The organism is Streptomyces luteogriseus (assembly GCF_014205055.1).
Lineage (GTDB): Bacteria > Actinomycetota > Actinomycetes > Streptomycetales > Streptomycetaceae > Streptomyces > Streptomyces luteogriseus.
Genome location: NZ_JACHMS010000001.1, coordinates 7,164,156 through 7,278,319, shown reverse-complemented (window position 1 = coordinate 7,278,319; position 114,164 = coordinate 7,164,156). Strand labels below are relative to the sequence as shown.

Annotated in this window: 98 protein-coding genes, 2 pseudogenes and 1 riboswitch (2 of these 101 cut by a window edge); of the genes and pseudogenes, 34 read left to right on the top strand and 66 right to left on the bottom strand. The window is 72.0% G+C overall.

Annotation, left to right across the window (positions count from 1 at the left end; translation table 11 throughout):
• On the top strand, positions 1–526 hold the 3' portion of the coding sequence (gene ptsP / locus BJ965_RS32480; protein ID WP_184913724.1) for a phosphoenolpyruvate--protein phosphotransferase. The gene continues 1,145 nt to the left of window position 1, outside the view; 526 of the gene's 1,671 nt are visible here — the last part of the coding sequence; its start codon lies off the left edge, out of view; the stop codon is at positions 524–526.
• Between the two features lie 69 nt (positions 527–595).
• On the opposite strand, the gene BJ965_RS32475 is transcribed toward ptsP, so the two are convergent.
• Together BJ965_RS32475 and BJ965_RS32470 are read right to left on the bottom strand one after the other, a co-directional pair.
• The gene (locus BJ965_RS32475; protein WP_184913722.1) at positions 596–1,486 is read right to left on the bottom strand and encodes a hypothetical protein; all 891 of its coding nucleotides are present in this window, start codon (positions 1,484–1,486) and stop codon (positions 596–598) included.
• Between the two features lie 175 nt (positions 1,487–1,661).
• Positions 1,662–3,629, bottom strand: a complete 1,968-nt coding sequence (locus BJ965_RS32470; RefSeq protein ID WP_184913720.1) for an acetoacetate--CoA ligase — start codon at positions 3,627–3,629, stop codon at positions 1,662–1,664.
• A 211-nt stretch (positions 3,630–3,840) separates the two neighbouring features.
• On the opposite strand from BJ965_RS32470, the gene BJ965_RS32465 reads away from it, so the two are divergent.
• Positions 3,841–6,201 carry a glycoside hydrolase family 31 protein gene (locus BJ965_RS32465; protein WP_184913718.1) on the top strand — a complete coding sequence of 787 codons (2,361 nt, stop codon included), beginning with the start codon at positions 3,841–3,843 and terminating at the stop codon, positions 6,199–6,201.
• 8 nt (positions 6,202–6,209) lie between these two features.
• Here BJ965_RS32465 and BJ965_RS32460 read toward each other — a convergent pair whose 3' ends face one another.
• Both BJ965_RS32460 and BJ965_RS32455 read right to left on the bottom strand, forming a co-directional pair.
• Positions 6,210–6,746, bottom strand: coding sequence for an NUDIX domain-containing protein (locus tag BJ965_RS32460; protein WP_184913716.1), 537 nt, complete (start codon positions 6,744–6,746; stop codon positions 6,210–6,212).
• Positions 6,747–6,792: 46 nt separating this feature from the next.
• Complete coding sequence (locus BJ965_RS32455) at positions 6,793–7,602, bottom strand: M15 family metallopeptidase (protein ID WP_184913714.1); 810 nt, start codon at positions 7,600–7,602, stop codon at positions 6,793–6,795.
• Positions 7,603–7,778: 176 nt separating this feature from the next.
• Here BJ965_RS32455 and BJ965_RS32450 point away from each other — a divergent pair, with 176 nt between their 5' ends.
• The 5 genes from BJ965_RS32450 to glpK all read left to right on the top strand — a co-directional run bounded on the left by BJ965_RS32450 (position 7,779) and on the right by glpK (position 14,270).
• Positions 7,779–8,231, top strand: a complete 453-nt coding sequence (locus tag BJ965_RS32450; protein ID WP_184917741.1) for a Zn-ribbon domain-containing OB-fold protein — start codon at positions 7,779–7,781, stop codon at positions 8,229–8,231.
• A complete protein-coding gene (locus BJ965_RS32445; RefSeq protein WP_184913712.1) occupies positions 8,228–9,418 on the top strand; it encodes a lipid-transfer protein in 1,191 nt (396 codons plus the stop codon). Before BJ965_RS32450 ends, BJ965_RS32445 begins: the two co-directional genes overlap by 4 nt.
• A gap of 158 nt (positions 9,419–9,576) precedes the next feature.
• The gene (locus tag BJ965_RS32440; protein ID WP_313667380.1) at positions 9,577–11,301 is read left to right on the top strand and encodes a bifunctional diguanylate cyclase/phosphodiesterase; all 1,725 of its coding nucleotides are present in this window, start codon (positions 9,577–9,579) and stop codon (positions 11,299–11,301) included.
• A 637-nt stretch (positions 11,302–11,938) separates the two neighbouring features.
• A complete protein-coding gene (locus tag BJ965_RS32435) occupies positions 11,939–12,733 on the top strand; it encodes an MIP/aquaporin family protein (RefSeq protein ID WP_184913710.1) in 795 nt (264 codons plus the stop codon).
• Between the two features lie 19 nt (positions 12,734–12,752).
• The gene (gene glpK, locus BJ965_RS32430) at positions 12,753–14,270 is read left to right on the top strand and encodes a glycerol kinase GlpK (RefSeq protein ID WP_184913708.1); all 1,518 of its coding nucleotides are present in this window, start codon (positions 12,753–12,755) and stop codon (positions 14,268–14,270) included.
• A gap of 137 nt (positions 14,271–14,407) precedes the next feature.
• Here glpK and BJ965_RS32425 read toward each other — a convergent pair whose 3' ends face one another.
• Genes BJ965_RS32425 through BJ965_RS32405 form a run of 5 tightly spaced genes read right to left on the bottom strand, consistent with a single transcriptional unit; the run spans position 14,408 to position 22,633 of the window.
• Positions 14,408–15,013 carry a GTP-binding protein gene (locus tag BJ965_RS32425; RefSeq protein ID WP_184913705.1) on the bottom strand — a complete coding sequence of 202 codons (606 nt, stop codon included), beginning with the start codon at positions 15,011–15,013 and terminating at the stop codon, positions 14,408–14,410.
• Positions 14,994–18,692 (bottom strand): hydantoinase B/oxoprolinase family protein, encoded by a 3,699-nt coding sequence (locus tag BJ965_RS32420; RefSeq protein WP_184913703.1) that lies wholly within the window; start codon positions 18,690–18,692, stop codon positions 14,994–14,996. The genes BJ965_RS32425 and BJ965_RS32420 overlap by 20 nt, the downstream gene beginning before the upstream one ends.
• Positions 18,693–18,716: 24 nt before the next feature.
• On the bottom strand, positions 18,717–19,112 hold the full coding sequence (locus BJ965_RS32415) for a DUF742 domain-containing protein (protein WP_030843413.1): 396 nt from the start codon (positions 19,110–19,112) through the stop codon (positions 18,717–18,719).
• Positions 19,113–19,121: 9 nt separating this feature from the next.
• The gene (locus BJ965_RS32410) at positions 19,122–19,556 is read right to left on the bottom strand and encodes a roadblock/LC7 domain-containing protein (RefSeq protein ID WP_030843410.1); all 435 of its coding nucleotides are present in this window, start codon (positions 19,554–19,556) and stop codon (positions 19,122–19,124) included.
• Entirely contained in the window at positions 19,553–22,633 is a 3,081-nt protein-coding gene (locus tag BJ965_RS32405) for a sensor histidine kinase (protein ID WP_184913701.1), read from the bottom strand. Before BJ965_RS32405 ends, BJ965_RS32410 begins: the two co-directional genes overlap by 4 nt.
• Before the next feature lie 401 nt (positions 22,634–23,034).
• Here BJ965_RS32405 and BJ965_RS32400 point away from each other — a divergent pair, with 401 nt between their 5' ends.
• On the top strand, positions 23,035–23,613 hold the full coding sequence (locus BJ965_RS32400; protein WP_376777987.1) for a hypothetical protein: 579 nt from the start codon (positions 23,035–23,037) through the stop codon (positions 23,611–23,613).
• 203 nt (positions 23,614–23,816) lie between these two features.
• A pseudogene (locus BJ965_RS32395) lies at positions 23,817–24,143 on the top strand (GMC oxidoreductase); the annotation flags it as partial.
• Here BJ965_RS32395 and BJ965_RS32390 read toward each other — a convergent pair.
• The 4 genes from BJ965_RS32390 to BJ965_RS32375 form a co-directional block, all read right to left on the bottom strand.
• Entirely contained in the window at positions 24,138–28,769 is a 4,632-nt protein-coding gene (locus BJ965_RS32390; protein WP_184913697.1) for a hypothetical protein, read from the bottom strand. The pseudogene BJ965_RS32395 and the gene BJ965_RS32390 overlap by 6 nt on opposite strands.
• Positions 28,770–28,804: 35 nt before the next feature.
• Positions 28,805–29,686 carry a hypothetical protein gene (locus BJ965_RS32385; protein WP_184913695.1) on the bottom strand — a complete coding sequence of 294 codons (882 nt, stop codon included), beginning with the start codon at positions 29,684–29,686 and terminating at the stop codon, positions 28,805–28,807.
• Positions 29,687–29,717: 31 nt separating this feature from the next.
• Positions 29,718–31,244: a hypothetical protein gene (locus BJ965_RS32380; RefSeq protein WP_184913693.1), complete on the bottom strand. Its 1,527-nt coding sequence runs from the start codon at positions 31,242–31,244 to the stop codon at positions 29,718–29,720.
• A 171-nt stretch (positions 31,245–31,415) separates the two neighbouring features.
• Complete coding sequence (locus tag BJ965_RS32375) at positions 31,416–32,111, bottom strand: GntR family transcriptional regulator (protein WP_184913690.1); 696 nt, start codon at positions 32,109–32,111, stop codon at positions 31,416–31,418.
• Positions 32,112–32,309: 198 nt separating this feature from the next.
• Here BJ965_RS32375 and BJ965_RS32370 point away from each other — a divergent pair, with 198 nt between their 5' ends.
• Genes BJ965_RS32370 through BJ965_RS32350 form a run of 5 tightly spaced genes read left to right on the top strand, consistent with a single transcriptional unit; the run spans position 32,310 to position 36,695 of the window.
• A complete protein-coding gene (locus tag BJ965_RS32370) occupies positions 32,310–33,611 on the top strand; it encodes an MFS transporter (RefSeq protein ID WP_184913688.1) in 1,302 nt (433 codons plus the stop codon).
• Complete coding sequence (locus BJ965_RS32365) at positions 33,608–34,441, top strand: putative hydro-lyase (RefSeq protein ID WP_184913686.1); 834 nt, start codon at positions 33,608–33,610, stop codon at positions 34,439–34,441. The genes BJ965_RS32370 and BJ965_RS32365 overlap by 4 nt, the downstream gene beginning before the upstream one ends.
• 15 nt (positions 34,442–34,456) lie before the next feature.
• Positions 34,457–35,215 (top strand): LamB/YcsF family protein, encoded by a 759-nt coding sequence (locus BJ965_RS32360; protein ID WP_184913684.1) that lies wholly within the window; start codon positions 34,457–34,459, stop codon positions 35,213–35,215.
• Entirely contained in the window at positions 35,212–35,829 is a 618-nt protein-coding gene (locus BJ965_RS32355; RefSeq protein WP_184913683.1) for a 5-oxoprolinase subunit B family protein, read from the top strand. The genes BJ965_RS32360 and BJ965_RS32355 overlap by 4 nt, the downstream gene beginning before the upstream one ends.
• On the top strand, positions 35,826–36,695 hold the full coding sequence (locus BJ965_RS32350) for a 5-oxoprolinase subunit C family protein (protein ID WP_184913680.1): 870 nt from the start codon (positions 35,826–35,828) through the stop codon (positions 36,693–36,695). Before BJ965_RS32355 ends, BJ965_RS32350 begins: the two co-directional genes overlap by 4 nt.
• 90 nt (positions 36,696–36,785) lie before the next feature.
• Here BJ965_RS32350 and BJ965_RS32345 read toward each other — a convergent pair.
• The 5 genes and pseudogenes from BJ965_RS32345 to BJ965_RS32325 all read right to left on the bottom strand — a co-directional run.
• Positions 36,786–36,995, bottom strand: a pseudogene (locus BJ965_RS32345) (GDSL-type esterase/lipase family protein); the annotation flags it as partial.
• Between the two features lie 42 nt (positions 36,996–37,037).
• Positions 37,038–38,231, bottom strand: a complete 1,194-nt coding sequence (locus tag BJ965_RS32340) for a glycosyltransferase (RefSeq protein WP_184913678.1) — start codon at positions 38,229–38,231, stop codon at positions 37,038–37,040.
• Entirely contained in the window at positions 38,228–39,355 is a 1,128-nt protein-coding gene (locus tag BJ965_RS32335; RefSeq protein WP_184913676.1) for a glycosyltransferase family 4 protein, read from the bottom strand. The genes BJ965_RS32340 and BJ965_RS32335 overlap by 4 nt, the downstream gene beginning before the upstream one ends.
• 187 nt (positions 39,356–39,542) lie before the next feature.
• On the bottom strand, positions 39,543–40,961 hold the full coding sequence (locus tag BJ965_RS32330; RefSeq protein ID WP_030843339.1) for a hypothetical protein: 1,419 nt from the start codon (positions 40,959–40,961) through the stop codon (positions 39,543–39,545).
• Positions 40,962–41,261: 300 nt separating this feature from the next.
• Entirely contained in the window at positions 41,262–41,654 is a 393-nt protein-coding gene (locus BJ965_RS32325; RefSeq protein WP_062925708.1) for an ankyrin repeat domain-containing protein, read from the bottom strand.
• 296 nt (positions 41,655–41,950) lie between these two features.
• On the opposite strand from BJ965_RS32325, the gene BJ965_RS32320 reads away from it, so the two are divergent.
• Positions 41,951–42,145: a hypothetical protein gene (locus BJ965_RS32320; RefSeq protein WP_030843336.1), complete on the top strand. Its 195-nt coding sequence runs from the start codon at positions 41,951–41,953 to the stop codon at positions 42,143–42,145.
• A gap of 52 nt (positions 42,146–42,197) precedes the next feature.
• Entirely contained in the window at positions 42,198–43,895 is a 1,698-nt protein-coding gene (locus BJ965_RS32315; RefSeq protein WP_313667377.1) for a hypothetical protein, read from the top strand.
• Between the two features lie 63 nt (positions 43,896–43,958).
• Here the strand turns inward: BJ965_RS32315 and BJ965_RS32310 are convergent, their stop codons facing one another.
• Positions 43,959–45,458 (bottom strand): SCO1417 family MocR-like transcription factor, encoded by a 1,500-nt coding sequence (locus BJ965_RS32310; protein WP_184913673.1) that lies wholly within the window; start codon positions 45,456–45,458, stop codon positions 43,959–43,961.
• A 64-nt stretch (positions 45,459–45,522) separates the two neighbouring features.
• Between BJ965_RS32310 and yczE the strand changes: the two genes are divergently transcribed.
• The 4 genes from yczE (at position 45,523) to BJ965_RS32290 (ending at position 49,014) form a co-directional block, all read left to right on the top strand.
• The gene (gene yczE / locus BJ965_RS32305) at positions 45,523–46,212 is read left to right on the top strand and encodes a membrane protein YczE (protein WP_184913671.1); all 690 of its coding nucleotides are present in this window, start codon (positions 45,523–45,525) and stop codon (positions 46,210–46,212) included.
• On the top strand, positions 46,209–46,976 hold the full coding sequence (locus BJ965_RS32300; protein ID WP_184913669.1) for a glycerophosphodiester phosphodiesterase: 768 nt from the start codon (positions 46,209–46,211) through the stop codon (positions 46,974–46,976). The genes yczE and BJ965_RS32300 overlap by 4 nt, the downstream gene beginning before the upstream one ends.
• A gap of 50 nt (positions 46,977–47,026) precedes the next feature.
• Positions 47,027–48,373 carry an MFS transporter gene (locus BJ965_RS32295; protein WP_184913667.1) on the top strand — a complete coding sequence of 449 codons (1,347 nt, stop codon included), beginning with the start codon at positions 47,027–47,029 and terminating at the stop codon, positions 48,371–48,373.
• Between the two features lie 266 nt (positions 48,374–48,639).
• Entirely contained in the window at positions 48,640–49,014 is a 375-nt protein-coding gene (locus tag BJ965_RS32290) for an RNA polymerase-binding protein RbpA (protein WP_030247095.1), read from the top strand.
• A 208-nt stretch (positions 49,015–49,222) separates the two neighbouring features.
• Here the strand turns inward: BJ965_RS32290 and fxsA are convergent, their stop codons facing one another.
• From fxsA to BJ965_RS32270, 4 genes are all read right to left on the bottom strand, one after another.
• On the bottom strand, positions 49,223–49,798 hold the full coding sequence (fxsA, locus tag BJ965_RS32285) for an FxsA family membrane protein (protein ID WP_184913665.1): 576 nt from the start codon (positions 49,796–49,798) through the stop codon (positions 49,223–49,225).
• An 82-nt stretch (positions 49,799–49,880) separates the two neighbouring features.
• Positions 49,881–50,684, bottom strand: coding sequence for a polyprenol monophosphomannose synthase (locus BJ965_RS32280; protein ID WP_184913663.1), 804 nt, complete (start codon positions 50,682–50,684; stop codon positions 49,881–49,883).
• Positions 50,685–51,229: 545 nt separating this feature from the next.
• A complete protein-coding gene (locus BJ965_RS32275; RefSeq protein ID WP_184913661.1) occupies positions 51,230–52,831 on the bottom strand; it encodes an amidohydrolase in 1,602 nt (533 codons plus the stop codon).
• A 96-nt stretch (positions 52,832–52,927) separates the two neighbouring features.
• Positions 52,928–53,368: an Lrp/AsnC family transcriptional regulator gene (locus BJ965_RS32270; RefSeq protein WP_004002750.1), complete on the bottom strand. Its 441-nt coding sequence runs from the start codon at positions 53,366–53,368 to the stop codon at positions 52,928–52,930.
• Between the two features lie 270 nt (positions 53,369–53,638).
• Here BJ965_RS32270 and BJ965_RS32265 point away from each other — a divergent pair, with 270 nt between their 5' ends.
• Entirely contained in the window at positions 53,639–54,073 is a 435-nt protein-coding gene (locus tag BJ965_RS32265; protein WP_184913659.1) for a hypothetical protein, read from the top strand.
• A gap of 166 nt (positions 54,074–54,239) precedes the next feature.
• Complete coding sequence (locus BJ965_RS40525; RefSeq protein WP_078615159.1) at positions 54,240–54,488, top strand: hypothetical protein; 249 nt, start codon at positions 54,240–54,242, stop codon at positions 54,486–54,488.
• Here BJ965_RS40525 and BJ965_RS32260 read toward each other — a convergent pair.
• Positions 54,451–55,623 (bottom strand): acyl-CoA dehydrogenase family protein, encoded by a 1,173-nt coding sequence (locus BJ965_RS32260; protein ID WP_184913657.1) that lies wholly within the window; start codon positions 55,621–55,623, stop codon positions 54,451–54,453. The genes BJ965_RS40525 and BJ965_RS32260 overlap by 38 nt on opposite strands.
• 332 nt (positions 55,624–55,955) lie before the next feature.
• Between BJ965_RS32260 and BJ965_RS32255 the strand changes: the two genes are divergently transcribed.
• Entirely contained in the window at positions 55,956–57,203 is a 1,248-nt protein-coding gene (locus tag BJ965_RS32255; protein WP_184913655.1) for a glycoside hydrolase family 18 protein, read from the top strand.
• Between the two features lie 48 nt (positions 57,204–57,251).
• Here the strand turns inward: BJ965_RS32255 and BJ965_RS32250 are convergent, their stop codons facing one another.
• The 3 genes from BJ965_RS32250 to BJ965_RS32240 form a co-directional block, all read right to left on the bottom strand.
• A complete protein-coding gene (locus tag BJ965_RS32250) occupies positions 57,252–57,908 on the bottom strand; it encodes a TetR/AcrR family transcriptional regulator (protein ID WP_184913654.1) in 657 nt (218 codons plus the stop codon).
• A 75-nt stretch (positions 57,909–57,983) separates the two neighbouring features.
• Complete coding sequence (locus BJ965_RS32245) at positions 57,984–58,124, bottom strand: SCO1431 family membrane protein (protein WP_184913652.1); 141 nt, start codon at positions 58,122–58,124, stop codon at positions 57,984–57,986.
• A gap of 89 nt (positions 58,125–58,213) precedes the next feature.
• Positions 58,214–59,593, bottom strand: coding sequence for a peptidase C39 family protein (locus BJ965_RS32240; protein ID WP_184913650.1), 1,380 nt, complete (start codon positions 59,591–59,593; stop codon positions 58,214–58,216).
• A 194-nt stretch (positions 59,594–59,787) separates the two neighbouring features.
• Between BJ965_RS32240 and BJ965_RS32235 the strand changes: the two genes are divergently transcribed.
• Both BJ965_RS32235 and BJ965_RS32230 read left to right on the top strand, forming a co-directional pair.
• Positions 59,788–60,444: a uridine kinase family protein gene (locus BJ965_RS32235; RefSeq protein ID WP_184913648.1), complete on the top strand. Its 657-nt coding sequence runs from the start codon at positions 59,788–59,790 to the stop codon at positions 60,442–60,444.
• Positions 60,445–60,873: 429 nt separating this feature from the next.
• On the top strand, positions 60,874–62,733 hold the full coding sequence (locus BJ965_RS32230) for an AAA family ATPase (RefSeq protein WP_184913646.1): 1,860 nt from the start codon (positions 60,874–60,876) through the stop codon (positions 62,731–62,733).
• Between the two features lie 32 nt (positions 62,734–62,765).
• On the opposite strand, the gene BJ965_RS32225 is transcribed toward BJ965_RS32230, so the two are convergent.
• The 9 genes from BJ965_RS32225 to BJ965_RS32185 all read right to left on the bottom strand — a co-directional run bounded on the left by BJ965_RS32225 (position 62,766) and on the right by BJ965_RS32185 (position 70,136).
• On the bottom strand, positions 62,766–63,851 hold the full coding sequence (locus tag BJ965_RS32225) for a hemolysin family protein (protein ID WP_184913644.1): 1,086 nt from the start codon (positions 63,849–63,851) through the stop codon (positions 62,766–62,768).
• Complete coding sequence (locus tag BJ965_RS32220) at positions 63,848–65,182, bottom strand: hemolysin family protein (RefSeq protein ID WP_184913642.1); 1,335 nt, start codon at positions 65,180–65,182, stop codon at positions 63,848–63,850. The genes BJ965_RS32225 and BJ965_RS32220 overlap by 4 nt, the downstream gene beginning before the upstream one ends.
• 245 nt (positions 65,183–65,427) lie before the next feature.
• Entirely contained in the window at positions 65,428–65,883 is a 456-nt protein-coding gene (locus BJ965_RS32215; RefSeq protein ID WP_184913640.1) for a PH domain-containing protein, read from the bottom strand.
• A gap of 13 nt (positions 65,884–65,896) precedes the next feature.
• Positions 65,897–66,745: an ATP phosphoribosyltransferase gene (gene hisG, locus BJ965_RS32210; protein ID WP_184913638.1), complete on the bottom strand. Its 849-nt coding sequence runs from the start codon at positions 66,743–66,745 to the stop codon at positions 65,897–65,899.
• A 45-nt stretch (positions 66,746–66,790) separates the two neighbouring features.
• Positions 66,791–67,063: a phosphoribosyl-ATP diphosphatase gene (locus tag BJ965_RS32205; protein WP_019983911.1), complete on the bottom strand. Its 273-nt coding sequence runs from the start codon at positions 67,061–67,063 to the stop codon at positions 66,791–66,793.
• Positions 67,064–67,097: 34 nt separating this feature from the next.
• A complete protein-coding gene (ribH, locus tag BJ965_RS32200) occupies positions 67,098–67,583 on the bottom strand; it encodes a 6,7-dimethyl-8-ribityllumazine synthase (protein WP_184913636.1) in 486 nt (161 codons plus the stop codon).
• Between the two features lie 20 nt (positions 67,584–67,603).
• On the bottom strand, positions 67,604–68,893 hold the full coding sequence (locus BJ965_RS32195) for a bifunctional 3,4-dihydroxy-2-butanone-4-phosphate synthase/GTP cyclohydrolase II (protein ID WP_184913634.1): 1,290 nt from the start codon (positions 68,891–68,893) through the stop codon (positions 67,604–67,606).
• The gene (locus tag BJ965_RS32190) at positions 68,890–69,531 is read right to left on the bottom strand and encodes a nicotinamide mononucleotide transporter family protein (RefSeq protein WP_184913632.1); all 642 of its coding nucleotides are present in this window, start codon (positions 69,529–69,531) and stop codon (positions 68,890–68,892) included. The genes BJ965_RS32195 and BJ965_RS32190 overlap by 4 nt, the downstream gene beginning before the upstream one ends.
• On the bottom strand, positions 69,528–70,136 hold the full coding sequence (locus BJ965_RS32185) for a riboflavin synthase (RefSeq protein ID WP_184913630.1): 609 nt from the start codon (positions 70,134–70,136) through the stop codon (positions 69,528–69,530). The genes BJ965_RS32190 and BJ965_RS32185 overlap by 4 nt, the downstream gene beginning before the upstream one ends.
• A gap of 142 nt (positions 70,137–70,278) precedes the next feature.
• A riboswitch (FMN riboswitch) is annotated at positions 70,279–70,409 on the bottom strand.
• A 331-nt stretch (positions 70,410–70,740) separates the two neighbouring features.
• Between BJ965_RS32185 and BJ965_RS32180 the strand changes: the two genes are divergently transcribed.
• Both BJ965_RS32180 and BJ965_RS32175 read left to right on the top strand, forming a co-directional pair.
• Complete coding sequence (locus BJ965_RS32180; protein ID WP_184913628.1) at positions 70,741–71,628, top strand: RNA polymerase sigma-70 factor; 888 nt, start codon at positions 70,741–70,743, stop codon at positions 71,626–71,628.
• A 102-nt stretch (positions 71,629–71,730) separates the two neighbouring features.
• Entirely contained in the window at positions 71,731–72,507 is a 777-nt protein-coding gene (locus tag BJ965_RS32175) for an SDR family oxidoreductase (RefSeq protein WP_184913626.1), read from the top strand.
• A gap of 39 nt (positions 72,508–72,546) precedes the next feature.
• On the opposite strand, the gene BJ965_RS32170 is transcribed toward BJ965_RS32175, so the two are convergent.
• Positions 72,547–73,905 carry an ROK family transcriptional regulator gene (locus BJ965_RS32170; RefSeq protein WP_184913624.1) on the bottom strand — a complete coding sequence of 453 codons (1,359 nt, stop codon included), beginning with the start codon at positions 73,903–73,905 and terminating at the stop codon, positions 72,547–72,549.
• A 135-nt stretch (positions 73,906–74,040) separates the two neighbouring features.
• On the opposite strand from BJ965_RS32170, the gene BJ965_RS32165 reads away from it, so the two are divergent.
• Positions 74,041–75,246 carry an MFS transporter gene (locus tag BJ965_RS32165; protein ID WP_184913622.1) on the top strand — a complete coding sequence of 402 codons (1,206 nt, stop codon included), beginning with the start codon at positions 74,041–74,043 and terminating at the stop codon, positions 75,244–75,246.
• Positions 75,247–75,332: 86 nt separating this feature from the next.
• A complete protein-coding gene (locus tag BJ965_RS32160) occupies positions 75,333–76,724 on the top strand; it encodes a uracil-xanthine permease family protein (protein WP_184913620.1) in 1,392 nt (463 codons plus the stop codon).
• On the opposite strand, the gene BJ965_RS32155 is transcribed toward BJ965_RS32160, so the two are convergent.
• A complete protein-coding gene (locus BJ965_RS32155; protein WP_184917739.1) occupies positions 76,691–77,827 on the bottom strand; it encodes a glycoside hydrolase family 6 protein in 1,137 nt (378 codons plus the stop codon). The two genes, BJ965_RS32160 and BJ965_RS32155, sit on opposite strands and share 34 nt — an antisense overlap.
• 175 nt (positions 77,828–78,002) lie before the next feature.
• On the opposite strand from BJ965_RS32155, the gene BJ965_RS32150 reads away from it, so the two are divergent.
• A complete protein-coding gene (locus tag BJ965_RS32150; protein ID WP_184913618.1) occupies positions 78,003–78,707 on the top strand; it encodes a DUF5995 family protein in 705 nt (234 codons plus the stop codon).
• On the opposite strand, the gene BJ965_RS32145 is transcribed toward BJ965_RS32150, so the two are convergent.
• The gene (locus BJ965_RS32145) at positions 78,704–80,401 is read right to left on the bottom strand and encodes a flavin monoamine oxidase family protein (protein ID WP_184913616.1); all 1,698 of its coding nucleotides are present in this window, start codon (positions 80,399–80,401) and stop codon (positions 78,704–78,706) included. The two genes, BJ965_RS32150 and BJ965_RS32145, sit on opposite strands and share 4 nt — an antisense overlap.
• Before the next feature lie 51 nt (positions 80,402–80,452).
• Complete coding sequence (locus BJ965_RS32140; RefSeq protein ID WP_184913613.1) at positions 80,453–81,241, bottom strand: carbon-nitrogen hydrolase family protein; 789 nt, start codon at positions 81,239–81,241, stop codon at positions 80,453–80,455.
• Positions 81,242–81,540: 299 nt separating this feature from the next.
• Here BJ965_RS32140 and BJ965_RS32135 point away from each other — a divergent pair, with 299 nt between their 5' ends.
• On the top strand, positions 81,541–82,134 hold the full coding sequence (locus BJ965_RS32135) for a Repetin (RefSeq protein ID WP_184913612.1): 594 nt from the start codon (positions 81,541–81,543) through the stop codon (positions 82,132–82,134).
• Here BJ965_RS32135 and BJ965_RS32130 read toward each other — a convergent pair.
• From BJ965_RS32130 to rpe, 7 genes are all read right to left on the bottom strand, one after another.
• A complete protein-coding gene (locus BJ965_RS32130; protein ID WP_184913610.1) occupies positions 82,103–83,299 on the bottom strand; it encodes an MFS transporter in 1,197 nt (398 codons plus the stop codon). The genes BJ965_RS32135 and BJ965_RS32130 overlap by 32 nt on opposite strands.
• 135 nt (positions 83,300–83,434) lie before the next feature.
• Complete coding sequence (locus BJ965_RS32125) at positions 83,435–83,887, bottom strand: Lrp/AsnC family transcriptional regulator (RefSeq protein ID WP_030843219.1); 453 nt, start codon at positions 83,885–83,887, stop codon at positions 83,435–83,437.
• 10 nt (positions 83,888–83,897) lie between these two features.
• The gene (locus BJ965_RS32120; RefSeq protein ID WP_030843216.1) at positions 83,898–85,367 is read right to left on the bottom strand and encodes an amino acid permease; all 1,470 of its coding nucleotides are present in this window, start codon (positions 85,365–85,367) and stop codon (positions 83,898–83,900) included.
• A gap of 319 nt (positions 85,368–85,686) precedes the next feature.
• Positions 85,687–87,129: a GuaB1 family IMP dehydrogenase-related protein gene (locus tag BJ965_RS32115; RefSeq protein WP_184913608.1), complete on the bottom strand. Its 1,443-nt coding sequence runs from the start codon at positions 87,127–87,129 to the stop codon at positions 85,687–85,689.
• Positions 87,130–87,237: 108 nt separating this feature from the next.
• Complete coding sequence (locus BJ965_RS32110; RefSeq protein ID WP_221513268.1) at positions 87,238–87,612, bottom strand: barstar family protein; 375 nt, start codon at positions 87,610–87,612, stop codon at positions 87,238–87,240.
• Positions 87,613–87,615: 3 nt separating this feature from the next.
• Entirely contained in the window at positions 87,616–88,659 is a 1,044-nt protein-coding gene (locus BJ965_RS32105; protein ID WP_184913606.1) for a sugar-binding transcriptional regulator, read from the bottom strand.
• Between the two features lie 78 nt (positions 88,660–88,737).
• The gene (rpe, locus tag BJ965_RS32100) at positions 88,738–89,424 is read right to left on the bottom strand and encodes a ribulose-phosphate 3-epimerase (RefSeq protein WP_030843203.1); all 687 of its coding nucleotides are present in this window, start codon (positions 89,422–89,424) and stop codon (positions 88,738–88,740) included.
• Positions 89,425–89,555: 131 nt separating this feature from the next.
• Between rpe and BJ965_RS32095 the strand changes: the two genes are divergently transcribed.
• Positions 89,556–91,697 carry an MMPL family transporter gene (locus tag BJ965_RS32095; protein ID WP_184913604.1) on the top strand — a complete coding sequence of 714 codons (2,142 nt, stop codon included), beginning with the start codon at positions 89,556–89,558 and terminating at the stop codon, positions 91,695–91,697.
• Here BJ965_RS32095 and BJ965_RS32090 read toward each other — a convergent pair.
• Positions 91,678–93,096 (bottom strand): RsmB/NOP family class I SAM-dependent RNA methyltransferase, encoded by a 1,419-nt coding sequence (locus tag BJ965_RS32090; RefSeq protein ID WP_184913602.1) that lies wholly within the window; start codon positions 93,094–93,096, stop codon positions 91,678–91,680. The genes BJ965_RS32095 and BJ965_RS32090 overlap by 20 nt on opposite strands.
• A 167-nt stretch (positions 93,097–93,263) precedes the next feature.
• On the bottom strand, positions 93,264–94,196 hold the full coding sequence (gene fmt, locus BJ965_RS32085; protein ID WP_184913600.1) for a methionyl-tRNA formyltransferase: 933 nt from the start codon (positions 94,194–94,196) through the stop codon (positions 93,264–93,266).
• A gap of 326 nt (positions 94,197–94,522) precedes the next feature.
• Between fmt and BJ965_RS32080 the strand changes: the two genes are divergently transcribed.
• Positions 94,523–95,074 (top strand): hypothetical protein, encoded by a 552-nt coding sequence (locus BJ965_RS32080; protein WP_184913598.1) that lies wholly within the window; start codon positions 94,523–94,525, stop codon positions 95,072–95,074.
• Positions 95,075–95,215: 141 nt separating this feature from the next.
• Here the strand turns inward: BJ965_RS32080 and BJ965_RS32075 are convergent, their stop codons facing one another.
• The 14 genes from BJ965_RS32075 to pyrR form a co-directional block, all read right to left on the bottom strand.
• Positions 95,216–97,369, bottom strand: a complete 2,154-nt coding sequence (locus tag BJ965_RS32075) for a primosomal protein N' (RefSeq protein ID WP_184913596.1) — start codon at positions 97,367–97,369, stop codon at positions 95,216–95,218.
• Positions 97,370–97,710: 341 nt separating this feature from the next.
• Positions 97,711–98,919: a methionine adenosyltransferase gene (gene metK / locus BJ965_RS32070; RefSeq protein WP_184913594.1), complete on the bottom strand. Its 1,209-nt coding sequence runs from the start codon at positions 98,917–98,919 to the stop codon at positions 97,711–97,713.
• A gap of 237 nt (positions 98,920–99,156) precedes the next feature.
• Positions 99,157–100,359 (bottom strand): bifunctional phosphopantothenoylcysteine decarboxylase/phosphopantothenate--cysteine ligase CoaBC, encoded by a 1,203-nt coding sequence (gene coaBC / locus BJ965_RS32065; RefSeq protein WP_184913592.1) that lies wholly within the window; start codon positions 100,357–100,359, stop codon positions 99,157–99,159.
• 114 nt (positions 100,360–100,473) lie between these two features.
• Positions 100,474–100,746: a DNA-directed RNA polymerase subunit omega gene (rpoZ, locus tag BJ965_RS32060; protein ID WP_003988945.1), complete on the bottom strand. Its 273-nt coding sequence runs from the start codon at positions 100,744–100,746 to the stop codon at positions 100,474–100,476.
• A 68-nt stretch (positions 100,747–100,814) separates the two neighbouring features.
• Positions 100,815–101,408 (bottom strand): guanylate kinase, encoded by a 594-nt coding sequence (gene gmk / locus BJ965_RS32055; RefSeq protein WP_184913590.1) that lies wholly within the window; start codon positions 101,406–101,408, stop codon positions 100,815–100,817.
• A gap of 58 nt (positions 101,409–101,466) precedes the next feature.
• The gene (locus BJ965_RS32050; protein ID WP_003977346.1) at positions 101,467–101,790 is read right to left on the bottom strand and encodes an integration host factor; all 324 of its coding nucleotides are present in this window, start codon (positions 101,788–101,790) and stop codon (positions 101,467–101,469) included.
• 277 nt (positions 101,791–102,067) lie between these two features.
• On the bottom strand, positions 102,068–102,913 hold the full coding sequence (gene pyrF / locus BJ965_RS32045; protein ID WP_184913588.1) for an orotidine-5'-phosphate decarboxylase: 846 nt from the start codon (positions 102,911–102,913) through the stop codon (positions 102,068–102,070).
• Positions 102,910–104,016, bottom strand: coding sequence for a quinone-dependent dihydroorotate dehydrogenase (locus tag BJ965_RS32040; protein ID WP_184913586.1), 1,107 nt, complete (start codon positions 104,014–104,016; stop codon positions 102,910–102,912). The genes pyrF and BJ965_RS32040 overlap by 4 nt, the downstream gene beginning before the upstream one ends.
• A 70-nt stretch (positions 104,017–104,086) precedes the next feature.
• On the bottom strand, positions 104,087–107,395 hold the full coding sequence (gene carB / locus BJ965_RS32035; RefSeq protein ID WP_184913584.1) for a carbamoyl-phosphate synthase large subunit: 3,309 nt from the start codon (positions 107,393–107,395) through the stop codon (positions 104,087–104,089).
• Positions 107,388–108,530 (bottom strand): glutamine-hydrolyzing carbamoyl-phosphate synthase small subunit, encoded by a 1,143-nt coding sequence (gene carA, locus BJ965_RS32030; protein ID WP_184913576.1) that lies wholly within the window; start codon positions 108,528–108,530, stop codon positions 107,388–107,390. The genes carB and carA overlap by 8 nt, the downstream gene beginning before the upstream one ends.
• A complete protein-coding gene (locus BJ965_RS32025; protein ID WP_184913567.1) occupies positions 108,527–109,096 on the bottom strand; it encodes a PH-like domain-containing protein in 570 nt (189 codons plus the stop codon). Before BJ965_RS32025 ends, carA begins: the two co-directional genes overlap by 4 nt.
• A complete protein-coding gene (locus BJ965_RS32020) occupies positions 109,093–110,379 on the bottom strand; it encodes a dihydroorotase (RefSeq protein ID WP_184913565.1) in 1,287 nt (428 codons plus the stop codon). Before BJ965_RS32020 ends, BJ965_RS32025 begins: the two co-directional genes overlap by 4 nt.
• A gap of 5 nt (positions 110,380–110,384) precedes the next feature.
• On the bottom strand, positions 110,385–111,362 hold the full coding sequence (locus BJ965_RS32015) for an aspartate carbamoyltransferase catalytic subunit (protein WP_184913563.1): 978 nt from the start codon (positions 111,360–111,362) through the stop codon (positions 110,385–110,387).
• 100 nt (positions 111,363–111,462) lie between these two features.
• Complete coding sequence (gene pyrR, locus BJ965_RS32010) at positions 111,463–112,029, bottom strand: bifunctional pyr operon transcriptional regulator/uracil phosphoribosyltransferase PyrR (RefSeq protein WP_184913561.1); 567 nt, start codon at positions 112,027–112,029, stop codon at positions 111,463–111,465.
• A 266-nt stretch (positions 112,030–112,295) separates the two neighbouring features.
• Here pyrR and bldD point away from each other — a divergent pair, with 266 nt between their 5' ends.
• Positions 112,296–112,799 (top strand): transcriptional regulator BldD, encoded by a 504-nt coding sequence (gene bldD / locus BJ965_RS32005; protein WP_018570201.1) that lies wholly within the window; start codon positions 112,296–112,298, stop codon positions 112,797–112,799.
• Positions 112,800–112,973: 174 nt separating this feature from the next.
• On the opposite strand, the gene nusB is transcribed toward bldD, so the two are convergent.
• The 3 genes in view from nusB to BJ965_RS31990 are tightly spaced (at most 53 nt apart) and all read right to left on the bottom strand, a layout consistent with a single transcriptional unit that may run on beyond the window.
• Positions 112,974–113,408, bottom strand: coding sequence for a transcription antitermination factor NusB (nusB, locus tag BJ965_RS32000; protein WP_142165057.1), 435 nt, complete (start codon positions 113,406–113,408; stop codon positions 112,974–112,976).
• Positions 113,409–113,410: 2 nt separating this feature from the next.
• Positions 113,411–113,977, bottom strand: coding sequence for an elongation factor P (gene efp, locus BJ965_RS31995; RefSeq protein ID WP_030843148.1), 567 nt, complete (start codon positions 113,975–113,977; stop codon positions 113,411–113,413).
• 53 nt (positions 113,978–114,030) lie between these two features.
• Positions 114,031–114,164, bottom strand: the 3' end of a protein-coding gene (locus BJ965_RS31990; RefSeq protein WP_184913559.1) for an aminopeptidase P family protein. 982 nt of this gene lie beyond the right edge of the window; 134 of the gene's 1,116 nt are visible here — the last part of the coding sequence; its start codon lies beyond the right edge, outside the window; its stop codon occupies positions 114,031–114,033.

Below are 114,164 nucleotides of genomic sequence, written 5' to 3'. Positions count from 1 at the left end.
GGTCATGGCCCCGATGGTGGCGGACCGTACGGACGCCCGGGCTTTCGCGGACGCCTGCCGTGAGGCTGGCCTGAGGGCGAAGTTCGGTGCGATGGTCGAGATCCCGTCGGCCGCCCTGCGGGCTCGCTCGATCCTGCAGGAGGTCGAGTTCCTGTCGCTGGGCACGAACGACCTCGCTCAGTACACCTTTGCCGCCGACCGTCAGGTGGGGGCGGTCTCCCGTCTGCAGGATCCGTGGCAGCCCGCTCTTCTCGACCTGGTGGAGCTGTCCGCCGAGGCGGCGAAGGCCGAGGGGAAGAGCTGTGGTGTCTGTGGCGAGGCCGCGTCCGACCCGCTGCTCGCGTGTGTGCTGACCGGTCTGGGCGTCACCTCCCTCTCGATGGGTGCCGCGTCGATTCCCTATGTCCGGGCGACGCTGGCGAAGTACACGCTGGCCCAGTGCGAGCGTGCCGCTGCGGCGGCGCGGGCGACGGACAGTGCCGAGGACGCGCGCAGTGCGGCGCAGGCGGTGCTGTCGGGCGAGTAGCTCGGACCTTGCCGTAGGCGGTCTCTCCGGAGGGGCGCTCCACTGAGGTGGGGCGCCCCTCCGGCGTTTTCAGTGCCGGTGGCCGTGGGCGGGTTTGTCATCGCCGAGGTCGGGCGGTGCGCAATAGTCGACGTTGGATTCCGGCGAGATCAGGTCTCCGGATTCGATGTCGGTGCAGTAGGCGTCGAAGACCTCGCCCGCGGTGAGGGGTTCGAGTCCGTATGCGCGCATGCGCCAGCCGTAGACGCGGTCGGGTGTGTTCGGGGCACTCACGCGGATGACGAGCCCTCCGGGGCTTTCGGTGGCCAGGCCGAGGGCCAGGACCGTGGTGAACTCGAGGGCTTCGGTCTCGTCCAGTTCCAGGGCGGCTCCGTCGTCGGCGATGCGGAGGGCGGCGATGAGGGTCTCCGGCGGTCCGGTGACGCTGCAGACGAGGTGGCGGTCGCCGGGCGGCGCCGTGTCGAGGATGCGGACGAGGAGGCCCGCGGCTCGGGTGAAGGCGGCTCGCCCGAGGTCCTCGCCGCAGGAGGTGCAGGCGCCGAGGCGGGCGAGGAGAGCGGTCGCGTACTCCCAGGTGGCCTTCCGGACGGCCTCGTCGACGAGGGCCGGGACGAGGTCGGCCAGCGGCCGGCCGTCGTAGGGAAGGGTCGGGCCCGTTGCCGCGATCTGTGCGGTGAAGCGGGTGCGGCTCGACGGGTTGTCGGGGTCCAGGCCCTTGTGTGTGCAGAACTCGGCGTACTCCTCTGGGTCGAAGAGGGCCACTGTGGTGTGGCTGCCCTGCAGGGCTCGGGTCCTGAGGAGGGACTCCACCTGCTTCAGGTAGGTCTCGTGGTCGGCGAAGGTGAAGGTGCGGTAGCGCCGCATGGCCCGGAAGTCGTGTTCGTCGGTGACCAGGCCGATGGTGCCGGCGATCTCGCGGTGCAGGACGCGTCGCATGGTGCGGTTGTCCGTGTGCGCCATTGTTTCCCCCTGTGCACGGTCGATCAATGCTCACTCACAGTAACTGGGAGCACTGACAATCGGTCCGGGCTTGTGTGAGCGCGCGGGGGATCGAAGATCGAAGGCGCAGGTCACGACAGGTTTCGCTGTGGCCTGCGCCCTGAGCCCTGGTGACGGGGAGTGGTGCGCTGGAGGGTCAGGCGCGCTTGCGGGCCAGGTCCTCGTAGAAGTTCAGCAGGTCGAGGTTGTCGATGGAGCCCGGGTTGACCGCCTTCTCCAGCGGGGTGCCTTGGAGGAGGCGCTTGACGGGAACCTCGATGCGCTTGCCGGTGAGGGTGTGCGGGACGCCGGGTACTTCGATGATCTCGTCGGGGACGTGGCGCGGTGACAGCTGCTCCCGGATCGTCTGCTTGATGCGGTTCAGCAGGGCTTCGTCGAGGACGGCCCCGGGCGCCAGGTGCACGAAGAGGGGCATCCAGTAGCCGCCGTCGGGCTGCTCGATGCCGATGACGAGGGATTCCCTGATCTCGGGGAGCCGCTCGACGGCTTCGTAGATGTCGGCGGATCCCATGCGGACGCCCTGGCGGTTGAGCGTGGAGTCGGAGCGGCCGTGGATGACGACCGATCCGCGGGAGGTGAGGGTGATCCAGTCGCCGTGCCGCCATACACCGGGGTAGGTGTCGAAGTAGCTGTCGTGGTAGCGGCTGCCGTCCGGGTCGTTCCAGAAGTGGATGGGCATCGACGGCATGGGGTTGGTGACGACGAGTTCGCCGACCTCGTCGACGAGCGGGTTGCCGCTGGGGTCCCAGGACTGCAGGTCGGTGCCGAGGCACGGGGCCTGGAGTTCGCCGACGTGGACGGGGAGGGTCGGTACGGCGCCGGCGAAACAGGAGCACACGTCGGTGCCGCCGCTGACGGAGGCGATCCACAGGTTGTCGCGGACCTCGTCGTGGAGCCAGCGGAAACCGTCGGGCGGGAGAGGCGACCCCGTGGTGGCGACGCACTGCACGGAGGACAGGTCGAAGTCGCGGGACGGATGCACGCCGGCCTTGCGGCACGCCATGACATAGGCGGCCGAGGTGCCGTAGAGGGTGGCTTTCGTGCGCTCGGCGATCCGCCACTGGGCACCGGTGTCGGGGTAGCCGGGGCTGCCGTCGTAGAGGACGATCGTGGTGCCCGTGAGCAGGCCGGAGACGAGGAAGTTCCACATCATCCAGCCGGTCGAGGTGTACCAGAAGAAGCGGTCCTCGGGGCCGAGGTCGCAGTGCAGGCCGAGCTGCTTGAGGTGTTCGACCAGGATGCCGCCCTGGGACTGGACGATGGCCTTGGGCAGTCCGGTCGTGCCGGAGGAGTAGAGCACCCACAGAGGGTGGTCGAAGGGCACCTGCTCGAAGACGGGCTCGGTGTCGGCCGAGGTGAGGGCCGACCAGTCCAGGGCGCCCTCGGGTGCCTCGGTGCCGAGGAGCGGGATGTGGATCACGGCGCGCAGGGTGGGCAGTTCGCTGCGCAGTTCGGTGACGACCTCGCGCCGGTCGTGTTCCTTGCCGCCGTAGCGGTAGCCGTCGACCGTGAACAGCACGACGGGTTCGACCTGCTGGAAGCGGTCGAGGACGCTGCGGGCGCCGAAGTCGGGTGCGCAGGACGTCCAGACGGCGCCGACGGCGGCTGTGGCGAGGAGGGCGACCACTGCTTCGGGCACGTTCGGGAGGTAGCCGCTGACACGGTCGCCGGGGCGAACGCCGAGGGAGCGCAGTTCGGCGGCCAGGGAGCCGACCTGGCGGCGCAGCTCGGCCCAGGTGACGGGGCGTGGTTCGTGTGTCTCGTCGACGTGCAGGAGGGCCGGTTCGTCCGCGCGGGTGGAGGCCGCGCGCAGGGCGTGTTCGGCGTAGTTGAGGGTCGCTTCGGGGAACCACTGGGCGCCCGGCATCGAGCGGTCGCCGAGCACGCGCGCGTAGGGGTGCGAGAAGCGGACGTCGAACCATTCCGTGACGGCTCTCCAGAAGGTGTCCAGCTCGTCGACGGACCAGCGCTGCAGCGCCGGGTAGCCGCCGTCGGCGGGGGCGCCGTGGTGTTCGACGGCCCAGGCCTGGAACCTGGTGATCCGTGCGCGGGCGATGCGCTCGGGGTCGGGCTGCCAGAGCGGCTGGAAACTGTCGGTCGACATGGTCGGCTCCCGGACTGTGCGCGTCGTGTGCGTCCTCCGCGCACGGGCTGGGGTGTGCGCGTGAGCGGATGGCACGGACAATGCCATGTGATCGACTTCGGCACCAGGGTGCGCCGCACATAGTCCGTGTCGTGAAGATGTGGTCTCGGCACGGGTGAACGGCAGTTGAACGACACACGTTTGCGGGGCGGTCGGTGGCAGGGTGAGCATCATGAACGGTCGTGACCTGGTGCGTTCGGTGAGAGCGATGGCTTCGTTGGGGGCGGCGCAGGGTGCGCGGACCGTACGAGCAGCGTGGCGCAGGCGCCGGGCCGACGCCACCGGGCTGCCGGCTCGGGGGGCGGAGCGTGCGCGGGTGCCCGGACCCGTGGTGGACGCGGAGCCGGGGCCGGGAGGCGGTGTCATCCGGTTCAGCCGGTCGGAGCTGCGGATTCTGGTCGCCGTGAACGGTGCCGTGTTCTGGGGCTGGGACGGGGCGGAGCCGGAGCCGTCGTATGCGCTGGCCGGCCGTTGTCCGGAGCCGGATCCTCGGGCTGTTCTCGAGCCGGACAAGGACGGCGGCTGGCGTGTGGTGGCCGAGCGGGTGACGGTGGCGGTCTCGCGGTACGGCGCGGTGGAGGTGCGTACGCCGGGTGGTGTGGCCCTGCGGCGTGATCTGCCGCCGCGGTGGTGGGAGCCGGTCGGCGGCGGTCCGGCACGGTGGATGCAACGGTCGGAGGTGGGCGCCGACGCCCGGTTCTTCGGACTCGGGGGGCGCAGCTCGGGTCCTCGGCTGCCGGGCGGGACGTACCGGCTGTGGAACAGCGATCCCGGCCGTGCCTTCGCGCCCGGGGAGGATCCGCTGTACATCACGATGCCCGTGCAGCTGGTGGTGTCCGACGGCGGTACACATCTGGCGTTCCACGACAGCTCGTGGGACGGCACGGTGACGCTGCGGGAGGGCGAGGAGGGCGCGGGGTCCGGGCACGACCGCGCCGCGACGAGCGAGCTGCGGATGCAGGGCGGGCCGTTGCGGTGCTGGGTGATGGTGGGCACCCCCGCGCGCGTGCTGCTCGCCTGGGCCTCGCTCACCGGGGCGCCCGCGCTGCCGCCCGCGTGGGCGCTCGGGCACCATCACGCGCGGTGGGGGTTCGGCAGTGAGCAGGAGGTGCGGCGGATCGTCGCGGGCTACCTGGAGCACGGTCTGCCTCTGGACGCCGTGCACCTGGACATCGACCACCTCGACGCACATCAGGTGTTCACCGTCGACCAGGACCGCTTCCCCAAGCTGCCCGTGCTGGCCGAGGAGCTCCGGAGGGACGGCATCCGGCTGGTGTCGATCGTCGGCCCGGCTGTGAAGGCGCTTCCCGGCAGAGCGGTGTACGACAGCGGTGCGGCCGGGGAGGCGTTCGTGCGGGACGCCTCGGGGAAGGTCGTGGAAGGTGTCGCGTGGCCCGGGGAGGCAGTGTTTCCCGATTTCACGCACGCGCGCGTGCGTGAGTGGTGGGGCGGCCTCTACGAGGAACGGCTCGCGCAGGGATTCTCGGGGTTCTGGCACGACATGAACGAGCCCACGTCGTTCACCGCCTTCGGTGAGTCGACATTGCCGCGCTCGGCCCGTCACTCCCTGGAGGGACGGGGCGGTGACCATCGTGAGGCGCACAACGTGTACGCGCTGTGCATGGCCAGGGCGGGGTTCGAAGGGTTGCGGAAGCTCACGCCCGAGGAGCGGCCGTTTCTGTTCTCCCGCTCCGGGTGGGCCGGTATGCAGCGCTTCGGAGGGACGTGGTCGGGGGACGTGGCCACCGGGTGGCCCGGGCTGCGGGCCTCTCTGGCGCTGGTGATGGGGCTCGGGCTGTGCGGCGTCCCGTATTCGGGCCCGGACGTCGGGGGCTTCGACGGGGATCCGTCCCCCGAGCTGTATCTGCGGTGGTTCCAGCTGGGGGCGTATCTGCCGCTGTTCCGAACGCACGCGGGTCTGCGGGCGGGGCGCAGGGAGCCGTGGGAGTTCGGTGGCGAGGTGCTGGAGCACGCGCGCGTGGCGCTCGTCGAACGCCGTCGGCTGCTGCCGTACTTCATGACGCTGGCGCATCTGGCGCGGCGTACCGGAGCGCCCTATGTGCGGCCGTTGTGGTGGGCGGCGCCGGAGGAGCGGGCGCTGCGCGACTGCGACGACGCGTTCCTGCTGGGTGACAGCCTGCTGGTGGCGCCGGTGCTGGACCCGGGCGCCGACCGGCGTGCCGTCCAGCTCCCGTGGGGGCGCTGGTACGACACCGCGACAGGGCGGGCGTACGAGGGGCCGGGGCAGGTGCTCGTCGAGGCGCCCCTGGCGCGGATCCCGGTGTTCGCACGCGCGGGTGCCGTACTCCCGGTACGTGGGGAGGACGGCGGGCTGGAGCTGGAGGTGTGGGCGCCCGCCCGGGGGCGGACCGGGGGCGGGCTGGTCGTGCCGGACGGGGGCGACGGGTGGGACGAGCCGGAGATCGAGCGCTACACCGCTCGGTGGACGGGCTCCCGGGTGGTCGTCGAGCGGGAGGGCGGGGACGACGGTGGCGCTCCGTCCTACCCGGTGCGCGTCCGCGGGGGCGGGTAGCGCTGAGTTCAGATGTACCGGCCCTCGAACCAGGCCCGCACGGCCAGGGTGTGCAGGGGGAAGGCGAGCTCCTCGGGCCTGCGCAGGAGGTGCCAGCCCTCTGTCTCGTCCGTGGCGGCGGAGGAGGGCAGGCTCTCGGCGGGGCGCTCCGGGAGGAGGCCGAACAGCAGCAGGTGGCCGTCGGGGGAGCTCATCGCGTCGGCGAGCCGTACATCACGGCCGGCCGCGTCGATGCCGGTTTCCTCCCGCAGTTCGCGTATGACGGCCTGCCGCCAGTCCTCCCGGTCGTCGATGTAGCCGCCGGGCAGGGCGATGCCCCCGCGTGCGGGGGCGATGGTTCGGGTGATGGCGACCAGGGCGGTGCCCTTGGTGTCGTACACGGGCTGGAGGGCGACCGCGACCGGGAGAGGGTTGCGGTACGCCACGGACCCGCACACCGGGCAGGTGCGCGGCCAGCCGATGACGCCCTCTCCGTAGGGCGCGCCGCAGCTCGAACAGTGGGAGTTCGGCACGGAGTTGAAAGCGGAGTGCTGAGATTCGGACACGCGCGGACTGTAGCCGATCACGGAGAGGGCGCATCGAGCAGGCTGCTCAGTGAGCGCCGGTGAGGGACTTCCTGGCCACGGGGAAGTCGAAGTAGGTGTCCGGATGGGCCTCGGGCTTGAAGGTGTAGTGCCACCATTCCTCTGCCAGGTTCACGAAGCCGAGGCCTTCCAGGGTGCCTTTGAGCAGCAGTCGGTTGGCGCGCTGGTGGCCCTGGATGCGGGGGTCGAGGGTGTGCGAGAGGGTGTCGAAGCAGTCGAAACCGGTCCCCATGTCGATCGAGTCGTCGGGGAACCGCTCGCCCTGGGGGGCGAAGCAGGGCACCAGGGGTTCTCCGGGATGGTAGGGGCGGGTCGGCTTCGCGGGAAGCCTGACCAGCGTGACGTCCATGGTCGAACCACGGCTGTGGCCGGACTTCGCCGCGATGTAGCCGTCGGCGAACAGCCGGGTCTTGTCGACGTTCGGGTAGAACTCGCCCTTCATCGCCTCGTCGTCGAGGTCCTCGGCCCAGCGGACGAAGTGGTCCACCGCGCGCTGCGGCCGGTAGCAGTCGTACACCTTGAGCGTGTAGCCCTTGCGCAGGAGTTGGCGCTGGGCCTTGTGGAGGGCTTGTGCCGCGGGGCGGGTGAGGATGCAGATCGGCTGCCGGTAGCCGTCGATGCGCTCCCCCACGAAGTTGTGCGGGGTGACGTAGCGCATCTCCTGGATGATGGTCGGATCCACGCTTCTCAGTGCCACGAAGTCCTCGGGCGCTTTCGGGTCGTTGCCGGCCCGGGCGGTCGTGCTGGGTGTGGTCGATGCCAGCAGGGCGGCGAACGTGGTGAGCAGGGCACGCGCCACGGTGGTGAGTCGTGTCATGCCCCTGCGTCTACCAGGTGTGGTGGCGTCGTGGAAGGGGCCGCCTGCGAGGTCGGCGCGTCTGTCCGTCCGTTTCGGGCTCGTGGACTGCCGATCTCCGGCCGGCCGTGACACACTCCTGACGTTCCGTCAGATTCCTTCTGCGGGAGGTTGCTGTGGCGCGTGCACGAACACCTGTGGTGACGGGGTGGTTCGCCGGGGAGGGGGACGATTTCCGGCTGCTCGGCACGCGCTGCTCGGCGTGCGCCTCGGTCTTCTTCCCCCGCGAGGACCATCACTGCCGCAACCCCGCGTGCTTGGGCGGCGAGCTGGTGGAGATCCCCCTGTCGCGGCGTGGTCGCGTCTGGTCCTTCACGGACAGCCGGTATCCACCTCCGTCACCCTACGTGACCGATCCGGAACTTCCGTGGGAGCCGTGCGCGTTCATCGCTGTGGAGCTGGAGGCCGAGCGGATGGTGGTCCTGGGACAGGCGGCTCCCGGGATCACCGTCGCCGACCTGGCGGTGGGCCTGGAGGTGGAGGTCGTACCGGGTGTGCTCCATGAGGACGCGGAGACGACCTGGACGACGTGGCACTGGCGGCCGACGGGGGTGACGGGGGTGACGGGGGTGACGGGGGTGACGGCATGACGAAAGAGGTGGCGGTGCTCGGCGCGGGCATGCACCCGTGGGGCAAGTGGGGACGCAGCTTCGTGGAGTACGGCGTCGCAGCGGCCCGCGAGGCGCTCGCCGATGCCGGGCTGGAGTGGCCGGACATCGGCGCGATCATCGGTGCCGACACAGTGCGGGGCGGTTATCCCGGCTATGTCTCCGGGGCTGCGTTCGCGAAGGCACTGGGCTGGCAGGGGGCCCGGGTCGGCAGCGTGTACGCCGCCTGCGCGTCCGGGGCGCAGGCCATCGACGCCGGGCGGGCCCAGATCCTCGCCGGGCTCGCCGATGTGGTGCTGGTCGTGGGGGCCGATTCCGCGCCCAAGGGATTCTTCCGCCCTGCGGGCGGGGACCGGCCGGACGATCCCGACTGGCTGCGGTTCCGGATCCTCGGGGCGACCAACCCCGTGTACTTCGGGCTGTACGCCCGCAGACGCATGGCGCAGCACGGTGACACGCCGGACGACTTCGCACAGGTGAAGGTGAAGAACTCGGCGATGGGAGCGCTGAACCCCCACGCGCGCTACCGCAGCCGCGTGACCGCCGAGGAGGTCGCCGCTTCCGCCGTCGTCGCCGACCCGCTGCGGCTGCTCGACATCTGTGCGACCTCCGACGGCGGCGCGGCGGTCGTGCTCTCGAGCATGGAGTACGCGCGCCGGCTCGGGCAGGCGGAGCCGGTGCGGATCCGGGCCGTGGCCACGGTGACCCCGCGCTACCCGAACACCGTGCTGGACCTGCCGGACATCGCCACGGATTCCGCGGGGGCGGTGGAGCCGGCCGGCGAGACGTTCCGCAGATCGATCGCCCGGGCGGCCTACGAGGAGGCGGGTGTCGGCCCGGAGGACCTGTCACTGGCCGAGGTCTACGACCTGTCGACCGCCCTCGAGTTGCAGTGGTACGAGGACTTGGGGTTGTGCGGTGAGGGCGAGGGTGTGAAGCTGCTGCGGGACGGGGCGACAGCCCTGGGCGGGCGTATACCGGTGAACGTCAGCGGCGGACTGGCCTCCTTCGGAGAGGCCGTCCCGGCGCAGGCGATAGCCCAGGTGTGCGAGCTGACCCGGCAGTTGAGGTGCGTGGCGGGTGACCGGCAGGTCGTGGGAGCGCGCGTGGGTATCACCGCCAACCAGGGGCTGTTCGGGCACGGGTCGGCGGTGATCGCGGTGCGGTGAACTCTCGGGGGCGTGGACCGGCGCCGCCGGGCGGTGCGATGCCGGTCGTAGCGTCTCATCGAGCTGCGAGGAATACGCTGTGTGATCACGTCGGAATCCTGAGTGAACGTCTCATGAACTGCGCTCAGGTGTGCGCCGGTGGCGTCAATCATGCTCCCGTGCACTCCTGGACGGACACTCTCCGCTTCGCCTTCCAGCCGGTCGTCAATCTGACGACCGGCGCGGTCGCGGGGCTGGAGATACTCGCCCGACCGGAGACCGGCGACGTGCTGGCCGAGGCCCGCCGGGACCCGGAACTCGACGGCCGGCTGGCGGTGTCGGCGATCCGCGCCGCGGTGCGGCGGGAGACCCTGCTTCCCCTGTTCGTCAACGTGTTCGCCGGGACCCTCGCCGACCTCGGAGGGCTCCCTTGCCTGCACGACGCGGTGCGTGAGGCCGGGCGGCTTCCCTGGGAGGTGACGCTGGACCTCTGCCCGCCGTACACGCATGTGCCGCAGCAGGCTCTGCTGGAAGCGGTGGACCTGCTGCGCCGGCAGGGCTTCCGGATCTGCGCGGACGGTGTCGGGGACGGGGATGTGCCTCTGCGACTGCTCTCGGACCTCGCGCCCGGCCTGGTCAAGCTGGACGCGTCACTTCTGACGCGACCGGCGGTGGTGCGGTCGATGCGGACGCTGTGCGACGAGATCGGGGCGCTCCTGGCCGTGGAGGGTGTGGAGACCGAAGTACAGTGCGCGGCAGCCCTGGCGGCCGGGGCACAGCTGGCGCAGGGCGAGCTGTTCGCGCCGCCGGCCCGCCTGCCCGCGGCGGACGTCTACGTCCCGCCCCGCTCCCCCACCGAGGCGGTCGCGCCGAGGTCGGGGCCGTCGGTGCGGGAGTTCGTCCGGCCCGCCGCCCTGCTGCCCGCCACCGCGTCCGCGGGGCAGGTGCGCGCCCTGCTGACCGGGGCACCGGACGTGTCCGGGGTGCTGCTCGTGGACACCGCCGGCGTACCGGTCAGGTCGGTGCACCGCTCCCGCTTCCTGCTGTCGTTGTCGGGGCGCTACGGACACGCCCTGTACGCCGACCGGCCCGCGGCCAAGCTCGGTGATCCGCCGCGGACGGTGGGCGTCGACGCCACGGCCTGGGAGGTGCTGGACGTGGTGGCGGTCGGCGGGCGGGACCGTACCTCGGACGACGTGGCCGTGGTGGACGCGTCTGGGCGGTGCGTGGGGGTCGTACGGCTCGCGGACCTCGTGCGGGCACTGGCCGAGACGCGGGTGGAGGAGGCGGCGGGACTCAATCCGCTGACGCGTCTGCCCGGTTCGGACGCGATCACCGGCGAGGTGGACCGGCGGATCGCGGCCGGTCGGGTGTTCGCGTTGAGCTGGCTGGACGTCGACCACTTCAAGCAGGTCAACGACGCGGCCGGGTTCGCGGCGGGCGACGAGCTGATCCGGGCGGTGGGCCGGGCGCTGCAACGGGCCGCGACGGATGGCGCGCGGGTGGGGCACATCGGTGGGGACGACTTCCTGCTGCTCGCCGATGCGGAGGGTCTCGATCCGCTGGCCGCCTCGGTGCTGGACGCCGTCTGGTCGGCCGGGGGCCGGCCGGTCACACTGTCGCTGGCGACGGTGCTGTGCGCAGCGGGCAGCGTGAGCGACCACCGGCAGGCCGCGGCGTTCCTGGCACCGTTGAAGCAGGCGGCCAAGGCGCTGCGCGGGGCGAGTTGGGTGCTGGGCCGGGCGGGCATGCCGGGCCATGAGATCCGCCGGGGCTCGCCATCGACGCCGGAGCCGGCGCATGCGTCGGCGGCGGCCTCGACGTCAGAGTCGGCATCGGCATCGGTGGGCTGCGGTAGAGCGACCGGGGGCGCAGGGCGTCCGATGCGTGAGGGAGACGGCTGAGCCGGGAGCACCGGACACGTCCAGCTGCGGCTCTGCCGAGGCCGTGCACGGGCTCGGCGGTGACCGGCCGCCAGGCTCCTCCACGGAGGCCAGGGGCCCGCCGAACTCTTGCGGTTGAGAAAGCTCCAGGTCAGGTGGATCCTGGACACTAGCAAGCGAGGAGTCGGGTGCGGCCGGATTTCGCCCCTGACCGAGCCCGGTGGAGGCCGGGCAGCATCAGCCAAGCCTCGCGCGGCGCACCGAAGCCCGCGCGGGTCATAACAGATCTGAACAACGACCCGACCGGGCGCCGTCACGGCCGAGCAACCGGCCCGTCGGTCCGGCGCGAGCCCGGTGGCCGTCCGATGGCCGTCAACCGTTGCGGTCGGCGACCTTGACGCCTTCTGGGTGCCGGTGAACACTTCCGATGTCAGTCGACATCGCCGTACATAGTCGGCGTATTCCGGCACTGCGGCGCGTGGGTGCGCCGACGCCAAGGCCCCTTTCCCCACGGGCGATTCGGCTGCGACGGCACGCTCGTCACGGATGCCGGGCGGGGCGCGCGATCTCCCCGCCCTCGGCTGAAGTAGCCACGGGAAACGCACCCTGCAGGTGAGGACCGGGGCCGATCGTCCCGGTCCAAGGCTGAGGAGCAGCCATGACCAACGGAGACATTTTCTTCGGCGAGATGATCGGCACGGCGATTCTGATCCTTTTCGGTGCCGGCGTGTGTGCCGCCGTCACCCTCAGATTCTCGAAAGCACGGGCCTCCGGGTGGATCGTGATCGCGTTCGGCTGGGGCTTCGCCGTGCTGGCCGGCGCGTACACCGCTGCTCCCCTTTCCGGAGGGGTCATCAACCCGGCCGTCACCTTCGGCCTGGCCGTCGACACCGGCGTGTGGAGCAAGGTCTGGGTCTACTTGCTGGGGCAGATCACCGGCGCCATGATCGGGGCCGTCCTGTGCTACCTCGTGTACTACGCCCAGTTCGCGTCCAACGTGCGGCAGACGGGCACCACGGAGGGCACGGCGGACGAACCGGTTCCGACGCTCGGGATCTTCTCGACCATCCCGGAGATCCGGAACCCGATCGCCAACCTGATGACGGAGATCCTCGCCACCATTGCGCTGGTGTTGCCCATCCTGGCCCTGGTCGGGCAGGACAGGCATGTGGAGGGCATCGGCATCGGACTGGTTCCCGGGGGCGGCGGCATCTACGGATCCGGTATCGCGATCCTGCTGGTGTCTCTGCTGGTCGTCGGCATCGGCCTGTCCCTGGGTGGTCCCACCGGCTATGCGATCAACCCGGCGCGCGACCTCGGTCCGCGCATCATCCACGCCATCCTGCCGATCCCGAACAAGGGCACGTCCGACTGGGGCTACTCGTGGATTCCCGTCGTCGGACCACTGATCGGCGGCCTGCTGGGTGGCGTCATCTACAACGCAGCCTTCTGAACCAGCCGAAGGGGTAGCCATGACGGACAACTCCGCGAAGTACGTAGCAGCCATCGATCAGGGCACCACATCGAGCCGCTGCATCGTCTTCAGCCAGGACGGCGCGATCGTCGCCGTGGACCAGCGCGAGCACCGCCAGATATTCCCGAAACCCGGCTGGGTGGAGCACGACGCCACCGAGATCTGGTCCAAGGTGCAAGCGGTCGTGGCGGGAGCGCTCGCCAAAGCCGGTCTGCGGGCGGACCAGCTGAGCGCGATGGGGATCACCAACCAGCGTGAGACGACCCTGCTGTGGGACCGGGCGACCGGCAAGCCGGTGCACAACGCGATCGTCTGGCAGGACACGCGGACGGCGTCGCTCTGCAACCAGCTGGGCGGCTCGGACGGGCAGGATCGTTTCCGTGAGCAGACGGGTCTGCCGCTGGCCACCTACTTCTCCGGGCCCAAGGCGGCCTGGCTGCTCGACAACGTGCCCGACCTCCGGGCGCGGGCCGAGCGGGGCGAGATCGCCTTCGGCACGATGGACTCCTGGCTGATCTGGAACCTCACGGGCGGGACGGACGGCGGGCAGCATGTCACCGATGTGACCAACGCCGGGCGCACCATGCTGATGAATCTGGAGACCCTTCAGTGGGACTCCTCGATCCTCTCGGCGATGAACGTCCCCGAGGCCATGCTGCCCGAGATCCGGTCCTCCTCCGAGGTGTACGGCACCGCCGTGGGCCAGCTCGCCGGGGTCCCCGTGGCCTCCGCGCTGGGCGACCAGCAGGCCGCTGTGTTCGGTCAGGCCTGCTACGACGTGGGCACCGCGAAGAACACGTACGGCACGGGCAGCTTCCTGCTGCTCAACACCGGCAGCCGTCCGGTGCCGTCGAAGAGCGGTCTGCTGACGACGATGGGATACAAGATCGGCACCGAGGCGCCCGTCTACTGCCTGGAGGGTGCGATCGCCATCACGGGCGCGCTGGTCCAGTGGTTCCGGGACCAGCTCGGCATCATCCGGACGGCCGACGAGATCGAGCCCCTGGCGGCGAGCGTCGAGGACAACGGCGGCGCGTACATCGTGCCCGCGTTCTCGGGTCTGTTCGCGCCGTACTGGCGCTCCGACGCGCGGGGCGTGGTCACGGGCCTCACCCGGTACGTCACCAAGGCGCACCTCGCGCGCGCGGTGCTGGAGGCGACGAGCTGGCAGACGCGCGAGGTCGTCGACGCCATGTACCAGGACTCCGGGGTGCACATCACGACCCTCAAGGTCGACGGCGGCATGACGAAGAACAACCTGCTGATGCAGCACCAGTCGGACGTCCTCGACGTGCCGGTGGTGCGGCCCAAGGTCTCCGAGACGACCTGCCTGGGTGCCGCGTACGCGGCCGGTCTGGCCACCGGTGTGTGGAACGACCTGGACGAGCTCAAGGCACATTGGCAGAAGGACGTCGAGTGGACGCCGAACATGGATGCGTCGGTGCGGGACCGCGAGTACCACAACTGGCGCAAGGCCGTGGAGAAGAGCTTCGGCTGGGAGGAGGACAACGACTGACCACGCGCGCGTGGAGCGTCGCCACGGCACGCGGCCCGTACCCCCGGTCGGCGGGGGTACGGGCCGCGTGCTCGTCGGTCCTCGGTGTCAGCCGGTAACAGCCTCACGGCAGTCGGCCGGTCACAGCCTCACGGCGGTCAGCCGGACACAGCCTCACGGCGGTCGGCCGCGTACGCCATGGCGTGTTGGACGACGCCGATGAGTGCTTCCTTGACCGATTCGCGGTCCCGGGCGTCGCACATCAGGAGCGGCACCCCCTCGTCGAGGTCGAGGGCCTGGCGGACGTCCTCGATCGGGTAACGGGGAGCGCCCTCGAAGCAGTTGACGCCGACGAGGAAGGGGATCGAGCGCCGTTCGAAGTAGTCGACGGCGGCGAAACAGTCCTCCAGACGGCGGGTGTCGGCGAGCACGACGGCACCGAGTGCGCCCTCGGAGAGCTCGTCCCACATGAACCAGAACCGCTCCTGCCCGGGCGTGCCGAAGAGGTACAGCACGAGGTCCTCGCGGAGGGTGATGCGGCCGAAGTCCATGGCCACGGTCGTGGTGTTCTTGCCTTCCACGCCGCTGGTGTCGTCGACCGGGCGCCCGGCCTCGGTGAGCAGCTCCTCGGTGCGCAGCGGCCTGATCTCGCTGACCGCGCCGACGAGCGTGGTCTTGCCCACGCCGAAGCCGCCGGCCACCAGGATCTTGAGCGTGACGGGCTCGACCGGAGGCTTGCCGCGCTCAGAACGCCCGAAGATCATCGATCTCTTCTCCTGCTTGATGGGGGTCGGGCGACGGCGGGCCGTAGCCTCCGCCGCCTGGGGTTTCGATGACGAGTACGTCGCCGGTGACGAGGTCCGCGGAGTCGCTGCCGCCGAGTGCGGTCACCGTGCCGTCCGCGTGCTCCACCCGGTTGGCGCCGAGATCGCCCGGCTCACCGCCCGCCATACCGTAGGGCGGGACCCGGCGGTGCTGGGAGAGGGTGGAGACGGTCATGGGTTCGAGGAAGCGGATGCGGCGTACGGCGCCGTCCCCGCCACGCCATCGGCCGGCGCCGCCGCTGCCGCGTCGGACGGCGAACTCCTCGAGGCGTACGGGCAGTCGCCACTCCAGAACCTCGGGGTCGGTGAGGCGGGAGTTGGTCATGTGGGTCTGGACGACGGGTGCGCCGGGAAAGCCGTCACCCGCGCCGGAGCCCGAGGCAACGGTTTCGTAGTACTGGTGGCGCTCGTTGCCGAAGGTGACGTTGTTCATGGTCCCGGAGCCCTCGGCCTGGACGCCGAGCGCCGCGTAGAGGGCGCCTGTGACGGACTGGGAAGTCTCCACATTGCCGGCGACGACGGCGGCGGGCGGCTCGGGGGCGAGCAGGGAACCGGGCGGGACGATGATGTCCAAGGGGCGCAGACAGCCGTCGTTGAGGGGGATGTCGTCGGCGACGAGGGTGCGGAAGACGTACAGGACGGCCGCGTTGACGACCGAGAAGGGGGCGTTGAAGTTGGTGGGCAGCTGCGCGGACGTACCGGTGAAGTCGATGGTCGCGGACCGGTTCTCGCGGTCCACGCGCACGGCCACCCGGATGACGGCACCCGCGTCGGTCTCGTAGGCGTAGTCGCCGTCCTCGAGAGCGTCGATGACGCGGCGTACCGCCTCTTCGGCGTTGTCCTGGACGTGCCTCATGTAGGCCTGGACGACGTCGAGGCCGTAGTCCCCGATCATGCGGCCGACCTCGTCGACGCCCTTGCGGTTGGCGGCGATCTGGGCGCGCAGGTCGGCGAGGTTGGTCTTCGGGTTGCGGGAGGGGTGGCGCGCCTCGGTGAGGAGGCGGAGGGTCTCGGCCTCGCGGAAGCGGCCGTCCTCGGCGAGCAGCCAGTTGTCGAAGAGGACGCCTTCCTCCTCGATGGTGCGGCTGCCCGCGGGCATGGACCCGGGGGCGATGCCGCCGATCTCGGCGTGGTGGCCGCGTGAGGCGACGTAGAAGAGGATCCGCGGACCACTGTCCGGAGCGCCCCCAGAGCCGCCGCTCGCATCACGCTCCGTGTCGGGCGGTGGTGCGGTGCCGAAGACCGGCGTGATCACGGTGACGTCGGGCAGATGGGTGCCGCCGTGGTACGGGTCGTTGACGGCGTAGGTGTCGCCCGGGCGCATACGGGGGCCGCGCCGGCGGATGACCTCCTTGACGCTCGTGCCCATCGAGCCCAGGTGGACGGGGATGTGCGGGGCGTTGGCCACCAGGTTTCCGTCCGGGTCGAAGAGCGCGCAGGAGAAGTCCAGGCGCTCCTTGATGTTGACGGACTGGGCGGTGGATTCGAGGCGGGCGCCCATCTGCTCGGCGATCGACATGAAGAGGTTGTTGAAGACCTCAAGCAGAACCGGGTCGACTTTCGTGTCGAGATCGGAACTCTGCGTAACCGCGGCGCGTTCCATGACCAGATGCCCGTCGTCGGTCGCCGCGGCCCGCCAGCCGTCGTCGACGACGGTCGTGGAACTGGCTTCGGTGATGATCGCCGGGCCGGTGACGGTGTCGCCGGGGGGAAGGTCCTCGCGGCGGTGGAGGGGCACGTCACGCCAGGCGCCGCCCGTGTGGAGCCGGACGGTCCGGGGCGCTGCGGTGCCGTGGTCGGAGCGGCTCTCGGGGTCGGCCCGCCACGGGGCGAGAGCGGAGAGATCGGGGGGTTCGGTGATGCCGGTGGCTTCGACGGAGAGGGCTTCGACGACGATCGGGCGGTCGAGCGTGAAGGAGTACGTGGCGCGATGACGTTCTTCGAAGGCGTGGCGCATCGTGCCCGGCTCGGTCAGCTCGATGGTGAGGGTGGTGTCCGTGCCGTCGTAGCGGAGTTCCGCGCGGCGGGTGACCTTGATGTGCTCCTCGGGGACGTCCTCGGCGAGGAGTTCGGCGCGGGCCGCCGCTTCCAGGTCCCCGGCGGTCTTGAGGACGCCGGGCATCGAAGCGGCTTCCAGGGGTGCCTCGACGGACTGCTCACGCATGGCCGTGGTGTCGGCGAGGCCGATGCCGAGTGCGGAGAGGACTCCTGCCATGGGCGGTACGAGGACGGTGCGGATGCCGAGGGAGTCGGCGACCTTGCAGGCGTGCTGGCCGCCGGCGCCGCCGAACGTGGTGAGGGCGTACCGGGTGACGTCGTGGCCCTTCTGGACGGAGATCCGCTTCACGGCGGACGCGATGTTGGCGACGGCGATCTGCAGGTAACCCTCGGCGACCTGTTCCGGCGTGCGGTCGTCGCCGGTCCGCTCGCCGATCTCGCGGGCGAGGGCGGTGAAGCGGTCCCGGACGAGCGCCTCGTCGAGGGGCTCGTCGCCCCCCGGTCCGAACACCTTCGGGAAGTGGGCCGGCTGGATCCGGCCGAGCATGACGTTGGCGTCGGTGACGGCGAGCGGCCCGCCGCCCCGGTAACAGGCAGGGCCCGGGTCCGCGCCCGCCGAGTCCGGCCCTACGCGGTAGCGGGAGCCGTCGAAGTGCAGGACGGAACCGCCACCGGCGGCGACGGTGTGGATGTCCAGCATCGGGGCGCGCAGCCGGACGCCGCCGAGCCGGCTGGTGAAGACGCGCTCGTACGCGCCGGCGAAATGGGAGACGTCGGTGGAGGTGCCGCCCATGTCGAAGCCGATCACGCGGTCGAAGCCGGCGAGCTGCGACATCCGGGCCATGCCGACGATGCCGCCGGCCGGCCCGGACAGGATGGCGTCCTTCCCGCGGAACGTCCCGGCCTCGGTGAGGCCGCCGTTGGACTGCATGAACATCAGTCGTACGCCTTCGAGCTCGTCGGCGACGTGCCGGACATAGCGGTGCAGCACGGGCGAGAGGTAGGCGTCGACGACGGCGGTGTCCCCGCGGGGGACGAGCTTCATCAGAGGGCTGGCCTCGCTGGAGAGCGAGATCTGCGGAAAGCCGATGCGGGCGGCGAACTCCCCGACGGCCTGTTCGTGGGCCGGGTGGAGGTGGCTGTGCATGCAGACCACCGCGACCGCGCGGATCCCGTCGTCGTACGCCTCCTGGAGCGGCCCGGCGAGGGCCTCCAGGGCGGGCGCGCGCAGAACCGTGCCGTCGGCGGCGATGCGCTCGTCGACCTCGATGACCCGTTCGTACAGCAGCTCGGGCAGGTCGATGCGGCGGGCGAAGATACCGGGGCGGTTCTGGTAGGCGATGCGCAGGGCGTCGCGGAAGCCGCGGGTGATGAGCAGCAGGGTGCGCTCGCCCTTGCGTTCCAGGAGGGCGTTGGTGGCGACGGTGGTCCCCATGCGCACGCTGTCGACGGGGTCACCGGAGCCGCCCAGCAGGCTGCGGACACCCTCGACCGCGGCGTCGGCGTAGCGTGCGGGGTTGTCCGAGAGCAGCTTGTGCGTGAGCAGCCGGCCGTCCGGGCGCCGGGCGACGACATCGGTGAAGGTGCCGCCGCGGTCCACCCAGAACTGCCAGCCAGTCACGTCAGTACCCCGCTTCCGCGCTGCTCACAGCGCCCGGAGGCCGTTGATCACATCGCGCAGAATACTCTCGTCCGGCAGCTCGGCCGGGGGTACGGGCCGGTTCACATGGACGAATTCCCCGTCCACGAGATCTCCTACGAGGACCCGTACCACTCCGATCGGCAGGTCGAGTTCCGCTGCGAGTTCGGCGACCGACTGCGGGATGTCACGGCACAGTTCGACGATGTCCACGTGCTCCGGGGAGAGCATGTGGTCCGCTTCCGGATCGTCCGCGTGCGGCTCCGCGACCACGACCGCGATCAGGTCCAGGCGGTGCTGGCCCTGGCTGCTGGTGCGGCCGCGGGTCATGGCGTACGGGCGGACGACCGGTCCGGCCTCGTCGTCGAACCAGTGGCTTCTTCCCTGACCGTCAGCGCTCATGTCATCCCACTACCCGCCTGCGGGCAGATCGGTGCGCGGAGCGGCGGCCAGATGCACACCCACCCGCTTCACGAGCAGCGTCATCTCGTAGGCGACCTGGCCGACGTCGGAGTCGGCGTCCGAGAGGACGGCGAGGCAGCTGCCGTCGCCGGCGGCCGTCACGAAGAGGAAGGCGTCGTCGAGCTCGACGACCGTCTGGCGGACGCTGCCGGCCTCGAAGTGGCGCCCCACGCCCTTGGCGAGGCTGTGGAACCCGGAGGCGACGGCGGCCAGGTGCTCGCTGTCCTCCCTGGTCAGGTCCTTGGACACACCCGTCGGCAAACCGTCGCCGGAGAGCACGAGGGCTTTGCGGATGCTCGCGACTCGGTCCACCAGGTCATCGAGGAGCCAGTTCAGCTCCCCCTTGATCGTCGCGGTGTGGCCGGTCGCCTTCGGTGCGGTCATCGACCGTCCCCCTCTGTCGTTCCTTGTGGTGCTGCGCCGCTGGGGGCGGTATCGCCCGCGGCGTTCTCGTCACGGCCGCGCTGCCAGCCCCGCTGGAGCGATGCCATGCGGCTGCGTACTTCCTCGGCGTCGCGTTCGACGGGCTCCGCCCCGTCGTCGGTACGCGGCTCCGAGCTCCGCTTCAGCTGCGGGGCCAGGTTCGCCTGCCGGACGCGCCGGGGCAGCGGCGCCGTGCCGGAGCCGGACTGTGGTGCGGAGCCGGGTCCCCGGGGCGTGGCGGCGGAGCCTGTTGCGTGGCGCGAGGGCCCGCCGGTGGTCTCCGCCGCGGAGCCGCGACGGTGGGCGGGTGCCTCGGGACCGCTCGAGGCGATCTCGGCGCGGCGGGTCCGCCTCGGGAGAACCGAGGGCTCCGACCGGTCGCCTACGCCGCTCCCGGGCGAGGCCGGAGATTCGGTGGGGTCCTCGGCGCGGCCGGCCGCGCCGATGCCGCGGCGGGAGGAGTCCGTCCCGCGACGGCGGGCCGGCAGCGGTGGCGGTCCGTCCGGCAGGGCGTCGCCCCGTTGGCGGGCGGACGGGGGGTTGTCGGTGCGGCGCCGGGCCGGAAGAGCGGACGCGGGTTCGGGCCCCGGGCGGCCGGTGGCCCGGCCGCCTGTGGGCTCCTCGTCCCGGCGGCGTGACGGTAGCCCGGAAGCGGGGCTCGACTCCGTTCGGCCGACGGCCGTGGTGGTCTCCTCGTCCGTCTTCCCCCGCCGGGTGCGCTGCTCGGTGACCGGGCGCCCGTGCGAGCTGACCAGCTTGGGGGTGTGGCGGCGAGGCAGCGGGACCGGAGCACTCAGCTCGTCGTCGGGGCCGGTTCCGTCCCCCGTGCCCCGGGAGTCGGCGGTCTGCCGACGCGGATCGGTGCGGCGGCCCGCGGTCTCGTCCGGGGCGCGGGTGAGGGAGTGGCGGGGGCGGAACAGGCCGCCGTGTTCGCCGTCCTCGTCCTCGATGGCTCCGGGGATGTCTCCGATGGCGTCCAGGTCGGCGGGCGCCTCCAGCTCGACCGGTCCGTCCAGCAGGGAGGCGGGCAGGCCGGGGCGCTGCGCGGACGCCTGGGACAGCGCGGCGCGGCGGCTGCCCTGCGGTTCGCTCTCCGGTGCCAGCTGGGGGCGGTCGAGCCGGAACCCGATGCCGTTGGTGTCCGGGACGTCGTCCGTCAGCAGCGCGTCGGGGATGAAGACCACGGCGGTCGTACCGCCGTACGGGGAGGGCTGCAGGGAGACCCGGACGTTCTGGCGCTGGGCAAGCCGGCTGACCACGAACAGACCGAGCCGGTCGGTGTCGGAGAGCTCGAACTCCGGCGTCTCGGCGAGCCGGAGGTTGGCGTCCAGAAGCGCCTCGGCCGCCATGCCGAGGCCTCGGTCGTGAATCTCCAGGGTGAAGCCGTTGGCGACCCGTTCGCCCAGGACCTGGACGGCGGTGTGCGGCGGCGAGAAGACCGTGGCGTTCTCCAGCAGTTCGGCCACGAGGTGCGTGAGGTCGGCGACGGCCGGGCCGCTGATGGCGAGCCGCGGAAGACGACGGACCTCGATCCGTTCGTAGTCCTCGACCTCGGCGACGGCGGCGCGCACGACGTCCATCAGCTGCACGGGCTTGCGCCACTGCCGGGAGGGCGCGGCGCCGGAGAGGATCACCAGGCCTTCGGCGTGCCGGCGCATGCGGGTGGTCAGGTGGTCGAGGCGGAACAGGTCGGCGAGTTCCTCGGTGTCCTCGGTCCGGCGCTCCATGGCGTCGAGGAGGGTGAGCTGCTTGTGGAGCAGAACCTGGCTGCGGCGTGCGAGGTTGACGAAGACCTCGGAGACGCCGGCGCGCAGTTCGGCCTGCTTGACCGCCGCTTCGACGGCGGCGCGCTGCAGGGTGTTCAGGGCCTGGCCGACCTCGCCCATCTCGTTCTTGTCGTATTCGAGGCGAGGGACCTCGGTCTCGACGTCGACCTGCTCGCCCGCGGAGAGGCGGCGCATGACACTGGGCAGCCGCACTCCGGACGCTTCGTGGGCCTCCAGGCGCAGTTGCCGCAGATCCCGGATGAGGGTGCGGCCGACGCGCACGGACAGGAAGAGGGAGAGCAGGAGCGCGATCAGGCCGAGTGCACCGGCGATGACGGCCTTGGCGATGACACCGACGGCCACGGGGTGGACGCGGTCCTGGTAGCGGTCATTGGCCTGGTCGTTGAGGGTGCCGAGCTCGTCGAGCACGTTGCCGGCGGCGCTGTCCCAGCTCTTGGCGGAGACGCCGCGGGGACTTCCGGCCCCGGAGGAGACGGCGGCTTCCTCGGCCACGCGCAAGGGAGCGGAGGAGGCGTTCTTCCAGAAGGTCTGGTAGCGGTCGCGTTCCGCCACGGGCAGCAGCGGCAGGTTGACGTCGTACATCAGGGTGCGCTGGGCCACGAGGTCGGAGATGTCCCGCTCTTCGGAGTGCGAGATCCTGCCGACGATCAGGGCGGAGCCGAGGAGGGCGTCCTCGCGGGAGAGCAGCTCGCGGGCGCGGGCGAGGTTGACCAGCGCGCGGTACTGCTTGTCCAGTTCGATGTTGTCGACCACGTGCAGGTTGGCGAGGAGGACGTAGCAGGGGTCGACCAGCCGGTTGTAGAGGTCGAGGGCCTGGGCGCGGTTGACGGTGCCGTCCTCGACGCTGCGGCGCAGCGACTCGATGCCGTCGAAGGCGTCCAGGACGGCGGTCAGCCGCTCGTCGGTGTCCGCTCCCATCGCGTCGCGCACGTCGGGATTCCGGGCGTTCTCGCGGATGCTGCCGACGGCCTTGTCGGTGGCGTTCCGGCTGAGCCGGAGGGCGGCGAGGCCGTCGGACGCGCGGGGGTCGGCGAGGTGGACGAGGGTCTGGCGGCGTTCCTGCTGGAGGACGCGGACGGTGTCCTCGATGGGGTAGCCGATCTTCTCCACCACGGACGACACGTTGAAAAGGTCGCCGGCCTCACGTCCCGTGAGCACCGTGGCGAAGGCCCAGATCGCGGTCAGCGACACCAGCGGCACGAGTAGAAGCGCCACGATCTTCCGGCGGATGGACTTCCCGCGAAAGCGCATGGCCTCCCCCAGCTCGGGCCCCCGGCTACCGGGGGTACACATGTGCGTCAACAAACGGCGCGAGCCTACTACCGACCCACAGGGAACTCGAAGACCGGTCCGGAACCTGAAGTTCCGCGCCAGCCACGAGGCATGGCGAGTTGTCCGGCCATTGCGGGAGTTGTCTCCCCGAAACCGGTGGTCGTGACGGGGTCCGATCCCTCAACTGCGCCAGGGCGGTTGGCTGAAATTTTTCGGTTCTCGGGAATCTTCGTGAGGAGTTGTTCGTCCTTCTCCATGGGAAACGGGGGCGGAATCGGCCACAGGAGCCGCGTCCCGCATCCGGGCGGCGTAAAACAGCGCAAGCCGGGCAGCCACTGGGGAGCACGGGTCTTCGGATGCGAGCGAGCGGTCTGCTGGCGGTGGGGAGTGACACGGTGATGGGCACGGCGGAACGGCGCGGTGCGTCCGGAGCGGGTGGGGCGCAGCTGACGGGGCATAGGGATCCCGAGGCGACCGATCGCGACCATCCCGGGGGCGCGGCGGAGCCCTTGGGACGAGAGAAGGGGGTCCCGGCTCACGAGGCGGGTCGTGGCGCCCGCGAGCAGCACTACCGGCCCTTGTGGGTCGAGGAGCCCGCGCGGCGGCGGCGTATGCCGGATCCGGTGCGCACGGCGGCGGTGCGGGCGGTCCTCCTCATAGCCGTGACGCTGATCCAGGCGATGGTGGCCTTCCTGTGCACGATGGCCGCGTCCTGGCTGGCGTTCCCCATGGTGATCAGCAGTGTGGTCAGCACGATCGCGGCCACCTGGGGAGCCCTCGACGTGTGGGTCACGCGCCAGGTCTGGAACCAGCGCAACGGCGTGGTGTCCGTGCCGAGCAGCACGGCGCGTGCCCTGCGGCGCGAGCGACGCCGGCCCCGGAGGCAGGAGAGGGCGGCCGAGCGGGCGCAGGAGCGGATACGCCGGCGGGGTGGAGCCGGGCAACTGTCCCACTCGTGAGGCATGGCGGCGGGGGCCGAGGTGAGGCGACCGGATGCGAGAGTGCCCGCCGCGCCGGGACTCGGTCCGGCGTCTCCTCGCCGTAGGGCCGACCGCGTCCGCCCCTCCCCCGCGCCTGGCGTGAGTTCGCGTCTGGCCCGCATGAACGGACGCGGGCGGTCCACGGCGAGTACGGCCGTCGTGCGGCCGTCCCGCTCGTAGCGAAGCTGGCCCGGCGGATCGCCGGGCAGCCCGCGTTGGGCGGCTGGACGGGGCCGAGTTGGCGCCCGGGCCCGAGGTGCGCACGGACGACGAACTGCTCGACTGCATCCGCAAGACGCACAACACCGTCCACCACCCGTCCTGCACCGTGAAGACGGGGGCGGACGACGATCCATCCGCGCCCTTGGACGCGCGGTTGCGGGTCAAGGGGGTGCAGGGACTGCGGGTCGGCCATGCCCGACCTCGTCACCGTCAATCCCTGCATCACGACCATGATGATCGGCGAGAAGCGCGCGGATCTCCTGGGGGAGGACGCCTCACGCTCATGACACGGGGCGTTTGTACATCCTGGTCGCCGTGATCTCGCTGTGGACCGCCTCCCCCGCCTGGGCTTGCTGCGGCAGGCCCGGGCGGAGGTGTTCCTCGACGCTGATGTACTTGAGGCCGGCCCTCAGGTCGGCGTCGTTGCGCATGCGGATGACCAGGGGGAATTCGGCCAGCGCGGTGGTGTCGAACAGGCCCGTGGTGTACAGGAGCTGCACACCGAGGGCGTCCGACACCGCCCGCTGGAGTTCCAGCAGGTACGTGGCGTTGGCGCGGCCGATGGGGTTGTCGAGGAACAGCGTGCCGGCGTGCCGATGCTTGTCGCGGCCCCGGTCGTTGGACCGCAGCGCGGCCATCGTGCAGTAGAGCGCGATGGCGGCGGTGAGGAGCTGGCCGCCGGAGAAGACGTCGCCCATCTGCCCGACGGGGACGCGCTCGGCGCGCAGCACGGCGTCGGGCTTGAGGATCTCGACGGCGACGCCCTTGGGCTCCAGCGCCGCCGCGACACCGCGAAGCAGCAGGGACATGCCGTCACGCCGCAGGTCGGAGTTCTTCTTGACGGCGGCACGGGTCGCCTCGTCGATGACCTCGCCGAGCCGCTCGGTGAGGGTGGCCTGGTCGGGCTCCTCGAAGCGGATGCGGAGGAACTCCTGCCCGGACCACTCGCCGAGGCCCTCCGGGAGCCGGGAGAGCCGCTGGGCGGAGCGCAGGGTGGCCAGGGCCGACTCGACCAGGCCGCGCAGGCGGTCCACGATCGAGTCGCGGTTGCGCTCCAGCTGCTCCAGCTCGTCGGTCAGGACGCGGAGCCGGGGCGCGAAGGCGTCCGCCCACTTCTGGGCGTGCTCGGGCAGCGCGGAGGCGGGCAGTTCCCGGATCTGCTGGCGAGCCGGGGTGCGGACCTGCTCGTAGCGCGTGGAGTTGGCGTGCCGGACGAGGATGTCGCTCGCCTCACGGACGGCGGCCTCGGCAGCGGACAGGTCGGCGGCGCAGCCACGCAGAGAGCGGCGGGCCTCGGCAGCCGACTGCCGGGCCTCCTCCGTGCTGCCGGGGTAGGGCTCGGGCTCCTCGTGCTCCTCGTCCGTGGTGTGTTCGCGCAGCAGGTCCCGGAGCATGGCGGCGATCTCGTCGAAGCCGCTCGCCGCGTCCTCGGCGGCGCGGTGGGCGGCGAGGAGTTCGGCATGCACCTCGCGCGCCCGGTTCAGCGCCTCGGTGTGGGAGGCGAGTTCGGTCGTGGCGGTGCGCAACAGGGTCTGCGCGTGCTCGGCGTCGCGCGGCTGGAGGTCCTCGGGCAGATCGGTGTGTGTCGCGCCGTCGCCTGCGGGGGCGAGGCGTTCGGCCTCGCCGCGGAAGCGCCCCAGCTGCTCGCTCGCGGTGGACATCCGGGTCTCCAGGAGCTGCACCAGCTCCTCGGCGCGGGCGGCGGCGGCCTGGCGGCTGGGTCCGTCGGAGCCGTCGGGGGATTCGAGGAGCTGCTCCGCGCGGGTGCGGACCTTGTTGCTCAACCGATCCAGCTCCGCGCGGGCCGCGCTCTCGTCGCTCTCGGCACGGGCCTGCTCGGCGCGCAGGTCGGCGCCCACGCCGACCTTCTCGTACAGCTGGGACGCGGCCCGGTAGGCCTCGCGCAGGGCCGGCAGGGAGGCCTTGGGGGCCTGGTCCTCGTCCTCGGGTACGTCGTCGGGGGCGCCCGCGATCTCGGAGCGCTCGGCGCGCAGCGCGCGGGCGGTACGGCGGGTGTCGTCGGCGCCGCGCTGGGCGGCGCGCCGGTCCTCGTCCGCGGCCCGGGCCCGCTCCAGGCAGGACTGGGCGCTCGCCTCGGACTCGGCGGCCTCGTCGGCCAGTTCGCGCAGTTTGGCCTGCCAGCCGGCCCGTTCGCGCAGCCGGAAGGCGAGCCCGGCCAGGGCGTCTGCGGAGCGGCGGGCCTTCTGGGCGGCCTCCTGCCGCTCGTCCCGGACGTGAGCGGCCTCGGCGGCGACCTCGTCGGCCTCGGCCCGTACCGTCCGGGCCTCGGCCAGTTCGGCCTCCGACTCCTCGGCGAACGCGCGGCTGTCGTGGGCCGCCCGGGCCAGTTCGGTCAGCCGGCCGGCGGGGCAGCCGGTGCGCCAGGAGGCGAGCCGGGCGGCCAGTTCGCGGTCCTTGCCGAGCCGGGCGGCGAGGGTGCGGATCTCCTCGTCCCGCTCGGTGGCCCGGGCGCGCAGCGCCTGCCGCTCCTCGTCGGCGGCGTGCTCGTCGTGCATGGCCGGGTTCGGCGGCACGAGGAACACGTCGCCGCTGTCGGAGTCCGGGGCGGGCGTCGGGGCGAGCAGGGCGGCGGCGGTGCCGACCGCCACGGCGGAACGGGGCAGCAGGGCCGCGTCTCCCAGCGCCTCCCGGGCGCGTGCGTGGGAGTCGGGGTCGGTGATGATCACGCCGTCGACGAGTTCGGGCCGGGCGGCCAGCACGCGCGCGTGGTCGGCCGGGTCGACGGCCTGGGCGAGGTAGCGCCAGCCGGGCAGCGCGGGGATGCCGTGCTCGCCGAGGAACTCGACGGTGGCCAGCACGTCCGGGCCGGGCGGGAGCAGCCCGCCGTCCCCGAGCGCGCCGAGGATGCGGGAGTCGTCGGCGGCGGCCGTGCGCAGGTCGAACAGTTGCCGCTCGGCGGAGGAGACGGCGTCGTCGAGCAGGTCGCGCAGGTCGTCGGCGAAGCGGTCGAGTTCCTCCGGGGTGAGGCCCTCCTCGCCGGAGGCGGGGGGTGCGACGGGCCCGCTGTCGGTGCCGTGGCGGGGTTGCGGGATGCCCGGGCGGGCCTCCGGGGGCAGGCTGAGCAGTTCCGCCAGCCGCTCCTCGCGCGCCAGTGCCTCGGCGGTGCGGCGCTCGGCCTCGTACGACCGCTCCGCCGCCGTGGCAGCGTCGGCCGCGCGGGCCGCGGTCAGTTCGGCGCGGCTCTCGGTGGAAGCGGCTTCGCGAGCGTGCTCCGAGGCCCGGCGGGACGCCTCGCGGGCGGCGTCCCAGGCCGCGACGGCGGTCTTCTCGGCGTCGCTGGCGGCCAGGGCCGCGCGGGCCGGGTCGGCGTCGGGCGCGGAGTCGTCGAGCCAGCCGGCCCGGACCGCCTCGGCGGTCTCCTGTTCGACCTCGGCGAGGCGCTGCTTTAGGTGGCCGATCTCGCTGCGGGCGCGCTGGGCCTGGGTGGCGGCCGCGGTGGAGTCGCGGTAGGCCGCGTCGCTGACCTCCTGGAGGGCGGCGGAGCGCTCCTCCTCCTCGTTGGCGTGGCTCTCCGCCTTCTCCGCGGCCGCGTGCAGGGCCCCCACGAGGTCGACGGCGGCCTTGGAGCGGGCGGCCAGGGCGGGGGCGGCGTCCCGCTCGGCCTCCTGGATGGCCGCGGAGACGCGGGTGACGCGGTCGGAGGCGGCGCGGTGGCGCAGCACGGCCTCGGCGGCCTGCCACGCCGAGTACAGCGTGCGGGCGTCGGCGAGCTCGCGCTTCTGCGCGGCGGCTGACTTCTCGGCCCCGGCGAGCGCGAGCGAGGCGTGCCGGTAGGCGAGTTCGGCGGAGATCAGCGCGCTGCGCTCGCGGGCCGCCTCGGCGTGCGTGACGGCGTAGGCGGCGGCGGTGACCCGCTGGGCCAGGTCTGCGGCCCGGATCCGCTCCTGCACGCCGCGCGCGGACAGTCTGCGGGCCAGGGTCCGGGTACGGCGCTCGGCTCCGGCATGGATGTCACGCGCGCGGGAGCGAGCCTCGGCGGCCTCGACGATCCGCCCGAGGAGGTCGACGGACCCGGCGGTGAAGTCGCGTTCGGCGATCAGTTCGGCGCGTCGGCCCAGCTTGTTGCCGAAGCCGCTGACCAGGTCGGCGAGCCCGTCGGTGTCGCGGGTGTCGGTGACGGCGCGCAGCAGCAGGTCGGTGAAGTCGGCGTCCTTCTTGACCGCGAAGAGGCCGGCTGCCTCGCCCTCGTCGGCGTTCATCTCGCGCTGGTAGCGGAAGAGTTCGGGGTCGAGGCCGAGGTCGCCGAGATGCTCGATCCAGCGGTCGTGAGTCTCCTCCCAGTGCACCTCCAGGTGCGGGTAGGTCTTGCCCGCCTCGGTGAGGGCGTCGCGGAAGCCCTTCATGGTGCGGCGCCGCCCGCGCGCAGTGGACTGGCCCTCGACCGGGGCCCGTACGGCGGTGGACTCCGCCACCGGGAGTCCGTCCAGGCTGAGTCCGGGCCCGGGCCGGAAGGAGTACCAGGCCTCGGCGAACTTCCGCGGGTCGTTGGAGACCTGCCGTCCGCGCCACTCGCTGACCTTGCCGACGACGACGCACTCGCCGGTCAGCACGTGCTGCCACTCCAGCGCCACGTGCCCGCAGTCGTCGGCCAGGAGGAACTTGCGCAGCACGCCGGAGCTGGCGCCGCCCAGGGTGTTGCGGTGGCCCGGCAGCATCACGGAGAAGATCAGCTTGAGCAGCACCGACTTGCCGCCGCCGTTCTCCAGGAAGAGCACACCCGCGGGGGCGGGCCGGCGTGGCGGGCCGACCGGCTCCTCCTCGAAGAACTCCGCCTGCGTGGGCGCGGGGTCGGGCACGATCTCGCCCACCCCCCGCAGGTCAAGCACGGTGTCGGCGTAGCGCGCACCGGCGGGCCCGATCGAGTAGAGGCGGACCCGGGACAGCTCGTACATGGCGGACTCTCGTAAGTCTTCGTGAGATGGGGAGTTCAGGAGGAGTGGAACGGCAGCCCGGCGTCGGCGACCAGCTCCAGGTCGTCGCTCTCCTCGGCGGGCAGCAGCGTCGGCGTGCCGTCGGTGACCGGGACGACGCCCAGCTCCAGCAGCTCGGCCATGGCGGCGCTGCCGGCCATGTCGCGGACCTGGAGCTGGTAGCGGGCGGTGGTGCGGTAGGTGCCGCCGTGGTCGTCGCCGGTGCGCTGCAGGAATCCGGAGTCGGTGAGGAAGGCGACGGCCTTGGCGACGATGCCGGTGGTCGAACCGGCCAGGCGGCGGGCGTCCTTGGTGGCACCGGTCGCGCTGCGCCGCACCCAGATCCGCCAGGCGGCCTCCAGGCCGGGTGCGTCGGTCGCCGGGTCGGTGTTCTCGCCCTGCTCGTCGGCCCGCTCCTCCAGGCGGCGGCAGGCCTGGCGCACGAAGGCGTCCACGCCGTTGACCGAGACGCGGCCGATGTAGCCGTCGTCGGCGAGGTCCTCGGGGCGCGGGAACGCCATGGCGGCGACGGCGAGGTGGGCGAGCCCGTGCAGGAACCGGTCGCCGCCGTCGGCGGACGTACGACGCGCGTAGTCGCCCATGCGGACGGCGAACACCGAGTCCTCGGCGGCGGTCACGGCCATGCCCGCGCGCGGGGACACCTCCAGCACGATCAGCCCGAGCCCGGTCGCCACGGCGTCGGCGAGCCGCGCGAAGGCCGGGTCCTCGCGGTACCGCCGCAGCAGGTCCGCGTACTCCTGGTCACGGGCGGGCTGCAGTTTGGGCTGCAGGCCGAACGACACGAGCCGAGCCGCGTCGGCGGCGTCCGCGGGAGTGACGGCGGCGCCGGCCGGGGTCGCCGGTCCGTCCGGCTCGCTCCACTCGACATGCTCGCTCACGGTCGGGACTCCTTGTGCCACTCGTACTGACTCATGCTGCTTCCGTCCGGTCCGCCGCCATCCCCGCCGCGTCCAGCAGTGCGGTACCGACGATCAGGTCCGCCCCGCCGAACTCCGGGTCGTCGAGCTCGGTCCCGTCGTCCACGGCGAACAGCAGCTTCTGCTCGCCCTGGCGATAGGCCGTGCCGACCGGCGGGCTGGCGGCGTGCACCGCCAGCAGGGCGACCAGGTACGGCAGCTCGGGGTCCTGCCGCCGGGCCTGTGCCAGCAGCCCCGACAACCGGCGCGGCGCGTCCGCCGGCAGGTCGAGGAGTTCCTGCGCCGCCGCCATCTGCTCCTCGCTGAACCGGCTGTCGTCCGGCGTGGCGATCAGGTCCGGCTCGGGCATCTCCGCACCCAGGTGCTCCCGTTCCACCGGCGGCGTCAGCAGTATGTCGACCAGGTCGCCGACCCGGACGGACACCGGTGTGCGCAGCCCGGTGCCGCGGCCGAAGAAGGCGTCGGTGACGCGGACGGCCTGCTCCAGCGGCAGCGGGAGGACGGGCGAGACGAGATGCCCGTAGAGGTCCAGCCCGGACGTGGTCATCGGCGTGGCGAAGGCCTGCCGGTCCTGCTCGGCGCGGAACAGCGGTCCGGCCTCCAGCAGCCGGGACTGCAACTGTGTGTGCCGGCGGATGCAGTCCTTGACGATGTCGACGAGCTCGGCGGCGCGGCGCTTCTGCTCCGGGTCCTCGGACTCGTCCCGTGCCTTGCGGATGTTGGTGAGGATCGCGTTCTCGTGGCGGTAGCGGTCGGCGACGTGCTCCAGCGCCTCGGCGATCATGTCGGGCACGGCGGAGAGCCAGTCCACCGCGCGCACGTTGCGCCGGGTGGCGTCCAGGGCGCGGCGCAGGGTCTCGGAGTACTGCACGGTGCGGTAGCGGGCCTGTTCGGCCGCGAGCTGGGCGTCGGCGAGCCGACCGCGGCTGATCAGCACCTCGAGCTTGACCTCGGCGGCGATCTGTGCGCTGGTGACGTCCGTGTCGAGGGCGCCGACGAGGACGTTGACCGCCTCGTCCGTCGTACGGAGGTAGACCGTGCCGCCGGGGCCCGGGACCTCCTCGATCAGCTTGAAGTCGTAGTCGCGGCGCACATAGGTGCCGTCCGCGCCGAACGTGCCGTACACCGCGCGGAAGCCGCGGTCGACGCTGCCGACGTTGATCAGGTTCTCCAGGACCCAGCGGGCCACCCGCTCGTGCTCGGCGGCGGGCCGCTGCGGGGCCTGGGCGGCGATGCGCGGGATGAGCCGGGCCACGATCTGGTCGTGGTCCGCGCCCGTGTCGAAGTCCATGTTGAGGGTGACCAGGTCGATGGCCGCGAGGGCGACCTCCGCCATGCCGTACACCGAGTACTCGCCGGCCAGGTTGGCCTTGCGCACGTCCAGGTCGTGCAACGGCGCGGTGCAGGCGAGCGCGCGCAGGCGCCGCGCCAGGCCCTCGTCGGCGGCCGGCCCCGGGGCGGGGCGCGGCCCCGCGCTGAGCTGGGGCGGAACGCTGTCCGTCGATGCAGGCGAAGTCACGGTGCACAGACTAGGTCCTGGGTCTGACAACAACCCAAACGACGCGGTACGCCCCCCGGACCGCAGCCCTCAGCCGCCCCCGCCCATCCCTCGGCCGCCGCCCTCAGCCGCCCCCGCCAACTCCCTGAACACCGCCCTCAGCCGCCCTCGCCGACCCCCTGAACGCCGCCCTCAGCCGTCCTCGCCGACCCGCCGCCGGTACACCTCGACCACGCGTTCCAGCGAGTCGTCGAGGTACCCGGCGAGCAGGCGCTCGGCCTCCTCACGGTCCCCGCCCTGAAGAGCCGCGAGAATCGCGACATTTCGTGCGATGTACGGCTCGTGCAGCCGCTGCGGCTCGTCCACCACATGGAAGGCCAGCCGCAGTTCGGCGAAGACGCTCCGCATCAGCTCGGCGGTGCGCTCGCTCGCGGCGAGGGCGACCAGTTCCCGGTGGAAGTGGATGTTCGCGGTTCCCACCGCTTTCCAGTCACCTTCCCGGGCCGCGGTCCGCCCCTCCTCGACCGCCCCGGCGAGCCCGTCCAGGCCGTACGGCGGCTCGCCGAGACCGCGGACGACGGCACACTCGACGAGCCGCCGGGTGCGGTAGATGTCCTCGACGTCCTCCACGGTCAGGACCCGGACGAAGACGCCCCGGTTCAGCTCGTGGACGAGCAGGCGCTCGTGCGTGAGCAGCCGGAACGCCTCGCGCAGGGTGTTGCGGGAGACGCCGAGCGCGCCGCCGATGCTGTCCTCCGACAGGCGGGTCCCGGGCGGGAAGTAGCCCTCGGCGATGCGGCTCCTGAGGATGTCCGAGACCCGTTCCGCGGTGCTGGTGCGTCCCAGGAGAGCCCGGTCGTCGGCGAGGTCCTTCAGCTGCTCTGCCATGCCGGAATTCAATCGCAGATCACAAAAACGAACCAACATGGGTATTGAGGGATCGTTGAACAATCCTCTACGGTGCTACGCACAGCGTCGCGGCGGCGGGGTCGCTTTCCCCACCGCTTTCCCCACCGCGGCGCCGACCGCCTCCGTACGGCACGGCTCACCCCGAAGCACCCTCCGTCCTCCCTCTGCGAGGTGCCCATGAGCACGACCCCTCCACCGCAGGCCCAGATCGACGACCCACGCCCCGCGACCACCGAACCCACCTCGGACGACGGGGCGTTCGGCTGGCTGCGCGCCCTTGGCCCGCGCGGCCGACGCGCCTTCACCGGCGCCTTCGGCGGCTATGCCCTGGACTCGTACGACTACTTCACGCTGCCGCTGAGCATGGTCGCGCTGTCCGCCTACTTCGGCCTGAACAGCGGCCAGACCGGTCTCTTCACCACGGTCACGCTGGTGGTCTCCGCCGTCGGCGGCGCCCTAGCGGGCGTACTGGCGGACCGCGTCGGCCGGGTGCGGGCCCTGATGGTCACGGTGATCACCTACGCGGTGTTCACCGTCGCCTGCGGTTTCGCGCCCAACTACGAGACCCTGCTGGTCTTCCGCGCCCTCCAGGGCCTCGGTTTCGGCGGCGAGTGGGCGGTCGGCGCGATTCTGGTCGCCGAGTACGCGAGCGCCAAGCACCGGGGCCGCACGCTCGGCGCGATCCAGAGCTCCTGGGCCGTGGGCTGGGGCCTCGCCGTGATCGTCTACACCCTGGTCTTCTCGGTGGCCGGCGACGACCTGGCCTGGCGCATCATGTTCTGGACCGGGGCGCTGCCCGCGCTGCTCGTCATCTGGCTGCGGCGCAGTGTGCACGACGCCCCCGAGGCGGCCGCGGCGCGTGAACAGAGCGCGGAGAAGGGCTCGTTCACGGCGATCTTCAAGCCGGGCCTGCTGCGGATCACCCTCTTCGCGGGACTGCTCTCCACCGGTGTCCAGGGCGGCTACTACACGCTGGCCACCTGGGTGCCGACGTATCTGAAGTCCGAGCGTGACCTGTCGGTCGTCGGCACCGGCGGCTATCTGACGTTCCTCATATCGGGCGCCTTCATCGGCTACCTGACCGGCGGCTACCTCACCGACAAGCTGGGCCGGCGGCGCAACATCTGGCTCTTCGCCCTGCTGTCGGCGCTCTGCATCCTGGCGTACGCGAACATCCCGAGCGGCGCCAACACCCTGCTCCTGATGCTCGGTTTCCCGCTCGGGTTCTGCATGTCGGCGATCTTCAGCGGCTTCGGGTCCTACCTGAGCGAGCTGTACCCGACGGCGGTGCGCGGGACGGGGCAGGGCTTCACGTACAACACCGGCCGCGCGGTGGGCGCCGTGTTCCCGACGATGGTCGGGTTCCTGGCCGACAGCTGGGGCGTCGGCGGCGCCCTGGTCTTCGGCGCGATCGGCTACGGCATCGCGGCCCTGGCCCTGCTCGGGCTGCCGGAGACGCGCGGGAAGGAACTCACGTGAACAACACGGGCACCGGCACCGAGGACCGTCCGGTGGTCCTCGTCGACGAGGACGCACGCGCGTGGAGCCCCGGAACGGCCCGCTCCCGCTTCCGGGAGGGTCTGACGGGTCCGACGGCCGGAGTCGCGGCGGGCCACACCCAGGTCAACCTGATCTCGGTGCCCGCCGACTGGGCCTACGACATGCTGCTGTTCTGCCAGCGCAATCCCAAGCCCTGCCCGGTCCTCGACGTCACGGACGCCGGCTCCTGGACGACCGTGCTGGCCGAGGGCGCGGACCTGCGCACCGACCTGCCGCGCTACCGGGTGTGGCGGGACGGCGAGCTGGTGGACGAGCCGACGGACGTGCGCGCCCACTGGCGCAACGACCTGGTGTCGTTCCTCATCGGGTGCAGCTTCACCTTCGAGTGGGCGCTGGGCGAGGCGGGCGTCCCGATCCGCCACGTCGAGCAGGGCCGCAACGTCCCGATGTACGTGACCAGTCGGCAGTGCCGTCCGGCGGGGCGGCTGCACGGGCCCCTCGTGGTGTCCATGCGGCCGGTGCCGCCCCGGCAGCTGGCGGCGGCGATCCGGGAGAGCAGCCTCATGCCGGCGGTGCACGGCAGCCCGGTGCACTGCGGCGATCCCGCGGGCCTCGGCATCGACGACCTCGGCAGCCCCGACTTCGGGGACCCGGTGGACGCCGAGCCGGACGACATACCGGTGTTCTGGGCCTGCGGAGTGACCCCGCAGGCGGCCGTGATGGCCTCGCGTCCGCCGTTCGCCCTCACGCACGCCCCGGGGCAGATGTTCCTCACCGACGCCCGCGACGAGCAGTACCGCGTGGCCTGACAGGAGACACGGCACATGACCTCGATCGACCTGAACGCCGACCTCGGCGAGGGCTTCGGCCGCTGGCGGCTCACCGACGACGAACGGCTGCTGTCCGTCGTCACCAGCGCCAACGTGGCATGCGGCTTCCACGCCGGGGACGCGGTCACGATGCGCCGGGTGTGCGAGCTGGCGGCCGAGCGCGGCGTCCGGATCGGCGCCCAGGTGTCCTACCGGGACCTGGCCGGGTTCGGGCGGCGCGCGATGGACGTGCCGCCCGCCGAGCTGGCGGCCGAAGTCGCCTACCAGATCGGCGCCCTGGAGGTCTTCGCCCGGGCGGCCGGCGCCCGCGTCGCCTACGTCAAACCGCACGGCGCGCTCTACAACCGGGTGGTGCACGACGAGGAGCAGGCCGCCGCGGTCGTCGACGGCGTGCTCCTCGCGGACGCCGCGCTGCCCGTCCTCGGACTGCCCGGCTCACGCCTGCTGGAGCTGGCCGGGAAGGCCGGACTGCCGGTCGTCGCCGAGGCGTTCGCGGACCGGGCGTACACCGACGCGGGCACCCTGGTGCCGCGCACCCTGGAGGGCGCCGTGGTCACCGACCCCGACGCCGTCGTGGAGCGCTCGCTGGGCCTGGCCCGTTCCGGTGAGGTCGTCTCCCACACGGGGACGCGCATCGAGGTGCGCGCGCGGTCCCTGTGCCTGCACGGCGACACCCCGGGCGCGGTGGACCTGGCCCGCCGGGTGCGCGAGCGCCTGGCGGCCTCCGGGGTCCGGGTGGAGGCCTTCGCATGAAGGTGCTGCCCGTCGGCGAGGACGCCCTGCTCGTCGAGGTGTCCTCGGGAGACGAAGCGCAAGCGCTGCACGCGGAGCTGCTGCGACGCCGCGCGGAGGGCTCCCTCTCGGCCCGTGAGATCGTGCCCGCGGCACGCACGGTCCTCCTCGACGGCCTCGACTCCCCCGCGCGGCTGGCCGCCGAACTGACCGCAGCCGACCTGCCGCCCGCTCCCCCACGCGCGCGTGACGTCGTGGAGATCCCGGTGCGCTACGACGGCCCGGACCTGGCCGACGTCGCCGCCCACTGGGGCGTGCCGGAGAGGGAGGTCGCCCGCATCCACGGTGCCACCGAGTTCCGGGTCGCCTTCTGCGGCTTCGCACCCGGCTTCGGCTACCTCACCGGCCTGCCACCGCGCTACGACGTCCCGCGCCGGGCCACTCCGCGCACGGCCGTCCCGGCGGGGTCGGTCGCCCTGGCGGGCCCGTACACGGGCGTGTACCCGCGCTCGTCGCCGGGCGGCTGGCAGCTGATCGGCACGACGGACGCCGTGCTGTGGGACCACGCACGCGTGCCGGCCGCGCTGCTGTCGCCGGGCACGCGCGTGCGGTTCGTGCCCGGGGCGGGGTCATGACGGACCGCGCCCTCGCCGTCGTCCGGGCCGGGGCCCTCACCACCGTGCAGGACGCGGGCCGCCCCGGACACGCCCACCTCGGCGTCCCCCGCTCCGGGGCGCTGGACCGGACCGCCGCGGACCTCGTCAACCGGCTCGTCGGCAATGCGCCCGCGGCGGCCGTGCTGGAGACGACCCTCGACGGCTGTGCCGTACGCCCCCGTTCGGCCGTCACGGTGGCGGTGGCGGGCGCGCCCTGCCGGGTCACGGTGGACGGACGTCCCGTCGCCTGGGGCGCGCCGGTGCGCGTTCCCGCCGGGGCGCTGCTGGACGTCGGTCCCGCGGTGTCGGGCCTGCGCGCTTACGTGGGAGTCTCCGGGGGCATCGCGGTCGAGCCGGTGCTCGGCAGCCGGTCGACGGATCTGCTGTCGGGGCTCGGTCCGGCCCCTCTCGCGGTCGGCACGGTGCTGCCCCTGGGACGGCCGTCCGGCGTGCACGCGCGCGTGGACGTCGCCCCGCAGCCGGCGCCACCGGCCGAGCTGGTGCTGCGGGTGACTCTCGGCCCGCGCGACGGCTGGTTCACACCGGAGTCCGTACGCACCTTCCTCTCCCGCTTCTACCGGGTGTCCTCCGCAAGCAACCGCATCGGGCTGCGCACGGAGGGACCCGCGCTGGAGCGGGCCCGGCCGGGCGAACTCGCCAGTGAGGGCATGGTGCTGGGTGCCGTGCAGGTCCCGCCGGACGGCAGGCCGGTGGTGTTCCTGGCCGACCATCCGACCACCGGGGGCTACCCGGTGATCGCCGTGGTCCGCGCCGCCGACCTCCCGGCCGCAGCGCAGGCGGTCCCCGGCACACCGGTCCGCTTCGTGGCGGTACGACGCCGCTGAACCGTTCGGACCGGTCACCGCTGACCGGTCGGCGTCGCCGACAGGGCGGCGGACACCGCGGCCGAGGCCCTCAGGTCGAGCCGGGCGCTCGGACACGAGGTGGGGCTTCGGGTCCAGCGCGGTGGGCAGCCGCCGTTCCAGCACTTCCCGGTCTGTGAGCCGCTCACCGCGAGATTGGTGAACCCGGCCGGCTCCTCGGCGAGCCCGTCGGCGAGCAACGCGGCCCAGCCGCGCCACACCCGTCCCCGGCGGGGTCCCCACGCCCTCGGTGAGCGAGTCCCCGAGGGCCACGAACCGCAGGGGCCCGCCGGACCCGCCCGGGCCCCTCGGGCCGCGGGGGTCTCATGCCACGCCCCCGGGCACGAACGGCCGGACCGGACGCACGGGTACGGCCGCGTCGTGCGCGGCGAGAAACGCGTCGACCGCCGCGTCCCAGCCGAAGCATTCCGCACGCGCGCGTGCCGCCTCGCGCCGGTCCGCCTCCAGGCGTTCCAGCAGCTGGTCCACGGCGTCCGCGAAGGCCTCCCCGTGGTCCGCGGCGACGGCTCCGGCGGAGCCGATCACCTCCGACAGTGCGGACGAGGCGCTGGCCACCACGGGCGTGCCGCAGGCCATGGACTCCAGCGCGGCGAGTCCGAAGGTCTCGGCGGGCCCCGGCGCCAGGGCCATGTCGGCGGAGGCCTGGAGCGCGCCGAGCAGCCCGCGGTCGGAGACGTGCCCGAGGAAGGTGACCGGCAGGCCGCTCTCGCGCGTCCGCTGTTCGAGCCGGGAGCGCAGCGGGCCGTCCCCGGCCACCACCAGCACGGCCCGCCGTCCGCGCCGCCGCAGCGCCTCCAGGGCGTCCAGCGCCGTGCCGGGCCGCTTCTCCACGGACAGCCGGGAGCACATCACGAGCAGCGTCTCGTCCTCGCGCGCGTGCCGGGCCCGTACCCGCGGATCGCGCAGCGCCGGGTGCCGCTGCGCCAGGTCGACGCCGAGCGGCGCCCGGACGACGTTGCGGGCCCCGATCCGCACGAACTCCCGCTCGGCGAACTCGGTGGTGCACACCACGCGCGAGTAGCTGTGGGCCGTACGGACGTTGAGGGCGTCGGCGGCGCGCCGGGCGGCTGTCTCGGGCACGCCCCAGGTGCGCAGCACTCCGTCGGCCGTCTCGTGGGAGACCATCACGGACGGGACCCGGGCGCGCCGTGCCCACCTGCCGGTCCACCTCAGGGTCGTGCGGTCGGACACCTCCAGCCGGTCCGGTGCGAGCTCCTCCAGGAGCCGCGCCACCCGGCGCTTGTCGGCGAGGACGCGATAGCCGCCGGTGCCGGGCAGCAGCGGTCCGGGGAGGGTGATCACCCTCCCCTGCTCGGTCTCGCGGTCGCTCCTGCGCTCCCCGGGGATCACGAGGACGGGTTCGTGTCCCGCCGCCTTGAAGCCCTTGCCCAGCTCGCGCAGCGCGGTGCGCAGTCCGCCGGACGAGGGGGCGACGAAGTTGGCGAGCCGGACGATCCGCAGCGCCTGACGGCCGCTGCCGGGGCGGGAGTCGCTCATGCCGCCACCGCCGTCCGGCGCCCGGCGAGCACCTCGGTGTAGTGCCCGATCAGCCGGTCGCCGACGGCCGCCCAGGTGCGGCCCTCGACCGTGCCGCGTCCGGCGGCACCGAAGGCGGCTCGCCGCCCGGGATCGACGGCCAGGGACCGCACCGCGTCCCGGACCGCGGTCGCGTCGCGCGGCGGCACGAGCAGCCCGGTGCGCTCGTGGGCGACCAGGTCCAGCGGTCCGCCCGCGGCGGGCGCCACCACCGGCAGGCCGCTGGCCATCGCCTCCTGGACCGTCTGGCAGAAGGTCTCGAAGGGGCCCGTGTGCGCGAAGACGTCGAACGAGGCGAAGACCCGGGCGAGGTCGTCACCGGTGCGCCGGCCGAGGAAGACGGCGCCGGGCAGCGCCTGTTCCAGGCCGGGTCGGCTGGGGCCGTCGCCGACGATCACGACCCGGACGCCCTCCAGGCCGCAGACACCGGCGAGGAGTTCGACCTGCTTCTCGGGGGCGAGCCGGCCGACGTAGCCGACGATCAGCTCGCCGTTCGGGGCGAGTTCGCGGCGCAGGGCCTCGTCGCGCCGGTCGGGCCGGAAGCGCTCGGTGTCCACGCCGCGCGGCCACAGCTCGACCCGGGGCACTCCGTGGGTCTCCAGATCGTGCAGGGCGGCGCTGGACGGGGCGAGAGTGAGGTCGGCGGCGCCGTGCACGGAGCGGATGCGCCGCCAGGCGGCGGCCTCCCCGGCGCCCATGTAGGTGCGGGCGTAGCCGGCCAGGTCGGTCTGGTAGACGGCGACGGCGGGGATGCCGAGACGGGCGGCCGCGGCCATGCCCCGTACGCCGAGGACGAAGGGGCTGGCGAGGTGGACCACCTCGGCACGGTGCTCGACCAGGGTGGCGGCCAGACGGCGGCTGGGGAGGGCGACGCGAACCTGGGGGTAGCCGGGGAGCGGGAGGGAGGGGACGTGGACGACGGGGCACGGCGCAGAGCCGTCGGGCCTGTGCCCGGGCGCGGGAGCCGGTGCGACGACGACGGGGGCGTGACCGCGATCGACGAGGTGCCGGGCGGTCTGGAGCGCGCAGTGGGCCACGCCGTTCACGTCGGGGGGAAAGGATTCGGTCACGATGACGACACGCATACCGGTGTTGTCGCCGTGCCGGACGTGGCCGCGTCAACGTGGATCTTTACGGACGAGGAACGTCCCATGAGCGTTCTGAGGCGCACCCGCGCAGGTCAGGCGGTGTCCATGGCCTCCTGACCCGCTGGTCGTCCCGCGTTCACCCGGACGGCGCGAACGCGCCCCGGCGTCCCGTCCGGGAGGGGGGTCACACAGCGGTCTCCTCGGGACCGATGCGGCTGCGTACGGCCGTCTGCACCTCGGCCTCCTCGGCCGGGTCGGCGGCGAGGCGGCGCAGGCGCTCGACGACGCGGGCGTCTCCCGTCTCGGCGTGCCGGGCGGCGATCTCCCGGGTGGTCTCCTCGCAGTCCCACAGGCATTCGACGGCGAAGCCGGTCGCGAAGGAGGGGTCGGTGGCGGCGAGGGCCCGGGCGGCCCGGCCGCGCAGATGGGATGAGGCGGTCTCGCGGTAGACGTGGCGGAGCACGGGAGCCGCGCAGGCGATGCCGAGCCGTCCGGTGCCGTCCACGAGGGTCCACAGGGTCGGCGCGTCGGGGCCCTCCCCCCGTACGGCCTCCCGCACCGCGGCGAGGACCAGGTCACGGTCCTGGACTCCGCCCCGGCAGGCGAGGACGCGCCCGGCGGCGGCGCCCAGCGCGTCGGGCCGCCGGGCCCAGCCGCGCGCCCGGTCCACCGCGGCCGCCGAACGCATCCGTTCGAAGGCGTCGACGGCGGCGTCCACGACGAGCGTCGAGCCGGTGGCCACGGCGCCCTCGATGAGATCGAGGGCCTCGGGATCATTGCCGTCGGCGAGGTACCTGAGGGCCGTGCACCGGGCTCCGTCGATGCCGTCCCGCGCCGCCCGGACGATCTCGGCCCGGTCCTCGGGGCCCGCCACGGCGGTGAGACAGCGGGCGGCCGGCACATGGAGGGCGGCGCCCCGCTCGATGCCCTGCTGGGCCCATTCGAAGACGGCTTGCACGCTCCACCCCGGGCGGGGGCCGGACGGTCGCATCTGCCGCTGCCAGCGGTCGAAACAGCCCGTCTCGTGGGCTGCACGCACGCGTGCGGCGACGGATTCGCGCGGATCCTCGGCCCACAGCCGCCAGGGCCGGGGCTCGAAGGCGTCCCGGACGGTGGCGGCCAGCTCGGCATCACCCTCCGGGTCGGCCGGAAACCGGGCGAGGACGGGTGCGGCGAGGGCGCGCAGGCCCGCGTCGTCGTCCCGGAGGGCCAGTTCGTCGAGGGCCCAGGCCCAGTTGGAGCCGTGGGCGGCGTACCTGCGCAGCAGTTCGAGCGCGTCCCGTCTGCCGTAGGAGGCGAGGTGCCCGAGGACGGCGAGGGCGAGCCCGGTGCGTGACTCGTCGCCGTCGAGGACGTCCTCGGCGCAGAAGAGATGGGCCTCGACCTCGTCCAGTTCGCCGTTGAGGTCGAGGAAGAGGCGGGCGTAGTAGAGGGAGCGGTTCTCCACCTGCCAGTCGTGGCGGGGATCGCGCAGCACACAGTGGTTCAGCGCCGCCAGCGCCTCGGGGCGCGGGGCGGTGAGCGCGTGCAGCGTGCCGTCGCCGCGGCCCCGCTGGAGCAGGCCGAGCAGCGTACCGCTGGGCGCTATGACCGGATCGAACATGGGAAACAGCCTCACATCAAGCGTCGACGCAACCGGGGACGTGTACTACCTGGCCGCGCGACAACACGTCGGAGTGCCCGCCGTTTCCTGCTTGCTGTAGACCATCTTCCTCTGCCTCTCGTCGGTGGCCCCTGCGGACCGCGTCACGGCCCGCGCGGTGCGGCAACACCTGCCCAACCATCACGTCCGTGAACCACGTCGTCATGATGACTCGGCACTCTCGTCTGCCGCGACCGAAATTTCGGCGGCCCTGTACCGCCTCCCCCGTTTTCCGTGTCTTTGCTGGTCAGACCTGTCGGTTCAGTGCTCGCCGAACAGTTCGAGCAATTCCGTCCGGCCGAACATCCGGGCGGTGTCGACCGCCGAGGGCGTGCCGGCGGACGGGTCGGCGCCGCCTTCGAGGAGGGCCTTGATCACGTCCGATTCGCCCTTGAAGACCGCTCCGGCGAGCGGGGTCTGGCCCCGGTCGTTGATCCGGTCGGCCTCGGCGCCGCGCTCGAGCAGCGCGCGCACCGCGTCGGAGTGGCCGTGGTAGGCGGCGAGCATCACGAGCGAGTCGCCCCGGTCGTTGGTGAGGTTGGCCGGGACACCCGCGTCGACGTACGCCACGAGCGCCTCGGTCTGTCCCCGCCGGGCCAGATCGAAGATCTTGGTCGCCAGCTCCACGACCTCGGGGTCGGGGACTTCGGTCATCGGGCGGACCGCCTCTCCACTACGCATCGTCTTCGGTGTACGCCTGCGAAGGGCGCAGCCGTACGAGTGAATCGCCAGGGTACTGGCTCGCGCGGCACATGACCCGATGTGCCCGAGGTAAAGATCAGCACAGACCCGGACAAGCGCAACAGCCCGGCTCCACCGGGCCCGGGACCACTCCGCCACTCGGGGGAAATCGTCCGACTTTCACCCAGTTGCACCTTTTATCGTATGGATACATCCTGTGAGCCTGGAAGTACTCATGGTGACTGTCCCCGCGAACCAGGAGAACTCAAATGATCCTCTCCATCTCAGGCGTGGTCCTGCTCGGCATCGTCGTCTTCATCTTCTTCCGCAAGGACGGACTGAAGGCGTCGCATGCCGTGGTCGCCATGCTGTTCGGCTTCTATCTGGCGAGTACGGCCATCGCCCCGAGCATCAAGGCCGGCGGCGAGAGCCTCGCGAGCCTCCTCGGCGGAATCAAGTTCTGACGACCTCGTTCCCCGTACGCATCCCGCCCGTACGCACTCCCTGGAGGCAGTAGTGGCCCGCCGCCCCCTCCCCCGCATTCTGAGCAACGGCAGCGCGCAGCTCGCCCGGAGCCGGGAGCTGGCCCGGACGGCCGCCGACAGCGCCACGGACGTCCTCCACCCGCTGATCACGATCACGCGGGGTCTGCGCCGGCTGGCAGCGGCCGGGCGGCGCAGATGGGCCGAGACCCCCAAGGAGAGACGGGGGGCGCTGCTGTTCCTGGTGGCCTCCGTGGTCCTGGTCGTGGCGCTGGTGCCGTACGGACCGCTGCTCGCCGCCATCACCCTGATGGCGGCGGCGGCCTGGCAGGGCCGGGACCGCTCTCCGACGGCGTCCGACGGGCCCGACGAGTCGCAGAGCCAGCGGCTGAAGTCGCTGTACGAGGCGCTCGTGCCGTACTTCTCCGCCGCTGAGGACCCCGAGCCGCTGTACTCCCACGGCGGCGCGTGGGACAAGGCGTTCCCCACCTACGCGTTCGACGGCGGTGGCCGGATCTCGCAGCTGGTGGTCCGCTACCCGGCGTATTTCACCGACGGCGAGGCCGAGGCCCGCGCCCGGATCGAGCACCTCCTCGCGGCCAAGTCGGGCCGGGGCCGCGAATACCACTTCACGTGGGACGAGGAGGGCAACCAGTTGACGGTCGGCGTGCTCCCGCCGCTGCCCGTCGACATCGCCGCCCAGCGTTTCGTCACCACCCCCGGCGAGACGGTCCTCGGCTTCACCGACCCCACCCGGGTCCAGCGCACTCTCCCCCTCACCCACGGGGAGAAGCAGCGGGACGTGCCGCCGGTCGTCTGGCGCACGGGCCTGCGTTCCACCGAGCCGCACCTGCTGGCGCTCGGCCGGCCGGGCAGCGGCACCTCCACCCTGCTGCGGTCCATCGCCCTGCAGGCCCTGCTCCACGGCGACGTGGTGATCGTCGACGGCGGGGGCACCGGCGAGTACGCCTGTCTGACCGGCCGGGACGGCGTCCTGGCCGTGGAGGCCGGGCTGGCCGGGGTCACGGCCAGTCTGGAGTGGGCGGCGACCGAGACGGAGCGCCGTCTCATCGCCGCGAACCAGGCGCACCAGGCGGGCGATCCGCCGCCCGACGACACCAAGCGCCCGCTGTGGATCCTCCTCGACCGTCCGACGGCGTTCACCCATCTGGCCGCGACCGACAGCCGCAAGGATCCGCAGCTCCTCCTCCAGGTCCCCCTCCGTCACGGCCGCCCGGCGAACGTGACGGTGGTCGTGGCCGACCAGTTGGACAGCATGGACGCCCTCAGCGAGCCGGTACGCCAGCACACCCGCGCCCGCGTGGTCCTGGGCCCCGCGACGGCGGACCAGCTCGAGTCGATCCTGGGCGCACCCCCGCACACGACACCGATCGACGAGCTTCCCCCGGGCCGCGGCTACGCCCGGCTGGGCAACGGCCCGGTCCACCGCCTCCAGGTCCCCGCCACCCCGAACCCCTACGACGACGCCACGCCCGACGCCCTGTGCGAGGCGGTTCTGGACCTTCTGCCGCCGCGCACGACCCCCGCGGACGGGGAGACCATCCCGGAGCAGGACCAGTCGGAGGGCGAGCCGGGGAGTGCGCCGGCGGAGGAAGAACCGGAATCGGTGCGGGTGGCCGAGGAGGAACCGGAATCACGCCCGGACGCGGCCCCCGCCCTGGCCGAGGAGCCCCTGCCGAACCCGGTACCGGTCCTGACCAAGGAGACGTAGCGACGCACGCCCATGGCCGCCGGGAACGCACACCCCGGCGGCCACAACACTCCCCGCGCCCCTTCAGGCCACGAACGTACGCGGCGCCTCCGCGCTCCCCACCGCACCGCTCTCCACCAGCCTCGCCGCCGCGGCCAGCCGCGCCGCCGCCTCCTCGGCCACGGCCCCGCCGACGGTGAACGGCAGCCGCACATACCCCTCGAACGCCCCGTCCACCCCGAAGCGCGGCCCGGACGGCACCCGCACTCCCACGCGCTCCCCGGCCTCGGCCAGCCGCGAACCGGACAGGCCGCCCGTGCGCACCCAGAGCGTCAACCCGCCCCGGGGCACCTCGAACTCCCACTCGGGCAGCTCCCGCCGCACCGCCGTCACCAGCTCGTCCCGGTTCGCCCGTGCCTGCGCACGCCGCACCTCCACGGCCTGCTCCCAGCCTCCGGTGCCGAACAGCCAGTTCACCGCCAGCTGCTCCAGGACCGGTGTACCGAGATCGGCGTACGCCCGGGCGGCGACCAGGCTGCGGATCACGTCCGGCGCGGCCCGCACCCACCCGATCCGCATCCCGGCCCAGAACGCCTTGCTCGCCGACCCCACCGTGATCACGGTGGATCCGGCCGGGTCGAACGCGCAGACCGGCCGCGGCATCCGCACCTCGGGATCGAGCCACAGCTCGCTCATCGTCTCGTCGGCGATCAGCACCGTTCCCGCGGACCGGGCCGCGTCCACCAGCCGTCGCCGCTGGTCGTCGTCGGCGAGCGCCCCGGTCGGGTTGTGGAAGTCGGCGACGACGTACGCGATACGGGGCGCGGCGTCCCGCAGCACCTGGCGCCAGCGGTCCATGTCCCACCCGGTGAGCCCCTCGGCCATGGCGACGGGCACCAGCCGGGCCCCGGCCTCCCGCATCAGCTGAAGGATGTTGGCGTAGGAGGGCGACTCGACGGCGATGCGCTCGCCCCGGCCTGCGAACAGATGGCAGATGGCGTCGATGGCGCCCATCGCCCCGGTCGTCACCATGATCTGCTCGGGCATGGTCGGGATGCCGCGGGCGGTGTAGCGCTCGGCGATCATCGCCCGCAGCGCGGGCAGCCCGGCGGGATAGTCGCCGTGCGTGTGCGCGTAGGGCGGCAGTTCCTCCAGCGCGCCTTGGACGGCCCGGGTGAGCCAGGGCTCGGGGGCGGGGAGTGCGGCGCACCCGAGGTCGATCAGCGAACCGAGGGCCTCCGGCGGAAGGGGCTCCAGCCCCCGGGCGGGCAGCGGGTTCCCGGCCGGGACGGCAGTCCAACTGCCCGCACCTCGCCGGGACTCCAGGAACCCCTCGCCGCGCAGCGCCTCGTAGGCGGCGGCCACCGTCGTACGGCTGACGGACAGGGAGAGGGCTAGTTCGCGTTCGGCGGGCAGCCGGGCGGCCACCGGGACCCGTCCTTCGAGCACCAGCAGCCGGATGCCGTCGGCGAGCGCGCGGTAGGCCGGCGGCCGGCGCGTGCCGGGCCCCGCCGGGCGGTCCTGCTGGGAGCTGAGAAGCCGGGCGAGCTGTGCCGCCCCCACGGCCGAGGTCCACTCCGCCATCGAAATCAGTCCACCTTTCCCGGATTGGCCATGGATGGCCTCTCCATCCAAGCCACATGGTGGCATGCATCAGTCCACTACCACCACAGGGGGGCACATCGTGTTCACGCGGGAGCATCTCGCCCGGCGGCTCGTCCAGCTCTACGGCGGTCTCGCGCTGTACGGCGCCAGCTCGGCACTGCTCGTCCGGTCGGGGCTGGGACTGGAGCCGTGGAACGTGCTGCACCAGGGGCTCGCGGAGAAGACCGGGCTGTCGATCGGTGTCGTGCTGACCCTGCTGGGCGCCGCGGTGCTGCTCCTGTGGATCCCGCTGCGCCAGCGGCCGGGTCTGGGCACGATCTCCAACGTGCTGGTCATCGGTATGGCGATGGACGCGACACTGGCCCTGGTGCCCGACGCGCACGGCCCGGCGGCGCGCGTCACGCTGATGGGAGCGGGGATCGTCCTGAACGGCGCGGCGACCGGTCTGTACATCGCGGCCCGCTTCGGACCGGGCCCGCGCGACGGCCTCATGACCGGGCTGCACCAGCTCACGGGCGTCTCGATCCGCCTCGTCCGCACCGGCATCGAGCTCACGGTCGTGGCGACCGGCTTCGCGCTGGGCGGCACCGTCGGGATCGGCACCCTCCTGTACGCCCTGGCGATCGGCCCCCTCGCCCAGGCGTTCCTGCGCGTGTTCGCCGTGCCCCCGGCACCCGGCGTCAGCACGGCCGTTGCCACCGGTCAACCCCGAGGAGCGATACTGCGTCCGTGACCCCGCGGATACGCCACCCCTACCTCGACCATCCCGGCCCGATCCCCTTCGCCCACCGGGGCGGGGCCGCGGACGGCCTGGAGAACACCGTGCGGCAGTTCCGGTGCGCGGTCGACGCCGGATACCGGTACATCGAGACGGACGTCCACACCACCCGGGACGGCAGGCTCGTCGCCTTCCACGACGCGACCCTGGACCGGGTGACGGACGGCGCGGGCCGGATCGCCGACCTGCCGTGGCAGGAGGTCCGGCGGGCGCGCGTGGCGGGCGGAGAACCGCTCCCCCTCTTCGAGGAACTCCTGGAGACGTTCCCCGACGTGCGCTGGAACGTGGACGTCAAGGCGGAGGCCGCCCTCCTGCCCTTCCTGGACCTGGTCGGGCGGACGAACTCCTGGGACCGGATCTGCCTGGGTTCGTTCTCGGAGGCGCGTGTGGTGCGTGCCCAGCGGCTGTCCGGCCCCCGCCTGGCCACGTCGTACGGCACCCGGGGCGTGTTCAACCTGCGGCTGCGCTCCTGGGGGCTGCCCGCCGCGGTCCGCGGCTCGGCGATAGCCGCCCAGGTCCCCGAGATCCAGTCCGGCATCCAGGTCGTGGACCGGCGCTTCCTGCACGCGGCCCACGCACGCGGGCTCCAGGTGCACGTGTGGACGGTCAACGATCCCGAGGGCATGCACCGGCTGCTCGACCTGGGGGTGGATGGCATCATGACCGATCACATCGACACGTTGCGCAAGGTCATGGAGGACCGCGGCGTCTGGGTCTGAGACCCCGGTCCCGCCCCCTCTGCGCGTTCACGGGGAAGCGAGGGGCACGGGTGGGCAACGACACCGTGCGGACACCGCCGGCGGACGGGGCCGCGGAGCGCAGGAGCGAGCAGCGCGGCTGGTACTTCTACGACTGGGCCTGCTCCGTCTACTCGACGAGCGTGCTCACCGTGTTCCTCGGCCCCTATCTGACGTCGGTCGCCAAGTCGGCGGCCGACGCCGACGGGTACGTGCACCCCCTCGGCATCCCGGTGCGCGCCGGGTCCTTCTTCGCGTACTCGGTGTCACTGTCGGTGATCGTTGCCGTCCTGGTGATGCCCCTGGTGGGCGCCGCCGCCGACCGCACCGGCCGCAAGAAGCCGCTCCTCGCGGCCGCCGCCTACACCGGGGCCGCGGCCACGGCGGCCATGTTCTTCCTGGACGGCGACCGCTACCTGCTGGGCGGTGCGCTCCTGATCGTCGCGAACGCCGCGCAGTCCGTGGCGATGATGCTCTACAACTCCTTTCTGCCGCAGATCGCCCCGCCCGAGGAGCGGGACGCGGTCTCCTCCCGCGGCTGGGCCTTCGGTTACGCGGCGGGATCACTGGTCCTCGTCGCCAACCTGGTCCTCTACACCGGGCACGACGGCTTCGGCCTCTCCGAGAGCACGGCGGTCCGCATCTGCCTGGCGTCGGCCGGCCTGTGGTGGGGCGCGTTCGCCCTGATCCCGCTGCGACGGCTGCGCGATCGCAGGACCGCCGGACGCGAGGGGACCATCCCGGGCTTCCGGCAGCTCGCGGCGACCGTCCGCGACATGCGCCGCCACCCGCTGACGCTCGCCTTCCTCCTCGCCTACCTCGTCTACAACGACGGCATCCAGACGGTGATCTCCCAGGCCTCGGTCTACGGCTCCGAGGAACTGGGCCTGGAGCAGTCCACCCTCATCGGCGCCGTGCTGCTGGTGCAGGTGCTGGCGGTGGCGGGCGCACTGGCCATGGGGAGGCTCGCCCGGGTGTACGGGGCCAAGCGCACGATCCTCGGCTCGCTGGTCGCGTGGACGGTGACGCTGGCGGCCGGGTACTTCCTGCCGGCCGGGGCACCCATGTGGTTCTTCGTCCTGGCCGCCGGGATCGGCCTGGTCCTCGGCGGGAGCCAGGCGCTGTCCCGGTCCCTGTTCTCCCATCTGATCCCGCCGGGCAGGGAGGCCGAATACTTCTCCGCGTACGAGATGAGCGACCGCGGCATGAGCTGGCTCGGACCGCTGCTCTTCGGGGTCACCTACCAGCTGACCGGGAGCTACCGGGACGCGATCATCTCGCTGGTGGTCTTCTTCGTGCTCGGCTTCGCCCTGCTCGCACGGGTTCCGGTGCGGCGTGCGATCGGCGAAGCGGGGAATCCGGTTCCGGACAGGATTTAGCACTCGAAGCGAAAGGGCTGTAGTGTACGCGTTTGGCCTGCCAGGCGGACCGTTACTGCGCGTCAAAGATGCCGAAACGCTGGGTTATATCTGCTATCAGATGTGACAAACCGGGCGCTGGTGGGTACAACAAGGGCGGCTACGACGGCGACGCATGACCCGGAACGGGACTCGGAACGGGAATCTTTACCGCCGACCGGACGTTGACCGGATGACGACGACAGCGACACCTGTCCTGTGGGCGACAAGCCCGGGAGGCACGATTCATGAGTGAGCGAGCTCTTCGCGGCACGCGCCTCGTGGTGACCAGCTACGAGACGGACCGCGGCATCGACCTGGCCCCGCGCCAGGCCGTGGAGTACGCATGCGAGAAGGGGCACCGCTTCGAGATGCCCTTCTCGGTCGAGGCGGAGATCCCGCCGGAGTGGGAGTGCAAGGTCTGTGGGGCCCAGGCACTCCTCGTGGACGGCGATGTCCCTGAGGAAAAGAAGGGCAAGCCCGCGCGTACGCATTGGGACATGCTGATGGAGCGGCGCACCCGTGAGGAACTCGAAGAGGTCCTCGAGGAGCGCCTGGCGGTTCTGCGTTCGGGAGCGATGAACATCGCTGTTCATCCCCGAGACAGCCGCAAGTCGGCATAGTCCCTCACGGGCCTGGCCGAAGTAACAGCGCATCAGAAGACCGCGGGCGCCGTACGAGAAGTACGGCGCCCGCGGTCTTCCGCATGTCCACGGCCCCGGGGCAGCTCGCGCCCCGGAAGGCCGGCCGGGTGGGCGAGCCCCGGGGGAAGGCCCGCCGGACGGGTGAGCCCCCGGAAAGGCCCGCGCCGGTGCACGCCCCCCGGACGGCTCAGTGCGTCAGCGGAGGGCGCGGCGGCTGCGGGGTGTCCCCCGGCTTGTCCCGGATGACCTCGCCTTGGACGACCTTGCCGTCGGGCTGGTGCATACGGGCCTGCTGGAAGGCGCCGCCGAGGGTGCCGGGGCGGGCTTCCCGGAGCTTGCGCTCGAAGGTGCGCTCCGCCGAGCGGCTCACGAGCTTCTGGACCGGCGGCAGCAGCAGGAGCAGGCCCACCGCGTCCGAGGCCAGGCCGAGGATCATCAGGAGCAGACCGCCCAGCATCATCAGGCCGTTGCCCTCGCTGCCGGATCGGCCCGCGTCGGGCATGACCCCGCTCTGCTGTTGTTGCAGCGCCTCGGAGAGCTTGCGGAAGGCCCGCCGGCCTGCCCGCTTGATGACGACCGAGCCGGCCACGAGACCCGCCAGCAGGGCGAGGAAGACCACCAGCCCGCTGGTCGCCCCCGCGACCAGCGTGAGCAGCCAGATCTCCAGCACGAGCCACGCGGCGACGCCGAGCGGCAGGAACGTACGCAGCCGGGAGCGCTTGGGCCGGGCGGGGGGCAGCGGGGTCTGAGCGCCAGTCGTCATGCGTCCAGTGTGCCTGGCCCCGGCTCAGCACGGGATAAGGCCACCATCAGCTGTTTCTGTGAACGGCTGCCCCTGCCCGCCGCTACGGCTTCGAGGGCCTGCCGCCGCGCCCCGTCACCTTGCCGACCCGCTCCCCCACACCCCACGCCGTGACGCGCCACAGCGCCTCGACGAGGATGTCGCGGCTCATCTTGGAGTCGCCGAGTTCACGCTCGACGAACGTGATGGGCACCTCGATCACGTGGTAGCCGGCCTTGACCGCGCGGCGGGCGAGATCGACCTGGAAGCAGTACCCCTGGGAGGCGACCTCGTCGAGACCGAGCCCCTCCAGGGTCTCGCGGCGGAAGGCGCGGTAGCCGCCGGTGATGTCGCGCAGCGGCAGGTCGAGCGCCAGCCGGGAGTAGAGGCTGCCGCCCCGGGAGATCACCTCGCGGGACTTCGGCCAGTTCACCACGCGGCCGCCCGGCACCCAGCGCGAGCCCAGCACCAGGTCGGCGCTCTTGAGGGCGGTGAGCAGACGCGGCAGTTCCTCGGGCTGGTGGGAGCCGTCGGCGTCCATCTCGATCAGCACGCCGTAGTCACGCTCCAGGCCCCAGTGGAAGCCCGCGAGGTAGGCGGCGCCCAGGCCTTCCTTGCCCTTGCGGTGCAGCACGTGGACGTGGTCGTCCTCGACAGTCAGCTCGTCGGCCAGCTTGCCCGTGCCGTCCGGGCTGTTGTCGTCGGCCACGAGCACGTGCGCCTCGGGGACGGCCTTGCGTACCCGGCCGACGATGCTCTTGATGTTCTCCGCCTCGTTGTAGGTCGGGATGATCACCAAGGCCGTGCCGAGCGGGCCGAACGTCCTCACCTGGGCTCCTGCCGCGAGGCTTCCGTCGCCGTCGTTCACTACTGCCCCTTCATGTCCATACGCAGAGGTCCACCATAGTGGGCCCGGCCTGCGCCGACGTGACAGGACGTTCGAATCGCGGTGTCGAATCCGCAAGACGCGGGGAAGAGCGCGCCCGCCGCGCGCCTCACGGTGCGCGCCCGCGGCGGATGGGGGCCCGGCGCCCTTCGGGCCGACCTGGGATCCGCCGGCTGCGGATCGACCTGAAGCCGTTGTCTACTGAGCGCGCGGGCCCCACCCGGGTCGCACCTCCCCGACCGGCCAAAACGTTCCCTCGGCGCTGCGCCTGCCTGAGCCTGGCTCCCAGTGGCGGTGCCCCGGTGCGGCACACCGTCCCTGACCCGGCGGCGCCGCGGCGAGTGCTCGGACGTTCCCCGGTCGGGCGTCCGGTGGTGGACCCGGCCGAACCTACCGGCCCCCTGCGGCCGCCTGTCAATAGCCGTTCGACCTGCGCATCCAGCGGCGAAGCCCTGGTCAGCGCCGAGGATGCGCAGGTCGCGCGCCGGGGGCGCGGCGCACGACTTCATGCGCGCCACCCCCGTAGATCACTCGCCCGGCCGTACGAAGACCGTGCGTCCGCCCACCACGGTGCGCAGACAGACGGGCAGGTCGCGGCCCGGAGTGAGGTCGGGCAGACCCGGGGTGCCGGAGCGGGGATCGGTCGACCATCGGGCGACGCGGTCGTCCGGGGCCTGGACGACGAGGTCACCGGTGCGCCAGACGGCGTAGTCGGCGGGGGCACCCGGGACCAGAACGCCCGCGTCGTCCCGTCCGACGGCCCGCCAGCCGCCGCGCGTGTGCGCCGTGAACGCGGCGCGCACGGAGACGCGGTGCTCCGGCGTGCGGTGGAACGCGGCGGCCCGGACCGTGCCCCATGGGTCGAGCGGGGTGACCGGGCTGTCGGAGCCGAAGGCCAGCGGGACACCGGCGCGCAGCAGGGCCGCGAAGGGGTTCAGGGCCCGGGCCCGCTCCTTCCCGAGCCGCTGCGCGTACATGCCCTCCTCGCCGCCCCACAGGGCGTCGAAGGCGGGCTGCACGGAGGCGGTGAGACCGAGTTCGGCGAAGGCGGCGACGCTCTCCGGGGTGAGCATCTCGGCGTGCTCGACGCGGTGCCGGCCGGCCCGGATCCGGCCGAGCCCGAGCTTCTCGGCGGCGGCGCGCACGCCCTCCACCACACTGTCCACTGCCGCGTCGCCGATGGCGTGGAAACCGGCCTGCAGGCCCGCCTCGGTGCACGCCACGACGTGCGCCGCGACCGCGTCGGCGTCCAGATAGGCGATGCCCGTGTGCCCGGCGTCGGTGTACGGCTGGTGCAGGCAGGCGGTGTGCGAGCCGAGGGCGCCGTCGACGAACAGATCTCCCGCGGCTCCGGCCGCGCCCAGCTCCCGTGCCTTGGCGACGTCACGCTCGGCCCAGTAGCCGACCACACGCGGCCCGTGTTCCGCCGCGGCGAGGCGCAGCAGGCCGGTGAAGTCGTCCTCGGAGGAGATTTCCGGCCCGGCGCACTCGTGGAGCGTGCCGATCCCCAGCGAGACGGCGTGCGCGAGCGCGGCCCGCTGCGCCTCGGTGCGCTGCCGAGGCGTCACGGCGGCGAACGCGGCGGCCCGCACGGCGTGATGGGCGTCGGCGGTGAGCGGGCCGTCCTCACGGGTGGCATCGGGAACCGCGTCGAGCAGGGCGGTGCTCACGACCGCCGAGTGCACGTCGATCCGGCTGAGGTAGAGGGGCCGGTGCCCTGCGGCCTCGTCGAGCTCGGCCCGTGTCGGGGGCCTGCCTCCGGGCCAGCGGGCGGCGTCCCACCCGTGCCCGAGCAGCACCCGGTCGTCCGGACGGGCGGCGGCGAACTCCCGGACGAGGGCGAGGGCGGCCTCCAGCGTGGGGGCACCGGAGAGATCGAGCCCGGTCAGGGACAGACCCGTGGCCGTCGTGTGCACATGCGCATCGGTGAACGCCGGGGTGACCAGCGCCCCGTCCAGGTCGACCACCTCGTCGACCCCGTCCGCGAAGGCGTCGGCGGCCCCTTCGGACCCGACCCAGGCGATCTGTCCCCGCTCCACGACCATCGCCGTGGCGAAGGGGTCGGCGGGGCTGTGGACCTCTCCGCGGCGGAGAAGAACAGTCTTGGGCGGGGCGGTGGGCTCACTCATGGAGCACAGTCTCACAGGGGCGTGGGCGACGCCTGAATCAGGGGCGCGGTGAACTGCGCGAACAGCCCCGCACGACCCGTTCCCGGCAACCGGCCCTCAGATCCGCGGCGGTCGCGCCTCGTACGGCGTGGACAGCACCACCGTCGTCCGCGTGGACACCCCGGCCAACGAACGCAGCCGGGCGAGCAGCTCCTCCAGCTCGTGCGGTGTCGCCACCCGCACCTTGAGGATGTAGTTCTCGTCGCCGGCGACGCTGTGGCACGCCTCGATCTCGGGCACGCCGGCCAGCCGGTCGGCGATGTCGTCCGGCGCGCTGGGATCGAACGGTTTCACCGAGATGAACGCCGTCATCGGCAGCCCCACGGCCTCCGGGTCGACGACCGCGGCATAGCCCCGGATGACACCCCGCTGTTCCAGCCGCCGCACCCGCTGATGCACGGCCGACGTGGACAGCCCCGTGGCCTTGCCCAGGTCGGTGTAGCTCATCCGCCCGTCCTTGACGAGCAGCTGCACGATCTGTCGGTCCAGCTCCTCCATGACGCAAGAACCTACAGTGCGGTTGATCTCCTCGGATACCTGAGCAGCCCAGGTCATGCCCGGTTCGTGATGTGGCCGGAAGCCGGCGGTCAGCCGTCCGGGGGGACAAACGCACCGCAGTGGACACCCGCACGGGGCATGTGACGAACGCCACAGGCCTCGAACAGTCTCCGTGATGTTCTCGTGATTACCGCCCAGGGGCGACGGGAAGTGCTTGCTGTGGCCGAGGCCGCAGTGCCTGATACGGCCCAGTCCGAGGGGGAGAACCCAATGCAGAGTCTTAAGCGCCCTGGTCGCACCGCACCCAAACGGCAGCAGCTCGTCGTCGAGCCCGAGCCGGAGGGTGTCGAACCCGACTCCTACGACGACGAACTCGACGCCTACGACACGTTCGAGATGTTCCGGGTCGTCTGCCCGGACTGCGCGCAGCCCATCGCCCTGCTGGCGGACGAGGAGTTCCTGCCGGAGCACGCGATGTGCGCCTCGCCGTGGAACCCCTTCGGACTCACGGTCTGCGCCGGAACCGGCCGCAGGGCCGCGGACGCCCGCCCCGCGGACGAGTCCGCGGAACCCCAGGAGCAGGACACCGCACTGCTGTTGACGCTCCCTCAGGGGCTCGACTGGCGGACCCAGCCCTTCTCGCACGTCGGCGGGCCGGGCTCACGCCCCATCAGGGTTCCGGTCATGCGCCGTCAGGCGGCCTGAGCGCGGGCTCTTCCGGCTCGCCCGCTCCAACTCCCGTGACTGAACCGCACCACGGCCCCCAGACCGCCGTGGTGCGGTTCAGTACGCCCGGAGCCGTGACGGCACTGAACGAACGCCCGATTCCACCATCCGGTGACCTGTCCGGGCTCTGCCGCGTTGCCCTGGTATGACCCCCATCTCCTCAGCGACCGGGCGTCAACGCCTCCTCTACGTCCCACCGCCCGCAGAATCGGTTCGGCCGGCCCCGCCCCGCTATCAGGACCCGCCGATCTACCGCGACTTGATGCGGACCTGGGCCGAGGGCGGCCGCACCCTGCCGGGCCGTCACGACCCGGAGTGGATGCGGCTCGCGGCCCCGTGGCGGGGCCTCGACCAGTTCAGCGTTCCTCTGGACCCACGAGATGGCGGGCGATGACCATCCGCTGGATCTGGTTGGTGCCCTCCACGATCTGCAGCACCTTGGCCTCGCGCATGTAGCGCTCGGCCGGGAAGTCGGCGGTGTAGCCGTAGCCGCCGAGGATCTGCACGGCGTCGGTGGTGACCCGCATCGCCGTGTCGGTGCAGTGCAGCTTGGCCATGGCGGCCTGCCGCGCGAACGGCCGGCCCGCGTCCTTCAGCCGTGCCGCCGCGAGGTAGAGGGCGCGGCCCGCCTCGATCTGCGTCGCCATGTCGGCGAGCATGAACCGCAGCCCCTGGAAGTCGGCGATCGGCTTGCCGAACTGGCGCCTTTCGGCCGCGTAGGCCAGCGCCTCGTCGAGCGCGGCCTGCGCCACGCCGATCGCGCACGCCGAGATGCCGAGCCGCCCCGAGTCGAGCGACGACAGGGCGATCGCGAAGCCCTGCCCCTCCTCGCCGATGCGCCGGGCGTCCGGGACGCGGACGCCGTCGAAGTGGACCTGGGCGGTGGGCGAGCCCTTCATGCCCATCTTCTTCTCCGGCACGGCCGCGCTCAGCCCCTGCGCGTCGCCGGGCACCAGGAACGCGCTGATCCCGCGCGGGCCCTCCTCGCCGGTGCGGGCCATCACCGTGTAGAAGTCGGCGATCCCGCCGTGTGTGATCCACGCCTTGGTGCCGGTGATCACCCAGTCGTCGCCGTCCCGTACGGCCCTGGTGCGCAGGGCCGCCGCGTCCGATCCGGAGTGCGGCTCGGAGAGGCAGTACGCGCCGAGCATGCCGCCGCCGAGCATCGCGGGCAGGTGCTCGACCTGCTGCTCCTTGGTGCCGTAGGCGGCGAGCGCGTAGGAGGCCAGGGAGTGCACGCTGACGCCGAGACCGACGGTGAGGCGGGCCGCGGCGAGCTCCTCCAGGACCTGGAGGTAGACCTCGTAGGGCTGATCGCCGCCCCCGTACTCGGAGTCGTACGGCAGGCCGAGCAGCCCCGACTGGGAAAGCAGGGTGAACAGCTCGCGCGGGAAGCGGCCGGCGTCCTCCTCCTCGGCCGCACTCGGGACGATCTCCTGTGCCGCGATGTCGCGGACGAGTGTGATCAGGTCCCGGGCCTCCTCCGTGGGCATTTGCCGGTCCACCGGCTGCGGGGCGCGGTCGGGCATGGCGACGCTCTCCTCCCTGTCGGGCACTGGCGGACGGGCCCATGGGTGGGGGCGACGCCGCCGGGTCGTTCTGGTGCCTGGCCGATGCTTGCAGTCCCGGGTCTCGGAAGCTGCTGACCAGCGGCTGTGCGCTGTGAGTATGCCCGATCGGAGGCATCCCGTCACCAGTTAACGACCGCTTACTTCAAGAAATGGCCGGGCGCATCCGGAGTGGCGAAATTGGTCCGAACCATTGACCCAACTGGTCTAGTCCTCCTACTGTTTCGCTCCACCGATTCACCGCGTTCATGCCAATGGGCGCGCGTTCCCCTCTCCCCACGAGGAGACACCGGATGCACACCCCCCACCGTTCCCGCTTCCGGGCCATCGTGTCCGCGGCCTGCTGCGCCGTCCTCGGCGCCGGTCTGCTGGCCGGCGCGGGCACCTCCGCCACCGCGGCGACCTCGGCTCAGGAGGCCGCCGCAGGTTCGAAGGCCGCCGGCTCCAAGGTCATCGGCTACTTCACCGAATGGGGCACCTACGACCGCAAGTACCACGTCAAGAACATCGAGACGTCCGGATCGGGCGGCAGGCTCACCCACATCAACTACGCCTTCGGCAACGTCACCGGCGGCAAGTGCGCCATGGGCGACGGCTACGCCGCCACCGACCGGGCCTACACCGCCGCCGAGTCGGTCGACGGCAAGGCCGACACCTGGGACCAGCCGCTGCGCGGCAACTTCAACCAGCTGCGCAAGCTGAAGCAGAAGCACCCGAACCTCAAGGTCCTGTGGTCCTTCGGCGGCTGGACCTGGTCGGGCGGCTTCGGCGAGGCCGCGAAGAACCCGGCCGACTTCGCCCAGTCCTGCTACGACCTGGTCGAGAACTCCAAGTGGGCCGACGTCTTCGACGGCATCGACATCGACTGGGAGTACCCGAACACCTGCGGCGCCACCTGCGACACCAGCGGCAAGGCGTCCTTCCGGAACCTGATGCAGGCGCTGCGGGCGAAGTTCGGCTCGAAGAACCTCGTCACCGCGGCGATCACCGCCGACGCCACCCCGGGCGGCAAGATCGACGCGGCGGACTACGCGGGCGCCGCCCCGTACGTCGACTGGTACAACCCCATGACGTACGACTTCTTCGGCGCCTGGGACGCCGCCGGCCCGACGGCGCCGCACTCGCCGCTGACCTCGTACTCCGGCATCCCGAAGGCGGACAACCACAGCTCGGCGACCATCGCCAAGCTCAAGGGCCTCGGCATCCCCGCCTCGAAGCTGCTGCTCGGCATCGGCTTCTACGGCCGCGGCTGGACCGGCGTCACCCAGGCCGCCCCCGGGGGCACGGCGACCGGCCCGGCGGCGGGCACGTACGAGCAGGGCATCGAGGACTACAAGGTGCTCAGGACCACGTGCCCGGCGACGGGGACGGTGGCCGGCACGGCGTACGCCAAGTGCGGTGGCAACTGGTGGAGTTACGACACCCCGGCGACCATCGGCACCAAGATGAACTACAAGAACCAGCAGGGCCTGGGCGGAACCTTCTTCTGGGAGCTGAGCGGCGACACCGCGAACGGTGAGCTGATCAAGGCGATCAAGTAACGCCCGGTGCGGGGGTGGAGGGTCCGCGGCGGACCCTCCACCCCCTTCTCATGCGCCCCGGCGCGCGGGCTGCGGCGCCGGAAAGGCCGGGTCGAGCTCCTCGATCGCGCGCAGGGCTCCGCCGAGGGTCTTCACCAGCAGCTCGCGCATGGTGTCGCGGGGCAGTTCGGGCCGGTCGATCCATTCGAGCGTGGCGCCCTCGACACTGCACACCCAGGCCAGCAGGGCCATCCGCGCCAGCGGGGTGATGTCGACATGCTCGTACGCGCCTTCGGCGATGGCGGTCACGACGGCCTCGCGCACCCCGTCGCGGATGGCGTGCACCTCGGTGTCGAAACCGACGCCGCCGCTCACGATCGTGCGGTAGGCGGCCTGGTTGTGCTCGGCGTAGCGCAGATAGCTGTCGATGGTGCGCTGGACCCGGTCCACCGGGGGCAGTTCGAGGCCGCTCGCCGCCAGGGTGACCAGCTCGGTGACCGAGTCCTGGATGATGGCCAGGTAATAGCCGCGCTTGGACTGGAAGTAGTAGTAGATCAGCCCCTTGGCGACGTGCGCCTGCCGGGCGATGTCGTCCATCGACAGGGCGTCGTAGGAGGTGTCGGCGAACAACCTCCGCCCGATGGCGATGAGTTCGGCACGGCGCGCCATCGAGCGGTCGGTGCCGCGGGCCCGGGGACGCGCGGCAGGCTGGGGGCTGATGTTCAATTTCGACCCTGGTCTCAGCGGGCGGGGCGGGACCTCCGCAGTATGGCAGGCCTCACCTCCGGGTCGTGGGTCAGGTCACAGCAGCCCGAGCTGGGTCACGAGCATCGCGACGACCACGACGAGGGCCCAGCCCATGAGGTGTTCGACGATCTTCGGGCCGTCGTCGTGAGGGCCGCCGGTGCGGACGCGGGTGGCGGTGGCTGAGTGCACGGTCATGGTTTCTCGCTGGGTCGGTGGTGCGGACGGAATCCCCCGAGGTTCCGTCCACCTTGCCACCGGGCGCGGCTTTGCGGCCGAGAGCTTGCTCACACGCGGACGCCCACGGCCGCCAGGGCCTTGCGCTGGGCCGCGCTCGGGCGCGCCGGGAAGTACAGGTAGCAGATGCCCCCGGTGCCCGAGGCGACCTTGCCGGAGGCGTTGTACCGCTTGGTCCTGAGCCAGATGTTCTCCCACTCGCGCCGCCGGTAGACGCGCCGCACGGCCTCGTTGCTCGCGGAGAAGGGGTCGTTGGCGATCACGTCACCGCCGGCCGTGAAGCCGGTGACGGTCATCAGGTGCCCGGCGGTGCCGTACCCGGCGCCGGTCAGCTCCTCCTTGAGGAACGACTGCGACGTTATGGCGGGGATGCCCGCGGCGATCAGCGTCTCCAGCTCGGTGAGGGAGCCGAGCCGGGTGACGACGCCCTGGAGGTCCTTGAACGTGGCGGCGTAGGCGGCGTTGAAGGGCCAGTTGCCGCAGCCCGCGTACTGGTAGTCGTAGGTGAAGCGGGCCGCGTGGCACACCTGCGGGTCGGCGTACGCCGGATCGACCCAGTCCAGCTGCCCCTCGGTGAGCCGGCCGCCCCAGTACTCGATGACCATCTGGGAGGACGTCGGGCTGCACCAGGCCTCGCCGCCGTTGTCGTACTCCGGGTACTGGCCCTTGTGGATCTCCTGCGAGTAGCGTGGGACGGCCAGTTCCTTCGCGAGACCGGGCTCGGACGCCGGGACGGTGAACCGGTCGGGCACGTCGGACCCCATGGCGCCGAGCCGCCACACGGTGGGCGTGGCCTTGGTGCCGGGCTTGCGGTGGAGGGTCAGACGCAGCCGGTACGAGGCCAGGCGCAGGCCGGTCGACGCGTCGTCGATGGCCAGGGTGTCGGTCCAGACGGTGCTCTTGCCGTCGCTCTGGTCGTCCACCGAGGTGCGCCGGATGTCCTGGTCGCCGGCGGCCCAGCGGGCCATCACGTACCAGGGGGTGCTGGTGCCGTCGGTGTAGGCGCCCTTGATCTCGGCCTGGATCCAGGTGCCGGCCGGGGTGCGCGCGTTCCAGGAGACGATCGCCTCGGTCGCGGGGACGGCGAGCCGGTGGACGGGGGAGGTCCAGGTGCCGTACTCCCATGTGGCGGTCTTGCCGGTGTGCGGATCCGTGTAGCCGGCGGTTCCGGCGGGCTTCGCGATCACCAGGCCCGGGCGGGTGCCCGCGACGGCCCGGGTGCCCTTGGCGGTGCCGCCGGACCAGTCGGTGTACGAGACCCAGGCCCGGTTGTCGACGGTGCGGGCCGGGGCCGCCCGGGCAGGGTCTGCGGGGTCGGTCGTCATGGGGGCCTCGGGGTCGGCGGCCGCCGAACCCGCGCCCGCGGTGACGGCGGCGGCGACCGCGGCGGCCAGGACGGTTCTGCGGGAGGGCTGTTCGGCTCTGCGCATGGCGGGGACCCCCGGATGTCGGAGTCGGGCAGGTGCGGGGCAGGTCCGTGCACGGTCGGGCGTATCCGTGCGTGCGCCACATATGAGCACAGCCCGCCGTGTCCTGCCAGCACTTCGACGCGCGCCGCGCCCACCAATATTGGCGTCGACCAGTGGCATCCGCGGCGGACCCCGTGGTTAGAGTGCCGATCGAGATGAATACGTCCTTCCGCCCCACCCCGTGCCCCGCCGTCCGTGACCTGGCCGCCCGGGTTCGCGGCCTCGCCCCCTCCTGCGGCCCGGTCCGGCTCGTCGGCGTCGACGGGCACGCCGGGTCCGGGAAGAGCACGTTCGCCGAGCGGTTGGCGGCGGCCCTGGACGGCGCGCCGGTGCTGCGTCTCGACGACATCGCCAGCCACGACGCGCTGTTCGACTGGACGGGACGGCTGCTGGACCAGCTGATCGAGCCGCTCTCCCACGGCCGGACCGCGCACTACGCCCCCTACGACTGGCGGGCCCGCCGCTTCGGCTCCCCATGCCCGCTCGCGCCGGCGCCGGTGATCCTCGTGGAGGGCGTCGGCGCGGGGCGCCGGGCGCTTCGCCCGCACCTGGCCCTGCTGCTGTGGATGGATCTGCCGCGGGAGGAGGCCTGGGAGCGGGGACGGTCCCGGGACGGGGAGGAGCAGCGGGAGTTCTGGGACGGGTGGGTTCCGGCGGAGCGCCGGCATTTCGCCGAGGATCCCTCGCGGCCGTTCGCCGACCTTCTGGTACGGCAGCGACATGAGGGGTACGAGGTACTCGCGGGACCCGCTGGGACCGTTGGACCGGACCAGTCCCTCACTCAGGGTGACGGACCGCCCGCAGTGTGCTGAACTTGTGAAGGACCTTGCGGAACAACTTGCCGGAGTGCTTCAACTCGGCTTGACCGTCGGGCCGTACAGGTCTTACGTTCTCAATGTGCGGCATCGAAGCCGCCCGCAGACGCGAAGCCCCCGGTTGTTCCCCCGTGATCGGGGGCTTCGTTCTGCCTTCTTGCGGTTTTCCGGCCGCCGCGGGGCGCCGGCCGCTCACCCTGGGTCACCGTCCGCGAGGACACGGCATCCGCTCCCACCTCGCCGAACGGCCCGTGCGGCACCCTACGGGGGCGCCGCGCCCGCGGGTACGATGCCCTCGTCGCGACCTACGGACGGTTGCTTCGCGCACGTGCAACTCCGGTCCGTGGCGCAGCGGTTCGAGCAGGGGCAGCCGACTGGGGACGGCTCGTTGGCATACCGACGGGGGCACGGTTTGTGGGGGACGTGATGGACTTCGGCACCCAGGGCCCACAGGCCCCGGCCGACCTCGCCTGGCTGCGAGGCGTGGACGCCTACACCATGGGCGCGTATCCGCAGGCGGAGGAGGAGTTCCGCGCCGCGGTGCGGATGGACTCCGGCATGGCCGACGGCTGGCTCGGGCTGCACGCGCTGCGCGTCGACACGACGAACGCGCTGTTGCGGATGTTCCGGCACCGGGACCGCTTCGGGGAGCAGCGCACGCGCTACCGTCGCCCGCTCAACTCCTGGTACTGGCTGGGCTGGTGGGTGCAGCCCGTGCTGGAGAGCCCCCGCGATCTGCTGCTCGCGCACGCCTCCCACTGGCTGGACGGCCGCCATGTCCCCGAGCTGGACCGCGCCCTCGCCGGTCTCCCGCCCGTGGACACCGACCACCAGGTCCGCTTCCTGCACTCCTGCCGCGCCTACCTGGTCAAGGACTGGGAGCAGCTGGTCCGGCACACCGACCCGTTGCTCGACGATCCGCTGCTCGGCATCGAGGCGGGTCTGTTCGGCGGCATGGCCAGGGTCCGCCTGGAGATGTACGGCCAGGCGGAACCCCTGCTGTCCGCCGCGCTGATGCGCTGCCGCAGCGAGCAGCCCCAGCGCAAGGAGCTGCGCTACTGGCTGGCCCGCGCCCACGAGGGCACCGGCCGCAGCGCCGCCGCACTCCCCCTGTACCGGGCCGTGCACCGCGTCGACCCGGCGTTCATGGACACCTCCGCCCGGCTCGCCGCCATCGCCGAGGGCGACGGGTACGACGACGCCACCGGTCTCGCGGCGGTCACCCTCACCGGTGCGGGCCAGGACGCGGTGGACGGCCCGGACGGGTTCGATCCGCTCTTCGGCCTCGAAGGACGCGACCTGAGGCTGCCCGATCCCGAGCCGCCGCTCGCTCCCCTGCCACCGGTGACCGGCCCGCCGGTCCGCGAGAGGACCGGCCCCGTTCCCTCCCTGCCCGCCGGGCCCACCGACCCGGCGTTACTGGACGAGGCACTCGCCGAGCTCGAGCGCATGGTGGGCCTGGAGCCGGTGAAGCGCCAGGTCAAGGCGCTGTCGGCACAGCTGAACATGGCCCGGCTGCGAGCCGGGCAGGGCCTGCCGGTCCAGCCGCCGAAACGCCACTTCGTCTTCTCCGGCCCCTCCGGCACCGGCAAGACGACCGTCGCCCGCATCCTCGGCCGCGTCTTCTACGCCCTCGGGCTGCTCGGCGGCGACCATCTCGTCGAGGCCCAGCGGGCCGACCTGGTCGGCGAGTACCTCGGGCAGACGGCCGTGAAGGCGAACGAACTGATCGACTCGGCCCTCGGGGGCGTCCTCTTCGTCGACGAGGCCTACTCGCTGTCCAACTCGGGCTACGGCAAGGGGGACGCGTACGGCGACGAGGCCCTCCAGGTCCTGCTGAAACGCGCGGAGGACAACCGCGACCACCTCGTGGTGATCCTGGCCGGCTACCCGGAGGGCATGGACCGCCTGCTCGCCGCGAACCCCGGACTGTCCTCCCGCTTCACCACCCGCGTCGACTTCCCGTCCTACCGGCCCCTCGAACTCACCGAGATCGGCAAGGTGCTGGCGGCGGAGAACGGCGACCTGTGGGACGAGGAGGCCCTCGACGAGCTGCGTTCCATCGCCGGGCACGTGGTCGACCAGGGGTGGATCGACGAGCTGGGCAACGGACGGTTCCTGCGGACGCTGTACGAGAAGAGCTGCGCGTACCGGGATCTGCGGTTGTCGGTGTATCCCGGGGTGCTGGGGCGGGACGATCTGGCGACGCTGCGGCTGCCGGATCTGATGCAGGCGTACGGAGAAGTACTGTCCGGGCGGGGCCCGCAGGACCCGCCCGGACTGTGAGGGAGCCGGACTGTGAGGGGACAGGCCGACCGCTAGGTCGCCAGTACCTCCTCCGACGCCCCGCTGCTCCTGGGCTCGGTCAGCTTCACCTCGTGCACCTGACGGTGCGCGGGGTCTCGCACCTCACCCACCAGCAGCTCCAGCACGTCCTCCAGCGCGACCAGCCCGAGCACCTTGCCGGACGCGTCGGCCACCTGGGCCAGGTGCGTCGCCGCGCGCCGCATCACCGTGAGGGCGTCGTCGAGCGGCAGCTCGGACCGCAGGGTCGTCATGGGACGCCACAGGTGCTGCGGCACGGCCCGGTCCGAGTCCTCCAGGTCGAGGACGTCCTTGACGTGCAGGTACCCCATGAAGGCGCCGGTGTCCGCGGCGACCGGGAACCGGGAGTAGCCGGTGCGGGCCGTGAGCTCGACGATCCGCCCGGGCGTCACCGATGGGCTGACCGTCACCAGGGACTCCCGCTTCAGCAGGACGTCCGTCACCGGGCGGGAGCCCAGCTCCAGGGCGTCCTCGAGGCTCTCGGCCTCCTCGGGGTCGAGCAGGCCCGCCTGGCCGGCGTCCTCCACCAGCCGGTTGAGCTGCTCACTGGTGAAGACGGCCTCGACCTCGTCCTTGGGCTCGACGTGGAAGAGCCGCAGGATGCCCTGGGAGACGGCGCCGAGGGCGGCGGTGATGGGCTTGCAGAAGCGCGCGAACCACACCAGGCCGGGGCTGAGCCACAGCGCGGCCTTCTCGGGGGCCGCCATCGCCAGGTTCTTCGGGACCATCTCGCCGATGACGAGGTGGAAGAAGACCACGGCGGCCAGGGCGATGACATAGGTCAGCGGATGGATCATGCCGTGCGGCAGGTGGATCCACTCGAAGACCGGCTCCAGCAGATGCGCGACCGTCGGTTCGGCGACCGCGCCGAGGGTCAGGGAACAGATCGTGATGCCGAACTGTGCCGCCGCCATCATCTGCGGCAGCCGCTCAAGCCCGTAGAGGACCTGTCGGGAGCGGGCGGTGCCCAGCGGTTCGATCTGGCTGCGGCGTACGGAGACCAGGGCGAACTCGGCGCCGACGAAGAAGCCGTTGGCGAGCACGAGCAGCGCGGCGAAGAGAAGCTGGAGCACGCTCATCGGGCTGCCTCCGCCATGGAGACCACCGGGGCGGTCCGCACGATCCGGACCCGCTCCGCGCGGTAGTGGCCGACCTGGCGCACCGAGAGCCGCCAGCCGGGCAGCTCCGCCTTGTCGCCGACGGCCGGAATGCGGCCCAGCAGGTCGGCGATCAGACCCGCGACGGTCTCGTAGGGGCCCTCGGGCACGTCGAGGCCTATGCGCAGCAGGATGTCGACCCGGCAGCTGCCGTCGACGTCCCAGGCGGGCCTGCCGTCCTCCGGCGGCGCGGCGGCCAGCTCGGGCAGGTCGTGTCCGTCGTGCTCGTCGCGGACCTCGCCGACGATCTCCTCGACGATGTCCTCCAGCGTGACGACCCCGGCGGTGCCGCCGTACTCGTCGACGACGACCGCGATGGGCTGCTCGCTGCGCAGGCGGGTGAGGAGCGGCCGTACGGGCAGCGTCTCGGGGACGAGCAGCGCCGGGCGGGCGATGTGGCCGACAGGGGTGCGCAGCCGGTCCTGGACGGGCACCGCGAGGGCGTCCTTGAGGTGCGCCATGCCGACGACCTCGTCGATCTTCTCCCGGTAGACCGGGAAGCGGGACAGGCCGGTGGCACGGGTCAGGTTGACGACGTCCTCGGCGGTGGCCGAGGACTGCAGGGCGCTGACCTTCACGCGCGGCGTCATCACGTGCTGCGCGGTGAGCTCGCCCAGCGACAGGGTCCGGACGAACAGATCGGCCGTGTCCTGCTCCAGGGCGCCGGCCCGGGCCGAGTGGCGGGCCAGGGAGACGAGCTCGCCGGGGGTGCGGGCGGAGGCCAGCTCCGCGGTGGGTTCGATGCCCAGGGCGCGCACGAGCCGGTTCGCCACGGCGTTGAGGCCGGCGATGACCGGGCGGAACAGCCGGGCGAAGACGTGCTGCGGGCCCGCGACGAAGCGGGCGACCTGCAACGGCCTGGACACCGCCCAGTTCTTGGGCAGGAGCTCGCCGATCACCATCTGCACGGCGGAGGCCAGCAGCATGCCGACGACGACCGTGACACCGGAGACGGCCCCCTCGGGGATGCCGATCGAGGTGAACGGGCCGTGCAGCAGCTCGGCGAGCGCCGGTTCGGCGAGCATGCCGACGACGAGGGAGGTGATCGTGATGCCGAGCTGGGTGCCGGAGAGCTGGAAGGAGAGTTCCTTGAGTGATTCGACGACCCGGTGGGCACGCCGGTCGCCCTCGGCGGCGGCCTTCTCGGCCTCGGGCCGTTCGACCGTCACGAGTCCGAATTCGGCCGCCACGAAGAATCCGTTGGCGAGAATCAGCAGGAACGCGGCTGCGAGGAGCAGCAGGGGGGTGGTCATGATGCCGCCGCCTCCACACGGTCGCGTGCCTCGGGAACGAGGTACGCGCTATGTCGGCAGGGGGCGGCGCAGGTACTGCAGGACGATCCGTCCATCGCCGGAGGGAGTCACTCCTCGGTTAGCAGGAGCCTCTGCGCACCGGTCGGGGCGACAGAGACGGAGGCGCATCCATCACGCCTCCGCCAACAGATTAATCAAGACACGGCCCGGTGCGGCAGTGGCGGCCGCCCGGAGGATGTCCCGAGTCAGCCCTGACGCCGCTCGGGGTCCGCCACGGCACGGGCCTCGACCAGCGCCCGCAGCGCCCTGGCGTCGGCGATGGCGCGCTGCTTGGCCAGGCCCGGCTGAATGCCCAGAGCAGGCAGGCTGGTGCCGTCGCTGAGGTTGAGGAACACCCAGGGGTCGCCGGGCCGGAGGGTCACCTGGAGGATCTCCGCCCACTCCAGCCGGCGCTTGTTCGTGAGATTGACGACAGTGACGCCGCCCTCGTCGACGACGACCTTGGGACGCGCCAGGAGGAGCAGCACGGCGTCCAGCAGGAGCGCCGTGAAGACGAAGCTGACGCGCTCGCCGGGGCTGAGCTGCTTCAGCAGCATCGCGACCGCGGTGATCACCACGAGGATGGCGACGGCCGCGGTGAGCAGCACCACGCGGGTGCTGCCCGGCCGGAACGTGACGGGCAGGCTGGGCAGATCGGACATCGGGTCGCGCCCCTCAGAGACGGCAGGCGTGAATGGCCGTGGTCAGGATGGCCCGGGCGCCGATGTCGTACAGGTCGTCCATGATCCGCTGGGCTTCCTTGGCCGGGACCATCGCGCGGACGGCGACCCAGCCCTCGTTGTGCAGCGGGGAGACGGTCGGGGACTCCAGGCCGGGCGTGAGGGCGACGGCCTTCTCCAACTGCTCGACGCGGCAGTCGTAGTCCATCATCACGTACGTCCGGGCGACCAGGACGCCCTGGAGGCGGCGCAGGAACTGCTGCACCTTGGGGTCGTCGGCGTCCGCGCCGGTGCGGCGGATCACGACGGCCTCGGACTGCATGATCGGCTCGCCGGCCACTTCCAGGCCCGCGTTGCGCAGCGAGGTGCCGGTCTCGACGACGTCGGCGATGACCTGGGCGACGCCGAGCTGGATGGCGGTCTCGACGGCGCCGTCGAGGTGGACGACGGAGGCGTCGATGCCGTGCTCGGCGAGGTGCGCGGCGACGATGCCCTCGTAGGAGGTGGCGATCGTCTTGCCCGCCAGGTCCGCCAAGCCGCTGATCGTGCCGGGCTTGGTGGCGTAGCGGAAGGTGGAGCGGGCGAAGCCGAGGGCGAGGATCTCCTCGGCTTCGGCGCCGGAGTCGATGAGCAGGTCCCGGCCGGTGAGGCCGATGTCCAGCTGCCCGGAGGCGACGTAGATCGCGATGTCGCGGGGGCGGAGGTAGAAGAACTCGACCTCGTTGACCGGGTCGACGATCCGCAGTTCCTTGGACTCGCGGCGCTGCTGGTAGCCGGCCTCATGCAGCATCTCCGCCGCAGGGCCGGACAGGGAACCCTTGTTGGGGACGGCGATGCGCAGCATGAGGTCGGCTTCCTTTGCGTGGTGTGGGACGGGAACGGGTGCGGCTCAGAGGTGGGCGTAGACGTCGTCGAGGGAGATGCCGCGGGCGACCATCATCACCTGGACGTGGTACAGCAGCTGCGAGATCTCCTCGGCGGCGGCTTCCTTGCCCTCGTACTCGGCGGCCATCCACACCTCGGCGGCCTCTTCGACGACCTTCTTGCCGATGGCGTGGACGCCCTTGCCGACCAGTTCTGCGGTGCGGGAAGTGGCGGGGTCGCCCTGGGCGGCCTTGTGCTGGAGCTCGGTGAAGAGCTCCTCGAACGTCTTCTTGGACATGGTGACGCTCAGCCTATGCCACATGTGCCTTTCGTCAGTGCCAGGGTTCGGATACTGAGCGGAGGGTGGCCGCGGTCGCCACCGCGGCGGTCACCGCCTCATGCCCCTTGTCCTCGTTGGAGCCCTCGATTCCGGCGCGGTCCAGGGCCTGTTCCTCGGTGTCGCAGGTCAGCAGGCCGAAGCCGATGGGGACTCCGGTGTCGACGGAGACCTGGGTGAGGCCCTGGGTGACGCCCTGGCACACGTACTCGAAGTGGGGCGTGCCGCCGCGGATGACGACGCCGAGGGCGACGATCGCGTCGTAGCCGCGGCCCGCGAGGGCCTTGGCGACGACCGGGAGCTCCCAGCTGCCGGGGACCCTGAGCAGGGTCGGCTCGTCGATGCCCAGGTCGTGCAGGGCGCGCAGGGCGCCGTCGACCAGGCCGTTCATCACCTTCTCGTGCCACTGCGCCGCGATGACGGCGACCCGGAGGTCACCCACATTGCGTACGGACAGCTCCGGTGCACCCTTGCCGCTCACGTTGCTCCCTCTGTGCTCTCTTACTGGTTGCCGCAGGCGGGCACGGTGGTCGTGTCCAGCCAGGGCAGGTCGTGGCCCATCCGGTCCCGCTTGGTGCGCAGGTAGCGGAGGTTGTGCTCGCCGACGCTCACGGGCATCGGCACGCGGGCCTGGACCGCGATGCCGTGCCGGACGAGCGCGTCGGTCTTGTCGGGGTTGTTGGTCAGCAGCCGGACGCCGCGCACCCCGAGGTCGGCGAGGATCTGCGCGCCGGCGGCGTAGTCGCGGGCGTCGGCGGGCAGGCCGAGTTCGAGGTTGGCGTCGAGGGTGTCGCGGCCGCGCTCCTGGAGTTCGTAGGCGCGCAGCTTGGACATCAGGCCGATGCCGCGGCCCTCGTGCCCGCGCAGATAGACCACGACGCCCCGGCCCTCCTCCTGGATGCGGGCGAGGGAGGCGTCGAGCTGGGGGCCGCAGTCGCAGCGGGCCGAGCCGAAGACGTCCCCGGTGAGGCATTCGGAGTGGACGCGGACGAGGACGTCCTGGCCGTCGCCGATCTCGCCGTGCACCAGGGCGACGTGCTCGACGCCGTCGACGGTGGAGCGGTAGCCGTAGGCCGTGAAGGTGCCGTGGGCGGTGGGCAGCAGGGTCCTGGCCTCGCGGCGGACGGTGGGTTCGCTGCCGCGGCGGTAGGCGATCAGGTCCTCGATGGAGATGATCGTCAGCCCGTGCTTGCGGGCGAAGGGGATCAGCTCGGGCAGGCGCAGCATGGTGCCGTCCTCGCCGGCGATCTCGACGATCGCGCCGGCCGGGCGGAGCCCCGCGAGGCGGGCGAGGTCGACGGCGGCCTCGGTGTGGCCGTTTCGGGTGAGGACCCCGCCGGGCCGGGCGCGCAGCGGGAAGACGTGGCCGGGGCGGACGAAGTCCTCGGGTGCGCTGACGCCGTCGGCGAGCAGCTGGAGGGTGGTGGCGCGGTCGGAGGCGGAGATGCCGGTGCTCACGCCGTGCGCGGCGGAGGCGTCGACGGAGACCGTGAACGCGGTCTTCATCGACTCGGTGTTGTCCTCGACCATCTGCGGAAGCTTCAGCCGGTCCAGTTCGTCGCCCTCCATGGGGGCGCAGATCAGGCCGCGGCACTCGCTCATCATGAAGGCGACGATCTCGGGGGTCGCCTTCTCGGCGGCGATGACGAGGTCGCCCTCGTTCTCCCGGTCCTCGTCGTCGACGACCACGACGGGGCGGCCGGCCGCGATGTCGGCGATGGCCTGCTCGACCGGGTCGAGCACGAAGGTCTCGACGTCGTCGGTGCCGTAGAGGGTTGTTGCGGCGCTCATGCCGGAGCTCCTTCCAGGGTGGGCCGCGCGGTCTGACGCGAGCGCAGCCACCAGTCGCGCAGGCCCCACAGGACGAGCGCGCCGTAGATGACGTAGACGAAGCCGGAGAAGGCGTAGCCGTTGGCGAAGTTGAGGGGCACGCCGACGACGTCGACGAGCAGCCAGGCGATCCAGAACTCGACCATGCCGCGCGCCTGGGCGTACATGGCGACGACGGTGCCGACGAAGATGTAGGCGTCCGGCCAGGGGTCCCAGGACAGGGTCGGGTATGCCGTGAAGAGCAGCGCCACGGCGACGGTGCCGGCGGCGGCCGCGGCGGCCATCACCGCGCGTTCGCGCCAGGTGGCGAACCGGACGGCGATGTGGCCGTCCCCGCCCTGTCCCTTGCCCCGCTGCCACTGCCACCAGCCGTACAGCGCGACGACCATGACGACCGCCTGCTTGCCGGCGCTGCCGGTGAGGTGACCGAAGAAGGCCCCGAAGAGGATGAGGCCGGCCAGGAACTGCACGGGCCAGGTCCACAAGGACCGTCGCCAGCCCAGGGCGAGGGCGGCCAGGCCGAAGAGGTTGCCGACCATGTCGGACCAGAGGATGTGCTGACCGAAGAGGGCGAACGCCTCGGAGTTCAGCGTGTTCACCGGCCGGCCCCCTGCGCGCGGTCGCCCAGCATCCGCTCGACGTACTTGGCGATGACGTCCACTTCGAGGTTGACCGGGTCGCCGGGCTGCTTGTGGCCGAGCGTGGTCAGGTCGAGGGTGGTGGGGATGAGGCTGACGGTGAAGTGGTCGGGGCCGGCGTCGACGACGGTGAGGCTGATGCCGTCGACGGTGATGGAGCCCTTCTCGACCACGTACCGGGTGAGGTCGGCGGGGAGGGAGATCTTCACGATCTCCCAGTGCTCGGAGGGCTTGCGCTCCAGGATCTCGCCGGTGCCGTCCACGTGGCCCTGCACGATGTGCCCGCCGAGGCGTTCGCCGACGGCCATGGGGCGTTCGAGGTTGACGCGGGATCCGGCCTTCAGGGCACCGAGGCTGGAGCGGTTCAGGGTCTCGGCCATGACGTCGGCCGTGAACTCGTCGCCCTCGTGGTCGACGACCGTGAGGCACACGCCGTTCACCGCGATCGAGTCGCCGTGCTTGGCGCCTGCGGTGACGACCGGGCCTCGCAGGCGGAAGCGACAGGCGTCGTCGAGGGTCTCGACGGCGGTGATCTCGCCCAGCTCTTCGACGATTCCGGTGAACACTTCCCGGGTCCTCCTGCCTCTTCGGGCACGGACTCCGGGGCTGTCGATGACGACAGAAAGTACGAGCGGGGACCCGGGGACGACGCCGGACGAGCCCGTCACGAGGACGGACTACTCGGCGGCGCACACGCATGCCCGCTCGCCGCGCACTGCCTCCCATCCGGACTTTAACCGTCGGTCCAGGAATTTCACCTGGTCAACCGGCCGCTGGAGGCGACCGGGTCGCGGACTGTAACCGCCGGTTCGGACTTTCACCGACCCCGGAGTGCGCTGCTACTGATACAGGGCCAGTGTGCCACGCCTTGTCGATGTTCAAAGAGGCGGAGTATGTGGGCTGCCTCACAGACCGTGTCGCATCCCTTCCCGAGCGCGACCGGTCGCCCAACCCCCGCGTGGCCCCGGCCTCTTGAGGGCCGGGCATTGGTACGCACCTATTGACGACGTGGTCTAGTCCTTTCTAGGGTCATCGCCAGGGTCGGCTCAACCCCACTGACCGGCCCGGCGGCGGTGACGACGGCCCTTGCCCGCCGTCGGGCCTTCCCACGCCGGGCCCCCGCCCGGGCTCCCGACACCGGACGGGCCGCCCTCTGGCAGGGTGAGTCGTATGACCACGACCACCGCCGAGGAGTTCGAAGTCCACCGGCCCAGGCTGTTCTCGCTCGCCTATCGGCTGCTGGGCTCCGCCGAGGAGGCCGAGGACGCGGTCCAGGACGCCTACCTGCGTTACAGCGGCGCCGACCGGGCGGGGATCGAGCACCCGGCGGCCTGGCTGGCCAAGGTCGTCACCAACCTCTGCCTGAACCGGCTCACCTCCGCGCGGGCCCGGCGCGAGCGGTACGTCGGGACCTGGCTGCCCGAGCCCGTGGTCACCTCGGACGGAACGCTCGGCCCACTGGAGTCCGCGGAGCAGCGGGACGCCGTATCGATGGCGATGCTGGTGCTGCTGGAGCGGCTGACGCCGACCGAACGGGCCGTGTACGTGCTGCGGGAGGCGTTCGGCTACGGACACCGGGAGATCGCCGGGGTGCTGGACCTGAGCGAGGCCAACTGCCGTCAGCTGTACCGGCGTGCCGTGCTGCGGGTGGGCGAACCGCAGGCCCGGTTCGAGCCCGCTTCCGAGCGGCAGGAAGAGCTGGTCACGTCGTTCATCACGGCGGCCCGCGACGGGGACCTGGCCGGGTTGGAGAAGCTGCTCGCGGCCGACGCGACCTGGTGGAGCGACGGTGGCGGCAAGGTCACCGCGGCGCGGTGGCCCATCAAGGGCGGGGCCGGCATCGCCCGCTTCCTGGCGGGCGGCGGGCCGAAGTTCGCGCGGGGCCTGGACTTCGTGCCGACCGAGGTCAACGGGGCGCCGGGGCTGGCCAGCTGGGCGGGCGACACGCTCGTCGGACTGTCGGTGGTCGAGGTACGCGACGGGCTGGTCACGGGTGTGCGGGCCGTGGTCAACCCGGAGAAGCTGGCGTTCGCACGGCGTCAGCTCACCCGGCCGTAGGACCGCAGGGCGCGCCTGTCACATTCGGCGGGGGGTGTTCGGTCTCAGTTGGCGAGGGGCGCTCCACCCGGGAGCGCCCGGCGTCCGAAGGGGCTGAACAGCATGACCACGATCCTGGTGACCGGCGGCACCGGAACGCTGGGGCGGCTCGTCGCCGCGCGGTTGCGCGCGGACGGGCACGAAGTGCGGGTGCTCAGCCGGCACAGTCAGCCGTACGCGGTGGATCTGCGGGCCGGCGGAGCCGCGCTGGACGCGGCCGTCGCCGGTGTGGACACGATCGTGCACTGCGCGTCGGCGCAGAAGGGGGACGAGCAGGCGGCTCGGAACCTGATCATTGCGGCGCGCGGTGCGGGCGTGCGTCATCTGGTCTACGTGTCGATCGTGGGTGTCGACGAGGTGCCGTTCCCGTACTACCGGAGCAAGCTCGCGGTGGAGAGCCTGGTCGAGGAGTCGGGGATCGGCTGGACCGTACTGCGGGCGACGCAGTTCCACGATCTGCTGATCATGATGTTCCAGGGACTGTCGAAGCTGCCCGTGATGTTCCTCCCGGCGGGCGTGCGGGACCAGCCGGTGGAGGTGGCCGAGGTCGCGGACCGGCTGGTCGAGCTGGCGGCGGCCGCGCCGGCGGGACGGGTCGAGGACATGGGCGGGCCGGAGGTACGGCCGCTGGAGTCCCTGGCCCGTGCGTATCTGAAGGCGTCGGGCCGTCGGCGAGCGGTGGTGAACGTGTCGCTGTGGGGGGCGGCGTACCGGGGCTTCCGGAGCGGGGGCCATCTTGCGCCGCGACGGGCGGTGGGCAAGGGGTCGTTCGAAGAGCACTTGGAGAGACGGTTCGGGGGCGGCCGGATCCAGGCGGGGAGCGGGCGGTCCGGGGTCTGAGGGAGGAGGACGGAGGGGGACGGATCCGGGCCTGACGGCCTACCAGCCCGGCGAGTGCTGGGGTGGGGGCTCTCCGGGCGTGAACAGTTCCTCCTGGGCGCGGTCCCGGGCCGTCAGCAGTGCGCCGCGCAGGACGGCGCCGCCGCCAAGGGACGTCGCCCGTACCTCCGTGGGCAGGGGTGTCATCCGGGCGATGCGGTCCCGCACCCGTGACGCGAGCTCCTCGCCACCGGCCTGACCGACCTCACCGCCGAGCACCACGCACCCGGGATCCAGGATCGCCACGACGGAGGCGACCCCGACGGCGAGACGATCGGCGAGGGCGTCCAGAAAGCGGGCGGCGGGGGCCGGGGCGGGGCGTGGGGGTGCCTCGGCCCCGGGGGTGCCGGATTCGGCCCCGGGCACGGGCGCGCCCCCTCCCGGCAGCAGCGGCGCCGGACTCTCGGGTGTTCGCGCGCCCCGTCCCGGCGTCAGCGTGGAGCTCCCGGTTCCGCTCGCCCCCACCGCGGCGACGGCCGCCCGCACCACCCCCACCGCGGGCGTCTGCTCCCCCGGCGTCGCCGGAATGCCGCACTCGGCCGCGAGGGACACGACTGCCGCCGAGGAGGCCAGCGAATGGAAGCCGCCCTCGCAGTCCGTCGAGGTCGGCAGCGCGGTCGTGCCCGGGACGGGAAGGAAGCCGATCTCGCCGGTGCCGCCGGAGGCGCCGCGGCGCAGCGCGCCGTCGAGGACCACGGCCGCGCCCGTTCCGTGGCCCAGCCACAGCAGGACGAAGGTGTCCCGGTCCCGGGCCACCCCGTCGCGTTGTTCGGCCAGGGCCGCGAGGTTGGTCTCGTTCTCGACACTGACCCCGGCGTCCGGAAGCCGCTCCTGAAGGGTGGCGACGAGCCGTCGGTGCCACTCCGGAAGCCCGGTGGAGTCGCGGAGTTCACCGCTGGACGGGTCGACCAGGCCGGGCGCCCCGATCCCCACCGTGTGCAGGCGTTCGGCGCCGGCCTCCTTCACCACGCGCTCGACCAGCATGACCGCCTGTTCCAGGGCGGGCCCCGTCCCCGCGTCACCGGCGATGGGCACCGACGCCTCGGCCAGCACCCGCCCCACCAGGTCCGCGACGGCCACGGCGACGCCCTCGGTGCGGACGTCGAGGGCGGCCAGGTGCGCCCGGCCGGCGACGATGCCGTAGACCTTCGCGTTGGGGCCGCGCCGCCGCTCCCCCGCTTCGCCGACGACCTCGATGAGCCCGGCGGCTCCGAGGCGTTCGACGAGGTCGGCGACGGTCGGCCGGGACAGGCCGGTCAGCTGCTTCAACTGCCCTGCCGTCAACGGGCCTTCCTGCTGGAGCAGACGCAGGGCGAGCCGGTCGTTGATGGCCCGGGCGGTGCTCGGGGATGCGGGCATGCCGGGGATCCTTCCAGATCGGCGGGCCGTCGACCGGGGCCCGCCGGGAGACCCTCTTATTATCAGGCAGGGTTCCTGATAGTTTACGCGCGCACCGGATGTGAGTACGGCAGAGACCCGGAGGGGGACCGCAGAATGGGCAAGGTGGTCGACGAACAGCGCGAGGTGAAGCGGTCCCGGTACGCCGTGGCCGCCGTCTTCGCCGTGCACGGCGCCGTGACCGGCTCGTTCGCGACCCGCGTGCCGTGGATCCAGGACCACGCGGGCGTGAGCGCGGGCCAGTTGGGCATCGCGCTCGCCTTCCCCGCTCTCGGCGCGTCCGTGGCGATGCCGCTCGCCGGCAGCATCAGCCACCGCTTCGGCGCCCGCAACGCGCTGCGCGGACTGATCTCCCTGTGGACGCTGTCCCTGGTCCTGCCGTCACTCGCCCCGAACCTCCTGACGCTCTGCCTGGCCCTGTTCACGTACGGCGCGACGGCCGGCATGGCGGACGTGGCGATGAACGCCCTGGGTGTCGAGGTCGAGAACCGCCTGGGCCGGTCGATCATGTCCGGGCTGCACGGCATGTGGAGCGCGGGTGCCCTGGTCGGCTCGGCGGCCGGCACGCTCGCCGCGCACCTCGGCTCGGACGCCCGGCTGCACCACGTGCTGGCCGCCGCGGTCCTCACCGTCGTCGGCGTGCTGTCCTGCCAGTGGGTGCTGGACCTGCAGCCGGCCGAGGACGAGGAGCCGCCGCCGCGCTTCGCCCTGCCGCCCCGCTCGGCGCTGCTCATCGGCGCGATCGGGTTCTGCGCGGTGTTCGCGGAGGGCGCGAGTCTGGACTGGTCGGCGGTCTATCTGCGCGAGCAGCTGGAGACCTCGGCCGGACTCGCGGCGGCGTGCACGACGGGCTTCACGCTCACCATGGCCGTCGCCCGGCTCGCCGGTGACCGGATCGTGGACCGCTTCGGCGCGGTGCGGACCGTGCGGGCCAGCGGTGTGTTCGCCGTCCTCGGCGGGCTGCTCATCGTCGTCGCGGACCATCCGGCGGTGGCCATGAGCGGGTTCGCTCTGATGGGCCTGGGCATCGCCGTCGTCGTGCCACTGTGCTTCGCCGCGGCCGGCCGCAGCGGCTCCAACCCGAGCCTGGCCATCGCCGGTGTCGCGACCATCACCTACACCTCGGGCCTCATCGCACCGAGCGCGATCGGCATGCTGGCGCAGGCGACCAGCCTGATGGTGTCGTTCTGCCTGGTGACGGCGCTGTCCTGCGGCCTGGTGGCGTTCGCGGGGGTGCTGCGGCCCGGCGAGCGGACGAGGGTCGGCCGAACGGACGCGGCGGTCGCCGACCCGCGGCCCTGAGGACACCCGCCCCGGTCACCAGCACGGTGAGCGCGCCCGGACAATGGTCCGGACACTCGCACGCACGACGAAAGCGAAACCGCACCATGGATCTCGGCGTCCGCTGGAAACTGCACGGAGACGGACGCACCCCGGCGCCCGGCGCGGTGGTCCGGCCCGACGAGCGGCTCTCCTGGCCCCGTACCGCCGGACTCGGCGCCCAGCACGTCGTGGCGATGTTCGGGGCGTCCTTCGTCGCACCGGTCCTGATGGGCCTGGACCCGAACCTCGCGATCATGATGTCGGGCATCGCGACCGTCGTGTTCCTGCTCGCCACCCGCGGCAGCGTGCCCAGCTACCTGGGCTGCTCGCTCTCCTTCGTGGGCGTGGCGGCGGTGATCCGGGCGCAGGGCGGCAGCAGCGCGACCGTCACCGGAGCGGTGTTCGTCGTCGGGGGCGCGCTGTTCCTGGTGGGGCTCGCCGTGCGGCGGTTCGGGGCACGGATCATCCACGCCGCGATGCCGCCGATCGTGACCGGTGCCGTGGTGATGCTGATCGGCTTCAACCTGGCCCCTGTGACGGCCTCGACGTACTGGCCGCAGGACCAGTGGACGGCCCTGCTGGTGATGCTGTTCACCGGTCTCGCGGTGGTCTGCCTGCGGGGCTTCTGGTCCCGGATCGCGATCTTCCTCGGGCTGGTCTTCGGATACGGCATCTCCTGGGTGTTCGACCTGGTCTTCGGCAAGATCCACTCCGTGGACGCGAGCGGCAGGCTGACCGACCACTGGCGGCTCGACCTCTCCGGTGTCGGCAAGGCCGACTGGATCGGGCTGCCGACCCTGCACGCCCCGTCCTTCGAGTGGTCCGCGATCCTGGTCGCCCTGCCGGTCGTCATCGCGCTGGTCGCGGAGAACGCCGGCCACGTCAAGGCGGTCGGCGAGATGACCGGTGACTCGCTGGACGACAAGCTCGGCACGGCCATCGCGGCCGACGGCGTCGGCTCGATGCTGTCCACCGCGGTCGGCGGCCCGCCCAACACCACGTACTCCGAGAACATCGGCGTGATGGCCGCGACCCGTGTGTACTCGACGGCCGCCTACTGGGCCGCCGCCTGCTTCGCCCTGCTGTTCGGCGTCTGCCCGAAGTTCGGCGCGGTCGTGGCCGCGATCCCGGGCGGGGTGCTCGGCGGCATCACGGTCATCCTGTACGGCATGATCGGCCTGCTGGGCGCGCAGATCTGGATCAACGCCAAGGTGGATCTGCGCAATCCGCTGAACCTGGTCCCGGCCGCGGCGGGCATCATCATCGGCGTCGGCAACGTCTCCCTGGAGTTCTCCGACACCTTCTCGCTGAGCGGCATCGCGCTCGGCACGGTGGTCGTCATCACCGGCTACCACGCCCTGCGGGCCTTCGCCCCGGCCCACTTGAAGACACAGGCGCCGCTGCTGGACGAGGGCACCTCCTCCTACGACGCCGGGCCGGACCACGCCAAGTCGTAGGCGTACGACGCCGTGAACGTCCCCGGCCTGCCCTTGCAGCCGTCCGACTCCCCCGGCAGCTTCACCCACAGGTAGGCGTCGATCCGGGACTCGCCGGTGCTCAGGGTCGGGGTCCGGCCGAGCCTGCGGCCCGAGGGGTCGCACCACTCACCGTCGGGCGGGGCGCCGTTGCCGTTGCGGCTGGTGTCGATGACCGCGCCGAGGCTCGCCGGGCCGCCGAGCGCGTCGAGGACCCGCCGGTCGTAGGAGATCTCGTCGGCGGTGGTGTGGAAGTTGGAGACGTTGCTGAAGATGCCGTCGGAGGACTCGGGCGAGGCGGCACCCGCCTGCCTGAGCCACGTCGCCTGTTGGGCCGGCGCGTTCCAGCCCGAGTGTCCGGCGTCGAAGTAGACCCGGGCCCGGGGGTTGGCTGCCTTCAGGACGCGGCCGGCCCGGGCCAGCGAGGCGAAGCGGTCCGCGCGGTCACCGGCGGAGAGGCACTCGGTCTGGGCGACCGAGTCCGGCTCCAGTACGACGATGACCTCGCCCGAGCCCAGCCCGGCCGCGAACCGGTCGATCCAGGCGTCGTAGGCGTCCAGGTCGGGCGCCCCGCCCTGGGAGTGGCCGCCGCAGTCCCGGCCGGGGATCGCGTACGGCACGACGACGGGCACCCGGCCGAGCGCGGCCCCGCCCGAGGTCACGGCGGCGACCCGGGCGGTGACGGTGGCCGGCGAGTGGTCGGCGAACCAGACGGCCGCGGGCTGCTCGGCGATACGGGACGCGATGACCGCGTGCCGGGGGTCGCCGGAGTGGGAGCGGACCCAGGCGAGCACCTGGGAGTCGGGGTGGCGGTAGAGCCGTCCGGCCACGGTGCCGGTGTGCTCCCGTTTCGTCCCGGTCCCCGACGGTGCGGGGCTCGGCGTCCGGCGCTCGGACGGGGACGGCGAGCGCGAGGCGGACTCGGAGGTGGCCGGCGGCGACGGCACGGCCGGCAGGGGCGCGAGGCGGGGCGACGCCGACACCCCGGGAGGCGCGGCCTCGTCCGGGGCCCGCCTGCCGTCGAACGCGGCGAGGACGCCCGCGACCGCTCCGGCCGCCACGACGAGCGAGGCCGCCGCGACCATCGCGCCGCGCCGGGCGGCTCGCCTGCGCCCGGCCCTGCGGGCGGCCAGGCGCCGGGCACGCGAGCCTGACACAGTGCTGCTCCCCCTCCCCCTGCGGCGGGCGGTGTTCCCCCGTTTCGGGGAAGCGCCGGGCCCGCCGGTACTCCCGCCAGCCTAGAGCTGCGACTCTGCCCGCATGCCGCGATGCGAACAACTCCCCCCAGCCGTGGACACTCCGGTCGACGCAGTCGTCTCCCGTATGCGCGCCCTCGACGCGGCGCTGCACCCGCGGGACGGGGTGGCGGTCTTCAACCGCGTCTACCTCGCGGTGACGGAGGCGGTGGACCGGTGGGTCGACACCGGACGGTTCGCGGACGCCCACGCCGCGATCACGCTGGACGTACGGTTCGCGCAGCGGTACCTGGCGGCGGTCGCGGAGGAGCGGCGCCCGCCCGCCTGCTGGCGCCCGCTGTTCCAGTTCCGCCGCCATCCCGGGGTACGGCCGTTGCAGTTCGCGCTGGCGGGCATCAACGCGCACATCGGGCACGATCTCGCGCTGGCCGTCGTGGACACCTGCCGTACGCTCGGCTGCGCTCCCGTCGATCTGGAGGACGAGTTCGACATGGTGGGCGATCTCCTCCTCTCGCTGGAGGAGCGCATCCGCGACGATCTGATGCCGGGCCCCGACCTGTTCCGGATCGCGGACCCGCTGACCCATCTGCTCGGCTCCTGGAGCCTGGAGCGTGCCCGGGACGCCGCGTGGACGGCGGCCCGGGCACTGTGGGCCCTGCGTGAACTCCCCGACGTCGCCGGGGAGTTCACGGAACGCCTGGACACGGCGGTGGGCTTCGCGGGGCGGATGCTGCTCACGCCCCTGACCGAACCGCCACTGCGGCGCTAGTCCTCCGGCAGCTCGACGGGCGCGATCTCGTCGTAGACGTCGCCGGGGCCCGGGTTGGTCGCGTCGGTCGTGCCGCCCAGATGGTGCATGACGCCCCAGACCGCGTTGAGGGCGGTCTGGATCGCGCCCTCGGCCCAGCCGGCCGTCCAGGAGATGTCGTCGCCCGCGAGGAAGATGCCGCGCTTGTCCTCGGGCAGCCGGTCCTGCATGAAGTGCGTGAACAGGCGCCGCTGGTAGCGGTAGTGGCCGGGCAGGTTCGCCTTGAACGCGCCCATGAAGTAGGGCTCGTTCTCCCAGGAGACGGTCACCGGGTTGCCGATGATGTGCTTGCGGATGTCGACCTTGGGATAGATCTCGCCGAGCGACTTCAGCATGACCTCCATCCGCTCGTTCGCGGACAGCGGCAGCCACTTCAGGCTGTCGTCGCACCAGGTGTAGGAGAGGCAGATGACGGCGGGCTTGTCCGGGCCGTCGTCGAGCAGATAAGTGCCGCGCGTCATACGGTCGGTGAGTGTCATCGACATGACGTCCCGGCCGGTCTCCTCGTCCTTGTCGAGCCAGAAAGGCCGGTCGACCGGCACGAAGAGCTTGGAGCTCTCCATGTAGTGCGTGCGCTCGATCGCCGTCCAGTGGTCGATCGGGAAGAGCGAGTCGTCACAGGCGATCTTCGACAGCAGCATCCAGGACTGCGCGGTGAAGATCGCCGCCCGGAAGGTGCGGATGTCGCCGTCCGCGTCGGTCACCGTGATGCGGTTGCCGGCGGTGCGGTGCAGCCGGGTCACGGCCGGGCGGGGCTCCCCGCCCTCGTGCAGGCTCGCGAGCGAGGTCCCCAGGGCCCAGTGGACGATCTTCTGCGGCTCACGCTCCCACAGGCGCAGCGGCAGCTGCTGGGAGCCGCCGACGATGCCGCGGTGGTGGTCGTCGGCCTCGGTGTAGACGACGCGCAGGATCTCCAGGATGGAGTTCGGGAAGTCGGTGTCCCAGCCGCCCGTGCCGAAGCCGACCTGGCCGAAGATCTCGCGGTGCCGGAAGGACTTGAACGCCTCGGAGTCGCAGAGGAAGCCGTAGAAGGTCTGGTTGTCGAGCTTCTCGACGAGCCGGGACCAGATCTCGCGGATACGCTGCACGTCCCGCTCGCGCAGGGCGCGGTTCATGTCGGAGAAGTCGGCGCCCTCCTCCAGGCAGCGGTTCCACGCCTCGGCGACGTCCCGGTAGACCTGGGGCAGGTCGCCGACCGTCTCGGCGTAGTGCGACTCGCCCTTGAGGTCGACGACGGTCGACGGGGTCGCCTCGGAGAGGGGGTTGGGGAACGGCCGCGTCTGCAGGCCGACGAGGTCGATGTAGTGCTGGAGGGCCGTGGAGGACGGCGGGAAGCGCATCGCGCCCATCTCGGCGGTGAGGGACTCGTCGCACCCGTCGAAGCCCACCGTCCGCAGCCGGCCGCCGATCTGGTCGGCCTCGTACACGACTGGCTTCAGGCCCATCTTCATCAGCTCGTACGCGGCGACGATGCCGGACAGGCCGCCGCCGATGACCGCGACCTCCGTGCCGTGCTCCGTCGCGGGTATCTGCCCGAGGCCCGCCGGGTGGGCGAGGAAGTCGTCGTAGGCGTACGGGAAGTCCGGGCCGAACATGGTGATCGGCGGCTGCTGCGCGTCAGCGTGCTCGACGGCGTTGGGCACGGTGGACGTCATGGGGTACGGACTCCTTGCACGGGTACGAACGGGCGGTTCGGATTCAGGGGGTCAGACGAGCGGGGCGTACAGGCCGGGCCGCCGGTCCCGCAGATACGGGTTGTTCTCGCGCGACGCGGCGAGGAAGGCCGGGTCGGCGTCGGCGAGCACGAGTTCCTCACCGCGGCCGGCCCGGGTCCGGGCGACCCCGTCGGGACCGGCGAGCGTGGACAGCCCCACGAACTCGAACTCGCCCTCCCGGCCGACCCGGTTGACGTACGCGACGTACATCTGGTTCTCGAAGGCGCGCACCGGGATCATCGACTCGGCGACGAACTGGAACGGGTGCATCTGCGCGGTCGGGACGATCAGCAGGTCGGTGCCGGCCAGGGCATGGGCGCGGACGTTCTCCGGGAACTCCACGTCGTAGCAGATCAGGATGCCGACCCGGAGGCCGTCGATCTCGGCCTGGACGACCGGCAGGTCGCCCGGTGTGAAGTGGTCGCGCTCGAAGCAGCCGAAGAGGTGCGTCTTGCGGTGGTTGGCGAGCCGGATGCCGTCGGCGGAGATCAGCTGGGCGGAGTTGAACACGGCGTCGCCGTCCCGCTCGGGGTAGCCGTAGGCGATCGCCAGGCCGTGGCTCGTGGCGATCTCGGCGACGGCGTCCGCGCAGTCGCCGTCGGCGAGCTCGGCGAGGCGGCCGATGTCGTCGCCGATCGCGTATCCCGTCAGGAACAGCTCGGACGTGACGAGCAGCCCGGCGCCCGCGGCGGCGGCCCGGCCCGCGGCCTCGTCGAGGACCTTGAGGTTCTCGACGGTCGAGCCGGGGCGGCCGGAGCTCTGGAGCAGGGCGGTGCGCATGCGTGTTCCTCACCGGGCGGAAGGGTGGTTGGAAGGGCCACGTAGACGGTACGGGCGGCCGACCAGGGCGGACAAGAAGGAGCCGTTGCGCGCCGGTGAACGGTTCGTTGCGTGCGCGCCGGGCCGAGCGGCGATTCGTTGCGCGCCTCGGGTCGGAGTCCCGCTCCTCCTCGGAGCGCAGCCGCCCGTGGCCTCCCCCGCCGTACGGCGGAGGCGGGGTCCCGCCCCGGGCCCGATGTTCCCGGCGCACCGGGCCGGAAGAGTAAGAGCTGTCCACACGACCTGCGGAAGGACCCGAAATGAAGCGCCGTACGAAGATCGTCGTGCTCGGCTCCGCGCTCCTGCTCACGGCCGGGGTGGCCTCGGCCGCGACCGCGTCGGAAACGCCCCGGCAGCGGACGACCGCGTCGGACGCACCCCGGCAAGCGACGGCGGCGGACTCGCCCCGGCAGCGGGAGGCCGCAGCCCTCACCGGCACCGCCGAGCTGTACCGCTCGGCCGGGGACGACATCACGTTCTCGTTCGACGCGCACCTGGCCGCCGAGGACAAGGCCGACCCGTCGAAGGCCACCGGCACCTTCGAGTTCAGCCACTACCTGAACGGTGAGGGCGCCCGGGCCGAGGTGAAGGTCGACTGCCTGCTCACCGGGGGCAAGGTCGCCGTGGTCTCCGGCGTCGTCACCGATTCCGACCTGCCGGGCGCCGAGGGCAAGCGGGTCGGCGTCACCGTCCACGACCTCGGCCGCCATGACCGGCTCGGATACAGCTGGGCCTCCACGGGCAGCCCCGCCGAGACGAAGGAGCTGCCCAAGTGCGTGAGTTCCGCCCCCTTCGAGAAGGTCGCGAAGGGGACCGGCGACTTCACGGTCCTGCCGTGGCAGCCCGCGCTCTAGCCAGCGCCAGGGCCGTCACCAGGTAGGGGATCGCCAGGACCGCGAAGACGGTGCTGTGCGCCATGCCGGTCCCGAGCAGCGCGTACACGCCGAACGTGGCGACCGTCGCCAGCTCGGTGCCCAGACTCGCCACCGAGGTGAGCGTGGCCCGGCGGGACTCGTCGATGCGGTGCTGGAGACGGACGTCGGCGAGCACCTCGGCCAGCTGGAACCCGGCGAAGGCGAGGCTCACCAGGACGACACCGGCCAGGGAGCGGGCCATGGCTCCCACCGCCAGGGCGAGGGCGGCGCCCGCGAGCAGCACCGCGAGCCCGCTCGTGCCGAGGCGTTCGGCCGGTCCGGTCAGGAGGCTGCCGAGGGTGACGCCCGCCCAGATCAGCATGACGAGGTAGGGCACCGTGGCGTCGGCGACGCCGAGGTCGCGGATCAGCAGCGGGGTGTACTCGTCGAGCGCGCCCCACACCGCGGCGACGGCCGGGATCAGCAGCAGGGCGCCGCGCACCGCACGGTTCCCGCGGGCCTCGGCGAGTCCGGTGCGCAGGGTCGTCGCCCAGGTGTCGCCGGTGCTCTCCGGCCGTACCCGGTGCTCCGGGAACCGGGTCGCGGTGAGGGCGGTCAGCACACAGGCCAGGATGCTCGCGACACCGACCGCCTCGTAGCCGCCCCGGGCGACAACGGGCCCCGCGAGGCCGGTGGCGGCCACGGTGCCCAGCAGGCGTGCCGCCCGGGCCCGGCCCATGACCCGCGCGTACCGGTCGGCGGCATCGAGCCGGTCCAGCTCGTCGTAGACCAGTGCCTCCAGCGCGCCGGAGCCGAGCGCCCCGCCCGCGCCCCACAGGACGAAGCCGGCTGCGAAGGCGCCGTACGACGGGACGGCCACCCACAGCGCGAAGCCGGCGGCGGTCAGCAGCGGGCCGGTCCACAGCAGCCTGCGCCGCGACCTGGCGTCGGCCCACGCGCCGGAGGGCACTTCCAGCACCACCGAGGTGATCGACCACAGGGCGAACAGGGAGGAGATCTGCCAGAGCGACATGCCGGTGTCGGCGAACAGCAGCGCGTACACCGGGTAGAGCAGGACGAAGTCGTCGAGGAACGCGTAGCCGTACAGCGTGCGCGTCAGGCGGCGGACACCGGTGGCGGGCACGCGGGCGGGTGAGAGTGTCATGGGGCCTTCCCGGAAGGACGGATCGGACGCCGGGGGTACGGCGGCCGAGGCGGTCCTCGGGAGGCACGGCTGGTGGATCAATGTCGCCAGGTCATGACACCAGGCTAGGGGTGTGGCCCGGTGGGGGCCACGGAGTTACGTGGGCGAACCCGACGAGAAGCGCCGCAGCAGCGGCGAGAGCACGAGCACGGACTTGGTCCGCTCGACGAACGGCTCCCCGGCGATCCGCTCCAGGACCCGTTCGAAGTGGCGCATGTCGGAGGCGAAGACCTGGACGAGCGCGTCCGCGTCCCCGGTGACGGTGGACGCGGCCACGACCTCCTGGTAGCGCTCCAGGCCCCGCTGGATGGTCTCCGGGGAGGTGTTCCCGCGGCAGTAGATCTCGACGAACCCCTCGGTCTCCCAGCCGAGGGCGCCCGGGTCCACCCGTACGGTGAAGCCGGTGATGGCTCCGGTGGCCCGCAGCCGGTCCACGCGCCGTTTCACGGCGGGTGCGGACAGGCCGACGAGTTGGCCGATGTCGGCGTAGGAGCGGCGGGCATCCTCGGCGAGGGCGTGCACGATGCGTTCGTCGAGATCGTTCAGCACAGTGGGTTGATCACTTCTCGGATGGTGCGAGTCGGGAACGGCGGTAGCCGTACCCGAAGTAGAACACGAGACCGGCGGCCATCCAGACACCGAAGACCACCCAGGTCACGGTGGACAGGCTGCCCATCATCCAGACGCAGAAGGCGAAGCCCAGCGCGGGCAGGACGGGCGAGAGCGGCACCCGGAAGGTGCGGGGCATGTCCGGCTTGGTCCGGCGCAGCACCACGACGGCCACGTTGACGAGGGCGAAGGCGAACAGGGTGCCGATGCTCGTGGCGTCGGCGAGCTGGCCGAGCGGGATCGCGGCGGCCAGGACTCCGCAGAACAGGGAGACGATCAGGGTGTTGGCGCGCGGGGCGCCGGTCTTCGGGTGGACCCTGGCGAACACCTTGGGCACGAGCCCGTCGCGGGACATGGCGAACAGGATGCGGGTCTGGCCGTACAGCACGGTCAGCACCACGCTGGCGATGGCGATGACGGCGCAGAACGCCAGCAGCGTGCCCCAGAAGGTCTGCCCGGTGACCTCGCGCATGATCTGGGCGAGGGCGGCCTCGGAGTCGGTGAAGCCCTTCCAGGGCTTGGCGCCGACCGCGACGGCCGCGACGAGGACGTACAGCGCGGTGACGATGACCAGCGACAGCATGATCGCGCGGGGCAGGTCGCGCTGGGCGTTCTTGGCCTCCTCGCCTGCGGTGGAGGCGGCGTCGAAGCCGATGTAGGAGAAGAACAGCGTGGCGCCGGCCGCGCTGACGCCGGCCATGCCCAGCGGCATGAAGTTCTCGTAGTTGCCGGAGCGGAAGCCCTGGACGCCGATGGCGCAGAACATCACCAGCGCGGCGATCTTCACGACGACCATGACGGTGTTGGCGCGGGCGGACTCGCGGGCGCCGCCCAGCAGGAACGCCATCGCGAGCAGGACGACGATGAGTGCCGGCAGGTTGAACACGCCGCCGTCGCCGGGCGGGGCGGAGAGGGCGGCGGGGATGGTGACGCCGATGGTCCCGTCGAGCAGCTCGTTGAGGTACTCGCCCCAGCCGACCGCGACGGCGGCGACCGAGACGCCGTACTCCAGGACCAGGCACCAGCCGCATATCCAGGCGATCAGCTCACCCATCGTTGCGTACGCATACGAGTAGGAGGAGCCGGCGACCGGGATGGTGCCGGCCAGTTCGGCGTAGGACAGGGCCGAGAACAGGGCGGTGAGGCCGGCGATGACGAAGGAGAGCGTGACGGCCGGTCCCGCCTTGGGGACGGCCTCGCCGAGGACGACGAAGATGCCGGTGCCGAGGGTGGCACCGATGCTGATCATGGTGAGCTGCCACAGCCCGAGGGTGCGGCGCAGCGAGCCTCCCTCGCCCTGCCCACCTTCCGCGACCAGGCGTTCCACGGGCTTGCGGCGCATGAGGCGCGCGCCGATGCCGGGGGACGCGGGGGCGGCTGTCTGGCCTGGATTCTGCGGGGGTGCGCCTTGGTCGAGCACGCGCTGGCTCCTTATCGCTGCCGGTCAGGGCGGCAGGGACCGCGGGCACCCAGGAGACAGGGACCCACCGAGCGGAGTCCCCGCCACGCCACGTACGAGGCGACAGCCTATGAGCAACGGCGTTGCTGTCGAAATGCAGCAACCTTGCGCGTACCTGCAAGATCATTGCGTTCGCCGGGGATGGGCGGGTGTTCGTTGCGGAACGGCTGTCGAGTGTTGCATCGGCACCTTCCGGAGGGCCCCGACGACGCAACGGAACGGCCCCCGTTCGTCCCGCGGGGCGGGTCGACGGGGGCCGTTCGACGGGGCGTCGGGGCCGTCAGCTCCAGCTGGCGTGCAGGGGCTTGCCCTCCGCGTAACCGGCGGCGCTCTGGATGCCGACGATGGCCTTCTCCGCGAACTCCTCCAGGGAGCCCGCACCGGCGTAGGTGCAGGAGGAGCGGACGCCCGCGATGATCGAGTCGATCAGGTCCTCGACGCCCGGGCGAGCCGGGTCGAGGAACATGCGGGAGGTGGAGATGCCTTCCTCGAACAGCGCCTTGCGGGCGCGGTCGTACGCGGACTCCTCCGAGGTGCGGTTGCGCACGGCCCGGGCGGACGCCATGCCGAAGGACTCCTTGTAGGCACGGCCCTGGGCGTCGTGCTGGAGGTCGCCCGGGGACTCGTAGGTGCCCGCGAACCAGGAACCGACCATCACATTGGAGGCGCCGGCCGCGAGGGCCATGGCCACGTCGCGCGGGTGGCGGACACCGCCGTCGGCCCACACGTGCTTGCCGTACTTCTTCGCCTCGGCGGCGCATTCCAGGACGGCGGAGAACTGCGGGCGGCCGACGCCGGTCATCATGCGCGTGGTGCACATGGCGCCGGGGCCGACACCCACCTTGACGATGTCCGCGCCGGCCTCGATCAGATCGCGCACACCCGCGGCGGCGACCACGTTGCCCGCGACGATCGGCACCCGCGGGTCGAGGTCGCGTACCAGCTTCAGGGCGCTGATCATCGACTCCTGGTGGCCGTGGGCCGTGTCGATGACGAGCGCGTCGACGCCCGCGTCCAGCAGCTCCTGCGCCTTGCCCGCGACGTCGCCGTTGATGCCGACGGCGGCGGCGATGCGCAACCGTCCCCGCGCGTCGGTGGCCGGTTGGTAGAGCGTGGCGCGCAGGGCACCCTTGCGGGTCAGGATGCCGGCGAGCGTGCCGTCCTGGTTGACCGCGGGGGCGTAGCGGCGGTTGGCGTGGTCGAGGGTGTTGAAGGCCTCGCCCGCGTCCTTGTCCGCGTCGATGAGCAGCAGGTCCCGGGACATGACCTCGGCGAGCTGCGTGAAGCGGTCGACGCCGGAGAGGTCGGAGTCGGTGACCACGCCGATGGGCTTGTGGTTCTCGTCGACGACGACGCCCGCGTTGTGCGCACGCTTGGGCAGCAGCCCCAGCGCGTCCGCGACGGTCTGGTGCGGGGACAGGATGATCGGGGTGTCCAGCACCAGGTGCCGGCTCTTCACCCAGGAGACGACGTCGGTCACCACGTCGTTCGGGATGTCCTGCGGTATCACCACGAGGCCGCCACGGCGGGCCACGGTCTCGGCCATGCGGCGTCCGGCGATGGCGGTCATGTTGGCGACGACGAGCGGGATGGTGGTGCCCGTGCCGTCCGGGGAGCTGAGGTCGACGGCCTGCCGCGAGCCCACCGAGGAGCGGCTCGGCACCATGAAGACGTCGTCGTACGTCAGGTCGTACCCGGGCTGGATGTCATTGAGGAAACGCACGTGCTGCACATCCCAGTCGATCAGAGGTGACCCCCGGGCCGGCCGGCCAGGGGGAAAGAGCACGTACTTCATTCTCCCATGCCACCCGCCCGAACCGCCCCCAGCGGATCATCCAGGCTGGTCAGGGGGCCTCTCGGAGGATTCTCCAAGGCCGAGGGTCACGAACAGCCCCGGGCCCCGGTCCGTCGCCTCAGCGAAGATCTCCTCGGCGACCTGCCACTCGTCGGGCCGTGTCTCGGCGTACTTCCGCCAGCCCCGGACGACGACCAGCAGCCCCCGCTCCCCGGCCTCCTCGGGCCAGAGGGCGGGGTCGGCGAGGCAGTCGGCGAGGGCGTCCCAGTTGCGGCCGAACCAGTCGGGCAGGGCCAGGTCACGGGCACAGCGGTCCATCAGGCCCGCCTTGTCCGTGACCCCGTCCAGGTCCAGGACGAGCACGATCCGGCCCGCCGGATCACCGGGCACCCCGCGCGACTCCCTGACCATCCGTCAGACTCCGTCCGGGTCGGACCTGTTGAGCGCGGACTTCGGTGCCGGGCCGGCCGTCATCAGGTAGTCCGCGGCCGAGGTGTCCGTCACCAGGCTGGTGACGAGCCCGGACCGCAGCACCGCGTCGATCGCGGGACCCTTGCGCTGCCCGCCCGCGATCGCCACGACCTCGGGGATCCGGCGGAGCTGGTCGGCCTTCACCGTGATGCACCGCTCGCCCAGGTCCCGGCCGACCCGGCGGCCGTCGGCGTCGAAGAGGTGCGCGGACATCTCGGCGGCGACACCGAGCGAGGCGTAGTGCGCGCGCTCCTCGTCGCTGAGCATGTCGTGCACCGTGGAGATGCCCGGCTCCCAGGAGCCGATGGAGACACAGGCGACGGTGACCTTGTCGAAGTGCTCGAAGGCCCGGGCGATCCCCGTCTGGTTGCGCAGCGCCGTGGCCGTGGCCGCGTCGGGCAGCAGCATCGGGGCGTAGATGGGATGGGCGTCTCCGCCGGACACCTGGGCGGCGCGGCGCACGGCCTCGACCGAGCCGCGTTCGGCGGTACCGGCGTCGTACACGCCCGTCAGCTGCACCACCGTGCACGGGGGCAGCCGGTCGAGCGCCGCCGCCATGTGGATGGTGGAGCGGCCCCAGGCCAGGCCCAGCACATCACCTTCGTCGACCAGTTCGCCGAGCAGGTCGGCGGCCACCTCTCCCAGGTTCTCGGGGTCGGGCGTCTCCTCGGCCTCGGCCGGAGACTCGACCACGACGGCGTGCCTGAGGCCGTAGCGGGCGCGGAGCGCGTCCGAGCGCTCGGCGTCCAGTTCGGCAGGGACACGGATCTCGATACGCACGAGATCCCTTTCGAGGGCGGTCTCCAGGACCCGGGCCACCTTGAAGCGGCTGACGCCGAACTCCTCCGCGATCTGGATCTTGGACTTGCCCTCGAGGTAGAAGCGGCGGGCCATGGCCGCCGCCTGCACCAGCTCAGCGGGTCCCATCCGCATGGCTGACCGGCCCGCCGACATACCCGACACGGCGATCTCCTCACTGCTGTTCACACTCTGGATTCGCCGTTCATCCTTGCAGATGTGGCGCGGTTGATCAGCCCTGATGAGAGCCGTTCACTTTGCTGTGGCTCAGTGGTCGCAGGCCCAGGAGGCCTTCGCCGTCGCCGCCTCGGCCTGCGTGCGTAGTGCACGTACCGCCTGGGCCGGGTCGTTTGCCCCGTAGACCGCCGATCCGGCCACGAAAACGTCGGCTCCGGCGTCCGCGCACCGCTCGATCGTCGAAGCGGAAACTCCGCCGTCGACCTGGAGCCAGAGTTCCAGTCCGTGCTTGCTGATCAACTCGCGGGTGCGGCGGATCTTCGGAAGCATGATGTCGAGGAAGGCCTGTCCCCCGAAGCCCGGTTCGACCGTCATGATCAGCAGCATGTCGAGCTCGGGGAGCAGGTCCTCGTACGGCTCGATGGGAGTCGCGGGCTTCAGCGCCATGGAGGCGCGGGCGCCCTTGGCACGGATCTCCCGGGCGAGCCGGACCGGAGCTGCGGCGGCCTCGACGTGAAAGGTGACCGAACCGGCCCCCGCTTCCACGTACTGGGGCGCCCACCGATCGGGGGCCTCGATCATCAGATGGCAGTCCAGCGGGGTGTCCGTCGCACGGGCCAGCGACTCTACGACCGGCACACCGAGCGTGAGGTTCGGGACGAAATGGTTGTCCATGACGTCGACGTGGAGCCAGTCGGCTCCTTCCACGGCCTTCGCCTCGTCCGCGAGGCGGGCGAAGTCTGCGGACAGGATGCTGGGGTTGATCTGCGCGGCCATGTCCTAAGACTGCCATGCCCTCCGGGGGTTGTGAGCATCGGACCCAGGTGGTCCGTCGGGCGCGGGACTCGGGTGGCTTGTCGCACAGTTCCCCGCGCCCTCTACCGGGCGTCTTCGTGGAGGGGACCGTCATGAAGCAGGGCGTCGCACATCTCGTCTGCGGACGGCGGGCCAAGTGGCTCGTACTGGTCTTCTGGGTGGTCGTGCTGTTCATCGCCGCGCCGTTCGCCATGAAGCTCACCGACGCGCAGGACAACGACGCCGCGTCGTGGCTGCCGGGGTCCGCGGAGTCGACGCAGGTGCTGCAGATCTCCGAGGACTTCCGGCCGGAGCAGATCCCGGCGGTGGTGATCTACGCGCGGGAGAGCGGCCTGACGGCGCAGGACCGGGCGGTGATCGCCGAGGACGTGCGGCAGCTGAAGCAGCTGAGCGACCACGGCATCATCGGGGAGCAGACGCGGGGGCCGGTGTTCGACCGGCAGGCCGATCCGCGAGCGGCCCAGGTCTTCGTGCCGATCATGATGGACGAGGAGGGCTGGGAGCGGATCTCACCTGCCGTGGACTCCATCCGGGACGACGTCGGCGCGGACATCGACGGGATGACCGTGCACATCACGGGCCCGGGCGGCACGTCCGCGGACTTCGCGGAGGCCTTCGAGGGCATCGACTCGACCCTGCTGCTCTCCGCGATGGCGGTCGTCGTCGTCATGCTGCTCATCACCTACCGCAGCCTGACGCTGTTGCTGGTCCCCCTGGTCGCGGTCGTCTGCGCGCTGTTCGCCGCCCAGGCGCTGATCTACCTGCTGGCCGAGCACGGGGGCCTGACGGTCAACGGCCAGAGTGCCGGCATCCTCACGGTGCTGGTCTTCGGGGCGGGGACGGACTACGCCCTGCTGCTGGTGGCCCGCTACCGGGAGGAACTGCGCCGGCACGAGGACCGGCACGAGGCGATGGCCCTGGCGCTGCACCGGGCCGGCCCGGCCGTGCTCGCCTCCGGCGCGACGGTCGTGCTGAGCATGCTGGTGCTGCTGGCCGCGGAGATGAACTCCACGAGCGGCCTGGGCCCGGTGGCCGCGATCGGCGTGGCCGTCGCCCTGGTGGCGATGATGAGCCTGTTCCCGGCCCTGCTGGTGATCTTCGGCCGATGGATCTTCTGGCCGGTGGTCCCGCACTACGGCAGTCCCGACCCGACCGAGCGCGGCATCTGGGCCCGCACGGGCCGTCGTATCGCGCACCGGCCGCGGATGGTCTGGGCCGCGACGGCGCTCGCGCTGGCGGTCTGCTCGCTGGGCCTGATCCAGTTGCGCGCGGAGGGCATCGGCAACGCGGACGCGTTCACCGGGAAACCGGACTCGATCACCGGGCAGGAGGTGTCGGCGCGCTACTTCCCGGCGGGGAGCGGCGACCCTCTGGTCATCGTCAGCAACCAGGCGCAGGCCGTGCAGGTGGGCCGCGCGGTCGCCGGGACGCAGGGCGTGGTCCCCCAGTCCCTCGGTCTGCCGCCCGGCACCAAACCGGCCTTCGAGGGCCAGGTCCTCTTCGAGGCCACCATGACCGCCCCGGCGGACAGCGAGGCCGCCAAACAGACGGTCGAGCGGGTGCGGGACGCCGTGCACGCGGTGCCGGACGCCGATGCCAAGGTCGGCGGCGGTACGGCGGCCCTGCTGGACATGGACAAGGCGACCACGCACGACAACATGCTGATCATCCCGCTGGTGCTGGTGGTCGTCCTGTTGATCCTCTGTGTGCTGCTGCGCGCCCTGATCGCCCCACTGCTGCTGATCGGCACGGTGATCCTGTCGTTCGCGGCGGCCCTCGGCATCAGCGCGCTCGCGTTCCGGTACATCTTCGACTACGCGGGCGAGGCGACCGACTTCCCGCTGTTCGTCTTCGTGTTCCTGGTAGCCCTGGGCATCGACTACAACATCTTCCTGACCACCCGCATCCGCGAGGAGGCGGCCCGCCAGGGCACCAGACCGGGCGTGGTCACGGGCCTCGCGGCCACCGGGGCGGTCATCACCTCCGCCGGCCTGGTCCTGGCCGGGACCTTCGCCGCCCTCGGCACCCTCCCGATGGTCGCCTTCGCCGAGATCGGCTTCACGGTCGCCCTCGGCGTCCTCATCGACACCTTCATCGTCCGCTCGGTCCTGGTGACGTCGCTGTTCCTGGACGTCGGGCCGAAGGTGTGGTGGCCGCACCGGCTGGCGCGCCACGACGGCGGGTCGCCCGACCGGACGGCCGTGGGAGCGGGGGTCAGCCGGTCCGACGAATGAGCGCCAGATACATCGCGTCGGTCCCGTGCAGATGCGGCCACAGCTGCACGTCGGGCCCGTCGCCCAGGTCCGGTACGCCGGGCAGCAGCGGCCGGGCGTCCACGAGTTCCGTGTCCGGGTGCTGCTTGAGCACGTCGGCGACGACGGCCCGGGTCTCGGCGAGGTGCGGCGAGCAGGTCGCGTAGCCCACGACACCGCCGACCCGCACGGACTCCAGCGCGGTGCGCAGCAGGCCGCGCTGCAGCGGCGCGAAGCCCTCCAGGTCCTGCGGACGGCGCCGCCAGCGCGCCTCGGGACGGCGGCGCAGGGCGCCGAGGCCCGTGCACGGCACGTCGACCAGCACCCGGTCGAAGCTGCCGGGACGCCACGCCGGACGCGTCCCGTCCGCGGCGATCACCTGGTAGGGCCCCGGGTTGCCGTCCAGCGCCTTCGCGACGAGGCCCGCGCGATGGGTCTGCTTCTCGGAGGCGACGAGCAGGGCCCCTCGCTGCGCGGCGAGCGCGCCGAGCAGCGCCGCCTTGCCGCCGGGCCCCGCGCACCCGTCCAGCCAGCGCCGGTCGGGTCCGTCCAGGGGCGCGTTGGCGAGGGCGATGGCGACGAGCTGGCTGCCCTCGTCCTGCACGCCCGCGCGCCCGTCCCGCACGGCCGCGATGGCGCCCGGCTCCCCGCCCTCGGTCAGCCGCACGGCATAGGGCGACCAGCGCCCCTGTACGGCGGCGTCCTCGTCGAGCAGTTCCTCCGGGGTGGCCCGCCCGGGCCGCGCCACCAGGGTCACCTCGGGCCGTTCGTTGTCGGCGCGCAGCAACTCCTCGACGCCGTCCCGTCCGCCGCCGAGGGAGTCCCACAGCGCCGACACGACCCACCGCGGGTGCGAGTGGACGACGGCGAGATGGTCCTCGGGATCGTCGTCGTAGGGCGGCGCGACCCGCTCCAGCCAGCCGTCGAGATCGTCCTGCGCGACCCTGCGCAGCACGGCGTTGACGAACTTGGCCCGCCCGTCGCCGAGCACGACCCGCGCCAGCTCGACGGTGGCGGACACGGCCGCGTGCGTCGGGATCCGTGTGCCGAGCAGCTGATGCGCGCCGAGGCTCAGCACGTCCAGCACCGGCGGGTCGACCTCTCGGAGCGGCCGGTCCACACATGACGCCAGGACCGCGTCGTACGTCCCCTGCCGCCGCAGCGTCCCGTACACCAGCTCGGTGGCCAGCGCCGCGTCCCGGGCGTCGAAGTCGTCTTTCTCGCGCGCCTTGCGCAACAGGGGCGGCAACACGAGGTTGGCGTAGGCGTCCCGCTCGTCCACGGCCCTCAGCGCCTCGAAGGCGAGGACGCGGACGGGGTCCTTCTTGGGCCGGCGGTAGGGCTTGCCTGACGTGCGGGCTCGACGGGGCTGTTCGCTCACGAAAAAGGTGCTCCGGGGGTGAGATGAAGTGCGCCGTCCAGCCTACGCCGCCGGGAGCAGGACGAAACCCGCGACGGCACGAGCGCGACCGGGAGCAGCGCAGAGGAGAGAAGAGCGGGGCAGGGCAGGGGGGCGGTGTCGGGCCGCGTCGTCGGCCCCGCCCGGCGTCAGCCGCCGAGCCGCTCGCCCTCGGCGATCCGCACCCCGCGCGCCCAGTCCGCCGCCCGCATCGGCTTCTTGCCCTGGGCCTGCACCCACAGCAGCTCGACGCCGTACGAGCCGGTGCCGACGTGGACGTTGTTCTTCCCGGCGGCGATCTGCCCCGGGGCGAGGTCCGTCCGGTCGGGCGCGGGGGCGACCTGGATGAGCTTGAGGCGCTCGCCCCGGAAGGTGGTCCAGGCGCCGGGGGCCGGGGTGCAGCCCCGCACCATCCGGTCGACGCGCAGCGCGGGCGCGCCGAAGTCGAGGTGCGCGTCCTCGACGTTGACCTTCGGGGCGAGGCTGATCCCGTCGGCCGGCTGCGGTACCGCCTTCAGCGTGCCGTCCTCGATCCCGTCCATCGTCGCCGCGAGCAGCCCGGCACCGGCGAACGCCAGCCGGGTCAGCAGGTCCCCGCTGGTGTCGGTGGCCCGGATCTCCTCGGTCACCGTCCCGTACACGGGCCCGGAGTCGAGCCCTTCCTCGATCAGGAACGTCGACGCACCGGTGATCTCGTCGCCGGCCATGATGGCGTGCTGCACGGGCGCGGCACCGCGCCAGGCCGGCAGCAGGGAGAAGTGCAGATTGACCCAGCCCTGCGCGGGGATGTCGAGGGCGACCCGGGGCAGCAGCGCTCCGTAGGCGACGACGGGGCAGCAGTCCGGCCCGATCTCCCGCAGCCGCTCCAGGAACTCGGGGTCCTTCGGCTTCGCGGGCTTCAGCACCTCGATCCCGGCCTCCTCCGCCCGCTCGGCGACGGGCGACGCGACGAGCCTGCGTCCGCGCCCGGCCGGCGCGTCGGGCCGCGTGACGACGGCGGCCACCTCGTGCCGCCCGGAGGCGAGCAGAGCGTCCAGAGCGGGAACGGCGACCTCGGGTGTACCGGCGAAGACGAGCTTCATGGGGTGGTGGGGGCCTCTCGGGGCGGGAATCGGACGGGCAGCGCCCAAGTCTATGAGCCCGGGACGGGAGGCCGCCGACGGCGCTCAGCACCCACAGGAGGGCTCGGCCTCGTGATCGGCTGCTACGGGCGCTGCGCGGGCGGAAGAACAAGCGGCGAAGGCCGAAGGCCGAGGCGCACAGCCCGCGCAAACGGGGCGCACGCATATGCCCCCACGCCCCCACACCGTGACCCGCGGAGCGAATCCGCGTTGGTCAAGACAGAGTTGACCACAACGGGCCGCGATCGCGGCCCATTCCTTTCAACGCCGGTTCGAGAGGCTTGTTCATGGCCGACCACGCAACCCACGACGCCCAGGCTCGGGCCAGCCTGCACTTGCTGGTGCGCGACATCGAGCGGGTCCGCCGGCAGGTGGACGCACTGCGCACGCTCACCGCCCAGCTGGGGAACGTCTACCGCCCGCGCCGCTCCGGCCCGTCCACGGGCTTCGTCGTCTACGGACGCGCCCCCGCCCCGACGGTACGCCTCGCCCAGGAGCTGCGGGACAGTGTCGAGACCCTGGTCACGGCGGCCGTGGACTTCGACCGCTCACTCGGCTTCTCGTGGGACGCGGTGGGCTCCGCCCTCGGAGTCACCAAGCAGGCGGTCCACCGCCGTTACGGCGCCCGCCGTGCGGCGGCACAGTCGGCCGTGGCGGAGCCGGAGCGCACACCGGAGCCGACGCCGACGGGCGGCCGCTCGGTCAATGTGACCACCGGCCTCCCCACGGTTCCGACGGTGCCCGCGGCACGCTCCATGCCCACACAGCCGACGGCCGGCAGCCCCGCACTGCGCGACGAAGCAAGGCCGACGGCCTTCCCGGGCCCGCGCAACGGCTGACGCACCCTCTCTCTGCCCTCCCGGAACGCTCCGGGAGGGCAGCCGCGTCTCCAGGCGGCACGCGCACCCAGCGGATCAGCCGCCTCGGTGGGCGCCGGCGCCGCCACGGATCAGCCTCCGCCCGCCACCGCCACCCGCGGATCACCCGATGTCGGCAGGATCCACCCGCACCCACACACCGGTGCCGGTTCCGCCTCCCCGGGCCATCCGCGCGGCCTGCGCGGCCTTGAGCGCGGCGGCCAGCGCGGCGCCCCTGCCGGGCGGCACCCGCAGCAGCGCCCGCTCCCACTGCTCCCCGGGCGGCGGCGCCCCCGCCCGCCGGGGCCGCCCGGCGGCGGGGACCGGCAACGGCACCGGCCCCAGCACCTCGGCCTCCGGCGGCAATTCGGCCGTACGGAGGAAGTCGGCCACCGCCTCCGCGGGACCCGACACGGACGCCATCCGCGACACCGGCGGGAATCCCAGCTCGGACCGCTCGGCGAGTTCCCGCACCGCGTGCCCCACGGGATCCCAGCGGACGAGCGCCTGTACGGGGCGCAGCGTCGGCTCGGCCACGACCACCACCGTGCCGCCGGCCGACTGCGGCCGGACGAGGGACGCGGCCGCGATCCACCGCCGCAAAGCGTCCTCCCCCGCCCGCAGATCGGGCCGCCCGAGCATGGCCCACCCGTCCAGCAGCAGCGCCGCCGCGTAGCCGCCTTCGGCAACGGGCTCGGCGCCCGGCGTGCTCACGACCAGTGCGGGCGCCCCCGGCACCGTGTCGAGCACGTGTTCCCTCCCCGAGGTGCGCACCGGCACCGCGGGGAAGGCCCGGCCGAGCTCCTCGGCGGTCCGCCGCGCGCCGACGACCGAGGCGCGCAGGCGGAAGGATCCGCAGTCCGGGCAGTGCCACCCGCTCTCCGCGCGACCGCACCACCCGCAGTTCAGGGCATCGCCGTCGGGTGCCTCCAGCGGTCCCGAGCAGTGCCGGCAGCGCGCGGGCGCCCGGCAGTTGGCGCAGGCCATACGCGGCACGTACCCCCTGCGGGGCACCTGCACCAGCACCGGGCCGTTCCGCAGCCCGTCCCTGACGGCCTGCCAGGCGAGGGTGGGCAGCCGGGCGGCCCGGGCCGCCTCGTCGCGCGCGAGATCCTGGTCGCCGACGGTCCGTACCAGCGGAGCGGCTCCGCGCACCTGCTCCCGCCCGGCGACGAGCGGCCGGGCCCAGCCGCTCTCGACGAGTTGCGCGGCCTCCACCGTGCAGCCCCAGCTCCCCAGCAGGAAGCCGCACTTGTCCTGGGCGGCCCGCAGCAGGAGCACCTCGCGGGCGTGGGGCTGCGGGGCGTGCTGCTCGCTGTGGCTGTCGTCGCCGTCGTCCCAGAGGGCGACCAGGCCGAGGTCCTGGACAGGCGCGAACATCGCGGCCCTCGTCCCGATCACGGCCCGTACGGAGCCACGCCGTACCGCGAGCCATTGCGCGTACCGCTTCTCGGGGCCGGCGTCGGCGGTGAGCACCGCATGCCGCCCCTTCCCCAGCAGCGAGGTCAGCGCGGCGTCGACCCGTGCGACCGCCCGTCCGTCGGGCAGGACGGCGAGCGCCCCGCGCCCGGAGGCCAGCGTCGCGGCGACGGCCCGGGCCAGTTCCTCGCTCCACTGCGGGCCGGGCAGCGCGTTCCACACGGCCCGGGGCGCCCCGCCGGAGGTCAGGGACTCCAGGAACGCCGCTCCCCGCTCGTACCGCTGCCAGGAGCCTGTCTCGGGCGCCGGGGGCGGTGGCAGCGGGTCGGGTGAGGACCGCTGCTCGGCGCGTGCGTTGCGCGGCGGTACGGCGAGCTGCAGGACGTCGGCGAGGCTGCCCGCGTACCGGTCGGCGACCGCCCTGGCCAGATCCAGCAGTTCCGTGCTGAGCACCTGCTCGGGCGACACGACCTGGGCGAGGGCGGCCAGCGGGCCCGAGTAGTCGGACTCGGCCAGCCGCTCGACGAGGAACCCGTCGATCAGCCCGCCGCCCTCGCGCCGCCCCTCCCGCACGCGATGCCGCCCGGCCCCGAACCGGACCCGCACCCGCACGCCCGGCCGGGCGTCCGCGTCCAGTTCCTCGGGCACGGCATAGTCGAAGTACCGGTCGAGATGGAGCACGCCCTTGTCGACGAGCACGCGCGCGACGGGCAGTTCCCTGGCGAGCGCGGCCCCCCGCCAGGTCCGCGGCTTGGCCCGGGGCTTCTTGGCCTTGCGCACGCTGTCCCGGATGAGCGCGAGCTGCTCGGGCGGCGCACCCTCCGCCCCGCCGCCCGCCTGTTCGTTCTCGCTGCTCACGCTTGCATTCTTACCAAACACCACTGACAAACGGGGGCGCCCGAGTTCCCTCTCGGTGACGGCGCGCACTCGCCTTGGACCACTCGGCCACGCCACCGGGCACCGCCCGGCCGACGGCGGGATTCGAACCCGCGGGGGCTGCTTCGAGCCCAGAAGTAGCCGTCGCCTTCGCACCGGGCGCCCCGGCGCACTCCCACCGTAAGGAGCGTCCGCCGCCGTCCGCGAGCCGTTTTGGGACCGCGGGCAGGAGAGAGCCCCCTCCCGGTGAGGCCTGAGGTCATGGCGGAGGCCCGGCCCCCCGAAGGGTGCCGGGCCTCACACGATGCCCTGAAGGACGGGACTTACAGCCCCGCGGCCTTGCGCAGCGCGTCCACGCGGTCCGTCCGCTCCCACGTGAACTCGGGGAGCTCGCGGCCGAAGTGGCCGTACGCGGCGGTCTGGGAGTAGATCGGGCGGAGCAGGTCGAGGTCGCGGATGATGGCGGCCGGGCGGAGGTCGAAGACCTCGTCGATCGCCTTCTCGATCTTCTCCGTGTCGATCTTGGCGGTGCCGAAGGTCTCGACGAACAGACCCACCGGCTCGGCCTTGCCGATCGCGTACGCGACCTGGACCTCGCAGCGGGTGGCGAGACCGGCGGCGACCACGTTCTTCGCGACCCAGCGCATCGCGTACGCCGCGGAGCGGTCGACCTTGGACGGGTCCTTGCCGGAGAAGGCACCGCCGCCGTGGCGGGCCATGCCGCCGTAGGTGTCGATGATGATCTTGCGGCCGGTCAGGCCGGCGTCACCCATCGGGCCGCCGATCTCGAAGCGGCCGGTGGGGTTGACCAGGAGACGGTAGTTCTCCGTGTCGATCTTGATGCCCTCGTCCAGGAGCGCCTTCAGCTCCGGCTCGACGACGAACTCCTTGATGTCCGGAGCCAGCAGCGAGTCCAGGTCGATGTCCGAGGCGTGCTGCGAGGAGACGACGACGGTGTCCAGGCGGACCGCCTTGTCGCCGTCGTACTCGATGGTGACCTGCGTCTTGCCGTCCGGGCGCAGGTAGGGGATCGTGCCGTTCTTGCGCACGTCGGACAGGCGCTTCGACAGGCGGTGGGCCAGGAAGATCGGCAGCGGCATCAGCGTCGGCGTCTCGTCCGTCGCGTAGCCGAACATCAGGCCCTGGTCGCCCGCGCCCTGCTTGTCGAGCTCGTCCTCGTCACCCTCGACACGGGACTCGTACGCCGTGTCCACGCCCTGGGCGATGTCCGGGGACTGCGCGCCGATCGACACCGACACGCCGCAGGAGGCGCCGTCGAAGCCCTTCTTGCTGGAGTCGTAGCCGATTTCGAGGATCTTGCTCCGGACCAGCGTCGCGATGTCCGCGTACGTCTTGGTCGTGACCTCGCCGGCCACGTGCACCAGGCCGGTCGTGATCAGGGTCTCGACGGCGACCCGAGAGGACGGGTCCTCGCGCAGGAGCGCGTCGAGAATGGTGTCGCTGATCTGGTCAGCGATCTTGTCGGGGTGACCCTCGGTCACGGACTCCGAGGTGAAAAGGCGACGGGACACAACGCTCCCTGGGGTTGCAGCGGCTGCTGGCTGATCATTGGCGGACGGCGGGGGCTGCACCCGGCGCCGTCCGTGGAACAGTTTACGGGTCACGCTTCGGCCACGGGCCCCCTGTCTCGCCACTCGGGAGTGCTGTGACCTGCGGCACGGGCATTCTGCCCAATGCCGAGCGGCATTGGCCAGAGGCGCCACGCCCAGAACGACCGGCTTTCGCGGGGGTGCTCCGCATCCGAGACATCAGCGCAGGCGCTCGGCCACCAGGTCCCACACGGTGTCGGCCAGGGCTTCCTTGGGTCCGTGTGCCACCGCGGTCTCGCTGCCGTCGGCACCGAGCACGACCGCCTCGTTCTCCTCGGAACCGAAGGTCTTGCGCTCCCCCACCTCGTTCACGACGAGCAGATCGCAGCCCTTGCGCTTGAGCTTGGCGCGGCCGTTGGCGAGGACGTCGTCCGTCTCCGCGGCGAAGCCGACGATCACCTGTCCGGGGCGGGTCCGGTCACCGGAGATCTCCGCGAGGATGTCCGGATTCCGCACCAGGATGAGCGGCTCCGGTTCATGGCCGTCCTTCTTCTTGATCTTCCCCGCCGCGTACGCCGCCGGGCGGAAGTCCGCCACGGCGGCGGCCATCACCACGGCGTCGGCGTCGGGGGCGGCGCGCAGCACCGCCTCGCGCAGTTCCACGGCGGTACCGACCGGCACGACGTCGACGCCCGCCGGGGCCGGCAGGGCGCTGTTGGCCGCGATCAGTGTGACGCGGGCGCCGCGCGCGGCGGCAGTGCGGGCGAGGGCGTAGCCCTGCTTTCCGGAGGAGCGGTTACCGAGGAAGCGCACGGGGTCCAGGGGCTCACGGGTGCCACCGGCGCTGACGAGGACATGCCGGCCTGCGAGGTCGGGCTCGACGACGCCCCGGGCCAGCACGCGGCGGCAGACCTCGAAGATCTCGCCCGGGTCGGGCAGTCGGCCCTTGCCGGTGTCGACACCGGTGAGGCGGCCCACGGCCGGCTCGATGACGACGGCGCCGCGGCGGCGCAGCGTCGCCACGTTCTCCTGGGTGGCCGGGTGCTCCCACATCTCCGTGTGCATGGCGGGGGCGAAGACGACCGGGCAGCGGGCGGTGAGCAGCGTGTTGGTCAGGAGGTCGTCGGCGAGGCCGTGGGCCGCCTTGGCGAGCATGTCGGCGGTGGCCGGGGCGACGACGACCAGGTCCGCGTGCTGCCCGATGCGGACGTGCGGGACCTCGTGCACGTCGTCCCACACCTCGGTGGAGACCGGGTGGCCGGAGAGCGCGGACCAGGTCGCGGCGCCGACGAAGTGCAGCGCGGAGGCGGTGGGCACCACACGCACGTCGTGGCCCGACTCCGTCAGCCGCCGCAGCAGCTCACAGGCCTTGTACGCGGCGATGCCCCCGCTGACCCCCAGAACGACCTTCGGCTTGTCCACGTCTCTCCCCGGACCTCGGCAACCGGCACACCGTACGACTCCATGACACACCACAGGCCCGGCAGTCGGCCTGCCGGGCCTGTGGACAAGTCAGCGTCAAGCTGTGAATCCTGCTTACTGCGCCGGGCCCTCGACGGCCTCGGACGTCAGGAGCCCCGCGTTGATCTCGCGGAGGGCGATCGAGAGCGGCTTCTCGTGGACGTGGGTGTCGACGAGGGGACCGACGTACTCGAGGAGACCCTCGCCGAGCTGCGAGTAGTACGCGTTGATCTGGCGGGCACGCTTGGCCGCGTAGATCACGAGGCTGTACTTCGAGTCGGTGGCCTCGAGGAGCTCGTCGATCGGCGGGTTGATGATGCCCTCGGGCGCGGAGATGGAAGAGGACACGCTCTACCTTCCGATGGATGGGAAAGAATCTGTCGGGCTGATCAGCCGACCGGAACGATCGGCGATGGTCACACGACGTCCACCAAGGCTAGCAGCTCGCGCGCCACGTCCTCGACGGAGGTGTTGACCAGGGTGGTGTCGAACTCCGGCTCGGCCGCGAGTTCGATCTTCGCCGCTTCCAGCCGGCGCTCGATCACCTCGGGCGGTTCGGTGCCCCGCCCGGTGAGTCGGCGCACGAGCTCCTCCCAGGAGGGAGGAGCCAGGAACACCAGCTGGGCCTCGGGCATCGACTCACGGACCAGGCGAGCGCCCTGGAGGTCGATCTCGAGCAGCACGGGCTCGCCGTTCTCCAGCCGCTCCTGCACGGCCGCTCGCGGCGTGCCGTAGCGGTTGCCGGCGAACTCGGCCCACTCCAGCAGTTCCCCGTTGGCGATCAGCTTGTCCATCTCGTCGTCGGAGACGAAGAAGTAGTGGACTCCATGCTGCTCGCCGGGCCGGGGCTTGCGCGTCGTCGCCGACACGGAGAGCCAGACCTCGGGATGTTCCTTGCGCATATGGGCGACGACCGTGCTCTTGCCGACCCCGGAGGGGCCGGAGAGCACGGTCAGCCGCGGACGTACGTCCGGGGGCACGGGGGTCGTCCCCCGGGGTGTTGCAGCCATGCAGCGATTATCCAGCAATCGCGGAGTGCCCGGGACTCACTCCCCCGGAGCGCCCGGTTCAGGAACCGGTGCTGCCGAACTCGCGCTCCAGGGAGGCGATCTGGTTGGACCCGAGGCCCCGCACGCGGCGGCTCTCGGAGATGCCGAGTCGCTCCATGATCTGCTTGGCGCGGACCTTGCCCACGCCCGGCAGCGACTCGAGCAGGGCGGAGACCTTCATCTTGCCGATGACGTCGTTCTCCTGGCCCTGCTTGATGACCTCGTGAAGGGAGGCGCCGGAGTGCTTGAGTCGATTCTTGACCTCGGCCCGCTCCCGGCGAGCCGCGGCGGCCTTTTCGAGCGCGGCTGCGCGCTGTTCAGGGGTAAGGGGCGGAAGAGCCACGCCTACGTCACCTCGGATGTCGAACTGTCGGATACGGACCGGTGAGGAACCTAGTCGCCCCACACCTGGGGAGCCACGAGCAACACACGCTTGCCCGTTCTCTCGTCGGAGACTAGCGGGCAAGTCCGCCAGAGTCAGCGAGAACAGCGGAAAAGTCCTGGTCAGCCTTCATCTGAACGGACATTTAGGACATACTGCCCCGGATTTGAGGATGTATTCAGATTCAAGCGGGCCCCGGGCCACTCATCGGAGGTCTCGCGAGAACGTCCGGACGCCCTCACGAGGACGTCACGGTGTGACGGATCTCCTCCGCGAAGCGCTCCGCGGCGTCACGCAGAGCGACCACGTCGGGACCGTGGCGTAGTACTCCCCTGCTGACGTTCGGCACGACATTGCGCACCGCCGCCCCGAAGACCCCGGGAAGATCGGCCGGCGTGGCGCCCTGGGCGCCGATGCCGGGTGCGAGGAGGGGGCCGTTGATGTCCAGGTCGTACGACGACAGATCACCCAGGGTGGCGCCGACGACCGCGCCGAAGGACCCCAGGGGCTCCTCCCCCGCGTTCTCGGCGGCCAGGTGCGCGAGCATCGTCGCTCCGACGTTCCGGCCGCCGGGCCGCACGGCGTGCTGGACCTCGCCGCCCTCCGGGTTGGAGGTCAGCGCCAGCACGAACAGTCCGGCGCCGCTCTCCCGGGCCAGCGCGACGGCCGGGCTGAGCGATCCGTAGCCGAGGTAGGGCGAAACGGTCAGGGCGTCGGAGAACAGCGGCGCGTCCTTGTGCAGGAAGGACTCGGCGTACGCGGCCATGGTGGAGCCGATGTCGCCTCGCTTGGCGTCCATCACGACCAGCGCGCCGGCCGCCCGGGCCTCGGCGACCGACTTCTCCAGCACGGCGACGCCGCGCGAGCCGAAGCGCTCGAAGAACGCGCTCTGCGGCTTGAGCACGGCGACCCGGTCGGCCACCGCCTCGACGACCGTGCGGCTGAACCGCTCCAGGCCCGCCACGTCGTCGTTCAGGCCCCACTCGGCGAGCAGGGAGGCGTGCGGGTCGATGCCGACGCACAGCGGGCCGCGCTCGTCCATGGCACGGCGCAGGCGCGCGCCGAAGGGCTCGAGACCACTCATGCCGTCTTCCTCACGTCGGCGCCCACCGCGTCGGCGAGCGTGGCGTAGGGGCTCGTGGCCAGGCGTGCGGCGAGCCCCTTGTGGATGGAGCGGCCCCAGAAGGGCCCCTCGTAGATGAAGGCGCTGTAGCCCTGGACCAGCGTGGCGCCGGCCAGGATGCGCTGCCAGGCGTCCTCGGCGTTCTCGATGCCGCCCACGCCCACCAGGGTGATCCGGTCGCCCACGCGCGCGTAGAGGCGGCGCAGGACCTCCAGGGAGCGTTCCTTCAGGGGCGCTCCGGACAGGCCGCCGGTCTCCTTGACCAGGGAGGCGTCCGACTTCAGACCGAGTCCCTCGCGCGCGATGGTGGTGTTCGTGGCGATGATCCCGTCCAGGCCGAGCTCCACGGCGAGGTCGGCGACGGCGTCGACGTCCTCGTCGGCGAGGTCCGGCGCGATCTTGACCAGGAGCGGGACGCGCCGCGCGGACACGACGCGGTCGGCGGCCTCGCGGACGGCGCTCAGCAAGGGGCGGAGCGCCTCCGTCGCCTGGAGGTTGCGCAGACCCGGCGTATTCGGCGAGGAGACGTTGACGACCAGGTAGTCGGCGTACGGCGCGAGCCGCTCGGCGGACTTCACGTAGTCCGCGACGGCCTCCTCCTCGGGAACGACCTTGGTCTTGCCGATGTTGACGCCCACGACCGGCTTGAAGACGGGCGTGCGGGAGGCCAGGCGGGCGGCGACGCGGAGCGAGCCGTCGTTGTTGAAGCCCATGCGGTTGATCAGCGCCCGGTCCTTGACCAGGCGGAAGAGCCGCTGCTTGGGGTTGCCGGGCTGCGGCTCTCCGGTGACCGTGCCGATCTCGACGTGGTCGAAGCCGAGCATGGCCATGCCGTCGATGCCGACGGCGTTCTTGTCGAAGCCCGCGGCGAGCCCGAAGGGGCCGTGCATGCGCAGTCCGAGGGCCTCGGTGCGCAGCTCCTTGTGGCGGGGCGCGAGGGCGGCCGCGAGGAAGGTGCGCAGCACGGGCACGCGGGCGGCCAGGCGGATCCAGCGGAAGGCCAGGTGGTGGGCCTGCTCCGGGTCCAGCCGCTTGAAGACGAGACGGAAGAAGATCTTGTACATGGTGTCCTCACGAAGACATGGCGTCCTCACGAAGAGGGGGACACCGTTTCCGGTGTCCCCCTCGGGGCTGCTAGTCGCGGGCCGCGGTCAGGTGTTCCGCGTGTTCCTGGAGCGATCGGACGCTCACGTCTCCGCGGTTGAGGGCGTCGATGCCCTGGACCGCCGCCGCGAGTGCCTGGACCGTCGTCAGGCAGGGCACGGAGCGTGCCACGGCCGCCGTACGGATGTCGTAGCCGTCGAGGCGGCCACCGGTGCCGTACGGGGTGTTGACGATGAGGTCGACCTCGCCGTCGTGGATGAGCTGGACGATGGTCTTCTCGCCGTTCGGGCCGGTGCCCTCGGACTGCTTGCGCACGACGGTGGCATTGATGCCGTTGCGCTTGAGGACCTCCGCGGTGCCGGAGGTGGCGAGCAGCTCGAAGCCGTGCGCGACCAGCTCGCGGGCCGGGAAGATCATCGAGCGCTTGTCGCGGTTGGCGACCGAGATGAAGGCGCGTCCCTTGGTGGGCAGCGGTCCGTAGGCGCCGGCCTGCGATTTGGCGTACGCCGTGCCGAAGACGGAGTCGATGCCCATGACCTCGCCGGTGGAGCGCATCTCCGGGCCGAGGACCGTGTCGACGCCGCGGCCGTGGATGTCGCGGAAGCGCGACCACGGCATAACGGCCTCCTTGACGGAGATCGGCGCGTCGAGCGGGAGCTCACCGCCGTCACCGTCGGCCGGGAGCAGGCCCTCGGCGCGCAGCTCGGCGATGGTCGCGCCGAGCGAGATGCGGGCGGCGGCCTTGGCCAGCGGCACCGCCGTCGCCTTCGAGGTGAAGGGGACGGTCCGGGACGCGCGCGGGTTGGCCTCCAGGACGTAGAGGATGTCGCCCGCGAGCGCGAACTGGATGTTGATCAGCCCGCGGACCCCGACGCCCTTGGCGATGCCCTCCGTGGAGGCGCGCAGGCGCTTGATGTCGAAGCCGCCCAGCGTGATCGGGGGCAGGGCGCAGGCCGAGTCGCCGGAGTGGATGCCGGCCTCCTCGATGTGCTCCATGACGCCGCCGAGGTAGAGCTCCTCGCCGTCGTAGAGGGCGTCGACGTCGATCTCGATCGCGTCGTCGAGGAACCGGTCGACCAGGACCGGCCGCGAGGGGCTGATCTCGGTCGACTCGGCGATGTACGCCTCCAGGCGCGTCTCGTCGTAGACGATCTCCATGCCGCGCCCGCCGAGGACGTAGGACGGGCGGACCAGGACCGGGTAGCCGATCTCGTCGGCGATGGACTTGGCCTCGGTGAAGGTGGTGGCGGTGCCGTGCTTGGGGGCCGGGAGGCCGGCCTCCGCCAGGACACGGCCGAAGGCGCCCCGGTCCTCGGCGGCGTGGATGGCCTCCGGGGAGGTGCCGACGATCGGCACGCCGTTGTCCTTCAGCGCCTGCGACAGGCCCAGCGGGGTCTGGCCGCCGAGCTGCACGACGACGCCCGCGACCGGTCCGGCCTGCTGCTCGGCGTGCACGATCTCCAGCACGTCCTCGAGCGTCAGCGGCTCGAAGTACAGGCGGTCGGAGGTGTCGTAGTCAGTGGAGACGGTCTCCGGATTGCAGTTGACCATCACGGTCTCGTAGCCCGCGTCGCTGAGCGCGAAGGAGGCGTGGACGCAGGAGTAGTCGAACTCGATGCCCTGGCCGATGCGGTTCGGGCCGGAGCCCAGGATGATGACGGCCGGCTTCTCGCGGGAGGCGACCTCCGTCTCCTCGTCGTAGGAGGAGTAGAAGTACGGCGTCTTGGCGGCGAACTCGGCGGCGCAGGTGTCGACCGTCTTGTAGACCGGGCGGATGCCGAGCGCGTGCCGGACCTCGCGCACGACGTCCTCGCGCAGGCCGCGGATCTCACCGATCTGCGTGTCGGAGAAGCCGTGCCGCTTGGCCTCGGCGAGCAGGTCGGTGGTCAGCTCGGGGGCCTCGGCCAGCTCGTCGGCGATCTCCTTGATCAGGAAGAGCTGGTCGACGAACCAGGGGTCGATCTTCGTGTACTCGAAGACCTCCTCGGGCGTGGCACCGGCGCGGATGGCCTGCATGACGGTGTTGATGCGGCCGTCCGTGGGGCGGACCGAGTCGCGCAGCAGCTGTTCCTTGTCGCCGGGCTCGCCGACGAAGGTGAACTGGCTGCCCTTCTTCTCCAGCGAGCGCAGCGCCTTCTGGAAGGCCTCGGTGAAGTTGCGGCCGATGGCCATGGCCTCGCCGACCGACTTCATGGTGGTGGTGAGGGTGGCGTCCGCGCTCGGGAACTTCTCGAAGGCGAACCGCGGGGCCTTCACGACCACGTAGTCGAGCGTCGGCTCGAAGGAGGCCGGGGTCTCCTGCGTGATGTCGTTCGGGATCTCGTCCAGCGTGTAGCCGACGGCGAGCTTGGCGGCGATCTTGGCGATCGGGAAGCCGGTCGCCTTGGAGGCGAGCGCCGAGGAACGCGACACGCGCGGGTTCATCTCGATGACGATCACGCGACCGTCCTCGGGGTTCACCGCGAACTGGATGTTGCAGCCGCCGGTGTCGACGCCGACCTCGCGGATGACGGCGATGCCGATGTCGCGCAGGGTCTGGTACTCGCGGTCGGTCAGCGTCATCGCGGGCGCCACGGTGATCGAGTCGCCGGTGTGCACGCCCATGGGGTCGAAGTTCTCGATGGAGCAGACGACCACGACGTTGTCGTGCTTGTCGCGCATCAGCTCCAGCTCGTACTCCTTCCAGCCGAGGATGGACTCCTCCAGGAGCACCTCGGTGGTCGGGGAGAGCGTGAGGCCCTGGCCGGCGATGCGGCGCAGTTCCTCCTCGTCGTGGGCGAAGCCGGAGCCGGCGCCGCCCATGGTGAAGGAGGGGCGGACGACGACGGGGTAGCCGCCGAGCGTGTCGACGCCGGCGAGGACGTCGTCCATGGAGTGGCAGATGACCGAGCGGGCGGACTCGCCGTGACCGATCTTCCGGCGTACGGCCTCGACGACCTCCTTGAAGAGGTCGCGGTCCTCGCCCTTGTTGATGGCCTCGACGTTGGCGCCGATCAGCTCGACGCCGTACTTGTCGAGGGTCCCCGCCTCGTGCAGCGAGATGGCCGTGTTGAGGGCCGTCTGGCCGCCCAGGGTGGGCAGCAGCGCGTCGGGGCGCTCCTTGGCGATGATCTTCTCGACGAACTCGGGGGTGATCGGCTCGACGTAGGTGGCGTCGGCGATCTCCGGGTCGGTCATGATCGTCGCCGGGTTGGAGTTCACCAGGACGACCCTGAGGCCCTCGGCCTTCAGGACGCGGCACGCCTGGGTGCCGGAGTAGTCGAACTCGGCGGCCTGGCCGATGACGATCGGGCCGGAGCCGATGACCAGGACGGACTGGATATCGGTGCGCTTAGGCACGCTGGCCCTCCATCAGGGATACGAAGCGGTCGAACAGGTAGGCGGCGTCGTGCGGGCCGGCTGCCGCTTCGGGGTGGTACTGGACGCTGAAGGCGGGGCGGTCGAGGAGCTGGAGCCCCTCCACCACGTTGTCGTTCAGGCAGACGTGCGACACCTCGGCGCGGCCGAACGGGGTCTCGGAGACCTGGTCGAGCGGGGCGTCGACGGCGAAGCCGTGGTTGTGCGCGGTGACCTCGACCTTGCCGGTCGTGCGGTCCTGCACCGGCTGGTTGATGCCGCGGTGGCCGTACTTCAGCTTGAAGGTGCCGAAGCCGAGCGCGCGGCCGAGGATCTGGTTGCCGAAGCAGATGCCGAACAGCGGCGTGCCGCGCTCCAGGACGCCCCGCATCACGGAGACGGGGTGGTCGGCGGTGGCCGGGTCGCCCGGGCCGTTGGAGAAGAACACGCCGTCCGGGTTCACCGCGTAGACGTCCTCGACGGTCGCGGTGGCCGGGAGCACGTGCACCTCGATGCCGCGCTCGGCCATGCGGTGCGGGGTCATGCCCTTGATGCCGAGGTCGACGGCGGCGACGGTGAACTTCTTCTCGCCGATGGCCGGGACGACGTACGGCACGTCGGTGGCGACCTCGGCGGAGAGGTTCGCGCCCTTCATCTGCGGCGCTTCCTGGACGCGGGCCAGCAGCGCGGCGTCGTCCCGGACGGCGTCGCCGCTGAAGATGCCGACGCGCATGGCGCCGCGCTCGCGCAGGTGGCGGGTGAGGGCGCGGGTGTCGATGCCGCTGATGCCGACGACGCCCTGGGCGCCGAGCTCCTCGTCGAGCGTGCGCCGGGAGCGCCAGTTGGACGGCACGCGCGCGGGGTCGCGCACGACGTAGCCGGAGACCCAGATCTTCCTGGACTCCATGTCCTCGTCGTTCACGCCCGTGTTCCCGACGTGCGGGGCGGTCATCACCACGACCTGGCGGTGGTACGAGGGGTCGGTGAGGGTCTCCTGGTAGCCGGTCATGCCGGTGGAGAACACCGCTTCGCCGAAGGTCTCCCCCACGGCCCCGTAGGCGCGACCGCGGAAGATCCGGCCGTCCTCCAGGACGAGTACGGCGGGAGTTTTGGCGGCTCCCCTGGTGGAGGTGGTCATCGTTCGGCGCCTTCCCTGGTGTTCGTTTCGATCATGGAGTTGAGGGCTTCGGCCCACTCGTTGTGCTCGGCCGCGTGGTCGGAGCGGAACCCGGAGTCGATCAGCCGGTCGCCGTGCTCCCAGGTGACGACGAGCAGGCCGCCCTCGGTGAGCACCTTGCCGGCGATGCCCTTGTCGAGCCGGGCCTCACGCAGCTGGGCGGCCGGGACGAAGAAGTCGCTCGCCCCGGGGCGTACGACGTCGAGGCCGGCGTCCGTGAGGGTGAGCTCGGCCCGGCTGCGGGTGCCCAGGCCCCGGGCGACGATGCGGTCGAGCCACTGACCGGCCGTGGTGGAGCCGTGGTAGCGACCGCTCATGGCCAACTTCGCGGGCCCCGGGTCGTCCGGGGCGGTGGGCAGCTCGGGCAGGTCGCCCTGGAGGGTGCCGCGCCACTTCCAGCCCTCGCGCATCAGCCAGTAGACGAGCGCGACGAACAGGCCGAGGCCGACGACCCAGCCGATGCGGGCGGCCCAGTCGGTCACTTGCGCCGATTCCTTCTCGGCGGCCAGCAGGAGTACAGGTGTCACGTGAGCTTCCCGTCGACGAGCGTGGCCTTGCCCCGCAGCCACGTGTGCGTCACGCGGCCCGGCAGCTCACGCCCCTCGTAGGGGGTGTTGCGGCTGCGCGAGGCGAAGCCCGCGGGTTCCACGAGCCCACGGTATGCCGAGTCGACCAGGGTGAGGTTGGCGGGCTCACCTGCCGAGACGGGACGTCCGTGGCCGGTGGCCCGTCCGATCTGCGCGGGCTTGACGGACATCCGGTCGGCGACGCCGGCCCAGTCCAGCAGGCCCGTGTCGACCATGGTCTCCTGCACCACCGACAGGGCCGTCTCCAGGCCGACCATGCCCATGGCGGCCGCGGCCCACTCGCAGTCCTTGTCCTCGTGCGGGTGCGGGGCGTGGTCGGTGGCGACGATGTCGATCGTGCCGTCGGCGAGGGCCTCGCGCAGGGCCATGACGTCGCGCTCGGTGCGCAGCGGCGGGTTGACCTTGTAGACGGGGTTGTAGGTGCGCACCAGCTCATCCGTGAGGAGGAGGTGGTGGGGGGTGACCTCGGCGGTGACGGCGATGCCGCGGGACTTGGCCCAGCGGACGATCTCGACGGAGCCGGCGGTCGACAGGTGGCAGATGTGGACGCGGGAGCCGACGTGGTCGGCGAGCAGGACATCCCGGGCGATGATCGATTCTTCGGCCACCGCGGGCCATCCCCCGAGGCCCAGCTCGGCGGAGACGATGCCCTCGTTCATCTCGGCACCCTCGGTCAGCCGCGGCTCCTGCGCGTGCTGGGCGACGACACCGCCGAAGGCCTTCACGTACTCCAGGGCCCGGCGCATGATCACGGCGTCGTGGACGCACTTGCCGTCGTCGGAGAAGACGGTGACGCCGGCGGCGGACTCGTGCATGGCGCCCAGCTCGGCGAGCTTGCGGCCCTCCAGGCCGACGGTGACGGCACCGATCGGCTGCACGTCGCAGTAGCCGTGCTCCTTGCCGAGCCGCCAGACCTGCTCGACGACACCGGCGGTGTCGGCGACCGGGAAGGTGTTGGCCATGGCGAACACGGTGGTGTAGCCGCCGGAGGCGGCGGCGCGGGTGCCGGTGAGGACGGTCTCGGAGTCCTCACGGCCGGGCTCGCGCAGATGGGTGTGCAGGTCGACCAGGCCCGGCAGCAGTACCTTGCCGTCGGCCTCGACGACCTCGGCGCCCTCGCCGGACAGCCCGCTCCCCACCTCGGCGATCGTCCCGCCGTCGATCAGGACGTCCTGCGGCTCGCCGCCCAGCACCTTCGCACCACGGATCAGGATCTTGCTCATCTGTCTTACTTCTCCTCGGTGCGGGGGTGGGTGACGGCGGGTTCGTTCCCACCGAGCAGCAGGTACAGGACGGCCATCCGGATGGACACTCCGTTTGCGACCTGCTCGACGACGGTGCAGCGGTCGGAGTCGGCGACCTCGGCGGTGATCTCCATGCCCCGGACCATCGGGCCGGGGTGCATCACGATGGCGTGCTCGGGCATCCGCGCCATGCGGTCGCCGTCGAGGCCGTAGCGCCGGGAGTACTCGCGCTCGGTCGGGAAGAAGGCGGCGTTCATGCGCTCGCGCTGGACGCGCAGCATCATCACCGCGTCGGACTTGGGCAGCGTGCTGTCGAGGTCGTAGGAGACCTCGCAGGGCCAGGTCTCGATGCCGACCGGCAGCAGGGTGGGCGGGGCGACGAGGGTGACCTCGGCGCCGAGGGTGTGCAGCAGGTCGACGTTGGAGCGGGCGACCCGGCTGTGCAGGACGTCGCCGACGAGCGTGATGCGCTTGCCCTCGAGGTCCCGGCCGAGTCCGGCGTCCCGCCCGATCAGGCGGCGGCGCATGGTGAAGGCGTCCAGCAGGGCCTGGGTGGGGTGCTGGTGGGTGCCGTCGCCGGCGTTGACGACGACCGCGTCGATCCAGCCGGAGTTCGCCAGGCGATACGGGGCTCCGGAGGCGCCGTGCCGGATGACCACGGCGTCGACGCCCATGGCCTCCAGGGTCTGGGCGGTGTCCTTCAGGGACTCGCCCTTGGAGACGCTGGAGCCCTTGGCGGTGAAGTTGATGACGTCCGCGGACAGCCGCTTCTCGGCTGCCTCGAAGGAGATCCGGGTCCGGGTGGAGTCCTCGAAGAAGAGGTTGACGATCGTGCGGCCGCGCAGGGTCGGCAGCTTCTTGATCGGCCGGTCGGCGACCCGGGCCATCTCCTCGGCGGTGTCGAGGATCAGGACGGCGTCGTCGCGGGTGAGGTCGGCGGCCGAGATGAGATGACGCTGCATCTGTCAGGCTCCGTAAGGCAGTTCATTCGGGAGAATGGGGGCAGACGGGCGCGCGAGGGCGCGACTAGCGGGCGTACGAAGGCGGCGTACGCCGGGAGCGCTACTGAGAGGTCGGCTTGGCACCGAGCAGCACGGTGTCGCGACCGTCCTCCTCGGCGAGCTGGACCTTGACCGTCTCCCGCAACGACGTGGGGAGGTTCTTGCCGACGTAGTCGGCGCGGATGGGCAGTTCGCGGTGTCCGCGGTCGACGAGGACGGCGAGCTGCACCGCGCGCGGGCGCCCGAGGTCGTTGAGCGCGTCGAGGGCGGCGCGGATGGTGCGGCCGGAGAAGAGCACGTCGTCGACGAGGACGACGAGCTTGCCGTCGAGGCCGTCGCCGGGGATCTCGGTGCGGGCCAGCGCACGCGGCGGGTGCATGCGCAGGTCGTCGCGGTACATGGTGATGTCGAGCGAGCCGCACGGGACCTTGCGCTCGGTGATCTGCTCGAGCTTGTCCGCGATCCGCCGGGCGAGGAAGACACCCCGGGTCGGAATGCCGAGGAGCACCACGTCGTCGGCACCCTTGGCGCGCTCGACGATCTCGTGGGCGATGCGGGTCAGTACCCGCGCGATGTCGGGCCCTTCGAGAACGGGCCGGGCATCGGACTGCGTGTCATGCGTGTCCATACGAAACGGACCTCCTTCTCCGCCTCACGGGACGGACCTTAAAGGACGTCGGGATTGCGCCATACACGGTAGCAGGTCCCCGCGATCGCCCGTACGGACCCCTTGGATCACCCACTCGGCCTAACGGAACGCCGATATCACGGAAGAGTCGGTGCGGACCATTCAGCTTGACGCGGCAGAGTAACGCTGCGTAACCTCACAGTGAGTTACCAGCCGCGCGGCCTGGCACCCACGCCAGACGCGTCGACACAGTGCCGGGGAGCTATATGTCCAGCGAATACGCCAAACAGCTCGGGGCCAAGCTCCGGGCCATCCGCACCCAGCAGGGCCTTTCCCTCCACGGTGTCGAGGAGAAGTCCCAGGGCCGCTGGAAGGCGGTCGTGGTCGGTTCGTACGAGCGCGGCGACCGTGCCGTGACCGTGCAGCGTCTTGCCGAGCTGGCGGACTTCTACGGCGTTCCGGTGCAGGAGCTGCTTCCGGGCACCACCCCGGGCGGCGCCGCCGAGCCGCCGCCGAAGCTGGTCCTGGACCTGGAGCGGCTGGCCACGGTGCCGGCCGAGAAGGCGGGCCCCCTTCAGCGCTACGCCGCCACGATCCAGTCGCAGCGCGGTGACTACAACGGCAAGGTGCTGTCGATCCGCCAGGACGACCTGCGCACACTCGCCGTCATCTACGACCAGTCGCCGTCCGTCCTCACGGAGCAGCTGATCAGCTGGGGTGTCCTGGACGCGGACGCGCGCCGCGCGGTGGCGTCCCACGAGGAGGCCTGACCCGCTCGGCGGGCCCAGCAGAAACGTGCCGCCGGGGTGGCCGAAACCGTATGGTTCTCGGCCACCCCGGCGGCGTTGTGCGGCTCTGACATCCCTGCGCCCGCACGAGGACGTACGGGAACGCCGGAGGGCCCGCAGCGGTGACGCTGCGGGCCCTCCGGCATGTGGTCCGTCTCAGACCTCGTCGCGGCGGAGCGAGGGCTTGAGTTCCTTCAGCCGGCCGAGCAGGCCGTTCACGAACGAGGGCGACTCGTCCGTGGAGAACTCCTTCGCCAGCTGCACCATTTCGTCGAGGACGACGGCGTCCGGCGTCGCATCGACCCAGATCAGCTCGTAGGCGCCGAGCCGCAGGATGTTGCGGTCGACGACGGGCATCCGGTCGAGGGTCCAGCCGACGGAGTACTGCGCGATCAGCTCGTCGATGCGCTTCGCGTGCGACGCGTAGCCTTCGACCAGCTCCATCGTGTACTCGCTGACCGGCGGCTGCCGGGTGTCCGCCCGGGAGAGCCGGACCCAGTCCGCGAGGACGGTCAGCACATCGGCGCCGCGCTGGTCCCCCTCGAAGAGGATCTGGAAGGCGCGCTTACGGGCCGTGTTGCGGGCAGCCACGGTTAGCTGTTCACCCGGCCGAGGTAGTCGCTGGTGCGGGTGTCGACCTTGATCTTCTCACCGGTGGTGATGAAGAGCGGCACGTTGATCTGGTGGCCGGTCTCCAGGATGGCGGGCTTGGTGCCGCCGGTGGAGCGGTCGCCCTGGACGCCCGGCTCGGTCTCCTGGATGACGAGCTCGACGGCGGCCGGCAGCTCGACGAAGAGCACCTCGCCCTCGTGCTGCGCGACGGTGGCGGTGAAGCCCTCGATCAGGAAGTTGGCGGCGTCGCCGACGGCCTTCTTGTCGACGTGCAGCTGGTCGTAGGTCTCCATGTCCATGAAGACGAAGTACTCGCCGTCCATGTAGGAGAACTGCATGTCGCGCTTGTCGACGGTGGCCGTTTCGACCTTGACGCCGGCGTTGAAGGTCTTGTCGACGACCTTGCCGGAGAGCACGTTCTTGAGCTTGGTGCGCACGAAGGCCGGGCCCTTGCCGGGCTTGACGTGCTGGAACTCGACGACGGACCAGAGCTGGCCGCCTTCGAGCTTGAGCACCATGCCGTTCTTGAGGTCGTTCGTGGAAGCCACGGTTGCGGAATCTCCTGGACTGACGTACGACCCCGGTGCACGCACCTGCCTGGCTACAGGGCGAGCAGCTCCTTGGTCGTGATGGTGAGTAGCTCGGGTCCGCCGTCCGCCTCGGGGCGGACGACGAGCGTGTCATCGATCCGGACACCGCCCCGGCCCGGGAGGTGGACCCCCGGTTCGACGGTGA

What these genes read in the sequence shown, in the direction of transcription:
- BJ965_RS32225 (WP_184913644.1), bottom strand. Translation starts at nt 63,851, where the DNA reads ATGAGCGTGCTCCAGCTTCTCTTCGCCGCGCTGCTCGTGCTCGCCAAC.
- BJ965_RS32455 (WP_184913714.1), bottom strand. Translation starts at nt 7,602, where the DNA reads ATGACACGACTCACCACCGTGGCGCGTGCCCTGCTCACCACGTTCGCC.
- bldD (WP_018570201.1), top strand. Translation starts at nt 112,296, where the DNA reads ATGTCCAGCGAATACGCCAAACAGCTCGGGGCCAAGCTCCGGGCCATC.
- BJ965_RS32445 (WP_184913712.1), top strand. Translation starts at nt 8,228, where the DNA reads ATGACGAAAGAGGTGGCGGTGCTCGGCGCGGGCATGCACCCGTGGGGC.
- BJ965_RS32205 (WP_019983911.1), bottom strand. Translation starts at nt 67,063, where the DNA reads ATGTCCAAGAAGACGTTCGAGGAGCTCTTCACCGAGCTCCAGCACAAG.
- BJ965_RS32320 (WP_030843336.1), top strand. Translation starts at nt 41,951, where the DNA reads ATGATCCTCTCCATCTCAGGCGTGGTCCTGCTCGGCATCGTCGTCTTC.
- BJ965_RS32220 (WP_184913642.1), bottom strand. Translation starts at nt 65,182, where the DNA reads ATGACCACCCCCCTGCTGCTCCTCGCAGCCGCGTTCCTGCTGATTCTC.
- BJ965_RS32160 (WP_184913620.1), top strand. Translation starts at nt 75,333, where the DNA reads ATGGATCTCGGCGTCCGCTGGAAACTGCACGGAGACGGACGCACCCCG.
- BJ965_RS32130 (WP_184913610.1), bottom strand. Translation starts at nt 83,299, where the DNA reads ATGACACTCTCACCCGCCCGCGTGCCCGCCACCGGTGTCCGCCGCCTG.
- BJ965_RS32155 (WP_184917739.1), bottom strand. Translation starts at nt 77,827, where the DNA reads ATGGTCGCGGCGGCCTCGCTCGTCGTGGCGGCCGGAGCGGTCGCGGGC.
- hisG (WP_184913638.1), bottom strand. Translation starts at nt 66,745, where the DNA reads ATGCTGCGCATCGCCGTCCCCAACAAGGGTTCCCTGTCCGGCCCTGCG.
- BJ965_RS32240 (WP_184913650.1), bottom strand. Translation starts at nt 59,593, where the DNA reads ATGCGCAGAGCCGAACAGCCCTCCCGCAGAACCGTCCTGGCCGCCGCG.
- BJ965_RS32175 (WP_184913626.1), top strand. Translation starts at nt 71,731, where the DNA reads ATGACCACGATCCTGGTGACCGGCGGCACCGGAACGCTGGGGCGGCTC.
- BJ965_RS32255 (WP_184913655.1), top strand. Translation starts at nt 55,956, where the DNA reads ATGCACACCCCCCACCGTTCCCGCTTCCGGGCCATCGTGTCCGCGGCC.
- BJ965_RS32370 (WP_184913688.1), top strand. Translation starts at nt 32,310, where the DNA reads ATGAGCACGACCCCTCCACCGCAGGCCCAGATCGACGACCCACGCCCC.
- BJ965_RS32170 (WP_184913624.1), bottom strand. Translation starts at nt 73,905, where the DNA reads ATGCCCGCATCCCCGAGCACCGCCCGGGCCATCAACGACCGGCTCGCC.
- glpK (WP_184913708.1), top strand. Translation starts at nt 12,753, where the DNA reads ATGACGGACAACTCCGCGAAGTACGTAGCAGCCATCGATCAGGGCACC.
- BJ965_RS32410 (WP_030843410.1), bottom strand. Translation starts at nt 19,556, where the DNA reads ATGACCGCACCGAAGGCGACCGGCCACACCGCGACGATCAAGGGGGAG.
- pyrR (WP_184913561.1), bottom strand. Translation starts at nt 112,029, where the DNA reads ATGGACACGCATGACACGCAGTCCGATGCCCGGCCCGTTCTCGAAGGG.
- carA (WP_184913576.1), bottom strand. Translation starts at nt 108,530, where the DNA reads ATGACCACCTCCACCAGGGGAGCCGCCAAAACTCCCGCCGTACTCGTC.
- BJ965_RS32015 (WP_184913563.1), bottom strand. Translation starts at nt 111,362, where the DNA reads ATGCAGCGTCATCTCATCTCGGCCGCCGACCTCACCCGCGACGACGCC.
- BJ965_RS32355 (WP_184913683.1), top strand. Translation starts at nt 35,212, where the DNA reads ATGAAGGTGCTGCCCGTCGGCGAGGACGCCCTGCTCGTCGAGGTGTCC.
- BJ965_RS32260 (WP_184913657.1), bottom strand. Translation starts at nt 55,623, where the DNA reads ATGCCCGACCGCGCCCCGCAGCCGGTGGACCGGCAAATGCCCACGGAG.
- BJ965_RS32375 (WP_184913690.1), bottom strand. Translation starts at nt 32,111, where the DNA reads ATGGCAGAGCAGCTGAAGGACCTCGCCGACGACCGGGCTCTCCTGGGA.
- BJ965_RS32150 (WP_184913618.1), top strand. Translation starts at nt 78,003, where the DNA reads ATGCCGCGATGCGAACAACTCCCCCCAGCCGTGGACACTCCGGTCGAC.
- pyrF (WP_184913588.1), bottom strand. Translation starts at nt 102,913, where the DNA reads ATGAGTGGTCTCGAGCCCTTCGGCGCGCGCCTGCGCCGTGCCATGGAC.
- BJ965_RS32405 (WP_184913701.1), bottom strand. Translation starts at nt 22,633, where the DNA reads ATGCGCTTTCGCGGGAAGTCCATCCGCCGGAAGATCGTGGCGCTTCTA.
- BJ965_RS32425 (WP_184913705.1), bottom strand. Translation starts at nt 15,013, where the DNA reads ATGATCTTCGGGCGTTCTGAGCGCGGCAAGCCTCCGGTCGAGCCCGTC.
- BJ965_RS32095 (WP_184913604.1), top strand. Translation starts at nt 89,556, where the DNA reads ATGAAGCAGGGCGTCGCACATCTCGTCTGCGGACGGCGGGCCAAGTGG.
- rpe (WP_030843203.1), bottom strand. Translation starts at nt 89,424, where the DNA reads ATGGCCGCGCAGATCAACCCCAGCATCCTGTCCGCAGACTTCGCCCGC.
- fxsA (WP_184913665.1), bottom strand. Translation starts at nt 49,798, where the DNA reads ATGACGACTGGCGCTCAGACCCCGCTGCCCCCCGCCCGGCCCAAGCGC.
- BJ965_RS32475 (WP_184913722.1), bottom strand. Translation starts at nt 1,486, where the DNA reads ATGGCGCACACGGACAACCGCACCATGCGACGCGTCCTGCACCGCGAG.
- BJ965_RS32180 (WP_184913628.1), top strand. Translation starts at nt 70,741, where the DNA reads ATGACCACGACCACCGCCGAGGAGTTCGAAGTCCACCGGCCCAGGCTG.
- BJ965_RS32235 (WP_184913648.1), top strand. Translation starts at nt 59,788, where the DNA reads ATGAATACGTCCTTCCGCCCCACCCCGTGCCCCGCCGTCCGTGACCTG.
- BJ965_RS32230 (WP_184913646.1), top strand. Translation starts at nt 60,874, where the DNA reads ATGGACTTCGGCACCCAGGGCCCACAGGCCCCGGCCGACCTCGCCTGG.
- BJ965_RS32140 (WP_184913613.1), bottom strand. Translation starts at nt 81,241, where the DNA reads ATGCGCACCGCCCTGCTCCAGAGCTCCGGCCGCCCCGGCTCGACCGTC.
- BJ965_RS32040 (WP_184913586.1), bottom strand. Translation starts at nt 104,016, where the DNA reads ATGTACAAGATCTTCTTCCGTCTCGTCTTCAAGCGGCTGGACCCGGAG.
- BJ965_RS32290 (WP_030247095.1), top strand. Translation starts at nt 48,640, where the DNA reads ATGAGTGAGCGAGCTCTTCGCGGCACGCGCCTCGTGGTGACCAGCTAC.
- BJ965_RS32110 (WP_221513268.1), bottom strand. Translation starts at nt 87,612, where the DNA reads ATGGTCAGGGAGTCGCGCGGGGTGCCCGGTGATCCGGCGGGCCGGATC.
- BJ965_RS32350 (WP_184913680.1), top strand. Translation starts at nt 35,826, where the DNA reads ATGACGGACCGCGCCCTCGCCGTCGTCCGGGCCGGGGCCCTCACCACC.
- BJ965_RS32360 (WP_184913684.1), top strand. Translation starts at nt 34,457, where the DNA reads ATGACCTCGATCGACCTGAACGCCGACCTCGGCGAGGGCTTCGGCCGC.
- fmt (WP_184913600.1), bottom strand. Translation starts at nt 94,196, where the DNA reads ATGAAGCTCGTCTTCGCCGGTACACCCGAGGTCGCCGTTCCCGCTCTG.
- BJ965_RS32335 (WP_184913676.1), bottom strand. Translation starts at nt 39,355, where the DNA reads ATGCGTGTCGTCATCGTGACCGAATCCTTTCCCCCCGACGTGAACGGC.
- BJ965_RS32165 (WP_184913622.1), top strand. Translation starts at nt 74,041, where the DNA reads ATGGGCAAGGTGGTCGACGAACAGCGCGAGGTGAAGCGGTCCCGGTAC.
- BJ965_RS32265 (WP_184913659.1), top strand. Translation starts at nt 53,639, where the DNA reads ATGCAGAGTCTTAAGCGCCCTGGTCGCACCGCACCCAAACGGCAGCAG.
- gmk (WP_184913590.1), bottom strand. Translation starts at nt 101,408, where the DNA reads ATGGCTGCAACACCCCGGGGGACGACCCCCGTGCCCCCGGACGTACGT.
- BJ965_RS32310 (WP_184913673.1), bottom strand. Translation starts at nt 45,458, where the DNA reads ATGGCGGAGTGGACCTCGGCCGTGGGGGCGGCACAGCTCGCCCGGCTT.
- BJ965_RS32470 (WP_184913720.1), bottom strand. Translation starts at nt 3,629, where the DNA reads ATGTCGACCGACAGTTTCCAGCCGCTCTGGCAGCCCGACCCCGAGCGC.
- BJ965_RS32330 (WP_030843339.1), bottom strand. Translation starts at nt 40,961, where the DNA reads ATGTTCGATCCGGTCATAGCGCCCAGCGGTACGCTGCTCGGCCTGCTC.
- BJ965_RS32195 (WP_184913634.1), bottom strand. Translation starts at nt 68,893, where the DNA reads ATGAGCGCCGCAACAACCCTCTACGGCACCGACGACGTCGAGACCTTC.
- BJ965_RS32415 (WP_030843413.1), bottom strand. Translation starts at nt 19,112, where the DNA reads ATGAGCGCTGACGGTCAGGGAAGAAGCCACTGGTTCGACGACGAGGCC.
- BJ965_RS32080 (WP_184913598.1), top strand. Translation starts at nt 94,523, where the DNA reads ATGGCCGACCACGCAACCCACGACGCCCAGGCTCGGGCCAGCCTGCAC.
- BJ965_RS32215 (WP_184913640.1), bottom strand. Translation starts at nt 65,883, where the DNA reads ATGTCCGATCTGCCCAGCCTGCCCGTCACGTTCCGGCCGGGCAGCACC.
- BJ965_RS32325 (WP_062925708.1), bottom strand. Translation starts at nt 41,654, where the DNA reads ATGACCGAAGTCCCCGACCCCGAGGTCGTGGAGCTGGCGACCAAGATC.
- BJ965_RS32135 (WP_184913612.1), top strand. Translation starts at nt 81,541, where the DNA reads ATGAAGCGCCGTACGAAGATCGTCGTGCTCGGCTCCGCGCTCCTGCTC.
- BJ965_RS32340 (WP_184913678.1), bottom strand. Translation starts at nt 38,231, where the DNA reads ATGAGCGACTCCCGCCCCGGCAGCGGCCGTCAGGCGCTGCGGATCGTC.
- BJ965_RS32245 (WP_184913652.1), bottom strand. Translation starts at nt 58,124, where the DNA reads ATGACCGTGCACTCAGCCACCGCCACCCGCGTCCGCACCGGCGGCCCT.
- BJ965_RS32020 (WP_184913565.1), bottom strand. Translation starts at nt 110,379, where the DNA reads ATGAGCAAGATCCTGATCCGTGGTGCGAAGGTGCTGGGCGGCGAGCCG.
- yczE (WP_184913671.1), top strand. Translation starts at nt 45,523, where the DNA reads ATGCATCAGTCCACTACCACCACAGGGGGGCACATCGTGTTCACGCGG.
- BJ965_RS40525 (WP_078615159.1), top strand. Translation starts at nt 54,240, where the DNA reads ATGACCCCCATCTCCTCAGCGACCGGGCGTCAACGCCTCCTCTACGTC.
- BJ965_RS32275 (WP_184913661.1), bottom strand. Translation starts at nt 52,831, where the DNA reads ATGAGTGAGCCCACCGCCCCGCCCAAGACTGTTCTTCTCCGCCGCGGA.
- BJ965_RS32270 (WP_004002750.1), bottom strand. Translation starts at nt 53,368, where the DNA reads ATGGAGGAGCTGGACCGACAGATCGTGCAGCTGCTCGTCAAGGACGGG.
- BJ965_RS32390 (WP_184913697.1), bottom strand. Translation starts at nt 28,769, where the DNA reads ATGTACGAGCTGTCCCGGGTCCGCCTCTACTCGATCGGGCCCGCCGGT.
- BJ965_RS32145 (WP_184913616.1), bottom strand. Translation starts at nt 80,401, where the DNA reads ATGACGTCCACCGTGCCCAACGCCGTCGAGCACGCTGACGCGCAGCAG.
- BJ965_RS32465 (WP_184913718.1), top strand. Translation starts at nt 3,841, where the DNA reads ATGAACGGTCGTGACCTGGTGCGTTCGGTGAGAGCGATGGCTTCGTTG.
- BJ965_RS32435 (WP_184913710.1), top strand. Translation starts at nt 11,939, where the DNA reads ATGACCAACGGAGACATTTTCTTCGGCGAGATGATCGGCACGGCGATT.